The sequence below is a fragment of the Planctomycetia bacterium genome, assembly GCA_015075745.1.
Taxonomy (GTDB): Bacteria; Planctomycetota; Phycisphaerae; order UBA1845; family UTPLA1; genus UTPLA1.
Genome location: JABTTW010000001.1, coordinates 692,057 through 807,399 on the forward strand (window position 1 = coordinate 692,057; position 115,343 = coordinate 807,399).

Genomic DNA, 115,343 nt, shown 5'->3' on the forward strand with positions numbered 1-115,343 from the left:
GGCCCGGTCCGAAGCACAGGAGCAGGACGGTGAGCATTCTTCAAGTCGAGCATCTTCGCAAGTCTTACAACGGCACGACCGCGGTCGTCGACGTGAGCTTTTCGATCGCCGCCGGCGAGGTCTTCGGCCTGCTCGGCCCAAACGGAGCGGGGAAATCCACCACGATCAACATCATCGCCCGACTGCTTCGGCCCGACACCGGCGCCGTTCAGGTGGATGGCATCGCCTCCGACGACGCCGAGCGCTACAAGCGCCGATTGGGCTACGTGCCCCAGGAAATCAGCCTCGCCGAGCGCATGACCGCGCAGGAGAATCTGTCGCTCATCGGCCGGCTGTACGACGTCACCGGAAACCTGCTCAAGCAGCGGACCGACGAGGTGCTCGCCCGCGCGGGATTGAAGGATCGCGCACACGACTTGGTCAAGACGTTCTCCGGTGGGATGAAGCGGCGGCTGAACATCGCCGCTGCCCTGCTTCACGACCCCATCCTCCTGCTGATGGACGAACCGACCGCCGGCGTCGATCCGCATGCCCGGGTACATATCTTCGAGCTGATCGAGCAGATCGCCGCCGAGGGTAAAGCGGTCCTGTACACCACGCACTACATGGAAGAAGCCCAGCGGCTCTGCGATCGCACGGCCATCATCGACCACGGACGCATCCTGACCATGGGCACCCTCGACGAGCTGATTTCGCGCGTCGACACCAAGCGCGACGTCATCCTGCAGGGCAAGGGCCTCTGCGAAGCGAGTGTCGCCAAGTTGTCAGCGGCAATGGGTGGAATCGCCTGGAAAATGGAGGGCGACGCCGCGAGGCTCAGCGCCGCCGGAGATCATCGGGTCATCGTCTCGGCGGCCCGCTTCGCCCACGAGTGCGGCATCGAACCGACCTCGATCAGATTGCAGGAAGCAAACTTGGAGACCGTCTTCCTCGAATTAACCGGGCGAGTGCTGCGAGATTGATCCGCGTCGATCGCCGACCATAACCTCGGTCAGACGCGGCGGATTTTCTCGATGAGGGCGGAGGTGCTTCGACCCTCGACGAGCGGCACCAGCACCACCTTGCCGCCGTGGCGCTCGACGAATTCCTGCCCGGCGATGGTCTTGCCATTCCAGTCCTGCCCCTTGAGAAGGACGTCCGGCCGCACCGCTTCGATCAATGCCTGCGGCGTCGGCTCGTCAAAGATGACCACATAGTCGATGTCCGCCAGGGCTGCCAGCACTGCGGCACGGTCGGCCTGCCCGACGATGGGCCGATCGTCGGCCTTGCTCAGGCTGCGAACCGACGCATCGGAGTTAAGCCCCACCACGAGGATGTCGGCCTGCTGCTTGCAGAATCGAAAGTTCGCCACGTGCCCCGCGTGAATCAGATCGAAGCACCCATTGGTAAAGGCGATCCGCTCCTGCCGCGACCTGCGCCGGGCCAGTTCCGGCAGGAGATGATCGAGCGTTCGCACCTTCCCAAGATGTTGATGATTATCGAGGAGGATCTCGCCAATCACCTCGTCACGGGTAATGGGCACACAGCCGAACCTCTCCACTTCCAGCCCCCCGGCGACGTTGGCCAGGCTCACCGCCTCGCGAAGCGAAGCGCCGGCGGCGACCGCGACGGCCATCGCCGCAAGGACTTCATCTCCCGCGCCGGTCACGTCATAGACGTCGCGCGTCTTCGTGGGAATGTGCTCGAACGACCCCCCCGGCCCGATCAGTGCCGCGCCATCGGCATCGAGCGTCACGCACACCGACTCCGTCCGGCATTTCTCCAGAATGACCGCCGCATGGGCCAGCACCGCGTCCATGTTGCGCAGCCGCAGGCCTGTGACCTTTTCCGTCTCGGTGCGATTGGGGGTCATGACGGTCGCACCGGCATAGCGGCTGTAGTCCGTGGTGCTCGCCGGGTCGACCAGAACCGGCACCCCTCGGGCCTTCGCCTCGGCGATCACCGCCTGCGCCAAGCCCGGCGTGATGACGCCCTTGTTATAGTCTTCGATGCAAACCACCTGGCACTTCGCGAGCAGCTTCCTGACCGTCTGCATCAGCCGCTCGGCGGCGGCAGCGTCGATCGGGTCCGCGTTTTCGTCGTCGATGCGTATGAGTTGCTGTCGGTGGCGATGCTGCGCCAGACCGATCAAGCGCGTCTTCCGCGTCGTCGGCCGATGGGCGATGGACTCGATGCCGTCTGCATCGGCGCCGACGCCGCGCAGCAGCGCGCGTAGCAGATCGGCGTCCGCGTCGACGCCCGCGATGCCGACGCAGTGCGGAATGCCCCCCAGCGCCGCGATGTCAGCGGCCACCGAACCGGCGCCGCCCAATGCATCCTGGTGGCGCACGACCCGCAGTACCGGCACCGGCGCCTCGGGACTGATCCGCTCGGCGTCGCCGTACAAATAACGATCGATCATGAAGTCGCCCACAAGGAGAACCTCGCGGCCGACGCCAAGATCCACGATTTCACACAGTCGTTCCCAGGTCTTGATCATGGTGTTGTGATTATCTGAAAGCTCACCGGCCTGACTCCGGGCAAGGAGCCGACCGAATTCATGGGTGCGAAATACCGGGACTGAACTTGTCTCCTCGGCGAACAGAATTCGATTCTAGGGGTGCCGGGCAGGGGTAACAAGAAACGCGATGGGGGTGATACCCGCCGTCCGAACGAACGCAGGACCCGCCCGCCCCTGTGTTAATATTCTGCGCACCAAGCATTTATATACGCAGTCCCCGCCTATCCGATCGAACACACCCCTCCCCACCGGACCCATCCGGCCTATCCTGCGCCGCCAACCCGCGATTTCAGCCGCCTGAGGGCCACTTCGTCTCATAACAACTCAAGGAATCAGTACTGGGAAGCCGAAACAGACATTATCGGCTGTTTCGGACCCGCTTGGACCCCACTTTCTACTCAAAGGGGGCATGCGGAGTCCCGCGGCAGCACGAGCGACAGGGGATCCGAACGATGAGAGTCATCGCCATTGCGAACCAGAAGGGCGGTTGTGGAAAGACCACGATCGTCATTAATCTCGCCGCATGCCTCGCCCGCGAGGGACAGCGGACACTGGCCGTGGACCTTGATCCACAGGGCCACTGTGCCCTGGGTCTCCTGGTTCCAGAGGAACAGGTCGAAGTCAGCATCGCCGACGTCCTGCTCTCCGAAGGCTCGCCCGATCCCATCGACCTCGGCCGCGTCACCTGGCAGATTTCCAGCCACTTCGACCTGATCCCCTCCAAGACCGACTTATCCAAGCTCGAACAAAAGCTCGCCGGCGTACAGGGCCGCGAGCAGAAGCTGGCCCGCGTTCTCGATGCCGCCAGGGACAAGTACGACTTCGTCCTCATCGACACGCCGCCGACCATCGGCTTTCTCACGCAAAGCGCGCTGACCGCCGCCGACGAGATCATGGTCCCGGTCGACACCGGCTACTTCTCGCTGCACGGTCTCTCCAAGCAGCTCGACACCATCGCCGAAATGAAGGAGATCGCCGGTCGCAGCCCCACCGTCCGAATCGTCGCCAATCTCTACGACGTCCGGACCAAGCTCGCCCGGGAAATCCTCGCCGAGCTGCGCAAGCGCCACGGCGGATCGATGTTCGCCGGCTTCATCAACTTCAACACCAAGCTGAAGGAGAGCACCAGCCTCGGCCAGCCCATCACCGAATACGACCCCGCCTCCAGCGGCTGTCGAGACTTCGTCAAGCTGGCCCGCGAGTTGATCTCCCTCGAAAAGGCGTCGTCCGCATCCGAACCGGCCGCCGCCGAGGTCGTTGAATCGGCCCCAGCCACGGCATCGTCCACCGCGACCGCCACACTCACCTCGCGAAGCGCCCCTACCGCTGCCGTCCTGGCCGATCAGAAGCCCGAAGGTCAGAAGGCCCTGCTCGACCGCGCCGAGGCCCTCGCGGCCAACGCCAGCAAGCTGCTCGCCACCACCGAAACCCTGCTCGGACCGGGCCGGCGAACCGGATCCCCCGCCGCCGCCGAGACCGTCTCACCGCACGCGGCGGCCGATCGAAAGATCGAGCTGATCTATGGACCCCGCGCCGTCGAGCACGGCGTCGCCTTTGTGGTCGCCGCCGCCGGCGCACACTCGGTTCGCATCGCCGGCGACTTCAACGACTGGAATCCCGAGCGAACGCCGATGACCCATCTGCGCGACGGCGCCTTCTACGCGAGACTCCCCTTGGGCCCGGGCCGCTATCAATATCGCTACGTGGTGGACGGCCACTGGATGCGCGACCCGGCGAATCCTCGCATGACCACGAATCCCTATGGTGATGTCAACAGCGTCGTCGAACTGGTCTGATTCCACCCTGTAGGCGCGCCCCCTTTGCCTTGTAATTATCGTGCGTTCGACGCCGTATTGACGCCGCAATCAGCCCGCTGAAATTGACTCCCCGCATCCCCGCGACTACAAACTGCTACAAGACAGGGGGATCAGGACGGAGCAATCTGCATCTTGGACGATCAGGCTTCCATTCCGCTTTCCCCGCTGGCATTCCTGCGACACGTCTCGCATTATCTGGGTGGTTTTTCGATTTTTTCCTGGCATGCCTTCGTCGGCACCCTGCGGGAACTGCACCGGCCGCAGCTCTGGCGGCTGCTCATGCCCCAGCTTTTCGAAGTCGGCTACCGATCGCTCTCCGTCATCCTGATCACCGGCGCTTTCGTCGGCATGGTGCTCGCCGTCCAGGCCATCGAGCAATTTCGAGCCGTCGGCCTTGAGGAGCGAATGGGCGCGGTGGTCAACATTTCCGTCGTGCGTGAGCTGGGGCCGGTCCTCGCCGGGATCATGCTGGCCGGACGCGTCGGCGGCGCCCTCACCGCCGAACTCGGCACCATGAAAGTCACCGAGCAAATCGACGCGATGCGGAGCATGGGCGTCGATCCTGTCCGCTATCTGGTCGTGCCTCGCGTCCTGGCCTGCTTCCTGCTGACGCCGATCCTCACCATTTATGCCAACATGACCGGTTCCGTGGGCGGCTGGTTCATTTCCGTCATTCAACGCGGCGTTGATAACGGCCCCTATTGGGACTACACGCGCATGTCCGTGGGAAATTTCGATCTGTTCTCCGGCATCCTCAAGTCGTTCTTCTTCGGCGCCGCCCTGGGACTCATCAGTTGCTATAAGGGCTTCTACTGTCGGGCGGGGGCGGAGGGAGTGGGCCGCGCCTGCACCGAGGCCTTCGTGACTTCGTTCATGGCCATTCTGACGATGGACTATTTCCTCGCCGAGGCCCTTCAATCGATAAGCATCAAGCTCTACGGATTCCGCACTTTTCTCTAAGACAACTGCGTGAGTGACAACCCCAAAGAAGATGATGTCCTGATCGAGCTTCGCGGCGTGTCCAAGCGCTTCGGATCCCTGATCGTGCTTGACGGCCTCGATCTGTCGGTCCGCCGGGGACAGACCACCGTGATCATCGGCGAGTCCGGCACGGGTAAAAGCGTCCTGCTCAAGCACATGGTCGTCCTCATGAAACCCGACTCCGGAGAGGTCTATTTCCACGGCCGCCGTGTAGACAACCTCGGGGAAGATCAGTTGGTCGCGGTTCGCAAGCGATTCGGGCTGCTTTTCCAGATGGGCGCCTTGTTCGACTCGATGACCGTGGGCGAAAACGTCGCCTTTCCCCTCGCCCAGCACACTCAGCTTTCGCCACAGCAACTTCAGGACGCCGTGGCTCAGAAGCTCCGCATGGTCGGTCTCGACGGCCTTCAGAATCGAAAGCCCGGTGAAGTGTCGGGCGGCCAGAAAAAACGCGTCGCCCTCGCCCGGGCGATCGCCCTTAATCCCGAGGTCGTACTTTACGATGAACCGACGACCGGACTCGATCCTGTGCGATCGGACGTGATCAACGAGATGATCCTCAAGTTGAAACGCGAGATGCACGTGACCGGCGTCGTCGTGACCCACGACATGGCCTGTGTATACAAGGTCGCCGATCGAATTGTGATGTTGGGCAAGGGCAAGATCATCGCCGATGGCACGGCGGAGTATTTCAAGGAAACCGACGATCCACGCGTACGGCGGTTCGTCGACGGCCGTGCAAATCCCGAGGACCTGGCCGCGCTGGATGCCTAGGAATCAAGCGATGATTTCGTCAGAGACGCCGGACGGATGCGTGGCCCGGAAGCGCCAGCGAAGGCAGGAAGAGGATTCGACATGTCTGATAAGCAACACACCACCATCGTAGGTTTTTTCGTTCTCATGGGCATTGTCAGTCTCGGCGGCCTGATCATAGCCTTCGGGGGGGGAAGGTCGCTGCTCGTCCGCACCTATAAACTGAACGTGGTTTTTCCCGAGGGCGTCGAAGGCATCCAGGAGGGACAAGCCGTCACCCTCAACGGCAAGCGGATCGGAGAAACCCAGTCCCTCGTCTTCGCCGACGACAAAAACCTGGCCAAGGGCGTCGTGGTGGTCGTGGCGGTCGAAGGCCTCGAATTGCCGGCGGCCTGTGAGATGCGAGTCTGGCCGAACCTGATGGGGCTGGGCAAGCCGCCGATCAGCATCGTCGTGACCGACCCGACCGACGAGCGAAAAATTCCGATGGACGGCACCGGAACCATCTCAGGCACCATGCTGCCGCGCATGGATCAACTCATCCCCAAGGACATGCAGGTAACTTTCCAGTCGGCGGCCCTGCACATCGGCGAGCTGGCGGACGCACTTCGACCCGCCGCCGAGAACCTGGGTCGGTTGCTGGAGTCACGATCGATGAGTCAAGTGGACACCAACAGCGTGACGGCCAATCTCGATACGCTCATTCAGCGAATCGACACCGCCATGAAGTCCTTCAACGCCGTCATGGGCGATCCGAAGAATCAGGAGAATCTCAGCGCCGTCCTGGCCAACGGCCGCAAAATGTCCGAGGCAGGCGTTGTGGCGATGGAAAACGTGCGCGACATCAGCGGCGAGGGCAAACAGGTCGCCGCGGACCTCAGCACGCTTCTACAGAAGCTGGCCTCGGCGACCGACGACCTTTCCGGCGTCCTGAAGCGGCTCGATCAGACCGTCGCGCTCATGCAGGACAAAACCGGAACGGTCGGCAAGATGTTCACCGATGACCGGCTCTACGAGGAAATGCTCCTGTCGGCCAAGCGTCTGACGCTCATGCTCGACCAGATGCGCGAAGTCCTCGACAACGTAAAGAAGGACGGATTCAGATTCAAGCTATGAGGCGTCACACGACGCGCGCCCGGTGCTCACCCGACGCCGTCAGGCCCCGGTGATCCAGTTCTTGATGTCCTGGTAAGTCACCAGGATGAACACCGTGGCGATCAGGGCGATGCCCACAAGCTGCGTGGCCACTTGCGTCTTGATGCTCACCGGCTCGCCGCGAATCTTCTCCAGCACCAGAAACAGAAACAGCCCGCCGTCCACGATCGGCATCGGCAGGAAGTTGATCACCGCGAGGTTCGCCGAGATCAGCGCCAGGTACCACAACAAATCGACCGCCCCGCTCTGAGCGATCGCCCCGCCGTGGCGAATCATCCCCACCGGCCCGCTGACTTTGCTCAGCCCCACCTGCCGCGTGAAGATCATGTGCTTCAGCGCCAAAACCGTCTGCAGTGTCGCGTCGTACGCCTGCTGAAATCCAATGCCGACCGCGGCGATGGGGTTTGTCACCCGGTTCCGCTCGACCAGTTGATAACAGATAAACGGCTCGGTGTAGAAGACACGCTGCAGCCACGGATCGATGTTGTCCTCGGCGACGGCGTATTCCCCCTGCACGCCGGCCCCCTCGCGCGTCACATACTCAACCGAAACGGTGCGCCCGACCATCCCGGAAAATGCGGCGCGAATGGCCCGCCAATCCGGCAGCGCCAGTTCGTGCGACTCACCGTCGGCCCCCTTGATGGCGAATGACGACTTCCCGTCGATCTTCACGATCCGTGCGCCCGGCGGAATGTCCAGCGCGGCCGTCACGCACATCGGCACGTTGAACTTCGCCGTCTTGATCTCGTCCACCACGCGGTAGGTCAGCTCCACCGTCTTGCCGGCCGAGTCTTCAAAGATGCGCGACAGCTCGCTCCAACTCGACAGCGGCTTGCCGTCGCACGAGACAAGCGCCGCGCCGGCGGGAATGCCCGCGGCCTTCGCAGGCGTCGGTCGACCGTCCGCCCGATTCACGACCGCGGCGACGATCAGATGCTCGTCATCCATCGGCGCCAGCGTCGCGTCAATCGTCGGCGGCGACCCGCTGCCGAACAGCGAGAACGGCGCCTTGGGCACCAGCGGATCGAGCTTGTGGATATCCACGGATTCGAGCCACTTGCGCATCGCGTCGGAAGTCTTCATCGAGGCGACGTGCTGTGCGAGCTTCTCGCGATCGGCCTGGCTAAGACCTGCCTCAGCCGCCTTGGACTCGATGAGCCCGGCCGCCTCGGACACCGACGTCAGCGCCGCGGCGATAAACGCCTCACGATGAGCCACGCAGAATCGAACAATCGCCGCGCTGAGCTCGCCGTTGGCGTCATACGGTCGCGAAACCTCCAGCGCGATTTGCTCGCCCGCGCCGGCCTCAATCGTCTTCTTCACCGTGGCATAATCGGGATAGGCCTGCGATCCCAGCTTGGCGATCACGTCACCCTGACGAACGCCGGCCAGCGCAAACGACTTGTTCTCATCCGGATGCAGCACGCGCACGCGCGGGACAAAGCCCAGCAGCGACCCGGTCCCCAGTTCGGCGGGATTCTCCGGCACCACGGTCCACAGCGCCCGGGCGGTGATATGCACGGGCTTGCTCTCGACCTTCAGGTCGCTTTTCAGCAGGTCCTGCATCGAGAGCTTCTCCGGCTCGTCGGGCCGGTTGACGATCAGCTCGACCGGCGCGCCCCGCGCGCCGACGATCACCCTGCGAAACTCGCCGAGGTCCTTGCACGGCCGCGCCACGCCGTTTTCAACCACGGCATATAGTTCGTCCGCCTGATGAAGTTCATTTGGGCCCGGCTCGGAACCGCCGCGCAGCGACGGCAGCCACGCGCGCAGATTCATGCCCGGACTGACGCCGATCTGCCGCGTCTCCTGATTCTCATTGAAAGCGGGAAGAACCGTCGGCTTCGGCGTAACGGGCTTACCGTCGCGAAGCACATCGAGCACGAGCTCCTCGCCCTGATCGGAGAGCATGATCGCCGCGCTGAGTTCGCCGAAGCTCTTCACTTCCTTGTCGTTGACCGCGGTAATCCGATCGCCGGTTTGCAGACCGGCCCCGGCCGCGGGCGAACCGGGAAGCACCGTGCCGACCACGGAGGGCCACTGGGGCCTGCCGACCATGACGACGATGCCGAACGCGACAGCGGCGAAGATGAGGTTCATGATGACGCCGGCGGAGATGATGACCATCCGCTGGCCGATTGATTTGTTGGTGAACGAGTCGGGATTCTCCTTCACCTTCAGCTCGCCGGACTTGTCGACGACGAAGTCCTCCTGACCGAGCATCTTCACATACCCGCCGAACGGCAGAACATTAAACGAATAGCGAGTCTCGCCCCGCGTAAAACCAAGCAGCTCCTTGCCGAAGCCGATGGCAAACCGCTCGACACGAACACCGGCCCACTTGGCCGCCACGAAATGACCCAGCTCGTGTACAAAGATGACCAGCGAGAATCCGAGAATCAGCAGAATGTAAGACCAAGCCGTCGAAGCCCACTCCGGCATCGCCCCCACCGCCATCAGCAGAAGCGGCGTACTCACGGCAAAGAGAGTCATCCGCGCCCCGCGCGAACCCCGTACCCACGATCCCATCGCGGCGCGCAGGCACGGAAGGGCAAAGCGATGCGCTTCGGCCTTCATTTCGACGTTTCGACCTTTCGACGTTTCGCCGTTTCGCCGTTTCGACGCTTCGACGTTTCGACGTTTCAACTCTTCGCCGCGCAACATTCGTTAACCTCTTTCCTGGCCCAGCCGTCGATCCGCATCAGCGCATCGATGCTCGGCAGGTCTTCAAAGCGATGACGTCGAAGGACGTCCTCAGTAACGGAAGCAATATCCAGAAAGCCGATCTTCCCTTCGCGGAAGAGCGCCACCGCCGCCTCATTGGCCGCGTTCATGGCCGCCCCGGCCGTCCCGCCGAGCCGCGCCACCTCGTGCCCCAGACGCAGCGACGGAAATCGCTCCAAATCCGGCGGCTCGAAGTGCATCCGCTCCAGTCGCGAGAAATCCATCCGATCGCCGCAGCCCGCCAGCCGCCGAGGGTACGTCATCGCATACTGAATGGGCGTCCGCATATCCGGACGGCCCATCTGGGCGACGATCGACCCGTCGTGGAACGCGACCATCGAATGAATGATCGACTCGGGATGAATCACGACTTCAATACGATCCGGCTCGATATCAAACAACCACTTGGCCTCGATCACCTCAAGGGCCTTATTCATCATCGTAGCGCTGTCGATCGTGATTTTGGGACCCATCGCCCACGTCGGGTGACGCATGGCGTCCTCGACCGACGCGGTCCGCATTTGCTCCAGCGGCCACGTCCGAAATGGTCCCCCCGATGCCGTCAGGAAGATGCGCTCGACCTCATCCATCTTTCCCGAGTGCAGCGACTGGAAAACCGCAGAGTGCTCGCTGTCGACCGGCAGCAGCTTCGCCCCGCTCTTCCTGGCCGCGGAAACCATCAGCTCCCCGGCGACAACCAGCGACTCCTTGTTGGCAAGGCCGACCGTCACCCCGCGCTCGACCGCCGCCAGCGTCGCAGGCAAACCCGCCACCCCGACGATGGATGACAAAACGAAATCGACGTCCAGCTCTTTCACCAGCCGAACCAGCGAATCGGCCCCGGTCCACACCTGCGTGTGCGAGTGTTCCTCGCGCAATCGACGGGCCAGATGCTCCGCCGCGTCCGACTCCGTCAGCACCACGGCCTTCGGCTTATGACGCGCCACCTGCCGGGCCATCTTCTCCCAGCTGCGCAGACCCGCGAGCCCGACAATCTCAAATTCGCCGGGCAGACTCTCCGCCACGGCAAGGGCATTGCAACCGATGGACCCGGTGGAACCGAGAATGATGACCCGCTTGGGCATGGCGTGATCTTACTGGCCAGATGAGCAGTTGAAAACGCGGCGGCATTGGCTCACGGATCGAACACCGTAATACGATCCGGGGGCGGTATAATCCATCCGTGGTCGACCCATCCTCCATTCAATCCGCCCCCCGCCAGTCCCGCCTGCACGTCATCGGCGTCTTCATCCTCTTCCTCGTCGCCCTGCAACTCTCCATCGGCCATCGTGTGCGACTCACCCAGTGGCACGTCCAGAGCCAGTCCAATTCCGCCCTCGACGAGGCCGTCGCCTGGAAAGATGGCCGCCTCCACATCACCGAAAACACCTACGAGGTCGCTCGCGTCGGCGAACACCGCTACAACGTCGTCGGCCTCGCCTTCGTCCTCATCTCACTCGTCGGCACAACCCTGACGGAGTTAGGCGGCGGCCCCAAGGGCACCTTCCACGCGCCGTTCTATGTCCTGTTTGTCGCCATGCCCCTCGTCGTCGCCGCGTTCGCCACCTTTCGCGAGGCAACTCGTTCAACCGTCTGGGGCGCGGTGCTCGCCGGTTATCTCTTCGTCGGCACCAGTCTGCTTCCTGTGCTGGAGCAATGCCGCGGCGCCGCCCAGGGCGGCAGCATCTACTTCATCAACCACGCCCTCGCCGTCACCGGCCTGCTCATCATGTGCGCCGACCTGCTCGGCCCCCGAAAGATCTGGCCCGCCCTCATCGGTCTGGCACTCGCCGCCTGGTCGCGCCAGTTGACCGTGCTCTACGCCCTGCCGCTTCTGTGGATCGCCTGGCGAACAGGCGCAGCCGCCTCGAGCAAACGACCCATGAGAACCGCCGTGGTCGGCGTGCTGCTCATCGCCCTGTTCCCCATGACGCTCAACTACCTGAAATTCGGGAACCCCTTCGACACCGGCTACTCGCGCATCTACGAAGGCCGGACCGACCCCATCGGCCGTCGCGGTCAGGAGCAGCTCTTCGGCCTGCGCTACCTCGCCCATAACGCCTGGGCCATGAACGCCGAGATCCCCTCGTTCGACATCCGCCGCGGCGCGGTGCAACCCGTCATCGCCGGACGCGACGGCGCTTCCATCTGGTTCACCACCCCCCTCCTCCTCGCCATCTTCGTCACCCTCCGCAAATGGTGGGCCGATGCCACCTGCAGGGCACTCGTCCTCGGTTCGCTCCCCGTCATCGCCGGCCTCCTGCTCTACCACGTCACCGGCTCCAACGACGCCGGCCACTTCCGCTACGCCCTCGACTTCATTCCCGTCTGGTTCATCGTCATCGCCCCGTTCACCGTCTCCCCGCGCGGCCGGCGATGGACCCTCGCCTGCCTCGCCTTCAGCGCCACCTACTTCAGCCTGCTTCCCTAGGCCGCGTTGCGATTAATGTTGATTTCGAAATGACGTCTACCGAAGTGGATCAATCGGTCGCAGCGCCCCGACCGCCGACTCAACCGCCGACCGAATCGCCCCATCCTCGATCAGCATGCGCATGGCCCGAATGTCCTCTGCCAGGACCCGGTCCTCGCAAAGCGGCCCGACAACCCCGCGAATGCATGCCAGCGCCGCGGCACTCCCCGTGGACAATCCCTTCCCAAACGCCGCCCGCGCCGTTGCAAACGCCTCAGCCGTTACCGTCCCGCCGTCGGATGGAGTCGACCGCAGTCGAATTCGCCAGTCCAGCGCCTGCGCCGCCGCCATCAGCTCAATCGCCAGCGTGCTCTGCGTGTTGGTCAGCACCGTGCGCACCTTGCGCGCCGCGATCGACGCCATGGCCACATGATCCTCGTAGTTCGCCGAGGTCGGGATCGAATCCACGCTCGCCGGATGCGCCAGCACTTTATTCTCAGATACCAGACCCGCCGCGCAGTATTGCGCGATCATGAATCCCGAATGCACGCCGGGGTTCGCGGTCAGGCTCGCCGGCAGCCCCCGGTTGTGATGCTTGTCGAGCAGCATCTGCGTCCGCCGTTCCGAGACGTTCGCCAACTCCGCGACCGCAATCGCCAGAAAATCGGCCGCCAACCCGACCGGCTGCCCGTGAAAGTTCCCCGCCGAGTACGCCCGGCCGTCCACGTTCGGATGCGTCGCGCCCGAGTTTCCGCGCGTCATGTCGCACGGCCCCGTCTCATCCGGAAAAAAGAGCGGGTTGTCCGTCGCCGCGTTGATCTCCGCGAGCGCCGCCATCTTGGCATACGCGATGGCGTCGCGACTCGCCCCGTGAACCTGCGGCGCGCAGCGGACGGAATAGACGTCCTGCACCTCTTCGCTCAGATCGACCAGCTTCCCCTCCGTCAGCACCTGCAGAATATTCGCCGCGCTGTCCGCCTGACCGCGCATGTTCCGCACCCGATGCACCTTCTCATCCAGCGCCCGCGTACGCCCGCAGACTGACTCCAGCGTCATCGCCGCCGCCACGTCCGCCGTGTTCGCCAGCTCCGTCGCGTCGTGCACCGCCAGCGCCAGCCCCGCCGCCGAGAACGCCGCCCCGTTCGTCAGTGAAAGCCCGTCCTTGTAACTCGGCTTGGGAATCCGCCAGTCGTCGCCATGCTTGAGTCGCCCGGCCATCGTCTCGCGAAGCCGAGTCGCCGAAAGCGCCTCGCCCCGGCTCCGCCGTACATCCTCACGACTCGCCGCAACATAAAACCGCCCGGCCGTCTCCTCCTCCAGCATCACCACAAACAAATGCGCCAACGGACAAAGATCGCCGCTCGACCCGACCGACCCGCGCGTCGGCACCAGCGGAATCACCCCCGCGTTGATCATGTCGCGTACAAAAAACGCCATCTCCGGCCGCACCCCGGAATGACCCTTCAAGAAAGTGTTGAGCCGGATCACCAGCGCCGCCCGAACCACCTCCGCCGGAAAATAATTGCCGAAGTCGTCGCGATCCGTCGTGTCGCCCACCCCGGAAGAATGACTGCGCAGAATGTTCGCCTGCAATTCGCCGAAATGATCGGGATCGACCGGGATCGTCTTGAACTCCCCGAACCCCGTTGTGATGCCGTAGACATGCGGCAATTCATCGCCGCGCTTCCCCGCCGCGTACGCCTCCCGATAGCGGCCGACGATCGTCTCAATTTCCTGATGACAGCGCTCGACCCGCTTCATCGCCTTGGCACAGCACGTCACCCGCACCGCCGGATCGCGCGCTGCCGCCGCCAGCGCCTCGATCGACAGGTCACTGCCGGTAAGCTCAACCTGTGATGGATGGCCGGCCGCCATGCCGCATTGCTCCTCTGGAAGTTATGACTGAGATTCCTGCAACATGGCCCGCGCCGCTTCAATCAGGTCGCCGCGCGGCGCCTCGATCTGCCCCGGACGCTCGCTGACCCACTGCGCACGGTCGCTGATCTTCGCGGCGGACTCCTTCCCCTTGCCCATGTTCTTCAGCGTCACCGTCCCTCGCGCCTTCTCGTCGCCGCCGCACACGACCACGACCGGAATCTCGATCTGGTCCGCATATTTGAATTGCTTGCCGATTCCCTTCTTCGAGCCCAGGTACATTTCCGTCGGGATACCCGCCCGCCGAAGCTCATACGTCATCGCCAGGTAGTCGTCGATCATCGCCTCATCGAGCACCGCCACCAGCACCTGCGCCGTCGACTTCCGCATTGGCGCCCGGCCCAGATGAACCAGCGCCGCCAGCAGTCGATCCACCCCGATCGACGCCCCCGTCGCCGGCACCTTCTCGCCGAGAAAGCGCATCACCAGCTCGTCATACCGACCGCCGCCCATCACCGACCCGAACTGCGGCGCATCCAGGAGAATCGCCTCAAACACCGGCCCCGTGTAATAAGCCAGCCCCCGCGCCACGCTCAGATCAAGCGTCACCCGATCGTCCCCATAGCCCAGGTTGGCAAGCTGCCGCGACATCCGCCCTAGTAAATCGATCTCCTCCTGCGCACCCGGCACCTTGCTGAACAGCTCCGTGAGTTGCCGAAGCACGTCATCGCGCCGGTCGCCCCGAATCGCAATGAACTGCTCAATGCGGTCCGCCTGCTCATTCGACAAGCCCAGCCCCGAGATCCAGTCGCCCGACTTATCCTTGTAGCCCGTCGTCAGTTCGCGGCGCACACCCTCGAGTTGAATCTTGTCCAGCTTGTCCAGCACCCGAAAGACGTCCGAGCCGACCCGCGCGATCTCCTCGTTCGCCGTCGCCTCAACCGGTCCGCCGCGCCTGCTGACAAACGTGTCCGGCACCTCGGCATACTTCAGCAGAAGGTTCAGCACCCGCCTGCTGGAGAATCGCACCTGGTACGCCCCGACGTCGAGCGCCGTCAGCGTGTCGCACATCGCCGAGATGATCTCGACGTCCGCCAGAAACGACTCAACCCCCACCGAGTCAATGTCGAATTGAATGAACTCGCGAAACCGCCCCCGGTCAGGCTTGTCCGCCCGCCACACCGGCGACACCTGATACCGCCGAAACGGCCGCGGCAACTCGCGATACTGCGAAACCACCCGCGCCAGCGGCACCGTCAGATCAAAGCGCAGCCCCAGCCGCTCGCCCGCGTCTTTCTCGCGAGGGTCATCTGGATTGCGTACATGAAAAATTGAAGAGCTGGATTCCTCGCCGCCGCTGCCCGTCAGCACGTCGAGGTATTCCACCGCCGGCGTTCCCAGCGGCACAAACCCATAGCTCTCATAGACCCCGCGGATCGTGTCGATCAGCCACTGGCGCGCGGCCATCTCCTGCGGCAATAAATCGCGCAGGCCGCGAAACAGACGGGCAGAATTCCTCTCCGACACGAAACCTCCATGAATCCTGGGAGGGGCCTGATCGGCCGCTAAGTGACTACCGGTGCCCGGACTCGAACCGGAGACCTTCTGATCCACAATCAGACGCTCTAACCAACTGAGCTACACCGGCGTAAAACCAGCTCCCGCCCACTGGGCCCATCAAAGCCCTCAGGCAGGACGCTTTATCTTAGCAAAGTTCATCCCCGTGTCGACCAATGGCCCACCGGCACGATCCAACCAATCGAACCGCGCCCCGCCCTACGCCGACGCAGCACGATCCGGCAGCGGATCGACCTCCGTCGGAGAACCCGCAATCGACATGGCCGTCTTGATGTCCTTCAGCCCGTTCCCTGTCACCACTGCCAGCACGTCCGCCGTCTTCGCAATCACACCGTCCATCACCGCGCGCCGCACCCCCGCAATCCCCGCAGCCGCAGCCGGCTCCGCAAAGACGCCCGCCAGCCGACCCGCCGACTTCATCGCTTCGGTGATCTCCTCATCGCTCACGCGGACCATCGCCCCGTTCGTCAGCTTCGTGAACTTGATCGCCTTGCGCCAATTCCGCGGCACCGGCACGTCGATGCTGTCCGCCAGCGTCTGCCCCGAAAAGTCCTTCGGCAATTCCCCCGTCTCAAACGCCCGCGCCACCGGGTCCATCCCCGCCGCCTGAACGCCCAGCACGCGCGGCAGCTTGCCGATGATCCCCAGCTCCTTCATCTGCAAGAGCCCCTTGGCCACCCCCGCGATCGTGCAACCGTCGCCGACACTGATCACCACCCAGTCCGGCTCGTGCCCCGCCGTCTGCTCGGCAATCTCCAATCCGCACGTCTTCTTGCCCTCGACCAGGTACGGGTTGATCGCGCAGTTCCGGTTGTACCACCCGTTCTTGTCGCACTCCGCCGTGCAAAGATCGTACGCCTGCGCATAAGTCCCCCGCACCCGCCGCACGTCCGCCCCATAGATTAAAAGCTGCGCAACCTTCGGCTCCGGTGCCCGCTGCGGAACGAAAATCGTCGCCGGCATCCCCGCCATCGCCGCATACCCCGCCAGGCTGCTCGCCGCGTTACCCGTCGATGCACAGGCAATCCGCGTCGCCTTCGCCTGCCGCGCATGAAGCACCCCCACCGACGACGCCCGATCCTTGAAGCTCGACGTCGGATTCTTCCCGTCATCCTTAATACGTAGCGCCCGGCACCCCGCCCATTCCGCAAGCCGAGGCGTGTACATGATCGGCGTCCACCCCACCGGCCACGCAAACGCCTCCTCATCCGGCTCAATCGGAAGCAGTTCGTGATACCGCCAGTGATTCAGCGGGCGATTCTCCAGCGACGCCCGCGTCATGCTCATCGCCACCCGCGGCATGTCATACTCAATATCAAGTATCGCAAAGGCGTCATTGCACGCCGGACACGTCCCCGCCGACTTGGGCGCAGACGCGCACTTGCCGCACACCACGCACGAAAGTTGTTTCACGAATCGCATGCCCGACAAGCTACCGGTCCGGCCCGCGCCACGCAACGCCCCCACCCGCCGGCCGCCCTCGCCCCATCCCATAATCTCCCATGCGCCGATAAGTTCCCTCCCCCGCCCACCGTCCGTCGCATCGTCGCATTTCCCCGCGCATCGCCCCTCTCTTGCGGCATATAGTCCTATCGAGGGATCGTCCAGCGCAATAGGCCGCAAGTGCCCCGTCGCGCGGACGCTGCATTTTGGGGGGAGAGATCATGAGGGGGAATTCGAAAAGCGCCCTGCGCCACGCCGGGGCAGCGGCCGTCTGTGCCATCATCCTGACATCCACCGCCGCCGCGCAGCAAAACTGCCCGACGCAAAGCGATCAGGCCGTCATCGTCCCCGCCGGTCGCCCCGTCGCCTTCCGTCTCTTGGTAAGCGACCTCGGCGCTGGCGACGTCAGCATCTTTCAATTCCCCGCAGGCGGCATCCTCCAGCAAACCGGCCCATCGCCGCTCGATTTCGTCTTCGTCCCGCAGCTCGACTTCCGCGGAACGACGGTCTTCACCTACCGCCTCACCCCGCCCGCAGGCTGTCCGCGCAGCGTCGTGCTCGGCCGCGTCACTCTCGCCAGTGGAAACGCCGGCAGCCTCGCCGAAGAAAACGAAACCACAGCGTCCGGTGTCGTCGATCCGCCCGCTCAGCCCGGCCTCTTCGACCTCATCGCCGCCGGACTCATCTCAAGTGCATGTGGTGTCGGAATTGTCCCGATGGGAATGGTCGCGGGCATGGCCATGCTGCTCGGCAAGCGCCGCGTTAACGCGAAGAACCGCCCCGCCAGATAGGAATCAGCACTCTACCGATATGGACTGATGCTTGGGTGAATCACCGCGCGACGGGCCCTGCGTCGTGGTGCTGCCCGGCGCCCGCGCGCTGGCGTTCGCCGTTTGAACCTTCTCCAAAAGCAGCCGCCAAGTCTCGCGCTGATGTTCGAGGATCTGAAGCGCCTCATCAATGTACGACGGCTCGTGACGGACGTTCGCCTCAACCAGCCGCCAATACACGAAGTTGTACAGACCGGCGAGCTGCTCGCACAGCTCCGGCTGAATCTCCGGACGAAGCCCGTTCTTCATCTCCGTCACGATCCGCTGAACGCGCAGCAGCTTCTCGCACGCCGTCTCCAGGTCCTTGCCCAGCATCGCCTCACGCGCCTGGCGCGCGAAGCGAATCGCCCCGTCATACAGCATCATCTGAAGCTGCTCGGGCGTCGCGGTCATCACCGCGTTCTGCAAATAGGCGTCGGATGCTTTCTGAGTCATATGGGTGCGCTGTCGTTGCCTCTCCCGCTTCTTGATCGGCGCATGACAAGACCGATATGAGCTTTACCCGGGCGAGAACGCTCAACCACCCGGCGGCGTCCGAAAACTAGCGCGATGTAGAAAGTGTGCTCAGGCCCAGTAGCGCCGTCTGCTGCGTCTGAAGTCGCGCAATAATCGACTCCGTCGCCGCGAACTGCGCCAGCAGCCGCTCCCGACGCCGCACGAGCAGCGTTTCAAGCTGAGTGATCCGGTTCGTCAGCAAGTCCTGGGAGCTCTGGATCGCGTCCTCCTGCAGCGCGATCACCCCGGTGTCCGCCTCAGTCAGAGATTTGATCTCATCCTGCAGGACCGTGCCGAATCCCGTCTTCTCCGTGGTGAAGAACTCCTGCACCGCCTGCGGGTCCGTCGCGATCGCATCGCGCAACTTCTGCTCGTCCAGCCGAAGCGAAGCCCCGGACTGCAGCGACACACCCAATCGGCTCAATTGCCGCAGGTCGCCCGATTCATTGACCCGCGAAATGATGCTCAGCAGCCGGTCCCGAACCCGCCGCGTCGTCGAGTCGCCGTTGAGAATCCCCCGCGTCTCCGTCTCCGCATTGAAGCTGCTGAGCTGGTCGATCGATGAAATCACCGCATTGAACGCCGTGACAAAGCTGGAGATGTCCTCCACGATCGCATTGACATTCCGCGACACAGTCACCGTCACCGGCTGCGTCGTCGTCGAAATCAGATCGAGCCGTACCCCGTCGAGCACCCCCGAAATACTGTTCGTGCTGCTGCTCAGGATCACCGGGTTCGCCGCGTTCGGATCGCCGAAGATCACCGTCGCGTCCCGTGCCGAGGAAAGCTGCTCAAACGACAACCCCGTGGCCCCCGTGTCCACTGCAAGCTGTCCCGCCGTCCCCGACTGGTTCGACGTCAGGCTCAGTCGAAACGGCTTCGACCCCGAGCCGTTGTTCAGAAGCGCCGACAAGACCGGCGCACCGGACGCCTTGATTTTCTCGATGACTTTGTTGAGCGAGTCCGACGCCGAGATCACCACCTTGCGCTCAAACGACCCGTCGATGAACGGCTCGCCCGAGGCCGCCGTCTTCAGAATGTTCAGCGATTTCGCCGTCGTGCTGCCCTCTTCGGTGATCTTAAGCTGCGCCCCGCCGCCGGCCGTGTCCTCAATCAACAGCCCGTCGCCGTTGTCGTTAATCCGCGCCGTCACACCGATGCCGCGCGAGTTGATCTCGTCGATCACGTCCTGAAGCGTGACCTCGTTCCCCTGCGTCAGATCGATCACGCCCGATTGACCCGAGCTGTCGGTTATCCTGAAAAGACCCCGCACAATCCCCCGTCCGCCGTTCAGGTCGCTCAGCCGCGTCGCGCCCGACAGGTACTGCCGTTGCAGATTGCCCGACCCGCGCTGCGAAACCGCCGCGTCCACTTCAATCTTCAAATCCGCCGCCGCGCTCCCCGTCACATCGCGCACCACGAAGTTCCCGGTCCCGCCGCTGGTATCCTTAAGCACAATCCCCAGGCCGGAATCCGAGACCGACGCCGTCACCCCCACCCCCGCGTTGTTGATCGCGCTGATCACATCCGCGAGCGATGTCGCCCCCGCAAGGTCGATCGTCGCCACCGCGCCGTTGCGATCAGTGATCTCCACCTCTCCCAGCGTCACCCCGCTGCCGCCGTTCAACGATCGAAGAAGAACCGAATTAAGCCCGGCCAGTAGTCGCCGCGACCCGATCTCGCCCCCGGCCGAAGCGCCGGTCAGTCCCAGATCGTCCAGCGCTCCCGAATCATTCAGCACCGCCAGCTCGAACGTGCCCGCGCCCGCCGTCGTATCCCGCAGCGTCAATCCCAGTCCGTCCGCCGATATCTCCGCGACCAGCTTGCCTTCATTGCCCGCCGCGAGGTTGATCACCCGCCGAACGTCGCCGAGCGTCTCAACGAAGAAGATGTCACCGCCGCTAAGGGTGCCGCTCGACGCCGTGCCCGTCAGTCCCAGCGCCCCGGCCGTGATGCCACCATCCACCTCATCAACCTTGAAGGCCTTGTCGCCCGTGGCCGCGTCATTCAAAATCAGCTTCGCGCCGCTGATCGTCACCGTCACGCCCGGCACCGTCGACTCGATCGCCGTCTTCACGTCCCCCACCGTCTGGGCCGCCGACAAGTCGACTTCCGTCTCCAGGCCGGCCCGATTGGTGATCTTGATCTTCCCGGCCGGCACGCCGCCGCCGCGATTGAGCAACGCCAGGTTCGTATCGCTCTTGAGCAGTGGCGACAGACTCAGGTTCAGCGTCGTCCCGTCGGCCAGCGTCGCCGAAAAGTCGTTCTGAGATTTCTTGGTGCGTACGCCGTTCCCATCGTTAAGCAGCGTCAACCGCGTCGAGTCCGACAGGCTCACCAGGTCCTGTCCCGTGATGATCCCGCTCGAGCTCGACCCCAACAGGCCCAGGTGCTGCGCCGTCCGGCCGCCGCCGATCTCCGTCACGCTCAGCGATCCGGTCGACAGCCCCGTCAAATCGGTCAGAACCAGATGGTCCCCCTCGACCCGCGCCGAAACCGAAATGCCCGCCGCGGAGTTAATCGCGTCAATCACGTCCTGAACCGTGCCCGCCGTCGTCAGATCGACGTCCGCTCCGGCCCCGGACCGATCAGTAATACGAAACTTGCCGCGCTGCACGCCGTCCTGCGCCCGCAGCGTGTCGAGCCGCGTCGATGCGTTCACCGTGCCCTGGCTCGACTCAAACGTCAGCGTCCCCGCGCCCACCGGCGATGCATCCGCCGTGGCGAAGCCGCTGGAAATCAACTGGTGCGTCGTCGCCAGGCTCTTCACGCTGAACGAAAACTGCCCTACCGCCGAGCCCGCCGTCGCCGACGCGACGATCGCGCTCTCGTTACTGCTCGTCGCCGTCGATCGCCGGAAAAACTCCGCGTTCGCCAGCCGCGTGCCGAGGTTCTGAATCGAAAGCAGTTGCGACGTGACCTGAAGGTAGGCGGCCCGACGGTTGGACAGATCGGTGAGCCGCGTCTGAAGCTGCGTAATCGGCCGGCGCTGAATCGAAATCAACGAATCGACAAGTTCCTGAATCGGAAGGCCCGAGATCAGCCCGTTCGCTGCGGAGATGGATGACATAATGGATGGTCCTTCGCGATGGTTGCCCCGCCGCGGCCGACGGCGTGTCCGTCAGCGCCGTGGTCCGAGCCGCGACCGTGAGGCGGCCGCGCGTCTCGAACGGAAGTCTTGTTCCTAAGCTGCCTCTAGACGCCCTCGGAAAACCGGCGATCGGACGGAGTGCTGTCCGATCGGTCAGTCTCGAAGCGAGGCTTGTCCGGTGTCACTGCGGTGTCCAGCGACAATGCCCGGAATCGCTTTCGGCCGTCGACGTAGCAGGTGAGGATACAACCCCGCTTGAGGCATCGCTGACGATCCACTGTGCGCGACGGCATGAAAGAACTCCTCAATCGGCGAGTTGCACTGCGCGATCTTCCGGCCGCGCCCCGCGCGAGCCGGCTACCCTATTCATCGGTAGAAACCGGGACGGAGTCGTAAGACCCCGTCGTCCGGTTTCTATCATCCGCTCCGGCTCGCGAAGCGGGCTTCAATGATTGGAGCCCTCAGGATCGGGACTTACCCCGATCGCCCTGCAATTATCGCAGGAGCGAGAGCACGTTTTGCGGGAGCTGGTTGGCCAGCCCCAGGATTTGCGTCGTGGACTGCACCAGAATCTGGGCTCGCGTCAGTCGAGACACTTCGCTCGCATAGTCCGTGTCGCGGATCGTCGATTCCGACGCCTGGACGTTTTCCAGGGCGATGCGCTGACTGTTGAGGTTGGTCTCGATCTGGTTCGCCTGGAATCCGCCGAGTCGTCCGCTCAGGATCGCGACTTGCGTGATCGCAGAAGAGACGATCGCCGCCGCCGTCGGGTGGTTTGCCGAGTCCGTGATGGCGGCCGTGCCTCCCGTTCCGATCGAGTTCAGGAACCCATCGACCGTGCTTCCCAGGTTGGAAGTGGTGATCGAGGGAATTCCGATGCTGATCAGACCGTCGCTGTTCACCTGCGGGCCGATCTGGAAATTCGCGCCGCCGCCGGTGATACCGAACGAGCTGCTCGAAAGCGTCGTTCCGAACGAGGTCGCCAGATCGACGACCAGGTCCAGTCCGCTCGACCGGATGCGCGCCACAAGTCCGTTGACCGAGGCCGCCTGACCGTTGACCAGAACGCCCGCATTGCGGCCGCGGTCTTCCGTATCGCCCTGATCGCCCGGAGCCACGGTAAACGTTCCGCTGATGGCTCGGACCGAGACGAACTCGTCGTTGCCGTAACTCGTGCTGTTAAACTGAAGACCGGTCGCGCTGCCCGTGCCGGTTGTGGAGATTGAAGCAGAGACACCGGTAAGCGTCTTGAAGCTGCTGATCGTGTTCGCGATCGAGCTGACCGTCGTGCCGCCGGTAAACGTGAAGATTTCCGTCCCCAGTCGGCCGCGGACCTCAAGCGTCACGTTGTTGCCGCTGGAAAGGGTGCTGGAATAACCCGACGACGAAAGGCCGTTCGCACCGCCGGCGGTAATGCCCAGCACAGCCGTCTGAGCCGACTGCGTCACCTGGATCGTGACCGGCAGCACCTGACCCGACGGAATCCTCGCTCCGAAGATCTGAAGTCGGGAGAGCTGCGAGGAGTTCTGGCTGCTCACCGTATAGCCGAGTTCGCCGTTCAGGAGCTTCTTCGTGTTGAACTGCGTCGAGTTCGCCACGCGGTTGATGCTCTCGAGCAACGAGTCGATCTGAAGCTGGTTCGCCTGGATCTCGTCTTCCGACAACGCGCCGGAGTTCGTCGAGGCGTTGACCAGACCCTTGACTTCCAGCAACAGCTTGGACACTTCGCCCAAAGCCGCGTCTGCCGTCGAGATGACGTTCACGGCGCGGGTCGAGTTGTCGATCGCCGCCGTGATGCCCCGGATCTCGCTTCGCAGTGATTCCGACGCAATCAAGCCCGCCGGATCGTCAGCGCCGCGATTGATACGCAGGCCGGAGCTTAGCCGCTCCAGGCGCGTATTCAGATCGTTCTGATTCTCGATCAGTTTGGTGATTGCCTGAAGTGCCGAGACGTTCGTATTGATGCGACTCATGGGTTCCTCCCTGAACACCCGCCGTCGTATTCATTGCGACGCGGGGGGACGGCACGCAACCGTGCATGCCGGAAAAGACCTAGTGCTGTTCGCGCCAATCATCCGTGAGCGTCGAACCAGCAGATCAACCGACCGTGCTATCGGGCCACCGCGCACCCGACTTTCATTAGTGGCCCCAAATTATTTTTCAGGCCTCACCCGCCGCCCCCGCACCAGCGCCGATCCCGGCAGATTCTGCGCATGACGCGACACATCCCTCGCCGATTCTCTCGCCGGCACAGCCCTTTATCAGACGATGGGCCCACGCCCTCATCGGTTTGGGTGAATCAGCGGATATCAAATGTTTTCTTAGACTTCGTCGCCGCGCGAAATGGATAGCGACGGCGGGTTCGATGGCGCACCCCGCGTCGGCCGGGCCGACTGCGACTTGGCCAGCAGATTGCCGCGCGTCAGGGCCCCGGCAATCTCAATGAATTCATCGTGATGCTGAGCCGTCCCCGCCGCGGCGCGGTTCTCGTCGGCAATGCTCATCGCCGACTGATCCGAACCCGACTCCCTGCGCACAAACGACGAAAGCTGCGACCGCTGCACGCTCACCTGGCTGGCGGCATGCCGAACGATCTCGATCGCCGTTTCAATGGATGTCAGAAGAATGGAAGACTGCCCCCCGGTCTGCAATGCGGAAAGCGTCCGATTCGGCGCCGGCCCCAGATCATCGGACTGCATCGGGCTGATCGGCAGGCTGCTCTTGGGTCCCCGCAGAATCGCCGGCGAACCCGACGGCTCACCGCGCGCCAGCAGGGGGCGGCCATCTACCTCAACCGCCAGCGCCATGCGATCGACCGCGCGGACCAACCCGTCCGCCGTCGACTGTATCTCCGCGATCTGTCGCGGCGAACGCCGGCCCGCCGCAATCTGCACCGCCCGATCGACAAAATCCATCAGCGTTGCGTGCATCCCCGCCAGGGCGACGTCCAGCTTCCTTGCAGTTTCTTCCCACTCCGCTTGCCCCAAACTCGATGGCGCCTGCGATGGGGCGGCCGATTTCGCCGGTGCATCCTCTACAGGCTCACTGCGCGAAATGCGCAGCCCCGATGGGTTCGCGGCCTTCGGCGCACGCCGAAGCGCAGTCGGTCTGGCAGCCAGCAGCGATGTGATTTCGTTTGTCTTCTTCGTCACGAAGAGGCCCCCCGAAGAAGTCGAGACTTTCTTCCTGCGAGTTCGTGAATCGCGCGATTGCCCATCCGTGAGCCGGCGCGATCGACGCCAGAATCGACCCGCTGCCCGCACGAAATTAGGTAATAGAATCGACTTCCGCCCACGCGGCTGATACGCCGGGCGTTATTGGAGCCGCTAAACAGAACAGGAAGAGACTGCCGTCGCGACGCCGCGCCACGGCGCAGGCGAGAGTATCGGGAGCCCGGGCATTTTTTCGGCAAGATCATTGGCAATGTCTTCCGCGACGCCCGGCGAGAGCGAACCTGCAACGATGCCGTCGACCGCGCTCGGATCGAAATCCGAAGTGCGCCGAAGTGATACGCCTCGCCACGTGGGTTCATCCGCGACGAAGTCGTAAACCGCATCCACCCGGATATTAATACTGGTAATGAGGTCGATCAAGAGTTCGCACGCTTTTCCACGCGTCCAAACAGCGACTTTTTCGATGCGCCCATTATCGGCCCACTCGATCAGCGCCGAACGCGCGGCACTCAGCCCCATCAAATCGGCAAATTCCGCCGAACTCAGCGGACGCCCGATTCTCTTCGCCGAGTCGATGCGCGCAAATCCCTCCCGCCGGCCCTGCTCAAACCCAACAAGCGCCGACTCGCGAATCGCCACGCGCCGGTATCGCTCCAGCGTCGACTCGATCAGGTCTTCTCGAAATACATCCGGCGCATAGCGCTGCCACAACGCAAGGTTGTTTCGCACCAATAGCCGCAACATGTTGTTGTTGTCGCGATTCTGACTCACCCGACGATGATGCACCACCAGCTCGCCGCGCGGCTCAATCGTCCACCCCGCCTTCCACAACCGGCAGGACAGATCGTACTCCTCAACGTAATACTCGAAGTCGATCGGATATCCCCCGCACTCAAGAAACGCACTACGCCGAATTGCCCCGCCGCAATTAAAATAGGTCCCCGGCACACCTCCCGCATCGTGGCGATGCGGAGAATCCGCCAATCGCACCCGACACGCAACCGCCCCCAGCCGCGGCCTCTCATCAAACAGCGCGACAATCTGCTCCACCACCCCCGCATCCGGCCAACTGTCATCGTCCAGCATCAAGAGCACGCGACCTCGCGCCGCCGCCGCCCCCAGGTTCCGCGCCGCGCACCCGAGATTCCGATCGAGATCGATCCATCGCACCCCGCCGAATTCCTCGCGCAGAGCCGTGGATACATCCGTCGATCCATTGTCCACCACAATGATCTCAAACCGCCCGTCAGGCAGCCCGTGCAGCCGGCCAAGCGTCTCGCCCAGAATCGCCGACCGATTCCGCGTCGGAATGATGATGCTGCAATCGCATCCCTCGCGACCTGCGTTCTCATTGTTGTTCGTCTTCGCCGACATCTTAATACCCGCCTGCACACACCAGCGTTTGACTGACTCCGTGTTTATCGGTTGAGCTGCAGCAGCCAGACGAGCACGACCCCGGCCTCTCACGCCCCAATTGCCCCCACCCCCGCCGCCAGTTAGCCTCTCCGGCATATTCGTACTTCGTCAATCGCCCGCAGCGCCCTGAATATTGGAGCCAAACCCGTGCCAAAATGCGTCGCGCTCCTTCGCGGTATCAACGTCGGCGGCAAAAACAAAATCGCCATGGCCGCCCTGCGCGACATGTTCGCCGCCATCGGCCTCCCAAACGCAAAGTCGCTCCTCCAAAGCGGCAACATCGTCTTTCAGCCCGGCCGCCAATCCCCATCCGCCATCGAAAAAACACTCGAAGCGCAATCCGCCAAGCGCCTCAACCTGCCCGTCGACTACTTCGTCCGCACCGCCGCCGAATGGAGCAAACTCATCGCCGCCAATCCCTTCGCCGCCGAAGCAAAAGAAGCCCCAAGCCACCTGATCGTCATGGCCTTCAAGGATGTCGTCGACGGCGGGGCGGTCAAAGCCCTCCAGGCCGCCGTCAAAGGCCCCGAGATCGTCCGCGCCAAAGGCCGCGAGCTGTTCATCTCCTATCCCGCCGGAATCGGCACCTCAAAACTCACCAGCGCCCTCATCGAAAAGATGATCGGCCAACGCGGCACCGCCCGAAACTGGAACACAGTCACGAAGCTGGAGCAATTGCTCACCGACGAAGCATGAAATGCTCGTCGTCCCCGGCGCAGATGTAAGAATGATTCATAGGAGGTCCGACAAATGACGCAGTCGCAGTTCCGCCAGATCGCCCTCAGCCTTCCCGAAGCCGTCGAAGGCAGCCACATGGACCACCCCGACTTCCGCGTCGGCGGAAAGATCTTCGCCGCCCTCTACCCGCGCGATGGCAAAACCTGGGGCATGCTCAAGCTCAAGCCCGATCAGCAGCGTCAAATGGTAAAAACAAACCCGGAGACCTTCGCCCCCATCCCCGGCGGCTGGGGCAAGGGCGGCGCAACCCAGGTGTGCCTGGCAAAGGCAAAAGCCCCCGCCGTCCGAAGTGCCATGATCATGGCATAGCGAAACACGGCCCCCAAAGCCCTCGTCGCCGAACACGGCCTGTCAGAAGATGATCCCCCCGCCCGTCCCAAACGCGGCTAAGCGCCGTCCCGATCACGCCCCCGCCTTCTTCTCGCTCGGCCCGCTCGTCGTCGCCTGCCCCTCACTCGACTCGCTCGACCCCGCCCCCAGATGATGACCGTCCAGCAAGTGACCAAGCTGCGTCGCCAGCATCTCGTCGATGTTCGCCTTCGCCCCGATGTTCACGTGCCGAACGATGCCGTCGTTCGTCACCACGAACATCGTCGGAAAGCTCGACACCTTGAACATCCCGCCGACCCGGTTGCCCGGGTCCATCGCCAGCTCCAGCCGCGAACCGATCGAATCAAAAACCGCCTCCGCCTCCGCCTGCGTAAACGCCTTGCGCATCGTCTCGTTCACATTGACGAACCGCACCCCCATCGACTCAAACCGCGATCGCACGCTCTCCACCTTCGGAATCTGCCGCTTGCAGAACCCGCAGTTCGGCGCAACGAAGTTCAACACCGTCACCGGGACCATGCCGATTTCCGAATTCGAAATCGCCCGCCCCACCACCGTCGTCTCCAGCTCAAATCGCGGCGCCGGCTTGTTCGCCATCTCCATCGCCGGTCGCGGAGCAGCCGCCGTCTTCGCCCCCGTCGCCCCGCTCGGCTGGGCGCTGCCCCCCGTCGGACGAATAGGAACCTGAAACGTTCGCGGACGCGGCGCGTCGGCCTGCACCGTCACAATATGTCCCTGCTGCGGCATCGCATAACCCACGGGGAACTCAAGAACGATTCGGTACAGTCGATCCGGGATCGGCTTCTGCAGCGCCACCTTGATCTTCGGATCATCGCACGTCGCCGCTGTCACGGTCAGCGCATCAGGCCCCCGATTCGTGATCTGCACCACCTTCCGCGTCGGCGTCTTCTGATCCGCAAGGCTCGGCAGCATCACCACCGTCGGCGATATCTCAATCGGCTCAGGAATGTAAGCCGCCGCCATCAACTCAACCCATGGCTGCTCGGCCAGCCCCGTCTCCATCTTCACCGTCTCGCGCACCACCCCGGGCGCCATCGGCCCCGACGCCGTGATAAACAGTTGATACTCCATCCCCGGATTCGTCTCGACAAGCTCGTAACCAAACGACGCCTTCTCCGGCGGGTGCATCGTCACTCTCAGTCCGCCACTGCCCAGGTTGGCGATCGTCACCACGCGCGTCTCAATCGACTCGCCCAGCAACCGGCCGAACGATACCGACGGCGGCGTCACCCGAACCACCTTCGGCGGCGGCGCGGCAGCCGGCTGACTTGTGGCCGCCGCCTGCCCAAACGCCGCACCCGGCAGGGCGACGGCGAATGCTGCAAAAAAAGTAACGGCCCGGATCTCTGACAGGCCCCTGATCAAAGCGCGTTTGCTGCACGACATGGTCTTATGGTCCCGCAATTCGACGAACGGCCCGCCTTGAAGCTTTCGAGCCCCATCATGAGCCGCCTCGGCAACATAATAGCCGAATTCCCGGATTGTTCTTCCCGCACCCTTGAGCTCGGTACGGGCATCGTTTGCCTCATTCCGAGCCGCGACCGTCAGGGAGTGGGCCAGTTGCGCTTGATCGCTGCAATACTCTGCAAAAAAAAATCAAGCGCAACCATTCCTTTTTGCTCGGTACTGCTACCGCGTGGGTGGTACGGCCGTCTCGGCCGTCAGTTTTTCTCCAGACTGTACCAATACCTTTAGCTCCGCCGCTCGGCCAATAATCTCGCCGACACAAAACCCGTAAGCACAATCGCACACGTGCCGAACACGATGATCAGATTCGAATGGATCGGACTCCACAGCCGCTCCGGCAATCGCGACCCCGGCGAAAACGTCAGCCAGATTATCACGCAAAGCCCAACCAATACGCCGATCGCCGCCGCCTTCGATCCCGCCCGCTTCGACAAAAGCCCCAGCAGGAACAGCCCCAGCATCCCCCCCGCGAACACACCCGACAAAGTCCACCACGCATCCAGCACGCTCCGCACCCGCAGCATCGCCAGCGCCGCCCCCGTGCCCACCATGCCCCACCCCAGCGTCGCTCCATGCAGAAACCGCATCGCCTGTCGCTCATCCATCCCCGGCCGCACGTACCGCTGATACAAGTCGTAAAGAGATACCGTCGCCGACGAATTCAAACTGCTGTCCACCGAACTCATCGCCGCCGCAATGATCGCCGCGATCACCAGCCCCGCCAGGCCCGCCGGCAGTCGCCCCGCAATAAAACTCGGAAACACCCGATCCCCGATATCCCGATCGCCAAGCCGCCCGGCCATCTCGCCCACGTTGGCCTCCGTCAATTCCTTTCCCTCAAGCGTCAACCGATGCTCCGCCACCCGCTGCTTGATCGCCCCCAGCTCATCGGGATGTACCCGGTAAAACGAAAACAGCGATGACCCGATCACCAGGAAGAGCAGTGACACCGGAATGTAAAGCAGCGCCCCCAGCCACAGCGACTGCGCCGCCGCCGCATTCGACTTCGCCGTGTGATAGCGCTGCACGTAATTCTGATCGATCCCGAAATTCGTGAGATTGATGAACAATCCATACACCAGCACAACCCAGAACGTCGAACGCGTCAGGTCCGCCGAAAAACCCCCCAACCCCAGCTTCCCCTCGTCCCACGCAATCGACAAAGCCTGCGTCGGCCCCTCCGGCATCCCCATCAAAATAATCACCAGCGCCACGATCGCCCCGCCGAGCAGAACAATGCTCTGCGCCACGTCCGTCCAGATCACCGCATCGATTCCCCCCAGAAGCGTATAGACCGTCGTCGTGAATCCGATGATCAGAATGATCGTCCGCATGTCCCACCCGGTCAGCGGCCGAAGCGCCAGCGCCACCCCGAACATCACCGTCCCCATCCGCGCGATCTGCGTCAGCAGATAGCAAGTCACCGCATACGTCCGCGCCCACGCCCCAAACCGATGCTCCAGATGTTCGTAAGCCGAGATCGCCCCTCCGCCTCGATAAAACGGCATGAAGTATCGGTGCGCCGCCAGCGCCGCGACCGGCAGCGACAAACTGAACGCCAGCGCATTCCAGTCCTCGCCGTACGCCTTGCCCGGCAGCCCGATGAACGTATTACTCGAAAGATAAGTTCCAAAAATCGAAAGACCGACCGCCCACCCCGGCAACGCCCCGCCCGCCGAAACGAACTCTTTGGCCGTGCGGCTCTTTCGAAAAAATGAACACCCGATCGCCAGAATCCCGGTAAGATAGCAGCATATCACGACCAGATCGGCGGTCCGCATGGCTGAGTCCTATCTCCTTAAGCGTCCCGCCGACGTCGCGTCCGTCAGATCCGCCGCCCGGCTTGTGCCCCGGCGCCAAACTAATACGCTTGTGCAAGGATCGTGTCCATTGCGGTTCTCATTGCAACGAAGCAGTCGCCCCCCACCCGGGTACCATGAGCCTCCGGCCCGTCCCGGGTAGCATGGGCCTCCGGCCCGTGCGTATCGCCTGACCGAAATCGAACCAACTGCTTCGTTCGCACGATTACCGCTCTAACGAACTAACATCGAACGCACCATTCCAACGGGTGGCCCACATGAACGAATCCTACGAAAACATCATCACCAGTTTCCCACTCTTTCAGGGCTTCACCCCGGCCGGGGCGAAGATGCTGCTGGACCGCGGCGAAGTCAAGACGCTCCCCGGCAACCAGACATTATTCAAGGAAGGCGACCCGCCCGCGGCCGTCCTCCTCGTCCTCACCGGCATGCTCGATGTCTTCGTCGAACGACACGGACGCGACATGGTCCTCACCCAGGCCGGCCCCGGCGCTATCGTCGGTGAACTCGCCGTCCTCTGCGGCATTCCCCGATCCGCCTCCGTCCGCGCCAGTGGAGACGCCGTCGTCCTCGAATTGTCCTCCAAGTCCTTCCGAAGCCTCCTCCTCAGCGATGCCTTCCTCTCCGAACGCGTCTTCCGACAATCGCTCCGCACCCTGATCGACAAGGAACAGTCGCTGATCGAGTCCGTCTCAAAGTCCGTGGCCAGTTAAGCCGCAATCGTCTCGTTTCGCAGGCCCAATTGACAGAATCCCGGCCATCGCCCTACACTGCGGGGCTTTTGGGTTGGCAACTAACGGCTGCTAAATCGTTTTCGCAGCCGCCGATTTGAGGTTCCCGGTTCCCACCTGATACTCGCCCGGCGTTTCGTGACCGGTCATCAAGGAGCTGCGATCATGGCGACGAAATTCGTTTACTTTTTCGGAAACGGCAAAGCCGAAGGCCTCGGCACTCAGCGCACCCTGCTCGGTGGCAAAGGCGCCGGTCTCGCCGAGATGACAAACATCGGCCTGCCCGTCCCCGGCGGCTTCACCATCACCACCGAAGTCTGCAAGCAATACTACGACTGCGGCAGGAAGTGGCCCAAGGGTCTCGAAAAGCAGATCCGCGACGCCCTCGCCAAGCTCGAGCGGGCCTGCAAGAAGAAGCTCGGCGACGCAAAGAACCCGCTCCTCGTCTCCGTCCGCTCCGGCGCCGCCGCCTCCATGCCCGGCATGATGGAGACCGTTCTCAACCTCGGCCTCAACGATCGCAGTGTCGAAGGTCTGGCAGCCAGGACCGGCAACGCCCGCTTCGCCTGGGACTCCTATCGCCGCTTCATCCAGATGTACTCCACCGTCGTCGTCGGCCTCTCCAAGGACATCCTCGAGAGCAAGCTCCACGACATGAAGCACCGCGCCGGCGTGCAAACCGACATGGAGCTCTCCGCCGAAAACTTCCGCGAGCTCTGCGGCCAGTTCAAGCAGTTCTTCCGCGAGCAGACCAGCCGCGACTTCCCCCAAAACCCCTGGGAGCAGCTTTCCGGCGCCATCAACGCCGTCTTCGGCTCCTGGATGGCCGAGAAAGCCGTCAAATATCGCGAAGTCGAAAAGCTCCACGGCCTGCCCGGCACCGCCGTCAACATCTGCCAGATGGTCTTCGGCAACATGGGCGAAGACAGCGGCACCGGCGTCTGCTTCACCCGCGACCCCAGCACCGGCGAGAACATCTTCTACGGCGACTTACTCATGAACGCCCAGGGCGAAGACGTCGTCGCCGGCATCCGCACCCCCATCAAGCTCGAAGAGCTCGGCCGCTACAACAAGGAAGTCTACGAGCAGCTCTGCGGCGTCCGCGTCATGCTCGAAGCCCACTACAAAGACATGCAGGATTTGGAGTTCACCGTCGAGCAGGGCAAGCTCTACATGCTCCAGTGCCGCACCGGCAAACGCAGCCCCGCCGCCACCTTCAAGATCGCCGTCGACCAGGCCACCAAGCCCCTCCTCTCAAAGGCCGAGGCCGCGCGCTTCGTCAAGAAGAAGTATCTCCCCAAGCGCTACGCCGCCATCGCCACCAAGCCCGTCATCAGCAAGGAAGACGCCATCCTCCGCATGAAGGACGTCGACATCGAGCGGCTCTTCTACCCCATCATCGATCCCCAGTTCGATTCCAAGTCCCTCTCCGTCCGACAGCTCGGCGCCGGCATCAACGCCGTCCCCGGCGCTGCCTGCGGACAGATCGTCTTCACCGCCCCCCAGGCCGAACGCTGGGGCGCCGAAGGCAGGAAGGTCATCCTCGTCCGCAAGGAAACCAGTCCCGAAGACGTCGGCGGCATGCACGCCGCACAGGGAATCCTCACCGCCACCGGCGGAAAGACCTCGCACGCCGCCGTCGTCGCCCGCGGCTGGGGCAAGTGCTGCATCGTCGGTTGCGCCGCCCTCCAGATCGACGAAAAGAACGAGCGCATGTCCATCAACGGCAAGACCCTCAGCGCCGGCGATTATCTCACCCTCGACGGCTCCGCCGGCGCCATCTACGAAGGTGAAATCGACCTCGTCTCCCCCACCCTCCCCAACGAGTACTACACCCTAATGAAGTGGTGCGACGAACGCCGCCGCCTCAGGGTCCGAACCAACGCCGACACCCCCTACGACGCCGAGAACGCCATCAAGATGGGCGCCGAAGGCATCGGCCTCTGCCGCACCGAGCACATGTTCTTCGACACCGAAGAACGCCGCCTCGCCATTCAGGAGATGATCGTCGCCGACACCGAGTCCGACCGCCGTCGCGCCCTCGATCGCCTCCTCCCCTTCCAGCGGCAGGACTTCATCGGCATCTTCGAGGCCATGAATGGTCGCCCCGTCACCATCCGCCTCATCGACCCCCCGCTCCACGAATTCGTCCCCCACACCGAGGACAAGCAGCGCGAGCTGGCCCGCTACCTGAACAAGGACTACGACGTCGTCCTCCGCCGCGTCGAAATGCTCCACGAGTCCAACCCCATGCTCGGCCACCGCGGCTGCCGACTCTGCATCACCTACCCTGAAGTCCTCGATATGCAGGTCCGCGCCATCATCGAGGCCGCCGTCGAGTGCCGAGGGCGTGGCATCAAGGTCGCCCCCGAAATCATGATCCCCCTCACCATCGACGCGAAGGAACTGAAGATCCTCGCCGACCGCACCCGCGCCATCGCCGACGAAATCCTCAAATCCGCCGGCGTCAAGGTCCCCTACCTGGTCGGAACCATGATCGAAACCCCCCGCGCCGCCATCACCGCCGACAAGGTTGCCGAGGCCGCCGACTTCTTCTCATTCGGAACCAACGACCTCACCCAGATGGCCATGGGCCTCTCCCGCGACGACGCCGGCCGATTCCTCCCTGACTATGTCAACCTGGAAAAGGCCGCCATCTTCGCCGACGATCCCTTCCAGACCCTCGATCGCGAAGGCGTCGGCATGTTGGTCAAGCTCGCCATCGCCGGCGGCCGGTCGACGAAGAAGCATCTCAAGATCGGCATCTGCGGCGAGCACGGCGGAGACCTAAAGAGCGTCCACTTCTGCCACGAGGCCGGCATGGACTACGTAAGCTGCTCCCCCTACCGCGTCCCCATCGCCCGCCTCGCCGCGGCCCAGGCCATGATCAAGGAAAAGTCCGCGTCACGCGCCAGGCCCAAGCCCGCCAAGAGCAAGAAGAAGTAATCACTCGGCCCCGTCGCGAATTTCAGTTGTGCAAAGCCAATTCCCCCGCGCCGGGTTGCATGGGCCTCTGGCCCGTGCGAACCCCCCTCCGCGCCCCGCCCCCCGGGGTAGCATGGGCTTCCAGCCCGTGCGAATCCCCCGCGCCCCGCGCCCCGCGCCCCGGGTAGCATGGGCCTCTGGCCCGTGCGAATCCCCCGCGCTCCGCGCACCGCCCCCCCCCCGGGTAGCATGGGCTTCCAGCCCGTGCAAACCTGAATAATCAATCGCAGGAATGAATTGCCATGAAAGCGAGAAATCGGCCCTAATTCATCGCCTGATCGACGCTCGCCACGATCTGAAAGACATCCGACAGCCGCGACAGCTTGAACACCTCTTCAATGTTCGCCGGCAGCGCCGCCATGCGCAGCACGCAATTGCGCGTGTCCATGCTCTTCTTCAGCCGAAGAAGCGCCCCGATCCCCGCGCTCGTGATCGCCTTCAACTCGCTCAAGTCAAGCACCACCAGCGTCGGATTGTGCGACGCCATGCGCGTCGCCTGCTTTTCAAACTCCTCCATCTCGCCGTAGCCGAACTGGCCCGAGAGCTTCAGCAAAAGCCCCTGGGGCTGTGTCGACAAATCGCACTGCAGATTGCTCATCTTCGCACCCGATTCCGTTGATCCCATCGCCCGCCCCCGCTTTCCTCACATCTTCGTCACGTCCACGTGCACCACGAGCTTCGTCTCCGCCGAACCCAAAAACTCCCCGCGCGATGCCGCGATCAACACATGCGCAAAATCCTGGCACACCCCCTTGCGCGCCGTCAGGCAGTCATCAATCGCCAAATCCACCGGCCTCCCTGCCGGATCGGAAGACTCCGGACCCACGCAAAGCATAACCGTCGCGACCGAAATCGAAAGCCCCGGCGTCATGCTCGAACGGCATGACGATGATCAACGTGACAACGCTCCCCTCGGCGGCGAGCCCGCATGCGCCACCACGTCGGCGCATCGCTCTTTCAACGTCAGAAAGTCCTGAATCTCGCCGATCTCCTTCGGCAGACCGCTCGCCCCCGTCAGGTTCGCCGCCTTCTGCCGAAGCGCCACGATCGACAGCCACAGAATCTTCCCTGTCGGATAGGACAATCCCAGCAGCATTACCCCCAACCCGAGGAGCCGCAGCGTCCACGCATCATTCGTCGAAATGTCGCCGCCCGCCCGAAGATCGCTCTCAATGCTCGCCAGCGCATTGGTAATATCCCGCACCTGCGTGCGAACCGCCGATATGCTCGCGTCCGAGTCGTGTCCCGCCCCCGAATGAGGTGCCACGCATCCGGCACTCCCCAAGACCCCCATCCCCATCCCCATCCTCACCATCGCCATCACCGTCCCTAACCGAGTCTGCCGCGTGTTCATCTTCCCCTCCTTCCACCAAACCCCCACCGGGCATCGCCCCCGCGCGATGCCCGCCCACCCAATGTCAAACTCAACCGAATTGCCCCCCGGCACCACGGACTTCCAGCCCGTGCATATCACGCGTGCCCCAGGGTAGCATGGGCTTCCAGCCCGTGCGCATCACGCGTGCCCCCCGGGCACAATGGGCTTCCAGCCCGTGCGTATGAAATGATCCCCTCCAAACAAATGACGTCATCCAAACGAAATCGCGCTACCGCGCAGACGTCTCATCGCCCGCCGGTTCGTCCGCCCCCGTCTGCTCGCTCATCCACTTGTCGAGCAAATCGTAAATCATCTGCGTCCGCTTCGACGCCGTCAGACTCGAATCCCGCCAGATCGCGTCGATCCGCTGCTGCACGCTGTCAGGCACCACCCGGTCCAGCCCCCCGTGCATCGCCGCCGTCACCTGCCCGCTCACCCCCTCGTATTGCGCCACCGCGTAATACTCAACGCCGCCCGATACGCGCAGCCCCGGATTGATCACTTGCCCGCCCGCGGCAATCTGACCAGTCCCGCTCTCCGACAAACGCGCCGCCGTATCTCCCATGATTCCCCGCATCGCATCCATGATCTGGGCATGTTGATTGAACAGATTGGAGCACCCCATAGTCGGGATCACCCCCGCCGTCACCACCGTCAAAACAAAACCGTTCACACATTTGCATCGTCGCGCCTTCATGGGTTCCTCCTTCGTGACAAGCCGGCGTGGGCAGCCTCCCGCCCCTCGCATCCGACACCCATCACCCTTGCTCCCCGTGCGCGCCGTCATCACCGTTTTTCTCGGGTCCTCCCATCTCCCCCTCGTTGATTCCCGCCCGCCTGTCCGCCTATCCTATAAGGGGAGGTAGATCCCGCACTCCAACCTGCCTGATATGACGGACCATCATCAAATGAAATTCTGCAAATCGGCCCTCCTCGTCTTCTGCCTGCTCCCCTTCTGTGCCATGAACGGCAACTGCGGCGGCATCGTCATCGGCCCCGGCGGACAGGTCTGCACCCAGATCGCCGTCGCCTCCGTCGTCCTCAATGTCCGCAACCCCTCCGGCCAGGTCGTCCCCACCGCCCGCGCAACTTTTCGGGTCGGTAACAGCCAGGAAATCATCAGCGAGTGCAACGGCAATTGCGGAAACTTCGTCATCATCTACGAGGTCGCCGGCAACTTCGACATCGACGTCACCTCGCTCGGCCTCCTCCCCAAAAACGTCAAGGTCGGCGTCGCCCTCGACCAGGCCCAGTGCCACCCCGTCACCAAAAACATCACCGTGATGCTCGATGCCGACCCCACCACCGCCGCCCTCTTCGGAGTCTGGCGCGCAACCAGCGGCGTCTTCGGCGACTCGATCCTTCGCTTCGGAACAAACGGCGAGATCATCGGCGCCATCCTCATCGACCGCACCATCGCCGGAGATCGGAATTTCTATATCGCCTACAACAACCGCGCCATCCGCGGCGTCCCCAACCAGCAGATCTTCCAGGCCTTCGTCCAGGAACCCACCCGCGTAGGCAACGTCTTCACCTTCGAAACCACTACCCTCGGCAGCCCCGTCGGCTTCAGCAACGCCTCAATGTCCGCCGACTTCCAAACCCTCTCCGGCACCCTCGGCGGCCAACCCGTCTCCTACCGCCGCCTCTCCGAAATCGAGATCCCCAACGCCATCCGCAGTCCCTGACGCACCGCCGCGTAAAAAAAAGAGCCGCGGGTCTCCGCGGCTCTCGTGAATCTAATCTATTTTCCGTCAAAGTCGCCTACGAAAGCCCGCCGACCTCAAACTTCACGAACGCCGTCACGGTAAACCCGTTCTCCTTGGCGAACTGCTGAACGCTCTTCTTGTCGTCCATCACAAACGGCTGCTCCAGAAGCACGCGCTCGCCATACCACTTGTCCATCTTCCCTTCGACAATCTTGTTCAAAATCTGCTCCGGCTTGCCCTTCGCCTCACCGGCCGCCTTCTCCCGCGCCTCCGCGGCCGACGCGGCATTCACGTCGCCTCGCGTCAGGCCCGCGATGTTCAGCGTCGAGGCGATGTGCATGCAAACATGCCGACCCGCCTCGCCCGGCGCCTTGTCGCACGCGATCGCCGCCCCGACCTTGCCGTTATGGTGAACGTAGCACGACCCAATTCCCTCGATCCGCGCCGCCCGCTTCAGACCGATGTTCTCCTTCAATCGGCCGAACGCATCAACCAGGTGCTCCTGCAAGGTCCGGCCGTCCTTCGCCTTCGCGCTCTTCAGCTTCTCGGCATCCGTCACCCCGCTCGTCAGCACCGTCTCCGCGATCGAGTTCGCCAGCTCTTTGAACGAGTCGTTGCCCCCGACGAAGTCCGTCTCACACCGCAACTCGACCAGCGCCGCCCCCTTCTCGTTCGCAAACACGCCGATCCGACCGTTCGCCGTCTCCTTGTCCGCGCGATCCGTCATCTTGTCCGCGAACTTCTTGCGAAGGATGTCCATCGCCTTCGACTCGTCGCCCCCAGCCTCGACCAGCGCCTTCTTGCAGTCCATCATCGCCAGATCCGTCTTGGCTCGAAGACTCTGTACCTGTTGTGCCGTGATTTCCGCCATGGTGTCCTTGCGTCTCCCTGAATCTCTTTCAGATATCGTTCTGATATTCGATGGTTGTGGGTGGATCTCGCCCGAACCGCCGACCGACTCGGCCGGTCCATTTGCAACGGGGCTGCGTCCCGGACAAATAAATCCTCGCAGCCGCCTTGCGACGACCCCGCGGACCATCATCCGTTTACCTGTGTCGTTGTCTCACGCGAGGGCCGGCGCCTAAACGCCGTCCGGAACCTGATCGGGCGACGCCGCCTTGGACGAAGAGGGAACCGTCTCCACCGGCATCGAAGACGAAACCGCCTCGCCGCCGGCCTCTGCGCCCTCTTCCGCCATCTCCGACGTCGTCTTCCGACGCGACTTCCGCGGACGCGCACCGCCCTGCTCCTCAGTAGACTCGCTCGGCGCCGGTCGGCCGCGCTTGCCCTCTTCGATCGCATCAGCCAGTTGCGTCATCAGCAGATCAATCGCCCGCATCGCGTCGTCGTTCGCCGGAATGAGAATATCCGCGACCCCGGGATCGCTGTCCGTGTCCACGACGCACACCGTCGGAATGCCCAGCTTCTGGGCCTCCTTCACGGCAATGTGCTCGCGACGAACGTCCACGATCAAGAGCGCACCAGGCAACCGGGTCATCTTGCGGATGCCCTCAAGGTTGCGCGTGATCTTCTTGCGCTCGCGGTCTACGACGGCCCGCTCTTTCTTGGTGAGTTCGTTGATACGACCCGACTTCTCGAGGTCTTCCAGATATTCTAGTCTGGCAAGACGAGATCGGATCGTCTTAAAGTTGGTAAGTGTGCCGCCAAGCCACCGTTCATTGACGTAGTGCATGCCTACGCGCTTGCTCTGCTTTTCCACGGTCTCCCGCGCCTGCCGCTTGGTCCCGACGATCAGCACGTCCTGACCCTGCGACACAATCGCTGCGAGAAATTTCTTCGCTCGAAGCAGACCCCGGATGGTCTCGCGAATGTCGATGATGTGAATGGAATTCCGCTTGCCGAAAATATACGGGGCCATTTTGGGGTTCCACCGGCTCACCCGATGACCAAAATGAATGCCCGAGTCAATCAACTCGCGGACCAACGCCGATGCCAATCGTCACCTCCCGAAACACGTTTTCAAGTTTGTTCTGATGATGGTAGAACGCACGAAGCGGAGTCTACGCGGAAACCTACAGCCTAAGCCGCAAGTCCACCTCAGTCAAGGAGATAATGCAGCCCACCAGGCGCTCGTCACATCGCGCTCGCCCAAGCATTTTCACGCCATCGCCGCATGATTCTCCACCCTCCGTTTCCCCTCATTTCGCCGATCCTGACCATGGAAAATCGCATTCGCATTCCGCGCCAACCTCCCCCGCCTCGGCCCCTTCCCACACCCACCATCCAACCGACCAACCGCCTCCCACCTCACACGTCCGATATCTACCACCCATACCCCCTCTTAGGGTATAAACCGGCCATACCTTGGGGGTGGTCATTCACCCCGATCGATCCCGGGCTCGCGAAGGGCCATGTGATTTCCATGAGTCAAGAGCCCGCAGCCCATCGAATCTTCATCAGCGCCGCTGAGCAAAGCGCCGACGAGCACGCCGCCGCCCTCATCCGCGCCTATCGGGCATCCCACCCCGCCGCCACCTTCGCCGGTCTCGCCGGTCCCGCCATGCGCGCCGCCGGCTGCTACTGCTTCCACGACATGACCGCCAAGTCCGCCATGGCCTTCGCCGCCCTCGGCCGCATCCCCGAGGCTCTGCGCCTCCTCCGCAACCTCGCCGACTACCTGCGCCACGAAAAGTTTGACGCCGCCGTCATGGTCGACTCCCCCGCGCTGAATCTCCCCATCGCCAAGAAATGCCAACTCGCCGGCACCCCCGTCCTCTACTACATCGCTCCGCAAACCTGGGCCTGGGGCTGGCGATGGTGGCGAAACAGGCGCGTCCGCAAGCGCATCAATCGCATCGCCTGTCTGTGGCCATTCGAGGAGGAATACTTCCGCGACCGCGGCATCCGCGCCGACTACGTCGGCCACCCCTCCTTCGACCACCTGCTCGGCGTCACACCTTCCGACGAAGACGTGAATCGCCTTCGCGATAACGCGAGCCCGCTCATCACCCTGCTGCCCGGCTCGCGCCGTCATGTCATTGAAGAAGTATTGCCCGGCCAGCTCGACGTCGCCGCGGCCCTGGCGATTCGTCATCGCGGCATCAAGTTTGTCGTCGCCGCTTCGAGCGAAGAGTCGCGCACGCTCATCGAAGCAATCATTCGCGGCCGCGCCCGCACCCTGCCGCTGAGAATCGTCGAAGGCGCGCTCAACCGCGCCGCCGCCATCGTCGCCGCCGACATCGTCCTCGTCGCCTCAGGAACCGTCACGCTCGAAGTGGCCTATCGCAACGCGCCGATGATCGTCATGTACAACGGCAGCGCACTGGCCTACAACCTCATCGGCCGCTGGCTCATCACCACCCCGCACCTGTCCATCCCCAACATCCTCGCCGGCCGCGAGATCGTCCCCGAATTCATGCCCTACTATCGAAGCGTCGACCCCATCATCGCCACCGCCGTCGAATGGCTCTCCACCCCCGGCAAGCTCGACAAGGTCCGCCACGACCTCGCCGCCACCATCCAGCCGCTCGTCAAATCCGGCGCCGCCGAAAACACCGCGTCGATCCTCGCCGACATGCTGCGCAGTTCACCGCGCAAGTAACCCGGCCAGTCCGTCGCTACTCGTCCGTCCCGAGGATGCTCCCCAATCCGATGCCGCCCAGCAGCGACCCCTCGCCCTTGTTCCGCGCATACGGCCCAAAGATCCGCGCCGCCAATCGCGCGAACGGAAGCGATTGCAGCCACACCGACCCCGGCCCGGTCAGCGTCGCCAGGAATAGCCCCTCCCCGCCGAACAGCGTCGTCTTGATGCCGCCCGCCAGTTGAATGTCGTAGTCCACCGACGGCTGAAACGCGACGAGACAACCGGTGTCCAACCGCAACTGCTCGCCGGGCGCGAGATCGCGCTTGACGATCGTGCCCCCGGCATGAACAAACGCCAGTCCGTCGCCGCGAATGCGCTGAAGGATGAATCCCTCTCCGCCGAAGAACCCCGTGCCGAGTTTCTTCTGAAACGCGATGTCCATCGTCACCCCGCGCGCCGCGCAGAGAAACGCCTCCTTCTGGCACAGGATTTCGCCGCCGAGCTGCCCCACGTCCATCGGGACAATCTTCCCGGGATACGGCGACGCGAACGCCACCTTCTCGCGCTCCCGGCTCGCCGCCCCGAACGTCGTCAGGAAAAGCGACTCCCCCGTCACCATCCGCTTGCCCGCCTCAAAAATCTTCCCCAGCAGGCCCGAGTTCTTCGACGGATCGCCGAACACAGTCTGCATCTCGATCCCCCGCGTCATGTACATCATCGCCCCGGCTTCAGCCACGACCACCTCGCCAGGGTCCAGCGTGATCTCCACGAACTGCATATCATCGCCGAAAATCTCGTAGTCGATCTCGTCGGCCATCCGCGCGCCCGTCACCGGCGGCGGCGCTGCCCGATTAGTCCCCGCCGCCCCGCCAAGCTGCGAGGCGATCGAAGCGACGTGCCGCGCCTGCACCCAGTCGACCATGCCCGGCCCATAGATCAGCGCCTCGGCCCCGCCCGCCGACGAGAGCTGCCGAATCAACTCCTCGCGCGTCATCGGCCCGACCGATTTGCCGTCCTTCACGAAATACCATCCACTCTCACTGGCCATCGCAGCCTCCCGTCAAAGTTCAGAACGCGTCCCCGCCGCGCTTAATAAAATGGGATTCGCCTTTCCGCGTCAAATATTGCACTCACTCTCCGTTCAATTCCGTGAGCCTATCGCCTGGCACGAATTCAAATGTCTTTCCAACGACGCTCATCTCCAGATACCCCCACCTAGAAAGTGCCAGCAAGTCATTTCTCGCGGTCCCATACGAGACCGCAAACTTGCTCTGGTGGTCGGCTATCGTGAACACCCGATCGGGATGATTCGTCGCCTGCAAGACGACGCTTCTTTGCCGGTGATTAAGCCGCCTGTCCGAAGAAAACATGCGCCGGGCCTGCGTCATCTGCGAGTACTTCTCGCGCAGATACGCGTGAAGGTCCCGCCTCGCCCTGGAAATGATGCGCATCTTGTAAAGCAGGAAGTAAGTCAGGTCGAAGTCCTCGATCTCGCTATAAAGAAACGCCCGCGCATACTGTCCCGGACTCCTGTAAATCAGCCGCGAAATCGGCAGATACTCGAATAGCCAGTAGCCCCGCCTCAGCATCAGCCAGTAAAACAAGGCTCTCGCGGTTCGACCATTGCCGTCACAAAACGGATGGTCGAACCCCACCTGAAAATGAAGCACACATGCGCTGATCACCGGGTGTATGAATGGTTCCTCTTCCGGCCTTCGGTTGGCAAATCGGCAAAGTACCGCAATACGCTGTTCCAACTCTTCCGCTGGCGGCGGCTGATGAACAATCTCCTGATCCCGCTCATCGACGATTCTGATGTTATCCTCGGCGGTCCTCAGTCTTCCGACCTGGTCCTCTTTCTCCAATGTCCCTTCCGTCAAGATCCTCTGAACCTCGATCAGGAATTCCGGCGTGAGTTCCTGCTGGTAGTGCTCCCGAATAAACATGATGGCGCGATAGTTGTTCATCACCATCTGCTCGCCGTTGCTGCGCGGCTTCCTCCCGGACTTCAGCATCCTTTCCGCCTCCTGCCTCGTCGTCACCGCCCCCTCCAGCAGACTCGACGAGATGGCCTCTTCGCGCAGCGATGCCACGATGAACTGTTCTCTCTGTGATGCAATCAGCGGCTGGTGATCGTCCGACAAGACCCTTCCGGCCAGTTCCTGATCAATGAGCATCAATTCCTTCTGAACCGCATCAGGCAAAGTGTATTTCAGATTCGCCTTCCCGTGACCATCGAGCGGCAGGTGGCGGTATCTCGGGAGCCGACCGTTTGCCACAAGCGCCCACGCGAGCTTTGTCTGATGTCGGGCCTTGAATCGGAATTTATCCCAGGGCCAGTACTCCACCTCACATAGATGGGCCAACTTCAAATACTCCTCGCTCTGCATCAGCGCACTGATCTCTTCAGGACTGGCCTCCTGAATGACCTTCATGCTGTCCGGTGGTTTGGCTGGGAGCCTCATTTTCCTATCAATTTGTGCTATATTGATATATCATTCATTTTCGAACGCCAATTGAGGGTATTTCAATAATATATCAAAATCAATCAAATTAATAGATTCCACCGGCCAGATACACTTTCCCTAGATGTAACTGACTTAATCACAACATATTATGACATTTCAAATACACCGGGGAATGACCCGCCATGCCAGCAATCATGATAGGCGGACCGTCTCTCCATGGGCCCTCCAGCAAACCGACCTTTAACCGGTTACTCAGGATCAAGGTCGCCTCACTCGGCCGTGATCGTCTGCCAAGGCGACAGGCATTCTCGTACTCGTCCCGCCCTTCAACCCGAGACTCTGACGATATGCCGGTACCGCACTCAACACCGCCCCCTATCCGCGCCCGGTAGCATAGGCTTCCAGCCTGTGCGAAACGAATAAAGAATCGCCGGGCGTTTGCCGCCGAGATCGCGCGGTGGTCGAAGGTGACATACGGTGACACACGGGATTTTTTTCGATTGCAACTCGCGTGGCGGGCGTGTGTTGGGGCGGTTCGCAACTTGGGTGGTTTTTGGGGGAAACGTCGAAACGTCGGAATTGGGGAAGCTGCGCTCCGGGGACTGTGGAGCGGGGTTTGTGGCGCGGAGGGCTTGAGTTCGACTGCGATGGCGGCACACCGGGGCGGCGGCGCGAGGGGAGCGCGGCGGGTGATGGGGGCGATGGGCGGGTGGTTTGCGGTTTTTGATTTCATGATCGGTTGGTCCTCCAGGAGTTAACACTTGCTCATTGTTCTCGGGGTGGGGCGTGAAACCGGTGCGCCGAAGAGTGTTGGCGTTGTCGTCGCCAAACGGCAAGCCGCTTCGGGGATCGCGCGGGGAGCAGGTGCGCATCGCGCGGGGCGGCGGAAGGGGATCGCGCGGGGAGCAGGTGCGCATCGCGCGGGGAGTAGGTGGATATTTCGCGTGGAGGAAGTCGGAATCGCGCGGTAGAGCAGAGGGGAATTGCGCGGGGTGGAGATTTTTTGAATGGCGGAAGATTTTTTTTGGGTGCCAACGGTTGACTGTTACAGGACATGGCGGAAACACGCGGGAAATCGGCTGATTTTTGAGTTGCTCGCGGGCGACTGTGTGCTAAGTATTGGATCGGAGCGACAGTGATGTGACACTCGCTTCAAAGGGAGGCACCGGTTATGTCCGATCCACTATTTCGCCGACGCGAGTTGCCGACGGCGGTTGAGAAGAAGCTGCCGCGCGCGGAGCGACGGCGGCTCGACGAGGTTTTGCGGGCCGGGGACGGCGCTTCTTATCGCGAGATTTACGCTCAGTTCAAGCTTGGCGATCGAGGGGTCAGCTACTCGTCGTTTTATCGCTATGGGGCGCGGCGACGGGCGGTGGCGCGGATTGCGGATCTGGCGGGGGAGGATGGGGCTGAGCTTGCGTGCGCCGACGGTGGGATGAGGACCGGCCGGACTGAAGTCCGGGGCTCGTCGGTGGAGACGCCTGAGGGCTTGTTGGATGGGCTCGATGTTGAAGCAATTGTCAGCAAGCGGACCGAGTTCGACGACATCCGCCTCGAGCACGTCGCCGCGCGGTACGTCTGCAAGTACATGATCGGCCTCATCCACAGCGGCAAGGCAAGTGCTCGCCAGATCGAGCGTCTGGCCAACGCCTACAGCAAAACCGCCAGCGTGCAGATCAACCGCGACCGCATCAATGCGAACATTGAGCACCAGCGCGAGCGCATCGAGATCGCCCACAAGTCGCTGCAGATTCGCGCCGAGGCCGTGGCAGCGCGTGCGAAAGACGCCAAGCCCGACGGCGCAAAGAGCAAATCGAGCCCGCACCCCGACGCGCCGACCGCCGACGCGCCGTGGGGGCGCAAAGCCGATGGCACTCCGACGACGCGCGAAGAATTCCTCACACGGCTCGATCAGGCCGTCGCCGACATCTACGGCCTCGACCTCAAGTACGGCCCCAAGCCGATCATCAAACGCTTCCCCGGCGATCACCTGCCGCCCGATCAGCGCACCCCGGAGAACATCGCCGCCGGCCAGCGCGGATTGCTCCCGCACGAGCTCGAGGGCGAGCGCAAGGCGAAGGAGGACCGCGTGCGCCGCGCCGAGTTCGACGCCAAACGCGACGCCGAAGAAGCGGCGAGCAAAGCCAATGAGGCCGCGCGCTTCGCCGAAGAGGCCCAGCGCCGCCGCGAGGAATTCGAGCGGCAGGTCGCGCGCGGGGCCGCGGCGGCCGAAGCGAATAAACCGGCCGCATCGCGCGATTCGGAAACGCCCCTCGCATCACCCGGGGAGAATGAGCCGGTCACATCACCCGGCGCGGAAGATTCGCCCGCATCGCCCGGCGAGAATGAGTCGGTCACATCTACCAACTCCGCCAAGCACCATCCCGACCCGATTCTCGCGTGCCACAATGGCGGCACTCTTAATCTGGCGGGGGAATGTGCGAAGGAGTCGAGTGCCGACGGTGGGATGAGAACCGCCCGGACTGAAGTCCGGGGCTCGTCGGCGGAGACGGTGGGCCGAGCCCACCCTACGGGCAGCGAGGCCCCGAAGCCATCCGGCACCGAGGCCCAGCGCCAGGCCAAACTCCGCGCCGATCGCCGCGCCGAATGGGAAGAAAAGCATAAAAAGGAATTTCCGGCCCCTCAAAAGTGCGAGCGGCCCGACACCCTCGACGACCTGCTCAAACCCAAAGACCGCACCTGCGACCTGCCCAACTTCTGCGTGGACTGGAAGCACAAGTAGGCGATTGACGTGTCAATCATCGTCCTCATCGTCGTTGTGCCGGGCCCGCGCACGGACGAGTCCGTCGACGGTGAGCTTGGCGATCGTCTCTTTGGCGAAGGAGTCGATCATCTCTTCACGGCTCGCGCTCGAGTCGCCCGCCGTGAGGGTCGTGGCAAACCACGCCTGCTTGCGCGTGGCGACGTCATAGAGGCGCAGCTCGTTGCGAACGCGCGGCAGATCGACGTAATAACCGCCGGATCGGGTGATGTGCGCGTCGTAATAGCCGCGGCCGTAGCCCCAGCGGCGACTGCCGCGAAACGATCGGGCCGAGAGGAATTCATCGGTATGGATATCGACGCGCTCGGGCACGTATTCGCGATCATGGAAGGCGCCGGTCTGCGTGATGAGCAGCACGCCGTCGATCTTCTGCTCGGCCATCAGCGGGAAGATGTCCTCGTCCTTCCAGTCCCGTGTCGGCGGGAGAAGGGTGATCGAGGCCACGCCCTGCGTCTGGGTATCGGCGAGCAACTGGACGAAGGCGTCCTCAATGGCGGCCCGGTCGCCCAGATCGGCGTAGCACGGCGCGACCAGGACGCGGGTAAATACGCGGCTGGAAAAATCGGGATCGACGAAACTGTTGATCTCCGTCCTGGCCGGTGCGCAGCCGGCGGCCAGGGCAACGATGAAAAGTGCCGACATGATGGCACTACCCACTGGCGGACGGGCAAGGCGCGGGATTCCGGCTGTCGAGATCGCGATCATGACTGCTCATCCGACGATTCGTCGGCGTCCGATTTGTCCTCGGCCTTCTCCGGCAGGCCGTAATCGAGCTTCATCGGCGGCGGATCGCCGCCCGGCCCGATCAGGTAGTGCTCCATCCACTGCATCATGCGGAGATTGTAGTCCAGCCGGGCAGCCGCCTTGCGATTGCCATGCCCCTCGCCGGGATACCGAATCAGCCGCACCGGCACCTTGCCGATCGTCTTGAGGAAGCGATACAGCTCCATCGACTGGCCAGGATGGACGCGGGTGTCGTCGGCCCCGCCGAGAATGAGAATCGGCGTACGGGCCTTCTTGACGTAGTAGATCGGCGACCGCTCGCGGTAGAAGTTCCACTTGTCGTTCCACGGATGGTCGCGGGTGTGGACGAGGTAGTCCTCGCTGGGGATGTCGGTCGTGCCCTTCTTGGAGATCGAGTCGCTGATGCCAACGAACATGACGCTCGCCGCGAAGTGCTGCGTCAGCGCCGTCGCCCCCCATGCCGAGGCATATCCGCCGTAAGAGCCGCCGGTGATGCCGACCTTCTCCTTGTCGACGAGACCGGTATCGATGAGGTGCTTGACGCCATCGACGAGGTCGTTGAACTCCTTGCCCGCCTCATCGCCCTGGCCGAGCTTGCTGAACTCGACGCCGCGACCGGTACTGCCGCGATAGTTGGGATAGAAGACGGCAAACCCGCGCGCGGCCGCCACCTGCCCCGGCCGGGAGTAATTCGTGAGCCAAGCATTGTACTCGTGGGCCTCGGGACCGCCATGGACATAGACGATCAGCGGGTACTTGGCATCGGGCTTCTCGTCGAGCGGGTGAATGAGGATGCCCTGGATGTCCTGGCCGTCGCGGGCCTCAAAGGAAATCGCCTCCTGTTTGGCGAAGCGCTTCTCGGCGAGCCAGGGATTGCTGTCGGTCAGCCGGCGCGGCGAGGTCTCGCCGTGCTTCATGACGAAGAGCTCAGGCGGGTGTGCGTGGCTGCCGCCGACGAAGGCGCCGCTCTGGCCGTCCCTGGACAGGGAGAAACCGCCGAGGACGAGATCGCCCGCGGTGACGATGGTCTTGCGGCCGGCGCCGTCGACGCCGACCTTGCCGAAGGTGGATGACAGTCCTTCGTCACCGATGAACATGACGGTGCGATCGTCCTGCCAGTCGATGGCGGCGACGTGCCCCTTGTAGTCCGGGAGGAGGTCCTTGAGTTTGCCGGTCTGTGCATCGGCGAGCAGGAGGCGGCCCTCGGCGGGGTCGTTGATGTCGGCTGCGGAGATCATGGCGACGTGGCGGCCGTCGGGCGACCACGCGACGCGCCCGAGCTTGCCGGGGTTGTCGACGGTGGTGAGCACCTCGCCGGAGTCGGCATCGACGATGCGGACGCGGGTCCGCATGTAGATGTCGTCGATGAGGGATGTCGGGGAGAGGCAGACGCAGAGCTGGTCCTTCGCAGGACTCCACTCGACGGCGACGACGTGACCCTCGATGGGCAGCGACCTGGGCTCGTCCTTCTTGTTGTCGAGATTCGCCACCCAGACGCGGGTGGGATCGAGGTCCTCCTCGTAAACCTCGGCCTTGAAGCCGGCATCGGTGAGGGCTTCCTTATCCTTGGGGGTCTTGGCGGTGGCGCGAAAGGCCACGTGTGCGGCGTCGGGGCTGAGGGTGTAGGACTGAATGTCAGTCTCGTGGGTGAGGACACGGCGGGCCTCGCCACCGTCGATGGGAATTCGGTAGAGTGAGTTGTGCTTGTCGTCGCCGCGCTTGGCGATGAAGTAGATCGCGTCACCGGAAGGCGACCACCTGAGCTGGCCGATATTGACCTTGCCGACGATGAATGGGCGGCCGGCGCCGGCGGCGAGGTCGTAGACGTGGAGTTCGGCATAGGCGCCGCCGTCTTCAAACTTCTCGTCGGGCTCGGTGGCGAAGGGATTTCGCGGGACGCTGAGGAGGTAGGCGATCTTCGAGCCGTCGGGCGAGATCTTGGGGCTGTCCACGGCGCGCAGGGCGGCGACGTCGCGCGGGGTGAGGGTGTCGGCCGGCGGCGTCTGTGCCGAGGCGAGCCGGACGGCGAACAGGATGACGACGAAAGATGCGAAACAAAGGCGACAAATGGGAGCGGATGATCTAAGGGGCATGGATGTGAAAACCTCCTCGCACTCGATACGGGTGCGTCTTGTTAATGCGTCTGAGGGAGCGGATTCTCCGTCCTTCGGCGCAGGGACACAACCCCGGCCCTTTCTTTGAAACTGACAAGCTCGCTGCGTACGATGCGGGCCGGTGAAAACGGCGTCCGGAGGCCCACCTGGGGTGCCGATTGGAGCGTGGCGGCGGAGTTGGCGTGCGGTGGATGGGGGGCTAGAATAAGAATTGACGATGGATTACGGGATCAATGAAGGGGGGCGGGAGTACATTTATGGCGGAGCAAGTGACGAGACTCAAGGTCAGCGATCTCTCCGGTGTGTCACTTGTGGAATTCGCGGATCGGAAGATTCTCGACGAGTTGTGCATCCACGAGATTCAGGAAGAGCTGGGCAAGGTGGTCGAGTTCGCGCCGGCGACGAAGCTGCTTCTTTCATTCAAGAATGTGGAGCACCTTTCCAGCGCCGCGCTGGGCATGTTGATCACGCTGAAGAAGCGGGTGGAAGAGAAGCAGGGGAAGCTGAAGCTCAGCGACATCAATCCGCAGATTTACGAAGTCTTCAAGATCACGCGATTGAACAAGATCTTCGATATTCATCCCTCGCAGGACAAGGCCCGGGCAAGTTTTTAAGACACGGGCTCCGGCACCCCTTGTCGGCGGTCCGCACCTGGCATCGAGCCGGACGGGTCGAGGTTCTCCGGGCAGACCGATAGCTGCATGGAAGGGTCGGTTTGAGGCAGTTCAAGGAAATTCAGATCGCGAACGACCTTCACGCGGCCAAGGCGCCGGAAGAAGCCATCCTTCGGGAGGTGGCGGCCTGCGGGTACTGCGAGAACGCGGCGTTTGCGATCAAACTGGCACTTGAGGAAGCGATGACGAACGCGTTTCGTCATGGCAATAAGTGCGACCCCGACAAGAAAATTCGTATTCGATACCTGGTGACGAAGGATCGGGTCGAGATCGAGATTTCCGACGACGGGGAGGGTTTCTGTCCGGACGAAGTCCCTGATCCGACGCAACCGGGATTCATCGACCGGCCTCACGGTCGCGGGATCATGCTGATGCGGGCATATCTGGACGACGTGCAGTTCAGCGTGACGGGGAACTGCGTCCGACTGGTGAAACTGAACAAGCAATGACGACGGACGAATCAGGCGACAAATCGACTGACTTTACGGAGACGCCGTTTTCGGTGTCGGTGAACCGGCTTCAGGACGCGGTCGTTGTGCGGCTGGTCGGGTCGTGCACCATGGAGCACGCCGATCGGCTGACCGATCAACTCGTCGAAATCGCGTCGCAGCCAAAGCCGCTGATCGTCGTGGACATGGCGGGGCTGGATTTCATTGAGTCCACGGGGCTGGGCGGGCTGGTTTCCGGCTATCTTCGGGCGCGAAAGAACGAGGGAGAAATTCGGCTGGTCTCGCCACCGCCGTTTATCCATCACCTGTTGAAACTGACGCGGCTTACGCAGTTGTTCCAAGTATTTGACAACCTGCAAAAGGCGATTGAGCAGCCCTAAATTCTCGCCCCGGGGGGAATCCATATCGTACACTTGGCGGAAGGAAAGGCAGGCCCGGATAAGGCCCATCGCCGCGATGAGGGGCGTGGTGTAGGGTTTGTCGGACCTTTAACTGAGACTGGGGCAGAATTCTTGGTGCCCGGTAATCGCATTACATATAATTGTGAGGGTGTGAACCGGGGGAGCGTTTGGCCGTTATGTAAGGGATGAGGGTGAAAATCCCGACAATCGGCGGTTGCCGCAATGTTTGCCGAAGGGCGAGTTATTCGGCGGCGGTCGATGAATATGGGGTCCAGCGAGCGGCTCCAGACGAATCCAAGTTGCCGGGAAGGCCGAAGAAGTCGATGCGGGTGCAAGGTGCCCGTTTTTTGGAACAGGAGCATTCATGAGTCCTTTTAGCATCACTCGACGCCGGACGGCCGTATTTCTTCTATCAGTGGCCGTGGTTGCCACAACGAGCGTGGCATGGGCCGAGCCGAACGAACCGCGATTGGCGTCCGGGGATGCTCGCGAGCTTTGGCTCAAGGGGTCTGATCTCATTCTCGCCGGGGACTTTGCCGCGGCACTGCCGGCCCTTGAGCGGGTGGAGCGGATTGAGCCCGGGAACAGAGAAGTTGTTTCGGCGATTTCATGGATGAAGGAGGCCAAGTCGCTGGAGGCGAGTCGGGAGCGGCTTCGAAGCCGCACTTACGACTACTACGTTGGTAAGGCGAAGGAAATGATCGTCGAGGCGAAGGAAGCCCCGACGGAGAAGGCCAAGTCCGACAAGTCGACGAAGGCGAGCGACAAGTCCGACAAATCGGCGAAGGTCAAGGCCAAGGCGACGCGGCCTCCGTCTGACGAGATGGATGAGGCGGCCGGCGCCGGTCTGGATAAAGAAGAAGAGGACGTCGACAAGGACAGTCCGGGCTACAAGTGGAGCCGCGCGCTGAGCTATGCCCTGGGCGCGATGTATAACGCCAAGAGCGAAGATGAGTTTCGCGAGGAGAAGTGGCTCGGCGAGATCGTCGAGCACGTGCTCGCGGAAATAGAGAGTCATCGGGGCAAGAACGAGTGGTCGGACGCCCTGGTGCTCTACAGCTATCTGAAGACGCTCTATCCCGACGAGACGAAGTATTCCGACGGTTACAAGTTCTGCGCCAAGCGCGCCCACCTTGATTTTGTCTATGGTCCGAAGTCGAACTGGCGGACCGATCTGCGGGATGTCACGCCCAACACGATCGGGCAGATCCTCGATCGCATGGACGAGGACTACGTGACGGAGCCCGACTTCAAGAAGCTCTGCTCGGAGGGTCTGGATCACCTGACTCTTCTGGCCGAGGCCAAGAGCATTTCCGAGACCTTTCCGACGCTGGGCGATGATGACCGGGTCAGCCACTTCGCGGCGCGCCTGCAGGGGTTGAAGCGCAGCCGGGTCGAGCCTCGTGCGTCGCTTCGGGCAAAGGATGTGACGTCGCTGTTCAGCCGAGTCCTGGCCGCGAACCGGGAGAGCGGGCTGAATCTGCCGGAATGCGTGCTGGTGGATGAGTTTGTGTCGGGCATGCTCGAGCCGCTGGACGAGTTCACGTCGGTGATCTGGCCGGCGGAGGTCGAAGAGTTCAACAAGCATACGCGCGGCGAGTTCGTCGGCGTGGGGATTCAGATCACGCAGGATATCGGCAAGCACATCCGGGTGGAGACGCCGCTGGAAGATTCGCCGGCCTATAGGGCGGGGATCAAGCCGGGTGACATGATCCTGGAAGTCGACGGCAAGAGCACGCTGGAGATGACGATCAACCAGGCGGTGACTTTCATCACCGGCGAGGCGGGCAGCCGGGTCAAGCTGACGATCAAGGACCCGGTGACGGAGGTGACCCGCGACTACTCGCTGGTTCGCCAGCAGATCAAGCTGAGAACGGTGCGCGGTCATACGCGCGACGACGGGCGACCGACGGGTTGGGATTTCATCATCGACCCGGAGCGCAAGATCGGCTACGTCCGCGTGAGCGGGTTCATGGACAAGACAGTTGAAGACCTTGAGGCAGCGCTGGAGCAGCTTCGGGATGACGACTGCAACGGTCTGATTCTCGACCTGCGCTTCAACCCGGGCGGCCTGCTGACGAGCGCCGTGAAGATGTGCGAACTGTTCCTCGGCGAGGACGAACCCATCGTGAAGACGAAGGGTCGCAGCCGGCAGCAGAACATGGAGATCACGTCGAAACACCCGAACCGGGACGGCGAACTTCCGCTGATCATCCTGGTGAACGAGTACAGCGCGAGCGCCAGCGAGATCGTGGCCGGAGCGCTGTCGGGCCTGAAGCATGCGTGCATCGTCGGAACGCGTTCATTCGGCAAGGGCAGCGTGCAGAACCTGATTCCGATCGCGGACAATCGGGCTTACCTGAAGCTGACGACGGCTCACTATTACGTTTATGACAGCGACCTACCGGGCGATCCGTGGTATTGCCTGCATCATCTGGACGGGGCGAAGGAATGGGGCGTTGAGCCGCACGTCGTGGTGAAGGTGATTCCGCAGGAGACGTCGAAGATTCTGCGACTTCGCCGGGAGCGCGACCTGCTCAAGGGCAAGGGCGGCGAGTCGATCCCCGAGGAAGTTCTAGATCGACGGCCGACGAGCCAGCCGGACGACGAGAAGCTGCCGGAGGATGAGAACCCGGACGTCGATCCTCAACTGGAAGTCGCGCTGAATTTGATGCGGGTGAAGTTGATCTCGCATCAGCCGTGGGCGATGCCTCCGCGGCAGGTTCGGACGGCGGCGCGGGTGGGCGGGAAGACGCTGGATAAGGAGTCGGTCAGCCGATAATCTGAAACTGACGAATCCCGCGTGGGGCCGGCTTACGGCAGGATGGGCACAGGCTATTGGCCTGTGCCACACATGATGATTTCAATTCGACGGTCGGCAGCGGCGTCGACCGTTCCGCATTTCAACCTTCCGTATTAGAACTTGAACGAGTATTGAAAGTAGAGCAGGTCGGCGTCCTGGCTGGGCCCGGTGGAGCGGATGTAGTTGTTGCCCCAGAAGTGCGAGTAGCCAAAGAGCAGCGACGTGTGGCGGTCGAGCGTGACGCCGATGGTGAGGTCCAGCTCGTTGCCGACGTCGTGACCGGCGTTGCCGAGGGGGTCGCGCCGGGTGATGCCGCCGCCGGAATTGTAGAGGGCGTCGCGCACCTCATCGTTCCAGAAGGTGTACCAGGCGAGGCGCGTCGTCACCTTCTCATGCGGCTTGGCGGTCAGGTTGACGTTTGAGGCCAGGACATTCTGTCTGCCGAAGAGGTCGAGATAGCCCAGGTGGGCATGGCCCAGCGGGAAGAGCTGATTTGCCGTTTGGTGCATCCGGTCGTTGGGGTCCTCATCGCCGCTGCCGAAATCGAAACCCACACCGAGGCGCGGGCTCCAGGGCACCTTCGCCGTCCAACCGGCATCGACCGCGGCGAGCCAGGCCTGAATCGTGTCGCCCGCGAACTTGCCCCACTGACCGGCGAGCTCGCCGTCGTAGTCGAACTGGCCCTTCTTCCCGCCGGCTCGCCCGCCCATGGTGAAGAGCGACAGGTCGCCGACGCGTCCGTTGGCGTTGGTCAGGTCACCGGTGTCGCGCAGGGCGAAGAAGTAGTTCTCGATGTAGTGATCCTTGAAGCCCTTGTACCTGGTGTAGATGCCGTAGAAGTGCTGCTCGGCGCGATACTCGTCGAGCTTGCGGTTCAGGCCCTCGGAGAGGTCGATGACGATCGGGCGCATGTAGAAGAAGTCGATGTCGAATTTTTCGCTTTCGTAGAAGAGCTTGACGCCGTCAAAGCGCCGCCGGGTATTTGACCAGTCCAGCGGGCTGACGAATCGCTCCCTGCCGTAGGCCAGTTCCTGCCGGCCAAAGCGCAGAGTCAGCGGCACGTCCTCCCCGAAAAAACGCAGATCGAAAAAGGCCTGATGGAAATCGAACCGGTTTTCGTGGACTGGCAGGAGCGGGAGGTCACGATCCTCGATCATGGCGTTGATGCCCTGGACGAAAACGCGGGCGAGTTTTCTGTAGTGCACATCGACGTGCAACAGACTGCGGTGGAGGAAGTAGGTGTCCTGGGCCGGCTCGCGGCTGCCGAAGGTGGTGTTGGTCTCTGCTTCAAGCCGACCTCTGATCTCGCCGCCGATGCTCAAGGTGAGATCGTCGGTGATGTGCATTCGCTTGATGGGGTCGAAGAGATCCTTCTGATAGCTGCCCTCGGGGCCGTCGAGGTAGCTGTAGTCCTCGTTATATCGAAGATCGAGATATTTCGGCGGCGTTGGAGGCGCGGGCTGTGTCGTCGGCTCCTTTTCGGCGGGCTGAGTGGTTGCCGTCTCGGCGGCGACCGGTGGGGCCGTGCCTGATGCCTGGCCCAACGCGGCGTCGCTCGCTTCATAGAAGGTGAGGAAAACAACAGCGACGACTCCGATAAGAGTGCGCGATTCGCCCGAGGCGATCATCACATGAGGCCGAACGCCGCGGCAATACTTTCGAGGAATGGCTTGACGAATGCGCCGAAGACTGAGTCGACGATCGCCTTGAGCAAGACTCCGACACTGTCGATGAACACTTTGAGAAGCTGGTCGCCTGGTGACATGAGTGCTTGGTCTCCTGAAATAGTTGACCGGTATATTATGATGCATAGTCCGCTCGTGAAAAGTCAGAATTGTCGATCACGGGCACATGGCACTGCCCGCATCTGATACGCTCGGGGTGGGTACACCTGATTTCCTCTCTTGCCGCGGGCCCCGTGTGACATGCGGCGCAGTTTTCCCTCATGAACACGGCATGCGGCATGGTCGGCGGGGATATTTCGGTCGCACGGCGGCCTTTGCGGAGGTCTTGACGAAGCGGCTGGAAGCCATTTTCGACAAAAACCCCCTTTTCATCGGCATAGACGTGGCATTGCTCGCAGCGGGTGAAGACACCTGGATTCGGACTGGTGGTATGCGGCATGGGCGGGGCAAATCCCATTTCTCCGAACTGTATGCCGACCTGGGTGTGGCAGGAGGTGCAGTTGGCCCCCATTCTCATGTGCGGAATCACCGGTGGCGCGCCGTCGAAGGCCCTGCGCAGGGCGCGGACCTGGGACCAGCCTGCGGTCGCCTGTGCGGCAGGGACCGGCGCAGCGGTTCGGCTCGCCGAGGGCTGCTTATCGCAGCCGGTGACAAGAATCGCCACCACGCCGGTCAGTGCGAGCAGCCCGGCGCGCGCCACGAGCCCGGGCAGAGCCGGTGGGCGAATCATGTTCGTTCGACTCTCACTGCGCATTTCTTGTAGTCCGGCTGCTTGCTGATGTTGCACATCGTGTCCAGGGTCAACCAGTTGATCAGCTTGCCTTCATCGAAAAAGGGGACGAAGACGGTGCCGCGCGGGGGCTTGCCGCGGCCGTCGATGGCCACGCGGAGCTTGAGTTCGCCGCGGCGGCTGACGAGCTTGACCCAGTCGCGGGTCTTGACGCCCAACTCCATGGCGTCGGCGCGGTTCAACTCGACGTAGGCGCTGGGCATGGCCTGATGAAGCTGCTTGACGCGCCGGGTCATTGAACCGGAGTGCCACTGCTCCAGCACGCGACCGGTACAGAGCCAGAATGGAAACTCCTTGTCGGGTATTTCGGGCGGCGGATGGTACGGACGGAGCCAGATTGCGGCTCTTTCGCCGTAATCGTGGGCTTTGTAGAAATGGACGCCTTTGGCCTTCTTGACATAGGGGTCGTGGCCGGCGGCGTAGCGATAGTCCGTTTCCTTGCCGTCGACGACGGGCCACTTCAGGCCGCGCGTCGATCGAAGCTGGTCGTAACTGGCGAGGTCCTTTCCGATGCCGAGGCCGAAGCTGCGATACTCCTCGAACATCGGCTTATGCCAGTCATCCTCGGGCCACGGGAAGAGATGGCCCATGCCCATGCGTTTGGCGACCTGGATGATCTGCCATGCGTCTTCCTTTGCCTCGCCGGGCGGATCGATCAGCTTGTCCCATTGCTGGGTGCGGCGTTCGGAGTTGCCGAAGCATCCTTCGCGCTCGACCCATGCGGCCGCGGGAAGGATGAGATCTGCGACGTCGGTCGTGGGCGTGGGATAGATGTCGCTGACGACGATGAAGCGGCCGTCGCCGGGGGTTCGCTTGAAGCGATGGAGATTCGGCAGGGTCACCCAGGGATTGGTCGTTTGTATCCACAGGGCTTTGAGGTCGCCGCGGGTGAGGGCGCGGAACATGTCGACGGCGTGATAGCCGGGCTTGGGGTTGAGGGCGCCCTCGGGCAGACCCCAGATCTTCTCGGCCTTGGCGCGATGCTCCGGGTTGGTGACGACCATGTCGGCGGGCAGTCGGTTGTTAAGGGTGCCGACTTCGCGGACGGTGCCGCAGGCGGCGGGCTGGCCGGTGATGGAGAAGGGATTGCTGCCGGGCTTGCTGATCTTTCCGGTGATCAGGTGGAGATCGGTGATGAGGTTGTTCATCCAGGTGCCGCGATAGTGCTGGTTGACGCCCATGCACCAGAGGCTGACGGTGCCGCGGGTCTGATCGCCGTAGATGTCGGCGAGCGTCTCAATTTGCGCGACGGGGACGCCGCTGATCTTGCTGACGGCCTCGGGGGTGTAGTCGTCGAGGAAGGCCAGCAGATCGTCGAAGGTGGCGTCGCGCGGGGTGTCGGCGAAGGTGTAGTGCTCGGCCTGATCGCCGAAGCAGCCGTAGCCGATCTTGTCGACGTCTTCCTCGCCGCGCATGAAGACGACGTTCTCCTTGATGAAGGCGGTGTTTATTTTGTTCTTCTTGCAGAGGAGGTGGAGGATGCCGTTGGCCAGGGCCAGATCGCTGCCGGGAATGAACTCGACGTACATGTCGGCGTAGTCGCTGGTCGGCGTACGGCGCGTGGCGAGGTCGATGATGCGCGCGCCGGGGCTTTGACGCTTGCGTTCGAGCATTCGAGAAAAGAGGACGGGATGCATCTCGGCGGCGTTATGGCCCCAGAGGATGAAGTCGTCGCCGTACTCAAAGTCGTCGTAGCAGCCCATCGGCTCGTCGCTTTGGAACTGGGTGACGAAGCCCATGACGGCACTGGACATGCACAGCCGTGCATTCGGCTCGAGGTTGTTGCTCTTCATGCCGCCCTTGACCCACTTCAAGGCCGCATAGCCGTCGAAGATCGTCCACTGGCCGGAGCCGTAGACGCCGATGGAGTCGGGACCGGTTGCATCCAGGGCCTCTTTGAACTTTGTGGCGATGAGGTCGAGGGCTTCGTCCCAGGAGATGCGGCTGAGCTTGCCGTCGGAGCCGCGGCGCATGGGATACTGGAGTCGATCGTGGCCGTAGAGCATGCCTGGGAGGTGATAGCCTTTGACGCAGAGGAGGCCCCTGTTCACGGGGCTGGCGACGTCGCCGCGAACGGCCATGACCTTGCCGTCGTGCACGCCGACTTCGACGCCACAGCCGGTGCCGCAGTATCGGCACGGGGCCTTGCCCCAATTCAGGTCGGAGGGAGAGATGCTGCCGGGTTGTGAGGCGGCGATCCGACCCGCATCGCGCTTCTGGTCGCAGGAGAACGCGGTGATGCCGTAGGCCCCGGCGGCGGTCGTGCCGAGGATCGTCAGGAAGTCTCGTCGGTCCGGTTGCTGCATGGCAATCACCTCCGCCGCAATGGCCCGGCGGCCTTGTTGGGAGACTACGAGTCCGATCCCGTCGCGTAACGAAGCTTGCGGTCGGGCTCGGCCTGCTCGAGCCACTTGTGCTCCGGGCGGGCGAGAATCTCGTCGATCACCTTGTTGACGGCTTCGGCGGCGTCCTTCTTGCCGGTCTCGGCGGCTTGAGCGGTGATCTCGCGTGCCTCGGGAATCAGATGCATGTAGAAACGGTCGGCCACTTCAAACATGCCGTGCCAGTGGGTGTAGTCCGGGGCCATCATGGAGGCGCCGTGCCGGGCGCGACGGCCTTCATGATGCCAGAGATAGAACCAGGTCCATTCGATCTTTTCGTCGAACTGGGTCTTGGTGATCAGGCCGTTGTCCTGAAGGGACTTCATGATGGCGGTTCCGGGCTTGCCGAATTTCTCGTTGTAGAGAATCACCAGATCGTCGTACTGCTTGTAGAAGCCCGAGATGTAGTCGGGCGTGTGGCAGTGCGAGCAGACATCCTGCATATTCGCGCGTTTTTTCTGCCAGGTGTCGGCGATCAAGGCCTGCCGCTTGACGGGATCGGTCTCGGTCACGACTTTTCCGTTGACATCGGTATCGAGCAGGAGGCTGACCGGCGGCCGATTGGTCCAGGAAATGCGAATGCCGGGGTCGTGGGTGATCTTGCCCCCGTTTCTCGAATGCCCCGACATGTGGCAGGTGGCGCAGGTCGGGGCCTGCGAATAGTCCTTGCCGAGTACCCACTTGGTGGAATCGAGATTCATCTTCTCGCGCAGGTCGCGGTAGGCCACGCCGTGCTTGGACTCCTCGTAGATTTCCTTCTGGGGATGATCGGGGCCGAGGTGGCATTTGCCGCAGTTCTCCGGCTGGCGGGCGCGGCGGGGAGAGAAGTCGTGCCTGCTGTGACAGGCGCTGCAGGAGCCGAGGGAACCGTCGAGATTGAGGCGACCGATTCCGGTGTTCGGCCAGGAATCCGGGTGGAGGACCGGCTTGCCGTTTTGATCTTTCTTGATTTTGGCGACGGCATCGAGGTTGGTGGGCTTGCCGGTTGCGTCGGGCTTGAGGTCGTCGACGGTGATCTGGCCGCCGTCGGTGGAGACGAGGGCCACTTTGCTGCCGTGACACTGCTTGCAACCGACCATGGAACTGGCCATTCCGTTGACCTGGGTGACTTCCGTCATGCCGGGGGTCGGCGAATGCGGATTGAAGAAGCCGCGGTTGCCCTCGACGGTCTCGGCGAGAAAGTTGTCGAGCGAGGCGAGGATGTTTCCGGCGGCGGCGTGGTGGCTGTGTTCGAATTCGTTGAATTCCGTGGGGTGGCAGCGCGAGCAATCGCGCGGACTGACGACCGTGGCGATCAGGACGCCGTAGTGCTGGAACCCATCTACATCCGCCGGGTCAGCCTGGTGACACTCGACGCAGCCGACGCCCTTTGCGGCGTGGGTGCTGCCGCGCCAGTGATCGACGATGCCGCGAGTCGATTCGGTGTGACAGGTGATGCAGTCGCGGCTGGACTCAGGAACGATGGTGAGCAGGGTTGACATGGGCATTTCTTCCGGCGTCAGGCCCTTGCGCGTTTCCAGTTCCGCAACCATGATGAGGGCGACGCAGAGCGCCACACCGAGGATAAAAACGACGATCCGCTTCGTATTGAGCGACATCAGACCATGGCCTCCCAGACGGTGAGTATCAAAAAGAGGACGAACGCGACGATGCCGACATAGACGCCGATGTCCTTTTTGGGCGCGAGCCGTTCGAGGACGGCGTCTATCCAGGGCCACAGGACGATGACGCCCACCAGAGCGCCGGTGAGGATGACGGCGGTATTCAAGCCCATGAGCTTGAGCATTCGGAACTGAAAGAAGAAGTACCACTCCGGCTTGATGTGCTCGGGGGTGACGAGGGGATTGGCCTTTTCGTGGAGGGTGGCCGGGAAGACAAGCGACAAGAGGGTCAGCAAAAAGAGGAGCAACGTACCGATCATCAGCTCGGTGATGATGTGATCCGGGAAGAAGCTGAACGGCTTGTCTTCACCCTTGCCCTCGATAAAGCGGCCATGCCGGATCGCTCCGTAGACGACGCTGACGGCGAGGATCACCGCGGCGACGATCCACGTGATCTGATTGGCGGCTTCATTGACGGCGAGATCGAAGACCAGCTTGCCCAATGCGAGGATGGCGATAAAGAGCCACAGCATCAGGCCGTAGGTGTGGCCGCGATGGAGCAGGACGGCCGTCGTGGCGAGCAGCGCGGCCCCGACGATCCAGAAGATGCGACTGCTCTCGCTGGTCAGTTCGTAGGCGATCATCCGCACGGGCCAGGGATTCAAGGCCGCCATGGAGATCGCGCCGAGCGCGGCCAGCGCGACGAGCAGGGCCAGCAGCTTGACACCGGGCAGGGTCGATGCAAGGCGCACGCCCTCGGATTCCCTGGCTCGCGGGTCGTCGAAGGACAACTCGGAGACGCCATGAATCCTCAGGACGGCGATGTGCAGGCCGATCAGGAGGATCATCGTGACGGGGAGAATTCCGACGTGCAGCGTATACATGCGGGTGAGGGTGTTGGGGCCGATGTGATCGCCGCCCTTCAGGAAGGTGGCGAGGGCCTCACCGACCAAGGGAGCGGTAGCGGTCAGTTCGGTGGCGACGGTAATGCCCCAATAGGAGAGCTGTTCATAGACGAGCGAGTAGCCGGTGAAGCCCATGACGAAGGTGCAGAGGAGCAGGCCGAAACCGACGAGCCAGTTGAGCTGGCGGGGATGGCGAAAGGCGCACGAGAAGAAGACGCGGCACATGTGCAGCAGCACGGTGATGATCATCAGGTTCGACGCCCACTTGTGGATGCTGCGAATAAACCAGCCGAAAGGGACCGAGCTGGTGATGGCCGAGACGCTTTCGTAGGCATGATCCGGCGATGGAACGTAATAGAACGAGAGCAAGATGCCGGTCGTCAGTTGGATGAAAAAGAGGTAGGCAGGCGTGCCGCCGAGGGCGAACCACCATCGCTTGATGTGGCCGGGGACGGGCTCATTGGTGACTTCCTGCACCTTGCCCCAGTCGAGGGGGAGCAACTGCCAGAGTCGGCCGCCGGCGGAGCGAGCGTGGACCGCGCCGTCTGTCGAAGGGTTATGCGCCATAGCGGCCCTCGCCGGAGACCATGATCGACACCCAGCCGTTTTCCTTGTTGACGCGTACTTCGAAGCTGGAAAGATTCTTCTTTTCCTTGGCGGGCGGGCCGGAAACGGCGATGCCGTTCTTGTCGAAGACGCCGTTGTGACAGGGACAGAGGAACTCGCCCCTGTTGGCGTCCCAATGCACGCGGCAACCGAGGTGCGGACAGGTGCTGGAGAGGGCCTTGAAACCGGCGGCGGGGTTCTGGCGATCATCGGCGACCCGTGCGAGGGCGATCTCCTCTCCGCGAAGATCCTTGACGGTGATGCTGGCGCCGACTTTGAGATCGGCCAGCGTTCCGACGAACATCTCGCGCTTGGGCGTGTGCCGACGAAGGGGGACGAGGTACTGCAGAAAGTTCCACAGCCCCAGTCCGTAGCCGGCCGCGACGCCGCCGATCATGAGGGCCGTCGAGACAAAACCGCGCCGCGAGGGCGCTTCATTTCCGCGATCGATGGGGCAATGTTGATTTGAAAGATCAGACATGGCGAACGAAGGTTCTACGCCGGACAGTGGAATCGTTCAAGTGTCGACTGTCCGGAGGCGACCGCGCCGCCAATGTCCCCGGCAAACCGTATAAGAGTATATATATGTAGTGCGAACTTGCAACCGGCCCAGACGCTCAGGCACTAACGCTGTATGCCGGATCGGCGCGGCATGCGGGACTTGCGACCACCCCGCGACGGGCCATTTCCGCCGACGATTTCGCTCAGCGCTGTCTTCATCAACATGTTTCGAAAGCCCTGCGAGACTGGCTTCCACACCTCGTGCATCGGGCAGGCCTGCGCATCGGTGCACTGCGGCAGCCCGAACGGGCACCGGGGGCCCTGTCCGACATCATCGAACGCGGCAACGATATCAAAAAGCGTCAATTGCTCGGCCGGCCGCGCGAGGACGAAGCCGCCCCCCCGCCCGCGAGAGGAATGCAGCATGCCTGCGCGAACAGCGAGCCGGAGAACGGTGGACAGATAGGGCCTGGGAATGGCGGTCGCCTTTGCGATCTGCCGGGCGAGGATTGGTCCATCCTCTGACGCGATGGCGACCATTGCTCGGATCGCATACTGGGCGGTCTGCGAGATCATGCGGGGCTTCATCTCCCGAAGACGTTACGCCGGTCGTCATGTTAGCCCGAGATGGTCTGGGATACACGCGCGGGGGAATGAGCATTGAGGGTGATGCGGGCGTCCGTGCCGGATTTGGTTGATATGACCTGCATCTTGGGAATCCTGCCGGGGGGAAAGCGCGAGGCAGCGTCTGCGCGAGGTTTGTTCCTGAGCGACACCTCGTGATTCCCGCGCGAGCGCGGAGCTAGTATACATGAATGGAGGCCGAACCAGCCGGGTCTCGCGAGGAAGCGCACGATGTCAGCCGGGAGAAGTCGAGCAATCCGAAACCTCATGCCTCGCGGCCCGATCCTCATGCCGCAGATCATGGGCCTGAAACCTTACGATCGAGGCTCGATTGTGGGTCCTTTTTCATCCAAAAACCACCCGAAATGTGCATCGCCCCAACTCGTGCCCGCCACGAGTGTTGGCACGGTTCCAGAGGACCTTGTGTCACTATATGTCACCTTGGATTTGGGCTCGCCGCCGGTCGAATTTCAGCCGCACATGATCGCTGGAAGGCCGCCCGGACTGGAAGTCCGGGGCTCGTTGTGGGCGGCGCTTGTCAGGCAAACGCGCCGAGTCTCGACGTTTGCGCGTTGGCGTGCGAGGATGGGCGATCGAGCATGATGGCGAAAAAAGACCATACAAATTCCACGGCGAACGGCGACGGAAAGGCTGAGCGGCCCTTCGTGCTGCTGCTCGGCACGACGGCGGCGGGAAAGTCGGCCGTAGGGCTGGAGCTGGCCGATCGGATGGGGGCGGAGATTCTCAGCGTCGATTCGATGCAGGTTTACCGGCGAATGGACATCGGCACGGCCAAGCCGACGGCGGGCGAGCTGTCACGCGTGCGACACCACCTGGTCAACGTCGCCGAGCCGAGCGAGGCGTTCAGCGTTGCCCGATTCGTTCAGATGGCGGACGCGGCGATCGGCGACATGCGCGGGCGCGGGCGGGCAGTGCTGGCGCAGGCGGGGACGCCGCTTTATTTGATGGGCTTGATGTACGGGATGTTCGACGGGCCATCGGCGGACGAGGGCTTTCGCGTCGCGCTGCGCGAGCGGGCGGCGCGCGAGGGGACGGCGTCGCTGCACGCGGAGCTGGCGAGGGTCGATCCGGCGGCGGCGGAGCGGATCCACGCGAACGACGTGAAGCGCATCGAGCGGGCCCTGGAGGTGTGGCACCACACGGGCCGACCGCTGTCCGAGCAGCAACAGCAATGGTCGGCGGAGTCGATGCGCTATCCGGCGACGGTGGTGGGCATTCGCCGGGAGAAGGAGGAGAACTCGCGGCGGATCAATGCGCGGGTGCGGGAGATGGTCGAGGCGGGGCTGGTGGAGGAGGTGCGGAGTTTGCTCGCCGAGCCGGAAGGGATGAGCCACCAGGCGCGGCAGGCGGTGGGCTACGCGGAAATCATCGAGCACCTTGAGGGGCGCTCGACGCTGGAGGAAGCGATCGAGCAGATCAAGATTCACACACGGCGGCTGGCGAAGCATCAGCGGACGTGGTTTCGCAAGTTCCCCACCGCGCGGTGGATTGATGTGGGCGAGGATGAGCCGGCGAAGGCGATCGCCGAGCGGGTGGCCGAGGCGATCTTGCAGTCGCCGTGAGATTCTTGCGATGGTGTGACGAAGGGCCCGCACGTCACGAAATAAAGCAAGCGGCGTCGCACCATGAGTCATGATGCGACGCCGCTGTTGCGAATCTAATGATGACGATCCGACGTGGGTCGGTTCGTCAAAGCGGGGCTTAAGCCCGGCGTCGACGTCGCTTGGCGACGACCAGACCGAGAACGCCCAGCGGCAACATGGCGCCGGCGCCCGGGCCGCAAACGCCGCACGGAATGCCAAGACCGCCGCCGACTTCGTTGCAGTCGGGAATGCCGTTGCCGTTGAGGTCGGTGTCGGGCACGCCGCAACCGCAGGCGCCGGGGCTGGTCTTGAGGGGATCGTTCGGGCAGCCGTCCTGATCGTCGCCGACGCCGTCATTGTCGGAGTCGGTTCCGTCGGGATTGAGCTGAGCGAACGAACAGCCGTCAGCGTTGACCGGAGCGCCCGCGGCCGTGCCCGGGCAAACGTCCATGCAGTCTTCGACGCCATCGGCATCGGCATCGACGGGTGTTCCGAGGAAGTTACTGGTGTCGACCTCGCCGGTGGAGGGGGTGGCGGCGCCGAAGAAGTTCATCATGCCGTTGATGCGGTGGGCGGCGTCACCCGCGGTGTTGACGATGCCGGTGGTCGTCCCGGCGAAGTCGTTCTGGTTGATGTTGCAGAATGAGGTGTCCTTAATGGTCTTTACGCGAACGCCGGTCGCACTGCCCGTGAAGCAGTTGTTGAAGACAACCACTTCGGCGGCGCTGTCGATGTCGTCATTGAAGTACAGACCGCTCATGGCCCCGGCGCCCTGGAACTTGTTCTCCAGGACGTTAAAGCGGCAGCCCCAGACCTGGCCACCCATGAAGAGGCCATGCACCGTGAAGGCGCTGAACGTGTTGCCCTGGAAGGTGGCCGTTGAACCGGACGCGACCTCATAGGACGGATCGTAGTAAATGCCGTAGCCCGAGCCGTGGAACAAGTTTTTCTTCACGTCCAGAGTCCCACCCTCATCGGTGTCATCGTTGATATACAGGCCTGCGTTGGAATAGGTGCTGGTCGTGTTTCGGTTGATCTCCAGGCTGCTGCCGGAGTCAGCCGAGTAGTTGGTGTAGATGCCGTAGCCGGTGCCGGTACCCGTCTCGACGAGCATGTTGTCGTTCGTGAAACCGTGGCTGCCGTCCGTGATTCCTTCCATGTAAATGCCGTAGCCGGACTGCCCGGCGCTGCCTACGCCGGTGACCATGTTCCGGGAGATTTCCTGAAACGATCCGTAGTCGGCGTAGTCGTTGACATAAACACCGTATTGGCTGCTCGCCCCGGGAAATATCATGGTGATCTTATTATCGACCACGCGGAGCTCGCTGCCATCGTCCACGCCATTTATGTAGATGCCGTAGTACTTCACGCCGCTGATGGTGTTGTTCGAAATGAGGCCCATACAGCCGTAGTCCACTTCGCTGCCGATATCGATGCCCTCTTCAGCACCGGTCGCATGAGCCGCAAACGTATTGTTGCTCAACGTCGTATTGCTGCCGTCGTAGGCAAGGTAATCAATGTATGCGCCGTAGGTCGTGAAACCGTTGAACGAGTTATTGGTGATCGTGTTGCTCGTGCCGTCCTGGAATCCACTGCTGCTATAGAAGCCGTACTCCGCACCGCCCGATGCGGCCGTAAACGAGTTGTTATTGAAGATAAACGTCGCACCATCGTAGACTTCGTCGTTGTAGAACCCGTAGTCGGTCCCACCGTTTCCAAAGCCCAGCACATTATTGTTGACGACCGAGACCCAAGCGCCATCATAGGCTTCGTCCAGGTAGATGCCGTAGTCAGCACCGGTCGAGTGCGCCGTCATATTGTTGTTCGAGCAGGTCAGCCGGCTGTCATGATAGACTTCGTAAATGTACAACCCGTAATTCGTGAAGCCGGTAAACGTATTACCGTCGATCACGGTCTCGCTCTGATCGTAGGTGTAGTCTGAATACAGGCCGTAATCAGCACCGGTCGTCGCGAGAGCGTTGAACGTGTTGTTCGAGATCGTCGTTCGGCTGCCGGCCTCACAGTAACTGTGGTAAATGCCGTAGGTGTCAAAGTTGCTGGCCGTATTGCCGGAGACAACGCCGACCGAGCCGTACTCGGGACCGTAGAAATAGATTCCGTAATCGGCGCCGCCGGGATGGCCGGTCAGCGTGTTGTTCTGGATTGTGCTGGTCGATCCGGCGTAGGGATAGTCCTCATAGATGCCGGCGTAGTCGAATCCGCTGATCTGGTTATTCAGAATCTCGGTGTGCGAGCCGTACTCGGTTTCGCAATAGATGCCGTAGCCGCTACTGCCCCCGATCATCGCGATCACGTTATTCGTCGCCGAAAAGCTGGAGCCGTATTCCGGGTAACCCTCGTAGATCCCGTAATCCTTCACGCCGGCGATGTTGCAACCGTTGACGGTCGTGATGCCGCCGTACTCAGTGTAGGTATAGATTCCGTAGCTGGCCGTCGTGCCGTTTCCATTCAACAGGCAACCCTGGACGTTGATCGTGCCGCCTTCGTAGGCATAGTCCATATACAGGCCGTCATCGCGGAAACCATTGACGGTGCAGTTCATGACTGTCGTGATGCTGCCGTGATTGGTCTCGTCGCCGAGATAGACGCCGTAGTCAAAGTTGGAGAAGGTACAGGCATCGATCGTGCAGGTGCTGAAGTCCTCGATGTCGTTGGCGCAGTAGAAGCCGTAGCTGCTCGACGCCGTTCCGGAGAAGCTGTTGTTCCGGACGGTGATGCGGCTCTTGAAGATCGAGGCGTGGAAGTAGATCGCGCCGCGGTTGATCTCGGTTCCCTGGTTATTGGTGATCTGAATCGTGGCGTTGTTCGCGGCGACGTTGTGGTTCAGGCCGCCGCCGGGATTCGAGAAGTGGAAGTGCATGGCGTCCTTGAATGAGAAGCCGCCGCCGTTCTTGCTGAACAGGTTGCTGTCGACGATCAGGGCGCCGCCGGTGATGTTCGGGTTGACGAGGATGCCTTCGTCGGTCTGATTACCGGTGAGGATATTGTTGATGATGCTGACGGTGCTGGTGCCGATGAGGTCGCCCTTGACGCGGACGGCGCAGTTGCCTGCGTGGGCGGCGCCTGCGGGACCCGGGTCCTTCTGGTCGATCGTGAAGCCCATTCCCACGCCGCCGAGGGTGACGCCGGATGCGGTGATGTCGACGATGGGGGTGTCGTTGTTGACGTTGCGCTCGATGATGGTGGCAGCGGCGCCGCTGGTTGACTGAACGATCAGGTTCGGCTTATTAATGTTGACGAATTCGCCATAGGTCCCCGGCGAAACGAGAATGGTGTCGCCCGGTGATGCCAAGTTAATGGCACCCTGGATCGTCGCTGACGAACCAGGTACGGTGAGCGTCGCCGCCTTGGTCGATTGCGAATAGAGCCCGGTCAATCCAACAGTCGCGACAACAACGGTAACAAACTTTCTGCACTGTCTCATCTAACTCACCTCAACGCTTAAAATGGGTCCAGGACCACAAACATTACTCAAACAAACATTTCTCAAACAAACATTACTCAATGGCGAGGAAAGGCAGTACGGGATTCGCATTTCTCCCGCCTCCAGAGGGACATTCTACCCCGGTGACTTTGATTCTTAAAGCCAATTCCGGCCCTAAACGCAGCAGGGCGAATCGTAATTACTGCGCAGTATATAGGACGTTGAAGGATTACGAACTAACGTTACGTCCATGTTATCCCAGACATTGCATGGCTGCGGCAGACGGCTAAATGTGCTTCTTAATCTAGGACTTTCGGCATCACAAGCTGGGAGGCCGCATTCAGACCATCTCCCGAGCATTCAGCGGCGCACGAAAACGGGGCACGTTGTTTTCGGCCGCCGATTTTCGAGAAAACGCCTTTATGTCCCCCTATTTCCTGGGGGGATCGCCCTGGCTGTTGACTCCGCTTCCGGCAGCATAGAATCCCTGATGAATCCGGTGAAGCCGATTTGCCTCCGGCTCATAATTTAGGAACCCGAGCCCCGAAACAAGAGGAAGTCATCCATGATTGCCAGCACGGCAAAGTCCATCATTACGATTCTCCTTATCTCTTGTGGCGTCGCTGCCGCACAGGAGACGCCCGACAGGGGAGATAAGCCACCGAAGAAAGATCATGAGCGATCCTGTCTGCGATCTGACGGCACACTCGACGTCCGTCGGGCTACAAAGTGCCTCACTGAAGAACTCAGCCTAGATACGGACCAATCCGCATCCCTGAAAACCGCGATGGATGACTACAAAGGAAAAGCCCGTGAGCTGAGGCAGCAATACCGCCCTGCCGACGCGTTGCTCAACCGACTCCATACGATCCGCGAAGAGATTTCCGTCGCCCGTGAATCTAAGGACGAGGCAGCCATGGAAAAGCTGGTCGGCGAACTGCGCTCCATCCGTGCGTCCGAAGAGCAGCGCAAGTCGGCGATGTATGAAGGGCTCAGCTCCATGCACACTGAATTGCTGGGCAAGATCAAAACGGGACTTCGAGCCGATCAAATCACAAAGTTAAACTCAATTTGGTCCAACAGGATCGTCGCCCCCCGGGAGGGTCGAGCCGGCTTTCGGGGTCAAAAGCGAAGCGCTCAAGCGCTCAAGGCGATGGTCGACCGGCTGCCGGGGCGGACGAAGGATCAGGAGCAGCAGTTGGAGGAACTGTTCCGCGGACATATGGAGGCGGTCCGCGCGGCGGGCAGCTCGGAGGCCGAGCGCGAGAAACTGGTGGGCAAGCTGTACGACGACGTGATGGCGGTCCTGACTCCCGGACAGCAGGCGCGGATCGAGAAGGACATGCGGCGCGGGCGGAGAGATGTGAACATTCCCGACGATTCCGAGAAGGAAAAGCCGGACAGTCCGAAGCCCGAGCAGCCGTCGGAATGAGTCCGGGGTCAAGTCGGGGTTTTGGTTAGATCATTAACGACCATCACGCCTCAGGCCTGGGCGGTCTCAGCGGCGGCGATAACGCCCGGGTTTTAGGGATTGCGGCGCGATTGCGGCCTGGCGCTGCCGGACAAACCTTGCGTCTCCGTCCAATTGCAAGCAAACTGTTCTGAGTTCGCCGACGTATTAAGCAGCGTCGGTGGTCAACGGAATGGACACGCTTGTGAACCTATGGATGGGGAGCCTGCCGTCTTGAACCTTTTGCAACTTCTCACATCGGCGATGCCTGATTTCGTCGCGCCGGCCGGAACCGGGTCGATCGAGGTGCGCGACGTTTGCTGCGATTCGCGCGCCGCGTGCCGCGGCTGCCTCTTTGTCGCGCTGATGGGCAAGAGTGCCGACGGCGCGGCGTTCGCCTCTGAGGCGGTCGGCCGGGGCGCTGTCGCGGTGATCGCGGAAAGCGACATCCAGTTGCCGAAAGGCGTCGTATTTATCAAAGTTCCCGATGCGCGACTCGCGCTGGCGCATATTGCCGCCGTATTCACCGGACTATCTGAGGCACAGAAGGCCGGGGCATACCCCGCGGTGGGGATCACGGGCACCAACGGGAAGAGCACGACAGCGTATCTGGTTCGATCCATCCTTGCGGCCGCCGGACGGACGACCGCGCTCCTGGGGACGATCGAGTACGACCTCGTCGGGCGGAAGGTTGCCAGCAGTCTGACGACGCCGGATCCGGTGATGCTATCGCGGCACCTTATGGAGGCGCGCGAGGCGGGCGCGGATGCGTTTGTCATGGAGGCCTCGTCGCACAGTCTGGACCAGCGCCGAACCGACGGCATCCGGTTTTCGGCCGCCGTGTTTACCAATCTGACGCAGGACCATCTCGACTATCACGCTTCGTTTGACGAATACCTTCTTGCCAAGCGGCGGCTGTTCGACACGCTGGACCCTTCAGCGACTGCCGTGATTAACGCCGATGACCCTGTCGCCGATCGCATGGTTGAGCAGTGCCGGACGCGTGTCATTCGTTTCGGCATCGACTGTCCGGCCGACCTGATAGCCCGAATAACGAGCAGCGATCGGAGCGGCACGACTTTTACGATGTCGTTTGAGGGTCGCGAGATTGAAGTCACCACCGCGATGGTGGGCCGACACAACATTGCGAACTGCCTTGCGGCGGCCGGCGCGGGGATTGCGATGGGCATCGACTTCGACACGATCCGGCGCGGGATCGCGGGCCTGGCGAATGTTCCCGGTCGGCTTCAGCGCGTGGAGACGGGCGACCTGAGTTTTGATGTTTTTGTGGATTACGCGCACACGCCGGATGCGCTGCGAAATGTTTTAGCAGCCGTTCGACCGCTGACGCGGGGCCGGCTGTGCTGTGTTTTCGGCTGCGGCGGGAATCGCGATCGTACAAAGCGGCCGCTTATGGCGCGGGCGGTTGCGGAGCTGTCGGATTATTTCGTTATCACCAGCGACAACCCACGGAATGAAGAGCCGCTTCGCATCATTGAGGACATCGAGCGCGGGCTGGCCGCGAGCGATCAGGATCGCAAGACCACGATTCCGGATCGGGCGCTGGCGATTGCGGTCGCAGTGGGTCAACTGGCTCCCGGCGACACACTGGTGATCGCGGGCAAGGGTCACGAGGACTATCAGATCATCGGGACGACGAAGCACCACTTTGATGATGTGGAAGTCGCGCGCGAGGCCGTTGCGGGCAGGGAGGGCAAGGTCGATGCGACCGCTTACTCTGCATGAAATGGTGATCGCCATCGGCGGGCGGGTTTATGGCGAGATCACGATGCCGCGCGTTACGGGCGTCTCCACCGACACGCGTACGCTTGCGGCGGGCGACATGTTCTTCGCGATCAAGGGTGAGACGCACGACGGGCACGCATTCATCAATACGGCGATGGAAAAAGGCGCGGCTTCGGTCGTGGTCAGCGATCTCGACAAGGTCGACAAGCCGCACCTGGCGACCGGGCGCATCGTTCAGGTGCCGGACGTCACCGCGGCGCTGGGCCGATTGGCGGGCTGGTATCGGCGGCAGTTCGCCGCGCAGGTCGTCGCCGTCGTCGGGAGCAACGGCAAGACGACTACGAAGGACATGATCGCGGCGGTTCTATCGTCAAAGCTATCGGGGAAGTGGGCGAAGGCGAGCTTTAACAATCACATCGGTGTTCCGGTGACGCTGCTGTCGGTTGAGCCGGCGGATGAATTCGTGGTGGTTGAGATCGGGACGAATCATCCCGGGGAGATCGCGGCGCTTGGGCGGATCGCGAAGCCGGACATGGCGGTGATCACGAGCATCGGCGAGGAGCATCTTGAATTCTTCGGGGATGTGAAGTCGGTGGCGCGCGAGGAGTTTTCGCTGCTGCCCGCGATGGCGCATCGCGCTTTCGTCGCGCTGAGCACACAGGCGGCGACATATGCACCGTCGCCTTCACTGGCCAAAATCACGGCGCTGACGTACGGCATTGAGGAAGAGGCGGCGCTGCGGGCCACGCAGCTCGTGGCTGAGCCGGATGGGACGCGGTTTGTCGTCAACGACCGGAGCGAATACTTCGTCCCTGTCCTGGGCCGGCACAATGTCGTGAACGCGCTCGGGGCGGTGGCGATCGGGATGCGGTTTCGGATGTCGCATGAAGACATCGCCGTCGGGCTGCGATCGGTTTCGCTTCCGCCGATGCGGATGCAGCGTAGCATGATCGGCGATATCACGCTGATCAACGACGCGTATAACGCGAACCCGTCGAGCATGCGGGCGGCCATCGGGGTGGTGGACAGCCTTCCGACGCCGGGGCGCCGCGTACTTATTCTCGGCGATATGCGCGAGCTTGGGGAGCAGTCCACGCGGTGCCATCAGGCGCTGGGGCAGGATGCCGGTCGCTCGACGGCGCAGCTCATCGTGGCGGTTGGTGCGCATTCGCGGATCGTCGCGGACGGCGCAACCGCCACGGCAGGGACGACGAAGCGGATCTATGCGATGCCGACGGTCGAGGCCGCTGCCGAGAAGATCGGCGGCCTGCTCGAGCCGGGGGACATTGTGCTTTTGAAGGCGTCCCGCGGTATGAAGCTCGAGCGGCTCGTTCCGCATTTGGCGGTTTCCGGCACTGGCCGGAATCGGTCGGCCGCTGTCGCGGCGTCGGCCCGCGGCTCGTAGCGGCATCCTTGGGTGGTTGGCGAATGGCCGGGTCGATGCCGAACCCCCTGCCGTGATGACGTTGTAGCGTTTTGACGTTTCCCTGCCGATGCATAAGTATCCACGGTGCGCGGCCCGTGGGCCGAGGGAAACGACAACCAAGATCGGGCATTTACTTTGATCTACGTCATCCTCGACCACTTTTACGGCAAGCAAGGCCACTACGGCTACGAAAACGCCCTCTTCCGCGCCATTATCGCTGTTCTGCTTTCTTTCACGGTTGTGTGGCTCTGTGCCCCGCGGGTGATCCGGCTGCTCATCAAGAAGCGGCTGGGCGACGTGCCGGACTTTGACCACAAAGCGCTTAACGAGCTGACGCAGCACAAGGCGAATGTTCCGACGATGGGCGGGGTCGTCATTCTCTTTGCCATATGCGTCTCGGTCCTGTTGCTCGCGGATATTCGCGTTTTCTATATTCACATGGCGTTCTTCTGTATGGCGTGGCTCGCGCTGCTTGGCGGGGTGGACGACTGGATCAAGCTGACGGCGAAGGGACGGGATGGGACGCGGGACGGGCTCAAGTTTTATCAGAAGATTCTGTTTCAGATTGCGCTCGGCGTGGTGCTGGCGGTCTTCATCTATAAGCGCGGGGCGGCGACGTTTGCGGATACGGGCCTGGAGACGTACCGCGTGCTGATTCTGCCGTTCGTGAAGGGCGACAAGGGCTTCGGCATCTTGCTGCCGCTCTCAGCGTTTTACGTCATCACGGTTCTCGTTGTGACGGGCTGGTCGAACGCGGTGAACCTCACCGACGGGATGGACGGTCTGGCGAGCGGATGCACCGCCCTTTCGTGTCTGGTGTTCATGCTGCTTGCGTACTCGGTGGGCGATGAGCGCGTCGCGGAGTATCTGCTTTATCCGCACATTCCGGAGGCGGGCGAGTTGTCGGTTCTCTGCGGCGCGATGATGGGAGCCTGCCTGGGATTCCTCTGGTACAACTGCCACCCGGCGCAGGTGTTCATGGGCGACACGGGCTCGCTGCCGCTGGGCGGGTTGATCGGTTACGTGGCGATCGTGATTCGTCAGGAGATTCTGCTGTTTATCGTCGGCGGCGTTTTTGTGATGGAGGCGCTGTCCGTGATGATGCAGGTGGGGTATTTCAAGATGACGAAGGGCAAGCGGATCTTCCGTGTTGCGCCGATCCATCATCATTTTCATCTGGGTGGGTGGACGGAAACGCAGGTGGTGACGCGTTTCTGGCTGTTGGCGGTTTTGTTTGCGGCCCTGGCGCTGGCGACGACGAAGCTGCGCTAGGCGGCTCGCGGGACCGAGCACTGAGAGGTCATCATGCCATTGAATGCTTCTCATTTGAACGATCGCCTGGCGGAAGTTCGCGCTTATCTCGACGCTCGCGGCGAGCGCGGGTGGGTGGCGATCATCGATCAGGCGGTTGCCGACAGCATCAGCGTGGCGTCGCTGGCGCGCAAGGTCCGCTCGTGGAATGGGGGCATGGGCTCGCTGAATGATGTTTACATCTGTCCTCAGAACGGCCACCAAGTGAGTGAAAGCGAAGTCTCATCCGCCAACGAGCATCTGGGCCAACTTGCGACGGCGCTTTTTACCGCCGCTGATGAGGCACTGCGCGATTAAGTCAGTCATTTGTTCGCCGACTGCACACTCAGGGCCTACCGGGCTGTGAATTGTGAGTGATGACTTGCGGAGCGTCGCTGGCTCTAGCGCGCGTTTTCCAGCATGATTCGCAGGCATGACGAAGACGGCGATCATCGCGGGCATTGATGAGGCAGGCTATGGGCCGATTCTCGGTCCGCTTGTGGTGAGCGCTTCGGCCTTTGAAGTACCGCTTGCCGTGGTGTCCACGAATCTCTGGCAGCACCTGAAGTCGTGCGTGACGTCGAAGGCGTCGGCGCGGGATTCCCGTGTGTGCATTCAGGACAGCAAGAAGCTTTACAAGCCGAACGACGGCATCGGCAAGCTGGAGCGGACGGTGCTTTCGGTCGTCGGGGCCGCGGGGGAAGTGCCGGAGAAGTTGCACGGGCTGCTGCGGCGCGTGGCTCCGGATGTGCCTGGGAAGCTTGCGGAGTATCCGTGGTATCGGGCGAGCGATCCGGCGCTGCCGCGCGAGGCGGATGCCGGTGGCGTGCGGCTTTCGGCGGGCATTCTACGGCGCGAGATGGAGGCGGTGGGCGTACGGCCTGTGGGATTTTTCTCGGAGGTGCTCCTGGAGGGGCATTACAACCGACTGGTATCCGGGACGCAGAACAAGGCCGTCGTGCTTCTTGGGCTGACGCTGCGGCTGATTCAGCGGATCAGCGAGGCTTATCCTTCGTCGCCGATTCATTTCTATGTCGATAAGCAGGGGGCACGCGATCATTACGCGAATCCGCTGCTGCGGGCGTTTGAGGGGCGGCATTTGCGGGTAATTCACGAGGACTCGGAATCCAGCGCCTATGAATTGACGCGCGACGCTTCGAGCTGGCGGGTGAGCTTTCATCAGTCGGGCGAATCGAAGCACTTGCCCGTGGCGCTGGCGAGCTGCATGAGCAAGTACCTGCGCGAAGTGCTGATGGGATGTTTCAATGAATACTGGGCCGGTCAGATTCCCGAGTTGAAGCCGACGGCGGGGTACTATCAGGACGGGCTTCGGTTCTTGAAGGATATCGGCGAGCGGGCGAAGGCCTTGGGGATCGAGCGCGAACGGCTGGTGCGGTCGCGATAATCACAATCAGGCGTGCTGAAGGACGGTTGGCTCGGACTTTGCGATTTTCGATTTTTCTCGCGCGATCGGAGCGGGGCCGGCGGGGGCGAGTCTTGCGGGATCGGCGAGAAGCTCGTCGATGGGCAAATTGCCGCCGAAGCTCTGGCGAAGGAATGACTCGTTGGCGGTGTTTTCGATCAGGCGGCGGATGAGATAGGCCATGCCGGTTTCGAGATTTCCGAAGGGCGAATAGACGCGAAGTCGCTGATTCATGGCGACGACGGCGCGCTTGAGGGGGTCTCCCATGCCGGTGAGCATTTGCAATTCGATGGTGTTGGGCGGGAGGCCAAGGGCCTGCTCCATGGCGAGCGCGGCGGCAATGGAGCGGACGTTGTGGCTGGCGAATGCGGGGCGAATGATGTCGGCATTTTGCAGCATGACGGCGCTGATGCGCTCGAAGCACGCGTCTGACTCATGCTTCCTCGAATAGACCGGGCTGGGAAGACCGCTACGCTGGGCGATTGCGGTTTCGGAATCCCAGTAGGCTCCCTTGACGAGGCGAACGGTGAGCGGGGTGGCGCGGCGCCTGGCCCAGGCAATCAGCTCGGCCATGTCGGCTTCGGCTTCGCGGAGATAGGCCTGAATGACGATGCCGCAGTCGGGCCAGTCGCGAAACTCCGGCTCATCGAGGACTTTCTTAAAGATGTCGAGGGTCAGGGCTTTGACGGCGTAGTGCTCCATGTCGACATTGACGAAGGCGCCGCGCTTCATGGCGGCGCGGAATACGGGGCGGAGGCGATCGAGGACGAGATTCGTGGTGGTCTCGGGATCGCCAGGACTAAAGCTGGCTACGATGCCGGTGAGCTTGATGGAGATATTTACTTTGGGGATGGAACCCCAGGGGGCCTGATCGAGAAGCGGGACGGTGGGCCATGCGGGGGCGACGGCGCCGATGGATTCGATGAGGTGGATGTAGAGACCCTGAAGCTCGCGGGCGACGGCGTCGGACGTGACGGTTTCGCCGAGGACGTCGAGGGTGAAGGTCATGCCCTGTCGGCGCATGCGGAGTACCGACTTGACGGCCTCTTCGGGGGTGCTGCCGCAGATGAACTGGCGAGCGGAAAGGAGACATCCGCGCCTCGCCGCCCACGCGGAGAGACCGGCGTGGAGCGAATCGCTGCTGCGGAAGCCAACGGCGAGTTTCAGGAGGAATGGGACCTCTTCGCCCTGGGTTGCTTCTTCGCCGAGATGCCGCTTGAGACAATCAGCCACGTCACGGCTGGTGGACAACGACGGCAAGGCCTCGATGAAGCGGAAGAGCCGGAGCTTGAGGCCCTCGTGGCGGGTCATCCACTGCATGGCCTGGGCCTGGGCATATTCGATGGAGAGCATCGGCGGCGCGGCGTCGTCGGCCCGCTCGAAGATTTCCTTGCCAATGCGGACGATCTCGCGTTCGAGCTTTCTGCGATCAATGGTGGACATGCGTTGCACGCTTAACCCCAGGACGGCGGGAGTCTAGCTTGGGGAATCGAGGCGGGCAAGGATTGCGAGCGGATGTGGTTGGGCGTAGACTCCCGCGCCATGTGCAATGAGATTTCAATGCGGGCCTCGGCTTGCCGGTTTGCGGTTGTCTTGGCGATTTGCCTGATCGTTACGGGTTGCGACGATAAGCGACGGCACGGTTCGGGGCAGGCTGCGGAATTCGCCGCGGCAGAGCCCCCACTGGCCGCGGACGCGCCGCCGGACGCGGTCTCCATGGCGACACTGGATGCGATTCGGCAGGCCCAGAAGAGCCGGGTCTACGGCCTCGGCTCGCCGGAGGCCAAGCGCGAGTACGACCAGGCGATGGGGACGCTGCGGAGTCTCGCGGCACGGGACGAGATTTACGAGCGGGTGAAGCTGAGCGGCTCGCAGACGATTCCCCGGGACATCACCGAGGACGGGGCCGTGACACTGAACATTGAGGCGTGGGTCTCGACCATCGCGCATTACGTAGATGGTTATCAGTTAAGCTCGATGGTCACGTCGATCATCACGCCAGATCAATATGCGAACAGCTACGTGAACGCGGAGAACCCGAAGGACCACGCGGTCATGGAGGAGATTCGATCGAGCGGTGTGACCAAGGAGGAGGACGTGCGGAAGGCGGCGGTTGCAAGGGGGGTTTGCCCGCCGATTACCGCGGGGATCGAAGTGCGGCTGAAGAAGGTAAACAAATCGTGGCGGGTTTTGAAGGTGGGGCTGGGGCCGGCGCGGGCACAGAGCACGAACATTGCGGCTCCGCCGGCGGCGGCTTCACAGGGTTCGCCCGGCTCTACTTTGTCGAATTAGTCCATATCCCACGACGAAACACATCGAATTCGCATTTGCGTCGAACTTAATATTTTTCGATGAAATGAGCGATGCGGACGCCGGCCCAGACGGCGGTGAGGCCGAGGGCAAGGCTGAGGGCGGCGTAGCCTATAGCGGCGAGGATACGCTGCGCCTTTCCGAGGTCGTAGATTTCCTGAGCGAAGGTTGAGAAGGTGGTGTAAGCGCCGAGGAAGCCGACGGCGATGGCCAGGCGAAGCCCATCGGCGGCGGCGCGTTCACGAAAGAGGGTGAGGAAGGCGGCGAGGAGGAAGCAGCCGGAGACGTTGACGGTGAGGGTGCCGTATGGAAAGTTTCGCGGGGCGGCGAAGGCGACGGCGGATGAGACGAAAAACCTGAGGATCGCGCCGACAAAGCCTGCAGCGCCGATGAAGATGGCTTGCCGCAACACGGCTATGTCACCTCGCTCCGAATGCCAGTTGCGGCGGAGCCGAACGGTAGCAGGCGGGGCGTCGCTGGTCCCAGATGTCGGTGACGGGAGTGTAGCGCTTGTCATCGGCGAGAGAGAGATCGAGCTCGACGGTGCTGCCGCCATCGGCGGTGCGCCACATGATGGCGCCATCGGGTGCAATGACGTATTGCACGCTGTCGGAGGCGATGAGGACGAAGACGCGGCTCTCGGCGGCGCGGGTGCGGGCGAATGCGTCGTCGGAGATGCGTCCGCGATAAACGAGGACCTGTGCCCCATCGAGTGCGGCGCATCGGGCACGGGGGAACTTGGGCAGTTCTGATGTCGGGAGGCCGGCGACGCGACCGCCGGCGACCTCGATGCTCTTGATGATCGCGTCGGCATCGGACTGGATTCGAATTGAGATCTTGCCGCCGGGATTGGCTGCGCGATACGGCGGCTCGGGCTGGGTCAGTCGCTGCTGGGTGGCCTCGTCCATTTCCGCGGGGCGACCGGGGGCGGGGTGAATCTCGGCATGGAGGAGGTGCTCGCCGCCGACGGGGGCCTTGGCCAGGACATTGCCGGCTGCATCGACGATCTGACTTTGACCGACGTATTCGAGCAGTTCGCCTTCGCGGCCGGCCTTGCTGGCACAGACGAAGGGAACGGCGAACTCCATCGCCCGGGCGCGGATCATGAAATCGGCCTGGACGTTGCGATAGGTTCGACGGACTTTGCTGGCGTTGATCCAGGCGGTGGGCTCGACGATGAAATCGGCGCCGCTGGAGACGAGGGCGTTGGCGATTTCCGGGGTTCGGGCATCGGCGCAGATCAAGAGGCCCATGGTGCCGAACTCGGTATCGAAAACGGAGAGGCTTTCGCCGGGGGTGAACCAGCGGTTGTCGCAGTCCCACAAGAAACTCTTGCGGGCGATGCCGACGAGATTACCGGAGCGATCGAAGACGGCGGCGCTGTTATGGAGCTTGCCTTTATTCTCTTCGATAAAACCGACGACGAGCCAGATGGACTGAGCGGCGGCGATTTTGGCGTAGCGATCGAGAACCTTGTCCATTCGCTCGATGTCGGGCTGCATGTAGCGTTCGATGGATTCGAGCCAGTAGGCGGGATAGGTCGTTTCGGGAAGCAGGAGGAGATCGGCGCCGGCATCGGAGGCGTGGTCAGCGAGACGATCCACCATCGGCCACACTTTTTCCGAATCGGAGAGTGTGGTCGCTTCCATCTGACCAGCGGCGACGATCATGGGGTATCCTCTTGTGTCTCTCATTACCCAACCAGCGGGCGGTGATCAATCATAGTCTAATGGACGGCATCGCGGCGTCCATTCTTGATGCCAGTGGGCACGCTCGGCGGCGATCGCATTGCCGGTCAGCGGGGAGCGTCGTATAATCGATCCAGGTCGTCCGACGTATTGAAAGCCTGCGCACGAGGGCGACCTCGCGGCGACTTTGGCGTTGCGGTCCGCGGCTCACCCGACATGGCCAAACTCGATTACTACGAAGTATTGGGACTTGCTCGCGGGGCGAGCGAAGCGGACATCAAGAAGGCCTACCGCAGGCTGGCCAAGGAATTTCACCCCGATCATAACAAGGGCAATAAAGACGCCGAGACTCGCTTCAAGGAAGTGCAGGAGGCGTACAGCGTGCTTTCCAATGCCGAGAAGCGCGCTCGATACGATCAATTCGGCCATGCGGGCGTCGATCCGCGATTTCAGGGAACGGGTGGGACGCACTGGTCGACGACGGATGGGACGACGTTTGATTTTGACTCGATCGCGGACATGTTCGACTTCGGCGGCGCTCGCGGCGGCGAGGAGTCGGTCTTCGAGCAAATTCTCAGGGGGCGGGGCGGAGTGCGGGTCCGGCAGCCGGAGCCCGCGTCGCCGCCGGGCGACGTCGAACATGCCGTGACGCTGAGCTTCGAGGAGATGCTCTCGGGGTCGACGCTCAATCTGGAGCTGTCGATCGGCGGGCGGACGAGCGAGACCATCGCCGTGCGCATACCGGCCGGGGTGCGCGAGGGCCAGCGGATTCGGGTGCGCGGCAAGGGGCGCAGCAGCTCGCGCGGCGCGGCGGGCGATCTTTACGTGGTGTGTCACATATCGCCGCACCGGTATTTCGAGCGGGTGGCGGACGATCTGCTGCTCGTCGTGCCGGTGACGATTGCGGAGGCGTCGCTCGGGGCGAAGCTGGACATCCCAACGCCGGACGGTGTCAGGACGGTGACGCTTCCGCCGGGAACGGCGAGCGGATCGAAGCTGCGGCTGACCGGGCTGGGTGTGCCGAATCCGAAGGGCGGGACGCGCGGGGATTTGTTCGCGGTGATCAAGATCGTTCCGCCGAGCAAGGCGACGGCAGAGCAGGAAGAGTTGCTGAAAAAACTGGGGGCGACGATGACGGAATCGCCACGCGATGGAAGATGGGATTAGGCATTCACGGCCGGCAGCGGCGCCGGGCGGAACAGTCGGACGACACGGACGGGCGAAGCCAGGTACGTGAAGCACATGCGACGCATCGGACCCGCCATCTTCGTCGCTGCGCTGATCTACGGGATTGCGCCGGATACGCAGCTTGCCGTCGGGCAGACGGCGATGGATGGTGTCGCCCCCGCGGCATCCAACGGTGATGACGCCGCTTCGCAACCGGTCTCGGCGCGGCGGGAGACGGAGCTACTACGGTGGCGGCAGACGTTTTTCTGGGGTGTGGTGCTGCTGATCGTGTTTGTGATCTCGGCGGGGGTCATCATTCGTTTTTCGATTCGGTATCGGCGCTATCTGTTGAGCGGAAAGAAGGCGCGGCCGACGCCGACGGAGGACGTTTGGAAGATGCATAAGCTGCCGGACGGGGCGGTTGATAAGATCGGTCAGGACGAAGATCGACCGGAGGATTAAGCAGCGCGTTTGGCGCAGCGAGTTTCCGCGCCGCCCACAAGGGGTGGCGCTACGGCGATACGGTCATCAGCAATTCGCGTATTTCCAATGCCTCGACTTGCCTTGGGCCATCCATTCGATGGCGGTGACGATTCGCTTCTGGCGCGTCTCGTCGCGCTTGGCCTCGGTGATCCACTCGACGTATTCCTTGCGGTGGCTGTAGGGGAAGGCTTCGAAGGCGGCGAGGGCCTTCTTGTTCTTTTTCATGGCGGCGACGAGGTCGGCCGGGGGCTTGACTGAGTTGGGATCCTTGCGGCCGCCCTTCTTTTTCGTGCCCTTTCGCTCACCGGCCTCGAAGGCCTCGTTGAGCTTCATGGCTTCCTTGATGTAGGCGATGAGGACCTTGTCCGGCGGGAGGTCTTTGAGGGAGGTGAGTTTGGAGTTGAAGTTGCCGGAGCACTTGCCGTTGAAGAGGCCGAGCGGGTCGCTGTGCTCCTGGCTGCGCCAGAGGCCCCAGGTGGCGTGGTTTTTGAAGGCGGCCATGCCGCCGAGCATGCCGTGATACATGAAGGCGGGGCAGTTCCACTTCATGGCCTCTTCGGCCTTGGGGCAGGCCTTATGAAAGACATCGCGAATTTTCTTGAGGATGGGCTTGGCGAAGTCGGCGCTTTTGGCGATGTAGGCGTCGACTTCTTTGATTTGGTTTTTCGTGGCCATGTCATTACCTCAACATATCAATTACGAATAAAGTGCGATCACGATCCACTCATTGGCCGGGCATGGAGGCCGCCTGATGCGAGATTTCATTTAGGAGTTGCCGGGCATCACCGCACTCATGGTGCCAGAGGGCCTCACCAAGAAGTTCGATGGCACGCGAACGGTCGCCGCGAACTAGTTGCGTCATGGCGCTCTGGACATACGCACGACACCTCGCGCGGCGAAGTAGATTCTCAGATTCCTGCGTTGGTACGAACGAATTGGCTTGTTCAAAAAAGCGAATTGCTTCATCGTAGTAACCGTCCTCCAACGCACATGTGCCGCGACGGATTGCGTCTCGCTGAGTCTGATCAAATGTGACTTGCGTTCTTAGCTCGCGGGTGGCCGAGTTGATTTTGATTGCTTCCGCGGTCTCCAATTCTATAAGGGTTCGATTGATGTCTCCCTGGAGGAAGTGTGACCTCGCCGACTCCATGGATTCAGCCCATCGGCTCGATATTCTCGCCTCGAAGTCCTCCGGAAGGCCGTCAATCCCAATCTTCTGTTCACGGACCTCTCGGACATCGGCAGAAGCAGGAGACTCGGACTTGGTATTAGATTGGAGGGCGGAGGGCCGCGTGCAACCACATGCAAACACGATCAGACAGGGAAAGCACCAACGCATACGTCCATAGAATGACATGAAAATCACCTCCGGACCGGACTCCGACACTCGGAGCGTTCAACGATCAGAGTATATCAAATCGCGACTGGCTGAACGACAACTCCTGGGTGATGAGGAACCCAAGACATGCGAAACCAGAATTGCGGCTTGGAAAGAGGGGTTACTTGGCGGCGAATTGGAATGCCTCTCCGGAGACGTCGATGGTGAGGGAGGCGCCTTCGACGAAGTCGCCGGCGAGGATTCGTCGGGCCAGCGGGTTCTCGATTTCCTGCTGGATGAGCCGCTTGAGCGGGCGAGCGCCGTAGACGGGGTCGTAGCCGTCGGAGGCGAGCTTGTCCTTGGCTGCGTCGGTGAGGGTGAGGGTCATGCCGCGGTCGGTGAGGCGCTGGCGCAGGTGGCGGACCTGAATCTCGACGATCTCGCGCAGGTTTTCGCGGGAGAGGCGGTGGAAGACGATGGTCTCGTCAACGCGATTGAGAAACTCCGGGCGGAAATGGTTGCGCAGGACTTCCTTGACCGCCATCTCCATTTCGATGTCGGTGCCGCCGCTTTCGGCGAGGCGCTGGATGTGCTCGCTGCCAAGGTTGCTGGTCATGGCGATGATTGTGTTGCGAAAGTCTACCGTGCGGCCGTGGCCGTCGGTGAGCCGGCCGTCGTCGAGGACCTGGAGGAGGACGTTGAAGACGTCGCGGTGGGCCTTTTCGATTTCGTCGAGCAGGATGACGCTGTAGGGGCGACGGTGGATCGCCTCGGTGAGACGGCCGCCCTCTTCGAAGCCGACATAGCCGGGGGGCGCGCCAATGAGGCGGGCGACGCTGTGCTGCTCCATGAATTCGCTCATGTCGATGCGGACGAAGGCGGACTCGTCGTCGAAGAGGAACTGGGCGAGGGCCTTGCACAACTCGGTCTTGCCGACGCCGGTCGGGCCGAGGAAGATGAAGGAACCGATCGGGCGATTCGGATCGCCCAGGCCCGCGCGACTGCGGCGGACGGCATCGGAGACGGCGCTGATGGCCTCGTCCTGACCGACGACGCGATCGTGGAGGCGGTCTTCCATTTTCATGAGCTTTTCGCGCTCACCTTCCAAGAGGCGGGAGACGGGGACGCCGGTCCATTTGGCGACGACTTCGGCGATTTCCTCGACGGTGACTTCTTCGCGGAGGAGGCCGCCGCCGCTCTTGTGCAATTCGGTGAGCCTGGTTTCGCATTGTTTGAGCGCGGATTGCAGATCAGGCAACTCGCCGTAGCGGATGCGCGCGGCGCGTTCGAGATCGCCGCGGCGCTGGGCGTTTTCCAACTCGGTGTTCAAGGCATCCAAGCGCTGGCGGATCGACTTGAGCTCGTCGAGCTGCTTTTTCTCGTTCTCCCATTTTGCGGTCAGGGCGTGGTTTTTTTCCTGAAGCTCCGACAGTTCGCGCTTGACCCCTTCGAGATGCTTGCGGCTGCCTTCGTCCTTTTCCATTTTGAGCGCCTCGCGTTCGATCTCAAGCTGCATGATACGCCGGCGCAGCTCGTCCAATTCGGTGGGCATTGAGTCGTTCTCGATGCGCAGGCGGGAGGCGGCCTCGTCGATGAGGTCGATGGCCTTGTCCGGCAGGTGGCGGTCGGCGATGTAGCGGTGCGAGAGCGTGGCCGCCGCGACGAGGGCCGAGTCCTGAATGCGCACGCCGTGGTGGGCGTCGTAGCGCGGCTTGAGACCGCGGAGGATGGCGATGGTGTCCTCGACGGTCGGCTCGCCGACGTAAATGGTCTGGAAGCGACGTTCGAGGGCTTTGTCCTTCTCGATGTGCTTGCGGTATTCGTCGAGCGTGGTCGCGCCGATGCAGCGCAGCTCGCCACGGGCGAGGGCGGGCTTGAGCAGATTACCGGCGTCGGGGGAGCCTTCGGTCTTTCCGGCGCCGACGATGGTGTGCAGTTCGTCGATGAAGAGGATGATCTGTCCGGCGGATTCCTGGACTTCGCGGATGACAGCCTTGAGGCGTTCCTCGAACTCGCCGCGATACTTGGCTCCGGCGATGAGGGCACCCATGTCGAGGGCGACGACATGCTTATCCTTGAGTGCCTGAGGGACGTCACCGGCCAGAATGCGCTGGGCGAGCCCCTCGACGATGGCGGTCTTGCCGACGCCGGGCTCGCCGATGAGGACGGGATTATTCTTTGTTCGACGGGCCAGTACCTGCATGCAGCGGCGGATTTCGTCGTCGCGGCCGATGACGGGGTCCAACTTGCCTTGGCGGGCCATGGCGACAAGATCATGGCCGTAGCGCGCCAGGGCCTGGTAGGTGTCTTCGGGATTCTGACTGGTGACGCTCGCACTGCCGCGAACACTCTTGAGGGCGGCGAGGATGGCATCCTTACCGGCGCCGCTGACGGCGAGCGTTTCTTTGGCGTCGCTCTTTACTTCCACAAGGGCCAGCAGGAGGTGTTCGGTGGAAACGTACTGGTCCTTCATCTTGTCGGCGATGGACTCGGCCTTTTCGATCACCTCTGCGAGGGGGCGCGACATTGACGGGCTCGCCCCGCTGACTTTCGGGAGGCGATTCAACTCCGACTGGCAGATCGAGCGGATCTGATCGACGTTTGCGCCGGCCTTTTGGAGGATGGGGATGACAATGCCGCCGGGCACAGTGTCACCATTACTGCCAGTTGTAGGGGCGGTCAGCGCGGCGAGCAGGTGAACGGGTAATAGCTCGGCATGGCCGGTGCCGGACGCGAGCCGCTCGGCACTTTGCAGGGCTTCGGCGGCCTTGATCGTCAGTTTTTCTGGTTGCATATTGGGCTCCTTCGCCAGGCCGGTTTGCGCTGCGATGACTGGGATAACTGCAAGGACCGTTCCACGCTATTGAGTTGATAAATATGGCTTTTAGCTAGGTTTAAGCGGCATAACGTTTGGCAGACCTGCCAATGTGACAGCGTAATTCGGCAGGCGAAGCGGCGGGCGAGCCCGCAGGCTAATTAAGGTCGCATCTGAGCTTCAGGCGCTAACTACCCCGACCGAAGCGGGAGTAAAACGCCGCGGCGCCGAGGAGGCCGATTGCGCCGGCGAGGCTGAAAGTAAAGAGGGGGCCGGCGCCTGGGACGAGACGGTCTCCGGCGATCCAGGCGAGGGCTCCGACGGGCGAGGCGAGCATGACCGCGACACTGCGAACGCTCCAGTAGAGGCCGATGGCCTGGGTTTTTACGTCGGGGGGAACGAGGTCGGCGATCATGGCCTTGCGCGCCGGCTCGCCGATTTCGCGGAAGCCGCCGATGACGAAGGCGAGGGACAGCCCGATGACACCCATCGACGAGCCCAGCAAGGCGAGGCTGATCGGGAATATCGCGAAGAAGATGAAGGTCAGGCCGATGTAGGGTTTCTTGGCGAGGCCGTCGCGGCTGGCGAGCGGACCGATGACGAGATAGAGCACGATATTGGTCACCGCCTGAATATTGAGCAGCAGGGATTGGTAGAGGGCCGTGCCGACGGCGAGGTTTTCTGACAGGCGCGGCACGCAGTAGAGAATGATGAAGGGGCCGGCCAGGCCTTCGGCCCATCGGGCGAAAATGTCGGCGGCAAGGAGGCGCTTGAGGTCAGCCGGGAATCTGGCGAACAGTTTTCGCGGCCGATGAATGGCAGCCTCTTTGTCGCGGCTGGCTGTCTTCATGAACCGCCATTGAATGACGGCTGCGCCCAGGACGAGAAGGATTGAGACGGCGATATCCGCACGCACGCCACCGGCGCGGCCGAATTGCCAGACGAGGAGTCCGCTAATCCCGTAGGCGACGATCCGCGAGACGCGGCGAAAGATTGAATGGAGGGAAAATGCCATGGTTCGTCGATCGGGCGGGATGGCATCACCGACAACGGTGATGGTGGCGGGCCCGGCGATGGAGTCCCAGACGAAGATGAACGGGATGGCGAGAAACACGGCGACCGGGGTCTGCCATACGAGAAGAATCGCCAGGCCGACGAGGGGAAGGATGTTGAAGAAGATCAGGGCGCGTCGGGTGTTGAGCCATGAGCCGACTGCGCCGCCGGCGAAGTAGTTGATGGCTTCGAGCCCGTCGCGGTAGAAGCCGTAGGCGCCGATAAGGAGTAGGAACCAGGGATCGCCGGCGCGATCGGGCTTTTTGAGGGCCTTGAGATACTCGGGGATGAGGGGGGACCAAAGCTCGGTGCTGGCGGTGATGAGCAGGATGGTTGCGAGGAGGGCCAGGGTGGATCTGTTGAGGCCCAGCCACTCGCGCCAGTGCGGCATTTTCACGGCCTCCATAGGGTTCCCCAGCGGCATTTACGCCCACTACCGGCGATTCTTTCGTCCAACGCAATCGGACCGCAAGAGCTTAACCAATGATTAATGAATCTCACATTTTCGCTTAGCAATCAGTACATATCCTTACCTGCGCCTGTCGTGGTGCATCGTCACAACTTCGCAGATCGTTCGACCATCAGCTCGATCGGCGAGGTTAATGAAACACCGATTCGACAGCAAACATGAACGGTCTTTGCTTCATCGCGGGGTACGCGGGCCCCGGGACCCTTCATGCCATGTCACGAGGAGTCAAAACTCATGGGACCACAGGCGCTACAATACCGGAAGGACGGATTCACTCTGATCGAGTTACTTGTCACCATTTCCATCATCGCGCTCCTGGCGGGGATCCTGCTACCGGCACTCAGCAAGGCTCGAGAAGCCGGGAGAGGCTCAGCCTGCGCTTCCAACCTGCGTACGTTTGGAAGCGCCATGCAGATATACGCCAGTCAGGATCCGCGAGGATCACTGTGCTCGGGGGCGTTTGATCACTTACGCGACGGAGACGTTCGCAAGTTTGGCTGGGTCGCGGACGTCTTGAACCTGAAGGTCGGTTCGCCGGGCAAGATGCTGTGCCCATCGAACCGGTGGACATTGAACGAAAAAGTCATTGACTACACGGGCGCTGGAGCGACGGGGTCGGTGAATCCGCTTCGCGAGCGCGACATCCCTGCCGTTCCGGTGGGTCTGCAATCCGCGGAAATGTGGGCACAGGGATACAACACCAATTACGTGACGACCTGGCAGCTTGTGCGCGGCGACCCGACCGCGGCAGACGGCTACGGCACGAACGGAAACCCGGACGACCCGTCGAAGTCGCCGCTTGATGGCGACGGTCCCATGAACCAGAACCACTTTTCGCAGCTGCGCACGACACCAGACCAGGTGGCGCTGATGGGCGATTCGCGGGCTGGCGACAGCTCGGACGCATCGATCTCAACGGCGACGGCGCAAGCGATCAATTCTTTTGCCGACGAGACCGTCGTCAACGCGGGCGATTTCGCCGTCGAGTCGTTTACGGACGGTATGGCTGTCGATATCAGCGCCATGACCGGGGTATCGGGTGAAAAAGGGCATGAACTCAACGACCTCGCGCCGCTGCACAACCCGAAGCGCGGTGAGTATGTCGGCGGCTTCAGCAACGTCGTGTTCGCGGATGGACACGTGAGCGCCGTCTATGACGTCGGCGGCGAGTCGGATGCCCCGGATGGTTACATCGGCGCATTCAAGGCCTCGGGCGGCAGCACGTTTCAGATCAACACGAGCGCATTTAAGGAAGTGCGCGGCAAGATCTGGACCCAGCGGCTTCGACCGCGACCGACTTCGGGCGGCGGCAGCAGCGAGGGCTGATCGGCTGGGGCTTAGTTCACCCGTCATTTAAGAGCTCTGAGTAAAACAAAGGACGCTCCCTCGTGAACCGGCGATTCACGAGGGAAGCGTCCCTTTTCCTTTCTTCATTCAGTCAGGTCAGAGTACGCGAACGGGCACGATGACCTCGGGCTCTTGTGCGGCGGGCGATTCCCATGCAAGAGACTACGGCGGCGGGCAGGAAGCCGGGGCCGCAGGTGCCGCAGGTCGGTGAGCCGACAAGTCGCGGCGCACCGTCGCCGTTGGGGGTTGCGTCGATCACGTCGGGGATGCCATCCTGATCGGCGTCGGCCTGATCGGTGTTAGGCGATTCCGGCGCGTTATCACAGGCGTCGCCGATGCCGTCGGCGTCTGAGTCCGCCTGGTCCGCGTTCGCAATGTCCGGGCAATTGTCGATGCTGTCGCCGATGCCGTCGGCGTCACGATCGACGAGTATCAGAGTGATCGACCCCGCGAGGAACCGGCGGTCTCGGTCGGCGATGATCCGTCCGTCGCGGCTGATTTCCGAGATGCCCCGACCGGCGGAGACAAGTATATTGCCGTTGAGCAGCTCGAAGACGGCACGGAAGAAGGTCAACTCCGTGGGCGTCGTGAATCCAACCGGGGCACCGGTGGGTGAAAACTCCGTCACGCCTCGCTGTGCACCAAAATTGCACGCCACGAGAACGTTCCCGGCTTTCGTGTTTGCCAGGCCGAGCGGGGCGTTGCGGGCATTGCAGAATGTTCCGAGGAAGCCGCCGGTTGCGAGGTCGAAACGTAAGACGGCATTGAGAACATCGTCGGCAACGAGCAGATCGGAGCCGCGAATCAAGAGACTCGTCGGACTGATCAGGCCACCGGTGCCGTTACTGATTCGGTTGCGAATGAAGAAGCCGTCGGCGTCGAACTCGGCGACGGCGGCGGCGTTGGGACCGCGGCCGCTTGTGACCAGGACGCGCCCATCCGGCAGGACTTCAAAATCCCTGGCGCCGTCAAAGAAGGTTCTTTCATTTCCCAGGCTTGGCGCAAAGTTCGTTCGCTCGAAGGTATCCAGCGAGACGGCGACGATTCGATTGCCACCCCGCAGGAGGAGAATCCGGCGTCGTGCGGGATCGAACGCGATCGAATCGGGGGTGCCGCCCGACACACTCGCGGAGATGAATTCGCGATCGACGAGACGACCGTCCCTTGCGTCATAGGCGGAAATCGCTCCGCTCAGATCGCTTGGAGCAATCAGGATTCCGGTGGACTCCATCAGCGACGTCGCCGGGTCGGCCAGCCCGCAGTCGATGACTCCGTCGCCGTTTACATCCACATCGGGGGCGTCACAACCGCATTCGCCCGGTTCGGTCTTGAGCACGCTCGTCGGGCACAGGTCGCAGGCGTCGCCTGCCCTGTCGCCGTCGGAATCGGTCTGCGCGGCGCCGGCGAGGAATGGGCAGTTGTCGCGAATGTCCTCGAGTCCGTCGGCATCGGCATCGCGGTAGACGCGATCATTGACGAGAACGACGAATCGATAGGTGAAGTCAAAGTCGTCCGACAGACCCCTGACGCGGATGAACAGCGGGCCGTCGACCGGCGCCACGATGGTGCCGGCGGCGTGCGCGTCGTTGTCCAGGAAACTGGGCGTCGCCAGCACATCACCGCGCGTGATGATCGAGCCGTCGGCCGCAGCGATGTCGAGAATGAGCGGAGTTGGAAGGCCGTTTCGCTCAGGGTCGGCATCGAGAATGACGGCCACGCGCTCGCCGCTTCGCACATCAAGACGAAACGAATCGACCTGGGCGCGCGACACAGACCCAGTGGTGATATTTGAGGTGATGAAGTTGGCATTGGCGACCTCGTCGTTCGGCTCGACCTCGATGCTCACATCGTCGGGCCTGACGACGGCGTGGTGGATTTCATAGTCAATTAGCAAGTGGGGTCCGCTTGCCACTTCCAGCACGCGAAAGAAGACATCGCCCGGTATCGATGTCGCCGCGCCCGCGACTACGGAGCTCTTTCGCGGCCCGTCATCATCGTCAGCGCCAATCACGAATCCGCGGTCGTCGGCGACGGTCAGAAATGAATTCGGCTGATCGCCGCTCGCGGCCGGCGAGAGCCGCGAGTCCACCCACGCAAAAACGAGATCGCCGGCCTGGCAATGGGGAACGCGAAAGACATCTATGTCTCCATCCGGGTTGATCGTCGCGGCGACGAACTCTCGATTTCGCAGGAGGGAAGCGTTGTCCAGGAGCTCATTCGGCTCGACCTCGTTGACTTGTGCGCCCCGGGCCGGTACGGCGGCCCAAGTAGTCAGGACGAGGGCGATCAGGGTCAATGACCGTGCACTCGGCGCGCGGAGGCTCTGGCTCAGTTTGCGGTTCATCTCAGGACTCCTTTAGTGCTCTGTGGGAGACTTGCCGCCGAGCGGGACTTCGGCGGCTGAAGCTAAGGCATGCGAGGCGTACACGATGAAATGTCGCAGGTTGACGCCGCCATTGCAGGACATTCAGTCGCCTTCCAGGCCTCATGCCCTTTATTTGCAGCAATTGCGTACATCCTCGATACTGATCGTGAGAAGGCGGCTTTATCGCCGTTTTTCTATTGATCTCGGCCGTATCAATCGAGGGTGGTTGTGGCCGGGCGAGCATCCCATTCCTGGCTTTCGCAGGAACTCGTCACTGCGCCCAAACCGGGCCATCCACCCCCAAGACCCGCCCCCGAAGGCGAAGCAGGTACCATGAAGCGTAATGTCTTATCCGTCGTTTTAGTTCTCTCCTGTTCAACAGGCGTCCTGGCCGCCGATCGGCGTTATCCGTTTGAGCAGATCGAGCTCAAGAACGGCATGGGGGTCATCACACTTGAAGACCACTCGTGCCCGATCGCCGCGGTGCAGGTCTGGTACCACGTCGGTTCGAAGAACGAGGAGCCGGGCCGGCAGGGCTTCGCGCATATGTTCGAGCACATGATGTTTCGGGGGACTGATCGTCTGAGCGAGACGGCCCACTTCGACAACATTCGCCGGGTGGGAGGGGACTGCAACGCCTACACCGCATTCGACCAGACGGTGTACGTCGAGGAGCTGCCGGCGAATCAGCTTGAGCTGGCGCTGTGGCTGGAGTCGGAGCGGATGGCGTTCCTAAAGATTGACAAGAAGGGCTTCGAGACGGAGCGCAAGGTCGTCGAGGAGGAACTGCGTCAGCCGCACAACCGGCCGTATGGACGGGTGCCGGAACGGCTGCTGGGTGATTTGTTCGGCGAGCATTGCTACGGGTGGACACCGGGCGGACAGATTTCTCATTTGCGACAGGCGAAGGTGGAGGAAGTGTCAATGTTCTGGGACAAGTATTACGCGCCGAACAATGCGACGCTTGTGGTGGTGGGCGACGTGAAGCACGCCGAGGTGCAGGAGCTGGCGAGGAAGTACTTTGAGTGGATCCCCCCCTGTCCGCAGCCGGGGCGACCGAACTGCGAAATCGAGCAACCGAAAAAGAGCCGGACCATCAAGCTGCCGGAGGACAAGGGACCGCTTCCTGTATTGGGCGTGGTGTATCACACGGTGCCGGAGAGCCATCCCGATCAGCTGCCGCTGGAAATCCTCATGGGCGCGCTGGGCGGCGGGGAATCCAGCCGACTTTACGTGGACATCGTGAAGGACAAGAAGATCGCCCAGGTGGCCATCGGCGGTGCGTTTGCGTTTGAGGGAAGCGGCATCGCGGGGGCCGGCGGTGTGCTGCTGCCGTTCGGAAACAAGAGCAAACTGATGAAGGCGATCAAGTCGCACATCAAAGACGTCCGTGAGAACGGCATCACCGAGGCGGAACTGGAGAAGATGAAGAACCAGCAGCGCCGCCAGGAAGTCATGGGGGCGATGACGGTCGCCAGCAAGGCGGGATTGCTCGGTCAATATGCAGTGCTGTACGGGGACGCCGAGCGAATCAATCGGCGGCTGGAAGAGATCGACGCGGTGACGCTCGACGACGTGAAGCGCGTCGCGAAGCAATACCTGAGCAAAGACGCTGCGATCAATATCTCCATTGAGCCAAGCGCAAGCGGCATGATCGGCTCGCTGTTCGGCAAGGGCAAAGACGCCAAGGACGATCCGGACAATAAGCCGCCGGTAGAAGATGACGGCACGAATCGAACGGCACAGCGGACCGGACCCAAGGCAAAGGCCAAGCGTCCGGAGGGTTTTCCGACGGAGCCGCCCGCCGCGAAGGCGATGGATGCGCTGCCGGACATGTCCCACACCGATAAGGCGTTGTCGAACGGGCTTCGCGTCGTAGTGGTGAGCAATCATGAAGTGCCGTCTGTCTCGCTGACGCTGGGCATCAAGAGCGGGGCATGGTCGGAGGCGAAGCCCGGCGTGGCGAATGCGGCGATGAGCATGCTGACCAAGGGGACTAAGTCGCGCGACTCGAAGAAGCTTGCGGACCTGCTGGAGTCCAACGCGATCAGCCTGAACGGATCGGCAAGCATGGACGATTCGCAGGTGAGGGCGTCTTCGCTGCTGCCGACGCTAAACCTGGCATCGGAGTTGATGCGCGACGTCATTGAGAATCCGACCTTTCCGAAGGACGAATTCGACATCATGACCAAGCAGATGAAGGTCGGCCTGATGATCTCGACCAAGACGCCGGAATACCTGGCCGACCGGGAGTATCGGCGTTTGCTCTACGGCGACCACCCGTACAGCCGGACAGTGACCGGCGAAATGGACGACGTGGACAAGCTGACCATTGAGGATCTTCAGGCGTGGTGGAGCGAGAATCTGCGCCCGGAAAACGCGGTGCTTTACATCGCGGGCGATATCACGCCGTCGGCGGCGTTTGAGCTGGCGGTCAAGCACTTTGGCTCCTGGAATGTCGACAGCGAATTCTCGCCTCCGCGGCTCGCGGCGATTCCGGCGAAGCGCGAGACGCACATTTATATCTACGATCGGCCGGGTTCGGTGCAGAGCCAGATTCGCGTCGGCCATATCGGTCTGCGACGGATCGACGATGCCTATCCGACGGCGCGGGTGATGGCGACGATTCTCGGCGGCGGGTTCAACAGCCGGCTGAACAAGGCGATTCGCGTGGACAAGGGGCTGACCTATGGTGCGCGCGGCTCGATCAGTCCGCAGCGGTTCGCGGGCGCTTTCAATATGAGCACGTTCACCAAGACACCGACGACGGGCGAGACGGTCCAGACGCTTCTCGACGTGGTGAAGCGGATGCGAACCGAGAAGCCGGAGGCCCAGGAACTGGCGGATACGAAGACCTACATCGTCGGCTCGTTTCCGGGCGACCGAGAGACGCCGCAGGCCGTGGCGAGCGACTTGTGGATCATCGAGAATGAAGGCCTGTCCGACGATTTCTATCAGCAGTACCTCTCGGCGGTGCAGAAGACGACAACCGATGACGTCCTGAAGGCCGCCAAGGAACAGGTCGATCTGAACCATTTGATCATCGTGGTGGTTGGGGAGGCGGCGAAGATCAAGGAGGACCTAGAGAAGATCGCCCCGGTCACTGTTCTGAATCAGGACTCACAGGATAAGCCCGATGACAAAGGCGGCGACAAGGATGACGAAAAGTCCGTCACCATGAAGAGTTAGCTTATCGGTCGCCGGGCGAGGGGGGTTGCTGCCGAGGAGCGACTTGCGGACCCAGGATGTCGGTGTGGTTTCGGGGCGCTGTTTGCGGTCAGCGGGGTCCGTATCGGACATGGATTCGGGCAGCGGAAGCCTCTGGCTTGCAAGTTTTCGCCGCCAGCTCAAAGGGCGAAACCCGAAAACCCAGACAAGTCGGACCCAGCCCGACCAATCCGGTTCGCCGCGTTAAAATATGGGAGCATCCGGAGGTGGTCGGGCGTTGCTTCGCCCCCCCGGTAGAGGTACAATCATTCAAAGAGTCGGTCGAGGGGGTTGCCTCAGGTGGGGAACTTCGGCGGCTCTAACCCTGCCCGGTTTGTCCGCTTTCATACGGCGGACGCACCAATGGTTCCTTGGCGAAAAGGAGCGGGACACCAACGGTTCCGCTACATGCCCTCGCGGATGGGTTGCCAGACTCAAGCCTTCAGGAGGCGATAAGATGATTGCCCGGATTAAACGTGCTGCGGGTGCCGGCGCTTTGATGGCGCTTGCTGCGTTTGTATGCGTGCCGCAGTTTGGTTGCGGCGGAAGCCCTTTCCTGGCTGCTCAGTTCGCCAGCAACTTCACGCCTTCCAGATTGGGTCCTCCGGCCGGCGGCGGCAACGGCGGGCCACCGGTGGACACGACGGTTCTGGGATCGGTCTGTGATCTGACCGGGGCTGCGAGCCGATTCATCAACGTTTCACTACAGAACCAGGCGCAGCAGCGCGTTCGATTCGCCATTAACTTCGTGGTATCTGCGGGAACCGGCGGCTTCGTGTGTGACGAGCAGACACAAGAGTATCTCAACGCCGGCTACACGGACGCGTTTGCACCGGGCTCGGCATCGAGTCTCACGATCGGCTGCGACACGGTGACGCTCAATAGCGGCAATCGGATATTGAGATTGAACTTCGGCGTCGATCAACTGCCCGAGCTGTTCCTTAACCCGCTGGTCGGTGGCACCGGGGGAGGAACTCCGGTATCAGTCCAGCTCAGCCGGCGCGACAACGGCCAGGCGAACCTTCCGTTGCCTGAGATTATCGTTTTCGGCAACGCGAGTTCCAACTTCACGTGTTCGGGCAGCGACCTTTGCACACAGCGCGGCTTCGTCTATTCCAGCGTGAACAATCTGCCGATCGGCAAGTCGGCCGACGCCCTGCACATTCAGGGCACCGTTTGCAACAGCCAACTGGGTACTGCTCCGGAGTGGCGTCTGGACAAGACGATCACCGACGGGATCACGCAGGCATTCCAGTATCCGGTCGGGGCGACCATCGTCGTCCAAGTCCTGGATCGGTCTGCCGACTCTCTGAACGACCCCCGAAACCAAGTGGTCTGGACGGTGACCAGCGTGGACAACGTGGCCGTGCATAACCCGCAGCCCTGATTCTTTGTGATTTGGCGGCCGCGGCTTCCAAGATCAACAGGACCTCCGACTTACCGATCCCTATTTTTTTCGTGCAAACGACATCCGGCCGGGGTATGCTCCGCCCTTGGATCGGTATTTTGCATGGATGCGCGGGCGGCGGTGTCGCCTGCCCTCGACCGGGACGGACTCCGTGGGATCACCTCATTCCCTTCGGAGAAGCCAGCCATGCAGGGATACGTTCTCACATTTCGCCCCGTTACATCCTCCGGCACAATTGTCACCGACGGCAACGGCGCCTACCGCTTTGAGCTGGATTCTGGAGGCCCCCTGCCCGACGGCGGAGACATTGTTTCGTTTGAGCCGGCAACCGGCGCGACGACCGGACTCCGCGTGGCCCGGGATGTTCGCGTCATCTCGAAGTGGCCGGACCTGCCCGATCGAGCGGAGCAGGCTGACCTCATGGCGTTATGCAACAGCCTGCGGATTGAGTCCACCGCCAACTGACCCCTCCCCTACTTTCCCGCACAACTCCGCTTGCTTGAGCGATCGGTCGGGGATTGCTTATACTCATCACCGACTTTTTACTGCCCGAGAGTGACGGGGCAGATGACAACGCCTGGAGGATTGTCGCATGTCGAAGCGAATTCGCTTGCTGCCGTTTCTTGTGATGGGCGCCGCGTGCATCGGCTGTCAGAAACAGAATGCCGTCCAGATTGCATCGACGAAGCTCGACATATTCGGTGTTCCGGCTGAATACCGGGCGATGCATATGGCATTGGAGAAGCGCTTCAACAGCCCGGTCCTTTTCTCGGCCCAGCCCAGCGGCATGGCGATCGGGATGCAACTCGAGCAGGGCAACATTCCCTTTGCGATTCTCACGGCGAACGAATACGCGGAGATCGAGGACCCGAGCAAGCTGAAGCTGCTTGCGACGGCGGTCAACGAGGCGGGCAAGACATCGCGTCGCGGTCATATCGTCGTGAAGGCGAAATCACATTTGAAGGTCATCAAGGACTGCGAAGGGAAGCGGTTCGCATTCGGCAAGCACCATGACCTTCTTTCGGACTATGCGGCACGGGACGCGCTGGTGAAGGCGGGCGTGCCGATCGACAAGATTCTCCCCGAACTCGTGCCGACGACCATCGCCCTTCCGATCGAAGGACGCCTGTATTGCGGCGATTCCGTTCCCGGTCTCGTCGTCTGGGATCCCCTCATCAACGCCGGCGTCATCGATGAGATCGCATTTAGCAAGCTGCCCGAGACCGGCGGAAATCCGATTACCGGCGTCTCCCGCGACCAGTTCGAGATCGTCGGAGAGACGGCCGAGGTACCGGAGATGGTCGTTGTTGCAGGCCCGGGCGCGGATCCAGAAAAGACAGAATTGCTGAAGTCGTACCTTCTCAATGACGCCAAGAATGACGAGGCCCTGTGCAAGCAGCTCGGTATTCAAGGGTTCGCGCCGGCCGATCCGGCTGCCTATGCGGCGACGCGTTCGCTGATTCCAAAGTCGTAGTGCCGTCCGGACCCGAGCGAAATGGATCCATGGACATCGTCGGCGAGTGTCCGGCCCACCACGCAAAACGCAGATGCCGCATTTTGAAAGTGCCGCGGCATCTCTGCCCGATTCATTAATGACATGACTTTCGACTCATCCACGTCCGACACCGCCCATCGGTCCCGTAAGCCCCGAAGCGAACCGGCGTGGGCCGAACTGGATGACGAGGCACTCCTTGATCTTCGGTTCTGCGACTTGGGGGTGACGATTCGCGGCGGGGAGCTCGAGTCGCGCATCCGCGAGGTCACCCGGGAATTGGCTGCCGGGCAGTTGTCGTTTCGGCCGCATTACTGGCTTTCGGACGAATGGTTTACACCCGACGGCGTTGCCGGAGTGGCGATTCCTTTCTATCTGGCTCATCCACGTTTGATCAAGCTGGAGGAGCGGCAGATGCTCGAGGCGGAGGGCGGCTCGCGCGAATGGTGCCTGCGCATCCTTCGGCACGAAATCGGCCATGCAATCGACAACGCCTATCGGCTGCACCGTTTGAAGAGTTGGCGACAGGTTTTTGGCAAGGCCTCGGTTCCCTATCCGGATTTTTATCAGCCGCGGCCGTTTAGCCGCAGGTTTGTGCTGCATCTCGACTCCTGGTATGCCCAGAGTCACCCGGTGGAGGACTTCGCGGAGACGTTCGCGATCTGGCTGACGCCGGGATCCAACTGGCGGGCGCGTTATGCGGGGTGGCCGGCGCTGAAGAAGCTGGAGTACGTCGATCGGCTGATGAGCCAGATCGGCGGAGCGCCGCCCAAGGTGACGAAAAAAACGCAGGTGGATCACATTCGCAACCTGCGCATCACGCTCCGCGAGCACTACGAGCAGAAGCGGGCGCGCTACGGCGCGGATTACCCTGATTTTCACGATCGCGACCTGCGAAGGCTGTTTACGGATTCGCAGGACTCCACCGGCGGCGAACTGGCTGAACATTTTCTCCGCCGGCATCGCAAGTCGATCCGCGGGCTTGTGGCCCGGTGGACCGGAGAGTATCAGTATCGCATCGACCAGGTTCTGGCGGAGATGCTGCGACGTTGCAAGGAACTCAAGCTGCGAGTGCGCAAGAGTGAGGAAGAGACTCGGCTTGAGGCCGTCATTCTCTTGACCGTGCAGACGATGAACTATCTACACAGCGGATATCATCAGATCGCCTTATGAAGAAGCTTCGTATCCTGGCCATGATGGACGAAGACCTTGTTCCGCCCGACTCCCTCGAGGGAGTCAGCGACGAGGAGATGTCGCCGTGGAAGATGGAGTACGACGTGCTTGTCACGCTGCGCGAACTGGGCCACGAGACGCAGGCCCTGGGGGTGGGCAGCAAGCTCGGCGCGATCGGCGATGCGATCGAGAAGTTCAAACCCGACATCGTATTCAACCTGCTTGAGGAGTTTCGGGGGCGCGGCACTTATGTGCCTTACGTTTTGGGCTACTTCGAGCTGATCGGGCAGGCCTACACCGGGTGCAACCCGCGCGGCCTGGTGCTGGCGGACAACAAGGCCCTGTCCAAGAAGATTCTTCGACATCATCGGATTCCGGTGCCCGATTTCGCCGTGTTCCCGCGCGGCAAGCGCGTGAAGCGTCCGAACCGATTGCAATTCCCGCTGATCGTGAAGTCGGTGGCGGAGCATGGATCGGTGGGCATCTCGCAGGCGTCGGTCGTGAATGACGACGACAAGCTGGCCGAACGGGTGGCCTTCATCCACGAACAACATCAGTCGGAGGCCATGGCGGAGGAATACATCGATGGGCGCGAGCTGTACGTGGGCATCCTCGGCAACAGCCGGGTCAGCACGCTGCCGATCTGGGAGATGCAGTTCGAGAATCTCGCGGACGGCGCCCTGCCGATTGCGACCGACAAGGTCAAGTGGGATCTTCGCTATCAAAAGGAACGCGGCATCACCACAAACGCCGCGGAGCAACTCACCGAAGCGATGATGCGGCAGATAACGCGGCTCTGCCGGCGCGCCTACCGGGCGCTGAATCAAAGCGGCTACGCCCGAATGGATTTCCGCCTGGCGCCGGATGAAAAAGTGTATCTCCTGGAATCAAATCCGAATCCGAATCTGTCATTTGGCGAGGACTTCTCCGAATCCGCCGAGAGCATGAACATTCGATATGATCAGCTCATCCAGCGCATCGTAAAGCTCGGCCTGCAATACCACGCCGAGCGGCATTAGGGCGATCCTGGACCCGCGTCACATGCCTTCAGCCGCCCTTTTCTTTTTTTTTGCATTGCGTGACCTTCAGGCATAGACTCCCGCTCGTCGCGGTCATGGATGGGCCCCCGCCCGACCAGACCCGCTGCCAGGGAGATCATCATGGGCAAGTCGATCATCTTCGCGGTTGTTGCGCTCACGACTTGTGGTTGCCAGGGCTTTTCGCAACGTATCGACGCCGGATCGGTCGAGGATCGACTCGCGGCGATCGAGTCAAACAGACTGCGCGAACCCGACGATGCTTCGGCGCACGACTGGTTTGGCGACATGGCCGCGCCGACGGAGGACCCAGCAGCCAAGCCGCTCGTGCTGACCAACCGGCCGGCGCCGCGCAGCGTGCGGATCGCCGTCGCAAGGGACTGCGCGATTCGCTCGCTCTCGCGACCGCTGGTGATGGCCGATCTGGGCGAGGCGCCTCAGGAGGGCGAGTCAACGGAGCACGTCGAACTTGCCGATTCGACATCCTCAACCGACGGATACACTCGCAGTTCGCCGCTGGCATCGTTCTGGGACACGGTCAAGCGCGATGTCAAGTCGATGCCGTCTGACCTTTGGCGAGACACCAAGCGGGTGTATGCCAACCCGGTGAATCTGATCATACTCGGCGGCACGCTGGGCGGGTCGATCGCGATCAAGGGGACGGGTGTGGATCGGTCCATCGAGCACCACTTCAATCGTCGAAACGACTTTCAACCGCCGCACCATCACATGAAAGAGGATTGGCGCGACGCGTTTGGCGCGATCGGCAATCCGGGAACGCATTTCGCATTGGCCGGCCTGTGGTATCTGATCGGGCAGCAGTCGATGGACGACAAGACCTATGAAGTCGGCAAGACGCTCTTCTCGGCCTTGATGATCAACGGCCTTACCGTCGTTGTCGGTCAGGCGGCATCGTACGACCGGGCGCCGAACGGGGAGCGGGGCACACTTCCATCCGGCCATACCTCCAGCAGCTTCGTGGTTGCCAGCGTCCTGCACCAGGCTTACGGCCACGCGGTCGGCGTTCCGCTTTATGCGCTTGCGACGCTCGTCGCGCACGAACGCCTCGAAGACCGCGAGCATTACTTCTCCGACGTGGTCATGGGCGGCGTGCTCGGCCTCGTCGTGGGGCACAGCGTCGCCAGCGGACGCGATCCCGAGTTTTTCGGGTGGAAGATTCTCCCTTATGCAAGCACCCAGGGCGGCGCGGGAGTCGCCTTCGTGAAAACGCTGGACTAACTGCGGCGGGATACCAGACGGGATCGGGTCCGCTGATTCTACTTAATACGCAGTAGAGCTAATCGCCTTCCGGAGGGGCAGGCGGTTCATCATCCGGCGCGGCCGGCTCGTGCGGCCCGCGTCGGCGCGGTCCACCGCGATCTTCTCCCGGCGGACCGTCGCCGTGGAATCGTCGCGGCCCGGGTCCATCGGGGCCAAACCGTTCGAGGTCATTCGGTCCTCTGCCCGGGAAGTCCGGGCGGACATCGCCTTCTTTGATGCGTTTGATGCGCTCGGCGATGCGGTCCTCTGAGTGTAGCTTTTCCTCGTCGAAGCGCCGGCGCTGCTCTGCGAGACGCCGTTGCTGCTCGGCGATTCGCTCTTCAAAGTCCTGCAATCGGAACTCCATACGCTCCTGAAACAGCTCGACCTGGCTGCGGACGATCTGCTCGATCTGCGTTTCGATCGCGGCCTGTTTCGCCGGGTCATCCTTTGCCTTGCGGAATTGATCGCTGAGTTCGTGCAGGCGCTCCTGATTCTTGAATTCTCGAATGATGGTGTCGGCCAGCTCCGGGCGGCGCTCGCGCAGCTTGAAGTACTCGATCGCCACCGGGGCCATACGGCGGATCAGCATCTCGAAACGCCGGGGGTTTTTCGCTTCCAGGTCGGCGAGACGGTCGAAACGCTCCGGGAACTTATCGCGAACGAGCTCCATGATCTTGTCGATCATCTCCGGCGGAATCGGTCGATCCATCGCCCGATCTTCCCCCCCACCGCGCCGATCACGCCAACGGCCGCGCGGACCGTTTTCGCGAAATCTACCACGCGGCCCGTCGCCGGACCGATCAAAGCTCTCTCGAGGCCTGCCGGGCGGCGCATCCTGAGGTTGCGCCGCTCCGACAGCGCGCTCGGACGGAGAAAGAAAAAGGACGAGGGTGAGCGCGCAAATCGCACTCACTGAGTATCGCTGTAGCCCGAGTCGTGTCGTTGTCATTTGTGTGTCCCGGTCAATCCATCGCTGCGCGGCACCGATCATGAAGACCCGTTTTCGCCCGGGGCCCGGTCAGTGTCATCGTCCAATGCTTCATCCATGAGTTCGAAAAGCGACGCGCCGCTGACTCCCCAATTGGCCTGGGCGGACCACGTCTCAAGATCGGTTAAGTCATCGTCGAGTGCCGTCACGCGGGTGATCCCCTCTCTGGAGGCCTCGGGCAGACTGGGAATGGGATCAAGTTCGGCTATCGCAGGTGGAGCGGATGGCGTTGTCATGGCGGCCTGGTAGCCGACGAAGACACAAAGCGCGATCACCGCGGTGGCGGCGGCCACGCCCTGCCAGACCCTCCATGCGCTCCGGGGACGTCGGGCGCGAGAAGACTGCATCGCCTCGCGCGCGGCCAGCTTTGCTCGGGCCACGGCGGAGGCGGATGGCCTGGGCGTGGAGTAGACCGCGAGCCACTTTTCGTGCTCTGCGATTTCCTCGTGCATTTTTCTCTCTTGCTCGGTCACGCCCATTTACTCCTCAGCGCCGACGGTCTCGTCGCAGGCACTGTCTGCATCGCTTTGCCCGGCCGTCATGATCGCACGCAACTTGCCTAATCCGCGATGTCCACGGGCCAGGGCTGTCCCCAGCGGAACGCCGGTGCTCTCGGCAATCTCTCTGAAAGACATCTGCGAAAAATGCCGCAGCATCACAACCTCTCGCTCGGCATCGGGCAGCTTGAGCATCGCCGCTCCGAGTGCGTCCATTTCTTCAGCTCGCTCGAGGGCCGCGTCCACCGGCTCGGCCTCCGAACCGATCCTCGCGATGCCGCCGGAGCCGCCGCCACGTTCGTCATCATCCGGGTCGGCGGCGACGCTCAAAAACTTCGGACCCCGGCAAATTCGCCGAAGCCGATCGCGGGCGAGATTGGCGGCGATCCGGAAAAACCACGCCTCGAATCGCCCGTCATGCTGATACGCCGAAATCGTCCTGACGAGCCGGATAAAGACTTCCTGCATCAAATCCTCGGCATCGTGCCGGGAGCCGGTCATTCGATAGAGGAAGCCGTAAAGCCGATCGGCGTAGGACTCGATAAGCCGGTCCAGGCAGGAGGTATCCCCCCTTTGGGCTCCGGCTATTGCCCGATCAAGCGCCTCGACGTCCATCGATCCTCTATTCAGCCAAACGTCCATCCAGGCGGCCGATTGCCACCATTTGTGGGCAATCGTAACCGTTTTGCGGGGCAGATGTTATCGGAACAGGGGCCTTCTTGCGGACCGGAGAGGGGGCTCGCCTTGCGTTTTCGGGTGATCCGCCTAAACTGTGGGGCTTCCGAGTGTGTCCAACGACGAGAGTTTTTCAGGTGCCTTATGCCTCGAGTTTGTCATTTCACCGGTAAGCGAACCACCAGCGGTCGGCAGTATACCCATCGCGGCAAGGCCAAGTACCTGGGCGGCGTCGGCACCAAGGTCACCGGCAAGACCAAGCGCAAGTTCAAGCCGAATATCCAGCGCGTTCGTGCCGTCATTGACGGTCGCATCTGCCGGATCAAGGTCTCCACGAAGGCCATCCGCATGGGACTTATCGTGAAGCCGATGAGGCGGAACTGGAAAGCCCCCGCAGCCGCCGCTGAGGCCTGATCGACGGCCGGCCGCACTCTCTCATTTTGCCTCTCAATAGAATGCCGAGTAAATTGAACGCGAGGATTGCGCGCGGAATTTTGTCTCGCGCGGCGATCGGTAGAGGCCCCACATGAGTGAAAAAATCACGACCCAGGAGGTTCGGCACATCGCGCACCTCGCCCGGCTGAAGCTGAGCGAGGAGGAAATCTCGCGATTCGGGTCGCAGCTCGATTCCATTCTCGGATATGTCCGCAAACTGGACGAGGTCGATACGACGGATGTCGAACCGACCGCCCACCCCCTGCCGGTCTGCAACGTCTTCAGGGATGACACGCCCGCGACTTCGCTGACGCCCGAAGCGGCGCTGGCCAATGCCCCTGTGAGCGACACCCCGTTCTTCAAAGTTCCCAAGGTACTCGATCAGGAGACTGCATGAGCGCCTCGGCCGTGCAGCGCGTTTCGTCGGCACTGGATCGCCTGAAGAGGCTCAATCCGCAGCTTCATGCCTGCATCAGCATCCTCGATAACGATGCGGGCAAGCGCGCAGCCGAGCTTGACGCCGCGCAGTCGTCCGGGCCCCTCTTCGGCGAGCCGGTGGTCCTCAAGGACAACATTTGCACCCGTTCCGGCAAGACGACCTGCGGCTCGAAGATTCTCGAAAACTACCGAAGTCCTTACGATGCGCATGTCGTTGAGCAATTGGAAAAGGCCGGCGCGGTGATCGTCGCCAAGACGAATCTCGACGAATTCGCGATGGGAAGCTCCACCGAGAATTCGGCCTTTTTCCCTACGCGAAACCCGTGGAATCCCGAGTATGTGCCCGGCGGATCGTCCGGCGGATCCATTGTCGCAGTCGCAGCGAGAATGGTTCCCTATGCCTTCGGCAGCGAAACAGGTGGATCGATCCGCCAGCCCGCCAGCCTGTGCGGCGTGACCGGTCTGAAGCCGACGTACGGCCGCGTCTCGCGATTCGGCCTGGTCGCATTCGGCAGTAGCCTCGACCAGATCGGCCCCGTCGCCGTGGATGTCAAAGGGGTGGCACGACTTCTCGGCGTCGTTGCCGGTCGGGATGTGCGCGACGCTACCAGCGTGGATGAGCCCGTTGCGGACTACGAGGCGTTGCTCGACCAACCGCCGGGCAAGATGCGAATCGGCTATGCCCGCGAGTACTTCGGCGAGGGACTTCACCCCGAGACGCGCCAGGCCGTGGAGGCGGCGATCGAGGTGTATCGCAAGCTCGGCGCGGAGGTGCATGAAGTCTCGCTAACGCACAGCGCCTACACGATCGCCTGTTATTACCTCATCTGCACCGCCGAGGCTTCCAGCAATCTCGCCCGATTCGACGGGGTTCGTTACGGCCATCGCACCGCGAACCCGACGGACTACATCGATATGTACAGCGCTTCGCGCGACGAGGGGTTCGGCGCGGAGGTGAAGCGACGCATCATGCTTGGGACTTATGCCCTTTCGAGCGGGTATTACGATGCCTATTACCTCAAGGCGCTGAAGGTCCGCACGCTCATCAAGCAGGACTTCGTCGAGGCGTTTAAGAAGTGCGACGTCATCTTGTCGCCCACGACGCCGACGCCTGCCTTCAAGTTCGGTGAGAAATCCGACGATCCGCTGGCCATGTATCTGGCTGACATTTACAACTGCGCCGCCAATCTGGCCGGCATTCCGGCCATCTCAATTCCCTGCGGCTTTACCGAGTCGGGCCTGCCGATCGGGCTTCAGTTCATGGGTCCGCATTTCGCCGAGGGGCGGCTTTTACAGATCGCTCATCAGTTTCAGAAATCGACCGACTTCCACCACAAAGCCCCCCCGCTGAGCTAACTTCGCGGCTTTCGATCGGAGACGGCTTGACCACGGACATCCTTGGAGCTATTCTCCCCTAACAAGCGCTTGTTCGGAGCAATTCCATGCCCGAAGTTATTGAGGATCGAAAATCCCAGATTCATCACGCCGCCTGTAAGCTCTTCCACCAGCAGGGCTTCCACGGCACGTCCATTCGAGACATCGCCGAGCGCGTCGGAATGCTCGGAGGCAGCCTATATAGCCACATCTCCAGCAAGGACGAGATCCTCTGGGAAATCGTGGATGCCGCGGCTGACCGGTTCTTCTCCGCTCTGCGGCCAATTGTCGATTCGCAGCTCGGCACTCTTCAAAAGCTTAAGGCGGCGATTGTCGCGCACGTCGGTGTGATCGCCGGTGACATGGATGCTGCAGCCGTCTATACCGTTGAGTGGCGACACCTGGCGCCGGATCGGCGCGCCGCATTCACGAAGCGACGAGATGAATACGAACTGATGTTTCGCTCGCTGGTGCGCGAGGCGATCCATTCGCGATACATCGCCGCACCGGATGAGACGACGGCGACGCTTTTTATACTCTCTGTTCTCAATTGGATGTTCACCTGGTACCGGCCCGACGGCCCGATGACGCCGGAGGATGTCGGCCGCTGGATGTCCGAGTACATATTCGACGGTCTTCGACGGCGCACCGCCTGACGACAGGAGCACAAGATCAATGGTTCAAGTCACCGAAAAGTGGACGAACGACCGGCCCGGCGACGCGGGTTACGAGGAGCGCCTCGCCGCCTTCGAGGCGCGCGTGGCCGAAGGGGACAAGGTCGAGCCCGGCGACTGGATGCCCAGGGACTACCGCGACCAGCTCATTCGCCTGATCCACGTTCACGCGAACAGCGAGATTTGCGGCGCGCTGCCTGAGGGGACCTGGATTCCGCACGCACCGAGCCTCAAGCGGAAGCTTGCCCTCGTGGCAAAGGTGCAGGACGAAGTCGGCCACGGCCAGCTTCTCTACCGCGCCGCCGAGACGCTCGGCAAGCCGCGCGAAGAGATGATCGACGAATTGATCAGCGGCAAGGCGAAATACTCCAACGTCTTTCACTATCCGGCCGAGACCTGGGCCGACGTCTGCGTCATCGCGTGGCTCATTGACGCCGCCGCGATCGTCAATCAGGCGATGATGGCCGAGGGCTCGTATGGTCCCTATGCTCGGGCTCTCAAGCGCATCTGCTACGAAGAGGCGTTTCACCTGACGCACGGCTACGACATGTGCATTTCAATGGCGACGGGCACGCCGGTTCAGCGGGCGATGCTTCAGGACGCCGTCAATCGATGGTGGAAGCCGATCATGATGTTTCACGGCCCCAGCGATAAGGAGTCCAAGCACACCGAGCAACTGATGCGCTGGCGGATCAAGCTCAAGACGAATGACGAGCAGCGCCAGGAGTTCCTGCGGAAGTATCTGCCGAAGATGTTCAACCTCGGACTGACGGTGCCCTCCGAATGGAATCTGCGCTTCGATGAGAAGTCCAAGAGCTGGCTGTACAACGAGCCGGATTGGGAGGAATTCAAGACCGTCGTGCGCGGCAGCGGCCCGGTCAGCGCGAAGCGACTTGAGACGCGGCGACTGGCACACGAGCAGGGACGATGGATCCGCGAGGCGCTTTCCGCGGCTGCAGCCGGCAAGAAGGCACCCCTGCCACCTACGGCGAACGTCGGATAACAATAACGAAGGAGAGTGGTGGGCAGTGCCCGCCCTACGGAATATGGACAGCCAGTGGCCCATTTTTGAAGTGTTTCATCAGGCGTCGCGCGGCGAGCCGCATGTGCACGTCGGCGCCGTGCATGCGCCGGACGGCGAGACGGCGATCATGCTGGCCAAGGAGCAGTTCGGCCGGCGCCAGGCGTGCGTGAATATCTGGGTCGTGCCGGCAGAGGCGATCGTCGCCACGGCCTACGAAGACGCCGACTTGTTCGAGCACGGCACGGACAAGAGCTATCGCGAGGCTTTCGGGTACGAAACGACCAAGCGCGCCAAGGCCGTCGGAGACGCGGGCGAGATCTAGGCGACGCAGAAGTCCGACCATCAACCAGGCAATTGATCAACGACAAATCATGACCACCATGACAGTACCCTCGAAACTCGACGCCGCGACGAAGTCGGCCGTCATTGACCTGCTCTATCGTCTTGCCGACGACGGCCTCATCATCGGCCATCGCAATTCGGAGTGGACCGGCATCGGCCCCATTCTTGAAGAGGACATTGCCTTTTCGTCGATGGCCCAGGACAAGATGGGCCACGCCCTGGCTTTTTACCGATTGCTCCACGAACTCGGCGAGCCGGACCCGGAGCGCAACACGTTTGAGCGCGGTCCCGAGGCGTTTCGTTGTTGCAGTCTGGTGGCGATGGAGTTCCTTTCCGCCGGTTCCAATCACGGCGACCTGTGCAATAACCCGGTGCGCGACGAACTCATGCATCGCGGGGACTGGTGCGGCAGCCTGGTACGGCAATTTCTCTTTGCCGAGGCGGATGCCGTCCGTATGGCGGCGCTGGAGGACAACGCCTACGAGCCGCTGGCCCATATTGCCCGAAAGCTGCGCGGCGAGATCAAGTATCACACTTTGCACGGCCGGCTCCTCATGGAGAAGCTCGGGCGGGCAACGCCGGAAAGCGGCCAGCGGCTGCAGGCGGCGCTGACGAAACTTTGGCCGCATGCGTTGGGCATTTTCGAGCCGACTCGCTTTGAGAGCGCGCTCGCGGCGGCGAAGATCTGTCCGCCGGAGTCTGAGCTGTGCGATCAGTGGCGATCTGAAGTGACGCCGATCATCGCCAAGGCGGGCTTGACGATCCCAGCCAACGCCACGCCGCACTACGGCGGGCGCGCGGGGAAGCACGGCCCGGAACTGGCGGCCGTGCTCGATGCGATGCAGCGGGTTTACAAACTTTCGCCGCGGGCGACCTGGTAGCAGTCAGAGAGATACCAATGAGACCGATCGAAGCGAACACGGAGACCGACTTGGCCCGCGTCTGGGAGGCGCTGGCCGGGGTCAGCGATCCGGAGATTCCGGTCGTCTCGGTCGTCGACCTGGGGATCATCGCAGGTGTAGAGATTCAGCCTGACGCCGTCACGGTACGGATGACCCCCACCTTCGCCGGTTGCCCTGCGCTGGATGTCATGCGAAATGATATCGCTCGCAGCCTGCGCGATGCCGGATTTGATTCGGTTCGCGTTGATGTTGTTTTCGATCCGCCGTGGAGCAGCGATCGAATCAGCGATGACGGCCGGCGCAAGCTCAAGGAATTCGGTCTCGCCCCACCGGGCCCTGCCTGTCGCGGCGGATTGACAGAGGAAATGATCGCCCGCGTCTCCTGCCCCCACTGCGATTCGGCGAATACGACGCTGGAGTCCATCTTCGGACCGACGCTTTGCCGGGCCATTCATTATTGCAACGCATGCCGGCAGTCGTTTGAACAGTTCAAGCCCATCTGATTCACCGTCAAAACTTCCAATAGAGCGATGCCGCAAAGACGGCACTGCTGAGGAATCCCAGGATCATTCCGACAATCGCCATGCGCCGTCCGGGAGCGTCCGGTCCCAGTTTCGAGCCGCGCTGCAGGGCCATGAAGCCGACCAGCACGGCGGCAGGCCCCAGGAGCGGGAGGCAGTAAGTCGGGACGGAAAGAATGCCGAGGGTCAGGGCCGCCGTCGCCAGGCCGCCCGACTCCGGCGAATGGGCGTTTGATTCCTGCGCTCCTTCGATGGTAAAGGGCATTCCGCATCCCTTGCACATATCAGCATCGACGGACATCTCGCGGCTGCATCGCGGACACCGTACCGCCTGCGAGCCGTCAGCGTGCCGGACAATCTGCGGCGCCTTGGCGCCGGCGGTGGCGTAGGCGTGCATCGGCGTCGGGAGTTGGCCGTCGTCATCGATTTGGGCGCGCTCGGCGGCGACGCCGGTGTGACGATCGACGCGGGGAATCGTGAAGACGCCGCCGCAGGTGGGACAGCGACCCTTCTGACCGGACATGCCGTCGTTGCCTTCGAGCACCGATCCGCAGCGCTCACAGGAAAACGAGAATCGAATGCCGACCGGCATCGCATAACGCGGCGGCGCAACCGTGCGGGTGACGGGCTCGGCAACGGTGTAGCCTTCTAACTCAACATGGAAACGCCGATCGCAATGCGGGCAGATCGCTTCATCACCGTCGCTTGGCGCAGCGCGGCTTACAAACGCATTCTGACATGATGGGCAAATGACCTTGACAGCCATCGGCGGACATTCTACACGACGGCGGCACGGCAATAAGCCGACGGTCAGGGATTGGTCGTCGTGGTGGTCGGCGGCGGAGTGGCGGTGGTTGAGCCGGTGAGGTTGTTGGTGGAGGTGCCGCTGTTGAAGCCGGGCTGGATGATGCTGCCGAGGACGCCGGCATTGGGCAGGGTACTGGCTGACGACGAGCTGCTGGAGCTGCCGCCGGATTCATCACCCGATGACGAGCCGCCGATCAGCGCGTTGACGAGGGCCTGGGTGAGGCCGAAGGGATTGTAGAATCCCGGGTTTCCGCCGAGGCCGACGGGCACGACGAAGTTGATGTTGGCATTTCCGCTAAAGAAGCTGTAAGGATCGCAGCCGGCCGTGCCGACCGTTGAAGCGATGAGCAGAAGGGCCGCGAGTTTCAGAGTCGTCTTGCGTTTCGTCGGCATGGATCTCCCTCGTGAATGCAGTTCCATTCCGAGTTTTGATCGGACTGCCGGACGCCGTGCATAAGCAAATTATGGGCGGTGATCGAATACGGCCTTTACGACCGGATTTCGACCGCGCTGATGCAATTGTCGCAGGGCGGATCGGTACTCGGTCAGGCGAAATCTGCGGATCGGCAAGACCGATAAATCGATGCGACCGGAAGCGATCCATTTGAGCACGAGGTCGTAGGTGTGGATCGGTCCATCGGCGTTGGTTTCGATCTGGCGACCGTTCGCGCCGATCACTTCGAGTTCGTCGAACCACAGGGGCGTTGTGTCAACCAACGCGATGCCGGAGGTGCCGACGAGGACGAGCGTGCCGCGGGTGCGCGTCCACTTGATTGCGTCGGTCATTCCCTTGCCTGAGCCGGTCGTGTCGTAGACCAGGTCGAATCCGCCGAGCAATGCCTGATTGCCGAAGCGCGCCGCCAGGCGCGTGCCGCCGACGCGCCGGGCGACGAGATCATATCGATCGGCCGGGGACATTTTTCGCGGCATGCGCAGCACATCACTGACGCCGAGTTTTCGGGCCAATTTAGATTGGAACTCGTGCCGCAGGGCGATGGTGACCTGATTGTCGCATCCCAAGGCGCGGAGTGAGGCGACGATGCCCAGGGCGATGATGCCTGAACCGCAGACGAGCACTTGCTCGCCGGGTTTGGGAGTTCTGCGCAAGACGGCATGCACGGCCGAGGCGATGGGGTCGAGCAGCACGGCCTGTTCGTCGGGGACGGCGTCGGGCACGGCGTGGAGCTGGGAGGTGTGGGCGACGAAATACTCGGCCCAGCTTCCGCCGGTTACACGATTGAGGCCAAGCAGGGCGCGGGGGGGCAACTGACCGTTGCCGGCGCGTTCACATTGGGAGGCGATGCCCAAAGCGCAGAGACGGCAGAGCGAGCCATCGTCATACGCGGCACAGCCGATGGCGGGATCGACGCAGACGCGCTGACCGACGGACCAGGCGCCGGCCGAGTCACCTACGGCGTCTATCACTGCGACATTTTCGTGGCCGAGGATGGCGGGGAAACTGGCGAAGCGCTGGAGGATTGTCGCGGGGTGCTGACGGAGCATGATGAGGCCAAGGTCGGTGCCGCAGATGCCGCCGAGCAGGGTTCGCAGTCTCACCCAACCGGGGCCGGGGATCTGTGGCACGGGGCGATCGACGAGCCTGAGCGGGGAGAGCGCACCGTAGCATGCGGATGGGCGAAGCAGCGATGCTGCCTTGCAGATCGTCCATCGCCAAGGGGAGATGTGGTACTCCAGCGCCTTCATATCGCGGCGTAGTATAGGCGGAGAGGGCGCGGATCACCGACGGTGAATAAAACAGGGGCAGGATTCAGCGGGGAGCCGAAGAGCGCGGCGAAAGGGGTTATGAGCCGGAGGCCAGGCGAAGATGATCGCCGCGGGCGATGGTAGAGCCGGCGCGAACCGTGACCCGTTCGGAGGCGATTTGATGATCGCGGCCGAGTTGGGCGAGGACGCGGGAGAGGGTCTGCTGCTGAGCGGGCAATGGACGACCATCGGGCCGGGTCGCGGAGAGGAGAATCTGAATCATGGAAGGATTCTCGGGATGCGGCTGCTGATAGCGCCAGGCGTCGCTGCGGAAGAGGCGGCCATCGCCGTCGATGCGCAGGTGATAGAAGCCACCGGCGTCGGGCGAGGCTTCGGCTCGGACGCTGATCTCGGTCCACTGAGCGGGGCCGGAAGTGCGGCCACGCAGCGGCGTCACTGGAGAAAACTGAGCGAGCCACAAAAGCAGAAACGTTCCGCCGGTCATGGAGAGGACCAGAAGAATCAGTGTCTTGTAGTGGCGATTGTGGTGACGAGTGGAATCTGCGGCCATGAAATCCTCGACCGGCGGCGAAAACTGCCGGATGCTATTGTTCATCGCACGACTACTCTAATCATATCTATCGGTCTTGGCGAGGGCGGTGGATCGAGATTTTCCGGAAAAAAGTTGGGTATCAATGTTGATCCGCGTCGTTGGGCGTTGCGCGATTATCAGACGCGTTGCGCATCAGGTCGATCCGCCCCGCTTTTCCAGGAACACCGACCCGAATGTATAGGACGTGCGACCGGACAGCACGCGAGATCGCACGACCGAGCCGCTCAAGAATGCGTGGAGCCGGGCCATTATTTGCCGGAATCGGCCGATGCCGAAGCACTGGGGTGCGGCCAGATAGCGCTCGCCGGTGTCGACAAAATTGCCACCGCCCCGCAATGCGAGGCCGGAAGGCTCGATGAACTGGCGACGCACGTCCTGCGGTGTGTCGATCCGACCGAAGGATTGCGGGTTGGCATAGTCAAAGGTGTAAGCGACGGTCCCGCCGGGCCTGAGCACGCGAGCGACTTCGGCGTTGCACTCCACGCGGCCTGAGACGGGGAGATGTTCGAAGACGCAGACGGAAAAGACGTGATCGAAAAACCCGTCGGGATAATCGAGGCGGGTCATGTCCATCTGCTTCGCGAACATGCGCCAGCCCATCTGTTTCGCGGTTTCCTCGGATCGTTTGCATAGGTCGGCCTGCAGGTCGATGGTGTGGACCGCGCAGCCGCGCGCCGCGAGATAGCAGGTGAAGAGTGAGCCCGCCCCACCCATGTCGAGGACGCGCGCGGCCGGACGCATGGGGGTGTTGGCGACGATCCAGGCGATCTCCCAGAGGAGGAACCAGGGGATGCGCAGCTCGTCGGGGTTGCCGGGGAAGGGCTGATAGTCTTCGCCGCGATTGATGTGCTCCCAGGCGCTGGGCCAGGCATCGACATGGCCGTACCAGGAGGAGTACTTGGCGCCGTTGGCGTTCATGCGGCGGATCAGGCCGAACAGCTCGGTGAGGACGGCGCGGCACTCGGGTCGATCGAGATCGCTTCGGGCCATGGTCTTGCTGATGGATGTGTCGGGCATTTCGGGATTATGCGAGCGGGAACCTGGTTTGAGAATGGGGCTTCGGGAAACGTCAAAACGCCAAAAAGTCAAAAAGTCAAAACTTTGGGCGGTGGGATTGCTCGAGGGCATTCGTGAGTCCTCCTTTGATTTGCGATTGGCGGTACGGGGGGCGATGAATTTGAAGGTGAGATGAAGTGGGAGAAAGGGGCCAAGCGGCTGAGGGTGAATGCAGGATCGCGCGGGCTGCGGGATTGCTGGAATTCCGTCGCCAAACGGCAAGCCGCTTCGGGGACCAGTGCGGGAAGCGGAAATTCGAAGGTGACATAAGGTGACACAAGCCTCGCGCGGATTGTGCCAACACTTGTGGCGGGCGCGGGTTGGGGCGATGCGCGGTTTGGGTGGTTTTTGGAGAAACGGAGGCGAGACGTGGGGCACTGGGCTTGGGAAAGAGGTAGAAATTCAGATTTGAAATTTGAAATTTGAGATTTGAGATTTGAGACAGGACGCGGTGAGGCGCGGCGCGCGGGGTGGGTGGAATTCGCGGCGACGTCCTTGCCGGCGATTCGGGTTGGTATGGGCGCGGGGTGGGTGGAATCTGCGGCGACGTCCTTGCCGGCGATTCGGGCTGGTATGGGCGCGAATTGGATGTGGGTTCACGCATTGCATAAGAGATTCTTGCCCCCTGTGCGCGCGGGAGAGACGAGTTCGTTGCAAGGATCATCCCATTCGGTCTGCGTAGCGGCGTCGAGTAGATCAGCCGCACACGATTCGTCCGATCAGGACGATTGCCGGGATGCCGTGGCGTCGGAGCGGAGAAGGGCGTAGATAAAGAAGTCGTAGGGGTGGCCTCGGCAGAGGCGGAAGCGGCGGAGGCGACCTTCGCGGAGGAAGCCGCTTTGCTCCAGCAGGCGCTGGGAGCGGAGGTTGTCCACGCGGACGTAGGCGTGCACGCGATCGAGCTGGTCTTGCTGGAAAGCCCAATGGAGGGCGGCGGCGACGGCCTGGCGCATGAGTCCCTTGCCCCAGTGGGCGGGTGCGAGGTCGAAGGCGATCTCGGCCCAACGGTGCGGGAGGGATACGTCGTTGAAACCGCAGGTGCCGACGAGTTGATCGTCGTGGCGAAGAGCGACGGCCCAGCGAGACGGCTCGCCGGCGGCCCAACGGGCAGCGGAGCGCTGGATCATGGCGTCGACGATCTGGGGCGTGACCTCGGGATAGCTGGTGAGCTCGGTGACGACGGGCTCGCGCAGGTAGGCGTAGAGCGCGGCGGCGTCGGCCGTGCCTAACGGGCGGAGGCGGACGGTCTGGAGATCGATCGTGGGCGGATGTCGGGCGTTTTGTGACATTGGTGCAGCAGCCATGGCTTGCCTCGCTATTTTAAGCGGCGCCGGAGGGAAGCGTTGGGAGCGCGGGCTCGTACTCGGGCGAGGGCGCGGGATCGGGCTCGGGCGCAGGCTCGGGCGCTTCGAGCCGTATATTACGCGGGCATGGGGCGAAGACGGAGCCCTTTTACTGGGGCCGGTATGAGGCCGGGCTGGGGACGTGCTGGTCGAAGAGGATCGGGTTGCCGTCGGGGTCGGTGAGCATGAAGTAGGCGGGGCCGGTGGTGGATTCATCGGCGGCGGGGTCGGGGGTGATGCCGCGTGCCTTTAGCGTCTTCTGGATTTCGCGCACGTCCTCAAAGTCGGCGAGGGTGGCCTTGCTGCTGTCCCAGCCGGGGTTGAAGGTGAGCATGTTGCGCTCGAACATTCCCTGGAAGAGGCCGATCTTGGTGGACTCGTTTTGGAGGACGATCCAGCTCTTGGACTGGTCGCCGGAGACCACTTTGAAGCCGAGCTTTTCGTAGAACGCGCGGGAGGCGGCGATGTCTTTGACAGTCAGGCTGACCGAGAAGTTGCCAAGTCGCATTTGATCCTCTCCTGAAGATTGATTGACAGCGGAATCCGCGGCGGGCGTGGATGCGCAGCCGGCGGCGAACAGAATGACAATGCCTGCGATGCAAAGTTTCACGGGTGGCTCCATGACTGACCCTCATGCCACCTGACAATCGGGGGCATGTTGCCGTATTGTACCGGTCGTCGCTTGGAGGTCTTGCCAAATTTTGCTAACAAACGCCAAGGCCCGGGCATCGACACCGACGGCGTACGTCGAGCGGGTCAACCTCGCGGTCGACCGGGTTGTGAGCCACCTGACGGAACCGCTGCGGCTGAAGGAGGTTTCCCGGGCGGCGACGATTTGCCAGGCCGTCAGGGCTGGTTCGTGCCGGCGGCGGGCGCGATGATTCGGCTTTCACATCGTAAGAATGCCGCGACCACGGCGGGGTCGAACTCGGCGCCGCTGCCGCGCTTGACGATGGCCAGGGCCTCGTCGTGCGAGCGGGCTTTTCGGTAGACGCGCTCGCTGATGATGGCATCGTATGCATCGGCGACCGCGACGATTCGCGCGGCGAGGGGAATGTCCTCTGCGTGCAGGCCCTTGGGATAGCCGCTGCCGTTATATCGCTCGTGGTGGGACATGATGACGTCGGAGGCCATTCGGGCGAATGACATGCACTGATCATCCTGCAGGAGACGCGAGAAAATCTCGGCGCCGAGCTCGCAGTGCAGGCGGACGATCGCCGTTTCCTGAAGGGTCAGGCTGCCGGGCTTTTTGAGGATGGCGCCGGGGATGGAGAGCTTGCCGATGTCATGGAGGGGCGCGGCCAGTTTCAAGTCGCGCAGGAAGATATCGTTTATCTCCGACCGGCCACCGTTGTCGCGGAGATCGATGGCCAGAAGATCTGATATTCGCGCGACTCGGCCGACGTGGTTGGCGGTCTCCATGTCGTGGAGCTCGGCGGTCATGGCCATGGCCCTGACGAAAGCGCCGACGGCCTGATCGCGTGCTTCGTGATTCAAAGCTTCGAGGAGCGCCGAGGACATCAGCGAAACGTACAGGCGGGCGAACTCCAGGTCCTGTTCGGAGAACTCGCGCCGGTCCAACTGCCGGGCGACCGACAGGTATCCGACGACAATGCCGTGCGACTCCAGCCGGGCGTACAGCCGCGGGATATGTCCGGGCTCCATGACGATGCGTGAGTCGATCGAGATGGGCGTCGGGTTCTCCACGAGAAAACTCCCGACCTCCAGCTTTTTGAGGATGGAGGGGTCGAACTGTTCCATCGGTTGTGAGGCGCCACTGGAGACCTGCTTGATATCCCACTGGGCGGTGTGCTTGATTGCGCCTTCGGGCCCGACGATCGCCATGCGTGCATGATCGGCGGCGAGCACATCAATGGCGCCTTTGAGCAGGATATCGCCCAGCTCGTCAAAGCTCCTGGACGCGGCCAGGCGGCAAGCGACATCGACGAGCGTGGTCAGGCCGCGCACCTGCTCACCGCGGAGTTGATAGGTATAGTTCAGTGTCTTGCGCTCGACACCGAGCTGCGCTAGGGCGCGGAGGCGGAGGAGCAGGAGCGCGGTGGAATTGAAGTCGTCGATGGCATCGTCGAGACCGAGGCGCACGGCGGTCTCGGTCTCGGCGGTGTTCCTGGCGCAGATGCCGAGGATGGGGATCGAGTATGTGGGCGCGTTTTCGCGGAGGGACCTGACGACACGCTCCGCCATGTCCGCGGAGTTTCGCAGGTCGAGCAGGACGACCATGTCCTGAAGCCCCAGTTTCTTGTTTGCCAGGACGGCCTCGGGGGTCTGGCAGTCGAGCGTTACGTCGCAGGGCGCGAGCATGTTTGACAGGCGAGTCGTCAGCTCGAGGTCGCTTGAGATGAGAAGGGCACGCTGGTTCGGCGGGACGTTTTGACCGGGTCGCTGACCGTGGTCGGCATTGCGCGTGGTTTCGGGGGCGCTGGAGGGCTTACCCTGGACGACGTTTCGACCGGAGCGCTTG

At 62.3% G+C, this 115,343-nt stretch carries 95 protein-coding genes, 1 tRNA gene and 1 pseudogene (1 of these 97 cut by a window edge); 44 read left to right on the forward strand and 53 right to left on the reverse strand.

The genetic code is table 11. The features are described from left to right. The first annotated feature begins 29 nt into the window (after positions 1-29). On the forward strand, positions 30-962 hold the full coding sequence (locus HS101_02740; protein MBE7505182.1) for an ABC transporter ATP-binding protein: 933 nt from the start codon (positions 30-32) through the stop codon (positions 960-962). A gap of 29 nt (positions 963-991) precedes the next feature. On the opposite strand, the gene HS101_02745 is transcribed toward HS101_02740, so the two are convergent. Continuing rightward, positions 992-2,479 carry a bifunctional heptose 7-phosphate kinase/heptose 1-phosphate adenyltransferase gene (locus HS101_02745; GenBank protein MBE7505183.1) on the reverse strand — a complete coding sequence of 496 codons (1,488 nt, stop codon included), beginning with the start codon at positions 2,477-2,479 and terminating at the stop codon, positions 992-994. Between the two features lie 473 nt (positions 2,480-2,952). On the opposite strand from HS101_02745, the gene HS101_02750 reads away from it, so the two are divergent. The 4 genes from HS101_02750 to HS101_02765 all read left to right on the forward strand — a co-directional run bounded on the left by HS101_02750 (position 2,953) and on the right by HS101_02765 (position 7,167). Further along, positions 2,953-4,296, forward strand: coding sequence for an AAA family ATPase (locus HS101_02750; protein MBE7505184.1), 1,344 nt, complete (start codon positions 2,953-2,955; stop codon positions 4,294-4,296). Between the two features lie 144 nt (positions 4,297-4,440). After that, positions 4,441-5,277: an ABC transporter permease gene (locus HS101_02755; protein MBE7505185.1), complete on the forward strand. Its 837-nt coding sequence runs from the start codon at positions 4,441-4,443 to the stop codon at positions 5,275-5,277. Between the two features lie 39 nt (positions 5,278-5,316). Then, positions 5,317-6,072, forward strand: coding sequence for an ABC transporter ATP-binding protein (locus HS101_02760; protein ID MBE7505186.1), 756 nt, complete (start codon positions 5,317-5,319; stop codon positions 6,070-6,072). 81 nt (positions 6,073-6,153) lie between these two features. After that, positions 6,154-7,167, forward strand: coding sequence for a hypothetical protein (locus tag HS101_02765; protein ID MBE7505187.1), 1,014 nt, complete (start codon positions 6,154-6,156; stop codon positions 7,165-7,167). Positions 7,168-7,206: 39 nt separating this feature from the next. Here the strand turns inward: HS101_02765 and HS101_02770 are convergent, their stop codons facing one another. Both HS101_02770 and HS101_02775 read right to left on the reverse strand, forming a co-directional pair. After that, positions 7,207-9,870, reverse strand: coding sequence for a site-2 protease family protein (locus tag HS101_02770; protein ID MBE7505188.1), 2,664 nt, complete (start codon positions 9,868-9,870; stop codon positions 7,207-7,209). Next, positions 9,849-11,015 (reverse strand): 1-deoxy-D-xylulose-5-phosphate reductoisomerase, encoded by a 1,167-nt coding sequence (locus HS101_02775; protein MBE7505189.1) that lies wholly within the window; start codon positions 11,013-11,015, stop codon positions 9,849-9,851. Before HS101_02775 ends, HS101_02770 begins: the two co-directional genes overlap by 22 nt. A 98-nt stretch (positions 11,016-11,113) precedes the next feature. Between HS101_02775 and HS101_02780 the strand changes: the two genes are divergently transcribed. After that, a complete protein-coding gene (locus tag HS101_02780) occupies positions 11,114-12,361 on the forward strand; it encodes a hypothetical protein (GenBank protein MBE7505190.1) in 1,248 nt (415 codons plus the stop codon). A 36-nt stretch (positions 12,362-12,397) separates the two neighbouring features. On the opposite strand, the gene HS101_02785 is transcribed toward HS101_02780, so the two are convergent. The 4 genes from HS101_02785 to thrC all read right to left on the reverse strand — a co-directional run bounded on the left by HS101_02785 (position 12,398) and on the right by thrC (position 17,215). Then, positions 12,398-14,215 (reverse strand): aromatic amino acid lyase, encoded by a 1,818-nt coding sequence (locus HS101_02785; protein ID MBE7505191.1) that lies wholly within the window; start codon positions 14,213-14,215, stop codon positions 12,398-12,400. Positions 14,216-14,236: 21 nt separating this feature from the next. After that, positions 14,237-15,742 (reverse strand): histidine--tRNA ligase, encoded by a 1,506-nt coding sequence (gene hisS / locus HS101_02790; protein ID MBE7505192.1) that lies wholly within the window; start codon positions 15,740-15,742, stop codon positions 14,237-14,239. A 47-nt stretch (positions 15,743-15,789) separates the two neighbouring features. After that, positions 15,790-15,863 (reverse strand) — tRNA-His (locus HS101_02795). Positions 15,864-15,991: 128 nt separating this feature from the next. Further along, the gene (thrC, locus tag HS101_02800; protein MBE7505193.1) at positions 15,992-17,215 is read right to left on the reverse strand and encodes a threonine synthase; all 1,224 of its coding nucleotides are present in this window, start codon (positions 17,213-17,215) and stop codon (positions 15,992-15,994) included. Positions 17,216-17,457: 242 nt separating this feature from the next. Here thrC and HS101_02805 point away from each other — a divergent pair, with 242 nt between their 5' ends. Continuing rightward, positions 17,458-18,027 carry a hypothetical protein gene (locus HS101_02805; protein MBE7505194.1) on the forward strand — a complete coding sequence of 190 codons (570 nt, stop codon included), beginning with the start codon at positions 17,458-17,460 and terminating at the stop codon, positions 18,025-18,027. Positions 18,028-18,030: 3 nt separating this feature from the next. Here the strand turns inward: HS101_02805 and fliS are convergent, their stop codons facing one another. The 6 genes from fliS to HS101_02835 form a co-directional block, all read right to left on the reverse strand. Next, on the reverse strand, positions 18,031-18,501 hold the full coding sequence (fliS, locus tag HS101_02810; protein ID MBE7505195.1) for a flagellar export chaperone FliS: 471 nt from the start codon (positions 18,499-18,501) through the stop codon (positions 18,031-18,033). Between the two features lie 106 nt (positions 18,502-18,607). Beyond that, positions 18,608-21,631: a flagellar filament capping protein FliD gene (gene fliD / locus HS101_02815; protein ID MBE7505196.1), complete on the reverse strand. Its 3,024-nt coding sequence runs from the start codon at positions 21,629-21,631 to the stop codon at positions 18,608-18,610. Positions 21,632-21,756: 125 nt separating this feature from the next. Continuing rightward, the gene (locus tag HS101_02820; protein ID MBE7505197.1) at positions 21,757-21,945 is read right to left on the reverse strand and encodes a hypothetical protein; all 189 of its coding nucleotides are present in this window, start codon (positions 21,943-21,945) and stop codon (positions 21,757-21,759) included. A gap of 201 nt (positions 21,946-22,146) precedes the next feature. Next, positions 22,147-23,625, reverse strand: a complete 1,479-nt coding sequence (locus HS101_02825; GenBank protein ID MBE7505198.1) for a flagellin — start codon at positions 23,623-23,625, stop codon at positions 22,147-22,149. Positions 23,626-23,973: 348 nt separating this feature from the next. Continuing rightward, complete coding sequence (locus HS101_02830) at positions 23,974-24,804, reverse strand: hypothetical protein (protein MBE7505199.1); 831 nt, start codon at positions 24,802-24,804, stop codon at positions 23,974-23,976. A 174-nt stretch (positions 24,805-24,978) separates the two neighbouring features. After that, positions 24,979-26,199, reverse strand: a complete 1,221-nt coding sequence (locus HS101_02835; GenBank protein ID MBE7505200.1) for a glycosyltransferase — start codon at positions 26,197-26,199, stop codon at positions 24,979-24,981. A 189-nt stretch (positions 26,200-26,388) separates the two neighbouring features. On the opposite strand from HS101_02835, the gene HS101_02840 reads away from it, so the two are divergent. Both HS101_02840 and HS101_02845 read left to right on the forward strand, forming a co-directional pair. Next, positions 26,389-26,937 (forward strand): DUF1697 domain-containing protein, encoded by a 549-nt coding sequence (locus HS101_02840; protein ID MBE7505201.1) that lies wholly within the window; start codon positions 26,389-26,391, stop codon positions 26,935-26,937. 54 nt (positions 26,938-26,991) lie between these two features. Further along, a complete protein-coding gene (locus HS101_02845; protein MBE7505202.1) occupies positions 26,992-27,288 on the forward strand; it encodes an MmcQ/YjbR family DNA-binding protein in 297 nt (98 codons plus the stop codon). 93 nt (positions 27,289-27,381) lie between these two features. On the opposite strand, the gene HS101_02850 is transcribed toward HS101_02845, so the two are convergent. Together HS101_02850 and HS101_02855 are read right to left on the reverse strand one after the other, a co-directional pair. Then, positions 27,382-28,716, reverse strand: a complete 1,335-nt coding sequence (locus HS101_02850) for a TlpA family protein disulfide reductase (GenBank protein ID MBE7505203.1) — start codon at positions 28,714-28,716, stop codon at positions 27,382-27,384. Positions 28,717-29,021: 305 nt separating this feature from the next. Continuing rightward, on the reverse strand, positions 29,022-30,578 hold the full coding sequence (locus HS101_02855) for a sodium:solute symporter (GenBank protein MBE7505204.1): 1,557 nt from the start codon (positions 30,576-30,578) through the stop codon (positions 29,022-29,024). A 296-nt stretch (positions 30,579-30,874) separates the two neighbouring features. Between HS101_02855 and HS101_02860 the strand changes: the two genes are divergently transcribed. Together HS101_02860 and HS101_02865 are read left to right on the forward strand one after the other, a co-directional pair. Further along, a complete protein-coding gene (locus HS101_02860) occupies positions 30,875-31,330 on the forward strand; it encodes a cyclic nucleotide-binding domain-containing protein (GenBank protein MBE7505205.1) in 456 nt (151 codons plus the stop codon). 180 nt (positions 31,331-31,510) lie between these two features. After that, positions 31,511-34,294 carry a pyruvate, phosphate dikinase gene (locus HS101_02865; GenBank protein ID MBE7505206.1) on the forward strand — a complete coding sequence of 928 codons (2,784 nt, stop codon included), beginning with the start codon at positions 31,511-31,513 and terminating at the stop codon, positions 34,292-34,294. Between the two features lie 301 nt (positions 34,295-34,595). Here HS101_02865 and HS101_02870 read toward each other — a convergent pair whose 3' ends face one another. From HS101_02870 to HS101_02885, 4 genes are all read right to left on the reverse strand, one after another. Then, complete coding sequence (locus HS101_02870) at positions 34,596-34,931, reverse strand: STAS domain-containing protein (protein MBE7505207.1); 336 nt, start codon at positions 34,929-34,931, stop codon at positions 34,596-34,598. Between the two features lie 45 nt (positions 34,932-34,976). After that, positions 34,977-35,117 (reverse strand): transglutaminase domain-containing protein, encoded by a 141-nt coding sequence (locus HS101_02875; GenBank protein MBE7505208.1) that lies wholly within the window; start codon positions 35,115-35,117, stop codon positions 34,977-34,979. Between the two features lie 108 nt (positions 35,118-35,225). Then, positions 35,226-35,600 (reverse strand): hypothetical protein, encoded by a 375-nt coding sequence (locus HS101_02880; protein ID MBE7505209.1) that lies wholly within the window; start codon positions 35,598-35,600, stop codon positions 35,226-35,228. Between the two features lie 337 nt (positions 35,601-35,937). Next, the gene (locus HS101_02885) at positions 35,938-36,405 is read right to left on the reverse strand and encodes a hypothetical protein (GenBank protein MBE7505210.1); all 468 of its coding nucleotides are present in this window, start codon (positions 36,403-36,405) and stop codon (positions 35,938-35,940) included. Between the two features lie 211 nt (positions 36,406-36,616). On the opposite strand from HS101_02885, the gene HS101_02890 reads away from it, so the two are divergent. Next, entirely contained in the window at positions 36,617-37,396 is a 780-nt protein-coding gene (locus tag HS101_02890) for a hypothetical protein (GenBank protein MBE7505211.1), read from the forward strand. 76 nt (positions 37,397-37,472) lie between these two features. On the opposite strand, the gene tsf is transcribed toward HS101_02890, so the two are convergent. Then, the gene (gene tsf, locus HS101_02895) at positions 37,473-38,288 is read right to left on the reverse strand and encodes a translation elongation factor Ts (GenBank protein MBE7505212.1); all 816 of its coding nucleotides are present in this window, start codon (positions 38,286-38,288) and stop codon (positions 37,473-37,475) included. Between the two features lie 210 nt (positions 38,289-38,498). Beyond that, on the reverse strand, positions 38,499-39,374 hold the full coding sequence (gene rpsB, locus HS101_02900) for a 30S ribosomal protein S2 (GenBank protein ID MBE7505213.1): 876 nt from the start codon (positions 39,372-39,374) through the stop codon (positions 38,499-38,501). Between the two features lie 426 nt (positions 39,375-39,800). On the opposite strand from rpsB, the gene lpxB reads away from it, so the two are divergent. Further along, on the forward strand, positions 39,801-40,979 hold the full coding sequence (gene lpxB, locus HS101_02905; protein ID MBE7505214.1) for a lipid-A-disaccharide synthase: 1,179 nt from the start codon (positions 39,801-39,803) through the stop codon (positions 40,977-40,979). A gap of 16 nt (positions 40,980-40,995) precedes the next feature. Here the strand turns inward: lpxB and HS101_02910 are convergent, their stop codons facing one another. Further along, a complete protein-coding gene (locus HS101_02910; GenBank protein MBE7505215.1) occupies positions 40,996-42,009 on the reverse strand; it encodes a TIGR00266 family protein in 1,014 nt (337 codons plus the stop codon). 82 nt (positions 42,010-42,091) lie between these two features. After that, positions 42,092-43,426, reverse strand: a complete 1,335-nt coding sequence (locus HS101_02915) for a Fic family protein (GenBank protein ID MBE7505216.1) — start codon at positions 43,424-43,426, stop codon at positions 42,092-42,094. 1,174 nt (positions 43,427-44,600) lie between these two features. On the opposite strand from HS101_02915, the gene HS101_02920 reads away from it, so the two are divergent. Further along, complete coding sequence (locus HS101_02920; GenBank protein ID MBE7505217.1) at positions 44,601-46,172, forward strand: hypothetical protein; 1,572 nt, start codon at positions 44,601-44,603, stop codon at positions 46,170-46,172. A gap of 12 nt (positions 46,173-46,184) precedes the next feature. On the opposite strand, the gene HS101_02925 is transcribed toward HS101_02920, so the two are convergent. Together HS101_02925 and HS101_02930 are read right to left on the reverse strand one after the other, a co-directional pair. Then, a complete protein-coding gene (locus HS101_02925) occupies positions 46,185-46,916 on the reverse strand; it encodes a hypothetical protein (protein ID MBE7505218.1) in 732 nt (243 codons plus the stop codon). Next, the gene (locus HS101_02930; GenBank protein ID MBE7505219.1) at positions 46,913-49,048 is read right to left on the reverse strand and encodes a S9 family peptidase; all 2,136 of its coding nucleotides are present in this window, start codon (positions 49,046-49,048) and stop codon (positions 46,913-46,915) included. The genes HS101_02925 and HS101_02930 overlap by 4 nt, the downstream gene beginning before the upstream one ends. 278 nt (positions 49,049-49,326) lie before the next feature. Here HS101_02930 and HS101_02935 point away from each other — a divergent pair, with 278 nt between their 5' ends. The 4 genes from HS101_02935 to HS101_02950 all read left to right on the forward strand — a co-directional run bounded on the left by HS101_02935 (position 49,327) and on the right by HS101_02950 (position 53,375). Beyond that, positions 49,327-49,683, forward strand: a complete 357-nt coding sequence (locus HS101_02935; protein ID MBE7505220.1) for an STAS domain-containing protein — start codon at positions 49,327-49,329, stop codon at positions 49,681-49,683. 101 nt (positions 49,684-49,784) lie between these two features. Beyond that, positions 49,785-50,192 (forward strand): ATP-binding protein, encoded by a 408-nt coding sequence (locus HS101_02940; GenBank protein MBE7505221.1) that lies wholly within the window; start codon positions 49,785-49,787, stop codon positions 50,190-50,192. After that, complete coding sequence (locus HS101_02945; GenBank protein MBE7505222.1) at positions 50,189-50,572, forward strand: STAS domain-containing protein; 384 nt, start codon at positions 50,189-50,191, stop codon at positions 50,570-50,572. Before HS101_02940 ends, HS101_02945 begins: the two co-directional genes overlap by 4 nt. Before the next feature lie 385 nt (positions 50,573-50,957). Continuing rightward, positions 50,958-53,375 (forward strand): S41 family peptidase, encoded by a 2,418-nt coding sequence (locus HS101_02950; protein MBE7505223.1) that lies wholly within the window; start codon positions 50,958-50,960, stop codon positions 53,373-53,375. Positions 53,376-53,509: 134 nt separating this feature from the next. Here the strand turns inward: HS101_02950 and HS101_02955 are convergent, their stop codons facing one another. The 8 genes from HS101_02955 to HS101_02990 form a co-directional block, all read right to left on the reverse strand. Next, the gene (locus HS101_02955; GenBank protein MBE7505224.1) at positions 53,510-55,027 is read right to left on the reverse strand and encodes an alginate export family protein; all 1,518 of its coding nucleotides are present in this window, start codon (positions 55,025-55,027) and stop codon (positions 53,510-53,512) included. Continuing rightward, positions 55,024-55,161: a hypothetical protein gene (locus tag HS101_02960; protein MBE7505225.1), complete on the reverse strand. Its 138-nt coding sequence runs from the start codon at positions 55,159-55,161 to the stop codon at positions 55,024-55,026. Before HS101_02960 ends, HS101_02955 begins: the two co-directional genes overlap by 4 nt. 35 nt (positions 55,162-55,196) lie before the next feature. Continuing rightward, complete coding sequence (locus tag HS101_02965) at positions 55,197-55,811, reverse strand: hypothetical protein (GenBank protein MBE7505226.1); 615 nt, start codon at positions 55,809-55,811, stop codon at positions 55,197-55,199. Continuing rightward, positions 55,808-58,177 carry a molybdopterin-dependent oxidoreductase gene (locus HS101_02970; protein ID MBE7505227.1) on the reverse strand — a complete coding sequence of 790 codons (2,370 nt, stop codon included), beginning with the start codon at positions 58,175-58,177 and terminating at the stop codon, positions 55,808-55,810. Before HS101_02970 ends, HS101_02965 begins: the two co-directional genes overlap by 4 nt. A gap of 44 nt (positions 58,178-58,221) precedes the next feature. After that, positions 58,222-59,850 (reverse strand): hydroxylamine oxidoreductase, encoded by a 1,629-nt coding sequence (locus tag HS101_02975; GenBank protein MBE7505228.1) that lies wholly within the window; start codon positions 59,848-59,850, stop codon positions 58,222-58,224. Next, positions 59,850-61,325, reverse strand: a complete 1,476-nt coding sequence (locus HS101_02980) for a cytochrome b N-terminal domain-containing protein (protein MBE7505229.1) — start codon at positions 61,323-61,325, stop codon at positions 59,850-59,852. Before HS101_02980 ends, HS101_02975 begins: the two co-directional genes overlap by 1 nt. After that, positions 61,315-61,845, reverse strand: a complete 531-nt coding sequence (locus tag HS101_02985; GenBank protein MBE7505230.1) for a Rieske (2Fe-2S) protein — start codon at positions 61,843-61,845, stop codon at positions 61,315-61,317. Before HS101_02985 ends, HS101_02980 begins: the two co-directional genes overlap by 11 nt. 143 nt (positions 61,846-61,988) lie before the next feature. Continuing rightward, positions 61,989-62,441, reverse strand: coding sequence for an Rrf2 family transcriptional regulator (locus tag HS101_02990; protein MBE7505231.1), 453 nt, complete (start codon positions 62,439-62,441; stop codon positions 61,989-61,991). A 647-nt stretch (positions 62,442-63,088) separates the two neighbouring features. Between HS101_02990 and miaA the strand changes: the two genes are divergently transcribed. Next, the gene (miaA, locus tag HS101_02995; GenBank protein ID MBE7505232.1) at positions 63,089-64,072 is read left to right on the forward strand and encodes a tRNA (adenosine(37)-N6)-dimethylallyltransferase MiaA; all 984 of its coding nucleotides are present in this window, start codon (positions 63,089-63,091) and stop codon (positions 64,070-64,072) included. 139 nt (positions 64,073-64,211) lie between these two features. On the opposite strand, the gene HS101_03000 is transcribed toward miaA, so the two are convergent. Next, entirely contained in the window at positions 64,212-67,538 is a 3,327-nt protein-coding gene (locus HS101_03000) for a right-handed parallel beta-helix repeat-containing protein (GenBank protein MBE7505233.1), read from the reverse strand. A 565-nt stretch (positions 67,539-68,103) separates the two neighbouring features. Between HS101_03000 and HS101_03005 the strand changes: the two genes are divergently transcribed. The 6 genes from HS101_03005 to HS101_03030 all read left to right on the forward strand — a co-directional run bounded on the left by HS101_03005 (position 68,104) and on the right by HS101_03030 (position 74,855). Next, on the forward strand, positions 68,104-68,970 hold the full coding sequence (locus tag HS101_03005) for a hypothetical protein (protein ID MBE7505234.1): 867 nt from the start codon (positions 68,104-68,106) through the stop codon (positions 68,968-68,970). A gap of 252 nt (positions 68,971-69,222) precedes the next feature. Further along, positions 69,223-70,734, forward strand: coding sequence for a UDP-N-acetylmuramoyl-L-alanyl-D-glutamate--2,6-diaminopimelate ligase (locus tag HS101_03010; GenBank protein MBE7505235.1), 1,512 nt, complete (start codon positions 69,223-69,225; stop codon positions 70,732-70,734). After that, positions 70,712-72,139, forward strand: coding sequence for a UDP-N-acetylmuramoyl-tripeptide--D-alanyl-D-alanine ligase (locus HS101_03015; GenBank protein ID MBE7505236.1), 1,428 nt, complete (start codon positions 70,712-70,714; stop codon positions 72,137-72,139). The genes HS101_03010 and HS101_03015 overlap by 23 nt, the downstream gene beginning before the upstream one ends. Before the next feature lie 105 nt (positions 72,140-72,244). Continuing rightward, a complete protein-coding gene (mraY, locus tag HS101_03020) occupies positions 72,245-73,432 on the forward strand; it encodes a phospho-N-acetylmuramoyl-pentapeptide-transferase (protein MBE7505237.1) in 1,188 nt (395 codons plus the stop codon). Positions 73,433-73,465: 33 nt separating this feature from the next. Next, positions 73,466-73,768 (forward strand): hypothetical protein, encoded by a 303-nt coding sequence (locus tag HS101_03025; protein ID MBE7505238.1) that lies wholly within the window; start codon positions 73,466-73,468, stop codon positions 73,766-73,768. Positions 73,769-73,883: 115 nt separating this feature from the next. Further along, on the forward strand, positions 73,884-74,855 hold the full coding sequence (locus HS101_03030; GenBank protein MBE7505239.1) for a hypothetical protein: 972 nt from the start codon (positions 73,884-73,886) through the stop codon (positions 74,853-74,855). Between the two features lie 6 nt (positions 74,856-74,861). Here the strand turns inward: HS101_03030 and HS101_03035 are convergent, their stop codons facing one another. Then, on the reverse strand, positions 74,862-76,316 hold the full coding sequence (locus tag HS101_03035; GenBank protein ID MBE7505240.1) for a proline dehydrogenase family protein: 1,455 nt from the start codon (positions 76,314-76,316) through the stop codon (positions 74,862-74,864). A 117-nt stretch (positions 76,317-76,433) separates the two neighbouring features. Between HS101_03035 and HS101_03040 the strand changes: the two genes are divergently transcribed. Next, positions 76,434-77,165, forward strand: a complete 732-nt coding sequence (locus HS101_03040) for a hypothetical protein (GenBank protein MBE7505241.1) — start codon at positions 76,434-76,436, stop codon at positions 77,163-77,165. 46 nt (positions 77,166-77,211) lie between these two features. Here the strand turns inward: HS101_03040 and crcB are convergent, their stop codons facing one another. Beyond that, a complete protein-coding gene (crcB, locus tag HS101_03045) occupies positions 77,212-77,595 on the reverse strand; it encodes a fluoride efflux transporter CrcB (GenBank protein ID MBE7505242.1) in 384 nt (127 codons plus the stop codon). Positions 77,596-77,602: 7 nt separating this feature from the next. Further along, entirely contained in the window at positions 77,603-78,853 is a 1,251-nt protein-coding gene (locus HS101_03050) for a hypothetical protein (protein MBE7505243.1), read from the reverse strand. 234 nt (positions 78,854-79,087) lie between these two features. Here HS101_03050 and HS101_03055 point away from each other — a divergent pair, with 234 nt between their 5' ends. Beyond that, a complete protein-coding gene (locus tag HS101_03055) occupies positions 79,088-80,038 on the forward strand; it encodes a DnaJ domain-containing protein (protein ID MBE7505244.1) in 951 nt (316 codons plus the stop codon). Between the two features lie 66 nt (positions 80,039-80,104). Further along, positions 80,105-80,500, forward strand: coding sequence for a hypothetical protein (locus HS101_03060; protein ID MBE7505245.1), 396 nt, complete (start codon positions 80,105-80,107; stop codon positions 80,498-80,500). Positions 80,501-80,566: 66 nt separating this feature from the next. Here the strand turns inward: HS101_03060 and HS101_03065 are convergent, their stop codons facing one another. From HS101_03065 to HS101_03075, 3 genes are all read right to left on the reverse strand, one after another. Next, positions 80,567-81,196 (reverse strand): YdeI/OmpD-associated family protein, encoded by a 630-nt coding sequence (locus tag HS101_03065; protein ID MBE7505246.1) that lies wholly within the window; start codon positions 81,194-81,196, stop codon positions 80,567-80,569. Positions 81,197-82,020: 824 nt separating this feature from the next. After that, positions 82,021-84,633, reverse strand: a complete 2,613-nt coding sequence (clpB, locus tag HS101_03070; GenBank protein MBE7505247.1) for an ATP-dependent chaperone ClpB — start codon at positions 84,631-84,633, stop codon at positions 82,021-82,023. Positions 84,634-84,841: 208 nt separating this feature from the next. Then, positions 84,842-86,098, reverse strand: coding sequence for a hypothetical protein (locus HS101_03075; GenBank protein MBE7505248.1), 1,257 nt, complete (start codon positions 86,096-86,098; stop codon positions 84,842-84,844). 312 nt (positions 86,099-86,410) lie between these two features. Between HS101_03075 and HS101_03080 the strand changes: the two genes are divergently transcribed. Continuing rightward, positions 86,411-87,502: a DUF1559 domain-containing protein gene (locus HS101_03080; protein ID MBE7505249.1), complete on the forward strand. Its 1,092-nt coding sequence runs from the start codon at positions 86,411-86,413 to the stop codon at positions 87,500-87,502. 112 nt (positions 87,503-87,614) lie between these two features. Here the strand turns inward: HS101_03080 and HS101_03085 are convergent, their stop codons facing one another. Together HS101_03085 and HS101_03090 are read right to left on the reverse strand one after the other, a co-directional pair. After that, positions 87,615-88,754, reverse strand: a complete 1,140-nt coding sequence (locus tag HS101_03085) for a thrombospondin type 3 repeat-containing protein (protein MBE7505250.1) — start codon at positions 88,752-88,754, stop codon at positions 87,615-87,617. A 114-nt stretch (positions 88,755-88,868) separates the two neighbouring features. Further along, a pseudogene (locus tag HS101_03090) lies at positions 88,869-89,867 on the reverse strand (thrombospondin type 3 repeat-containing protein). A 354-nt stretch (positions 89,868-90,221) separates the two neighbouring features. Between HS101_03090 and HS101_03095 the strand changes: the two are divergent. From HS101_03095 to HS101_03125, 7 genes are all read left to right on the forward strand, one after another. Beyond that, positions 90,222-93,077, forward strand: coding sequence for an insulinase family protein (locus HS101_03095; GenBank protein ID MBE7505251.1), 2,856 nt, complete (start codon positions 90,222-90,224; stop codon positions 93,075-93,077). 475 nt (positions 93,078-93,552) lie between these two features. Then, positions 93,553-94,482, forward strand: a complete 930-nt coding sequence (locus tag HS101_03100) for a hypothetical protein (GenBank protein MBE7505252.1) — start codon at positions 93,553-93,555, stop codon at positions 94,480-94,482. 207 nt (positions 94,483-94,689) lie between these two features. Next, positions 94,690-94,968: a hypothetical protein gene (locus tag HS101_03105; protein MBE7505253.1), complete on the forward strand. Its 279-nt coding sequence runs from the start codon at positions 94,690-94,692 to the stop codon at positions 94,966-94,968. A 127-nt stretch (positions 94,969-95,095) separates the two neighbouring features. Next, positions 95,096-95,977 carry a PhnD/SsuA/transferrin family substrate-binding protein gene (locus HS101_03110; GenBank protein ID MBE7505254.1) on the forward strand — a complete coding sequence of 294 codons (882 nt, stop codon included), beginning with the start codon at positions 95,096-95,098 and terminating at the stop codon, positions 95,975-95,977. A 123-nt stretch (positions 95,978-96,100) separates the two neighbouring features. Further along, the gene (locus HS101_03115; GenBank protein ID MBE7505255.1) at positions 96,101-97,168 is read left to right on the forward strand and encodes a putative zinc-binding metallopeptidase; all 1,068 of its coding nucleotides are present in this window, start codon (positions 96,101-96,103) and stop codon (positions 97,166-97,168) included. Next, a complete protein-coding gene (locus tag HS101_03120; GenBank protein MBE7505256.1) occupies positions 97,165-98,187 on the forward strand; it encodes an ATP-grasp domain-containing protein in 1,023 nt (340 codons plus the stop codon). The genes HS101_03115 and HS101_03120 overlap by 4 nt, the downstream gene beginning before the upstream one ends. 141 nt (positions 98,188-98,328) lie before the next feature. After that, positions 98,329-99,444 carry a phosphatase PAP2 family protein gene (locus tag HS101_03125; GenBank protein ID MBE7505257.1) on the forward strand — a complete coding sequence of 372 codons (1,116 nt, stop codon included), beginning with the start codon at positions 98,329-98,331 and terminating at the stop codon, positions 99,442-99,444. Positions 99,445-99,502: 58 nt separating this feature from the next. On the opposite strand, the gene HS101_03130 is transcribed toward HS101_03125, so the two are convergent. From HS101_03130 to HS101_03140, 3 genes are all read right to left on the reverse strand, one after another. Continuing rightward, a complete protein-coding gene (locus HS101_03130; protein ID MBE7505258.1) occupies positions 99,503-100,177 on the reverse strand; it encodes a hypothetical protein in 675 nt (224 codons plus the stop codon). Positions 100,178-100,455: 278 nt separating this feature from the next. Beyond that, positions 100,456-100,929, reverse strand: a complete 474-nt coding sequence (locus tag HS101_03135) for a DUF3649 domain-containing protein (protein ID MBE7505259.1) — start codon at positions 100,927-100,929, stop codon at positions 100,456-100,458. A 6-nt stretch (positions 100,930-100,935) separates the two neighbouring features. After that, entirely contained in the window at positions 100,936-101,568 is a 633-nt protein-coding gene (locus tag HS101_03140; protein ID MBE7505260.1) for a sigma-70 family RNA polymerase sigma factor, read from the reverse strand. 204 nt (positions 101,569-101,772) lie between these two features. Between HS101_03140 and rpmB the strand changes: the two genes are divergently transcribed. The 8 genes from rpmB to paaJ all read left to right on the forward strand — a co-directional run bounded on the left by rpmB (position 101,773) and on the right by paaJ (position 107,320). Next, entirely contained in the window at positions 101,773-102,042 is a 270-nt protein-coding gene (gene rpmB, locus HS101_03145) for a 50S ribosomal protein L28 (protein ID MBE7505261.1), read from the forward strand. A 112-nt stretch (positions 102,043-102,154) separates the two neighbouring features. Continuing rightward, a complete protein-coding gene (gene gatC / locus HS101_03150) occupies positions 102,155-102,460 on the forward strand; it encodes an Asp-tRNA(Asn)/Glu-tRNA(Gln) amidotransferase subunit GatC (protein MBE7505262.1) in 306 nt (101 codons plus the stop codon). After that, positions 102,457-103,857 (forward strand): Asp-tRNA(Asn)/Glu-tRNA(Gln) amidotransferase subunit GatA, encoded by a 1,401-nt coding sequence (gene gatA, locus HS101_03155; protein MBE7505263.1) that lies wholly within the window; start codon positions 102,457-102,459, stop codon positions 103,855-103,857. The genes gatC and gatA overlap by 4 nt, the downstream gene beginning before the upstream one ends. 86 nt (positions 103,858-103,943) lie before the next feature. Beyond that, positions 103,944-104,531, forward strand: a complete 588-nt coding sequence (locus tag HS101_03160; GenBank protein ID MBE7505264.1) for a TetR/AcrR family transcriptional regulator — start codon at positions 103,944-103,946, stop codon at positions 104,529-104,531. Between the two features lie 19 nt (positions 104,532-104,550). Beyond that, on the forward strand, positions 104,551-105,552 hold the full coding sequence (gene paaA, locus HS101_03165; protein MBE7505265.1) for a 1,2-phenylacetyl-CoA epoxidase subunit A: 1,002 nt from the start codon (positions 104,551-104,553) through the stop codon (positions 105,550-105,552). 43 nt (positions 105,553-105,595) lie between these two features. Continuing rightward, the gene (gene paaB, locus HS101_03170; GenBank protein ID MBE7505266.1) at positions 105,596-105,895 is read left to right on the forward strand and encodes a 1,2-phenylacetyl-CoA epoxidase subunit B; all 300 of its coding nucleotides are present in this window, start codon (positions 105,596-105,598) and stop codon (positions 105,893-105,895) included. Positions 105,896-105,953: 58 nt separating this feature from the next. Further along, positions 105,954-106,796 (forward strand): phenylacetate-CoA oxygenase subunit PaaC, encoded by an 843-nt coding sequence (gene paaC / locus HS101_03175; GenBank protein MBE7505267.1) that lies wholly within the window; start codon positions 105,954-105,956, stop codon positions 106,794-106,796. Positions 106,797-106,813: 17 nt separating this feature from the next. Next, on the forward strand, positions 106,814-107,320 hold the full coding sequence (gene paaJ / locus HS101_03180; GenBank protein MBE7505268.1) for a phenylacetate-CoA oxygenase subunit PaaJ: 507 nt from the start codon (positions 106,814-106,816) through the stop codon (positions 107,318-107,320). A 7-nt stretch (positions 107,321-107,327) separates the two neighbouring features. Here the strand turns inward: paaJ and HS101_03185 are convergent, their stop codons facing one another. The 8 genes from HS101_03185 to HS101_03220 all read right to left on the reverse strand — a co-directional run. Continuing rightward, a complete protein-coding gene (locus HS101_03185; protein MBE7505269.1) occupies positions 107,328-108,104 on the reverse strand; it encodes a DUF4190 domain-containing protein in 777 nt (258 codons plus the stop codon). Positions 108,105-108,148: 44 nt separating this feature from the next. Next, the gene (locus HS101_03190) at positions 108,149-108,538 is read right to left on the reverse strand and encodes a hypothetical protein (protein MBE7505270.1); all 390 of its coding nucleotides are present in this window, start codon (positions 108,536-108,538) and stop codon (positions 108,149-108,151) included. A gap of 69 nt (positions 108,539-108,607) precedes the next feature. After that, positions 108,608-109,849: an alcohol dehydrogenase catalytic domain-containing protein gene (locus HS101_03195; GenBank protein ID MBE7505271.1), complete on the reverse strand. Its 1,242-nt coding sequence runs from the start codon at positions 109,847-109,849 to the stop codon at positions 108,608-108,610. 97 nt (positions 109,850-109,946) lie between these two features. Continuing rightward, positions 109,947-110,465, reverse strand: a complete 519-nt coding sequence (locus HS101_03200; GenBank protein MBE7505272.1) for a hypothetical protein — start codon at positions 110,463-110,465, stop codon at positions 109,947-109,949. 129 nt (positions 110,466-110,594) lie between these two features. Beyond that, positions 110,595-111,479, reverse strand: a complete 885-nt coding sequence (locus tag HS101_03205) for a class I SAM-dependent methyltransferase (GenBank protein ID MBE7505273.1) — start codon at positions 111,477-111,479, stop codon at positions 110,595-110,597. A 758-nt stretch (positions 111,480-112,237) separates the two neighbouring features. Continuing rightward, positions 112,238-112,822: a GNAT family N-acetyltransferase gene (locus HS101_03210; protein ID MBE7505274.1), complete on the reverse strand. Its 585-nt coding sequence runs from the start codon at positions 112,820-112,822 to the stop codon at positions 112,238-112,240. 148 nt (positions 112,823-112,970) lie between these two features. Further along, the gene (locus HS101_03215) at positions 112,971-113,369 is read right to left on the reverse strand and encodes a VOC family protein (protein MBE7505275.1); all 399 of its coding nucleotides are present in this window, start codon (positions 113,367-113,369) and stop codon (positions 112,971-112,973) included. Between the two features lie 338 nt (positions 113,370-113,707). Continuing rightward, positions 113,708-115,343, reverse strand: partial view of a diguanylate cyclase gene (locus HS101_03220; protein MBE7505276.1) — the 3' portion only. 989 nt of this gene lie beyond the right edge of the window; only the last 1,636 of its 2,625 coding nucleotides appear in the window; its start codon lies beyond the right edge, outside the window; the stop codon is at positions 113,708-113,710.

Coding starts and splice junctions, on each gene's coding strand:
- HS101_03125 (MBE7505257.1), top strand. CDS start 98,329: ATGGGCAAGTCGATCATCTTCGCGGTTGTTGCGCTCACGACTTGTGGT.
- HS101_02775 (MBE7505189.1), bottom strand. CDS start 11,015: ATGCCCAAGCGGGTCATCATTCTCGGTTCCACCGGGTCCATCGGTTGC.
- HS101_02750 (MBE7505184.1), top strand. CDS start 2,953: ATGAGAGTCATCGCCATTGCGAACCAGAAGGGCGGTTGTGGAAAGACC.
- HS101_03205 (MBE7505273.1), bottom strand. CDS start 111,479: ATGCCCGACACATCCATCAGCAAGACCATGGCCCGAAGCGATCTCGAT.
- HS101_03160 (MBE7505264.1), top strand. CDS start 103,944: ATGCCCGAAGTTATTGAGGATCGAAAATCCCAGATTCATCACGCCGCC.
- HS101_02925 (MBE7505218.1), bottom strand. CDS start 46,916: ATGATCGCGATCTCGACAGCCGGAATCCCGCGCCTTGCCCGTCCGCCA.
- HS101_03215 (MBE7505275.1), bottom strand. CDS start 113,369: ATGCGACTTGGCAACTTCTCGGTCAGCCTGACTGTCAAAGACATCGCC.
- HS101_02930 (MBE7505219.1), bottom strand. CDS start 49,048: ATGCCCCTTAGATCATCCGCTCCCATTTGTCGCCTTTGTTTCGCATCT.
- HS101_02935 (MBE7505220.1), top strand. CDS start 49,327: ATGGCGGAGCAAGTGACGAGACTCAAGGTCAGCGATCTCTCCGGTGTG.
- lpxB (MBE7505214.1), top strand. CDS start 39,801: ATGAGTCAAGAGCCCGCAGCCCATCGAATCTTCATCAGCGCCGCTGAG.
- HS101_03210 (MBE7505274.1), bottom strand. CDS start 112,822: ATGGCTGCTGCACCAATGTCACAAAACGCCCGACATCCGCCCACGATC.
- HS101_03120 (MBE7505256.1), top strand. CDS start 97,165: ATGAAGAAGCTTCGTATCCTGGCCATGATGGACGAAGACCTTGTTCCG.
- HS101_03190 (MBE7505270.1), bottom strand. CDS start 108,538: ATGCCGACGAAACGCAAGACGACTCTGAAACTCGCGGCCCTTCTGCTC.
- gatC (MBE7505262.1), top strand. CDS start 102,155: ATGAGTGAAAAAATCACGACCCAGGAGGTTCGGCACATCGCGCACCTC.
- HS101_03080 (MBE7505249.1), top strand. CDS start 86,411: ATGGGACCACAGGCGCTACAATACCGGAAGGACGGATTCACTCTGATC.
- HS101_02805 (MBE7505194.1), top strand. CDS start 17,458: ATGAGGGGGAATTCGAAAAGCGCCCTGCGCCACGCCGGGGCAGCGGCC.
- HS101_03030 (MBE7505239.1), top strand. CDS start 73,884: ATGACGAAGACGGCGATCATCGCGGGCATTGATGAGGCAGGCTATGGG.
- HS101_02920 (MBE7505217.1), top strand. CDS start 44,601: ATGTCCGATCCACTATTTCGCCGACGCGAGTTGCCGACGGCGGTTGAG.
- HS101_02845 (MBE7505202.1), top strand. CDS start 26,992: ATGACGCAGTCGCAGTTCCGCCAGATCGCCCTCAGCCTTCCCGAAGCC.
- paaJ (MBE7505268.1), top strand. CDS start 106,814: ATGAGACCGATCGAAGCGAACACGGAGACCGACTTGGCCCGCGTCTGG.
- HS101_02770 (MBE7505188.1), bottom strand. CDS start 9,870: ATGTTGCGCGGCGAAGAGTTGAAACGTCGAAACGTCGAAGCGTCGAAA.
- HS101_03110 (MBE7505254.1), top strand. CDS start 95,096: ATGTCGAAGCGAATTCGCTTGCTGCCGTTTCTTGTGATGGGCGCCGCG.
- HS101_02860 (MBE7505205.1), top strand. CDS start 30,875: ATGAACGAATCCTACGAAAACATCATCACCAGTTTCCCACTCTTTCAG.
- HS101_02985 (MBE7505230.1), bottom strand. CDS start 61,845: ATGTCTGATCTTTCAAATCAACATTGCCCCATCGATCGCGGAAATGAA.
- HS101_02855 (MBE7505204.1), bottom strand. CDS start 30,578: ATGCGGACCGCCGATCTGGTCGTGATATGCTGCTATCTTACCGGGATT.
- HS101_03085 (MBE7505250.1), bottom strand. CDS start 88,754: ATGGAGTCCACCGGAATCCTGATTGCTCCAAGCGATCTGAGCGGAGCG.
- HS101_02835 (MBE7505200.1), bottom strand. CDS start 26,199: ATGTCGGCGAAGACGAACAACAATGAGAACGCAGGTCGCGAGGGATGC.
- HS101_03055 (MBE7505244.1), top strand. CDS start 79,088: ATGGCCAAACTCGATTACTACGAAGTATTGGGACTTGCTCGCGGGGCG.
- HS101_02820 (MBE7505197.1), bottom strand. CDS start 21,945: ATGCCGTCGCGCACAGTGGATCGTCAGCGATGCCTCAAGCGGGGTTGT.
- fliD (MBE7505196.1), bottom strand. CDS start 21,631: ATGTCATCCATCTCCGCAGCGAACGGGCTGATCTCGGGCCTTCCGATT.
- HS101_02765 (MBE7505187.1), top strand. CDS start 6,154: ATGTCTGATAAGCAACACACCACCATCGTAGGTTTTTTCGTTCTCATG.
- tsf (MBE7505212.1), bottom strand. CDS start 38,288: ATGGCGGAAATCACGGCACAACAGGTACAGAGTCTTCGAGCCAAGACG.
- HS101_02910 (MBE7505215.1), bottom strand. CDS start 42,009: ATGGCCAGTGAGAGTGGATGGTATTTCGTGAAGGACGGCAAATCGGTC.
- HS101_02980 (MBE7505229.1), bottom strand. CDS start 61,325: ATGGCGCATAACCCTTCGACAGACGGCGCGGTCCACGCTCGCTCCGCC.
- paaB (MBE7505266.1), top strand. CDS start 105,596: ATGGACAGCCAGTGGCCCATTTTTGAAGTGTTTCATCAGGCGTCGCGC.
- miaA (MBE7505232.1), top strand. CDS start 63,089: ATGATGGCGAAAAAAGACCATACAAATTCCACGGCGAACGGCGACGGA.
- HS101_03040 (MBE7505241.1), top strand. CDS start 76,434: ATGCGGGCCTCGGCTTGCCGGTTTGCGGTTGTCTTGGCGATTTGCCTG.
- HS101_03140 (MBE7505260.1), bottom strand. CDS start 101,568: ATGGACGTCGAGGCGCTTGATCGGGCAATAGCCGGAGCCCAAAGGGGG.
- paaC (MBE7505267.1), top strand. CDS start 105,954: ATGACAGTACCCTCGAAACTCGACGCCGCGACGAAGTCGGCCGTCATT.
- HS101_03100 (MBE7505252.1), top strand. CDS start 93,553: ATGATTGCCCGGATTAAACGTGCTGCGGGTGCCGGCGCTTTGATGGCG.
- HS101_03130 (MBE7505258.1), bottom strand. CDS start 100,177: ATGGATCGACCGATTCCGCCGGAGATGATCGACAAGATCATGGAGCTC.
- HS101_03025 (MBE7505238.1), top strand. CDS start 73,466: ATGCCATTGAATGCTTCTCATTTGAACGATCGCCTGGCGGAAGTTCGC.
- HS101_03115 (MBE7505255.1), top strand. CDS start 96,101: ATGACTTTCGACTCATCCACGTCCGACACCGCCCATCGGTCCCGTAAG.
- HS101_03050 (MBE7505243.1), bottom strand. CDS start 78,853: ATGATCGTCGCCGCTGGTCAGATGGAAGCGACCACACTCTCCGATTCG.
- HS101_02850 (MBE7505203.1), bottom strand. CDS start 28,716: ATGTCGTGCAGCAAACGCGCTTTGATCAGGGGCCTGTCAGAGATCCGG.
- HS101_03185 (MBE7505269.1), bottom strand. CDS start 108,104: ATGGCTGTCAAGGTCATTTGCCCATCATGTCAGAATGCGTTTGTAAGC.
- HS101_02960 (MBE7505225.1), bottom strand. CDS start 55,161: ATGTCACCAGGCGACCAGCTTCTCAAAGTGTTCATCGACAGTGTCGGA.
- HS101_03195 (MBE7505271.1), bottom strand. CDS start 109,849: ATGAAGGCGCTGGAGTACCACATCTCCCCTTGGCGATGGACGATCTGC.
- HS101_02950 (MBE7505223.1), top strand. CDS start 50,958: ATGAGTCCTTTTAGCATCACTCGACGCCGGACGGCCGTATTTCTTCTA.
- HS101_03075 (MBE7505248.1), bottom strand. CDS start 86,098: ATGCCGCACTGGCGCGAGTGGCTGGGCCTCAACAGATCCACCCTGGCC.
- HS101_02890 (MBE7505211.1), top strand. CDS start 36,617: ATGAAATTCTGCAAATCGGCCCTCCTCGTCTTCTGCCTGCTCCCCTTC.
- HS101_03015 (MBE7505236.1), top strand. CDS start 70,712: ATGCGACCGCTTACTCTGCATGAAATGGTGATCGCCATCGGCGGGCGG.
- HS101_03005 (MBE7505234.1), top strand. CDS start 68,104: ATGATTGCCAGCACGGCAAAGTCCATCATTACGATTCTCCTTATCTCT.
- HS101_02870 (MBE7505207.1), bottom strand. CDS start 34,931: ATGAGCAATCTGCAGTGCGATTTGTCGACACAGCCCCAGGGGCTTTTG.
- rpmB (MBE7505261.1), top strand. CDS start 101,773: ATGCCTCGAGTTTGTCATTTCACCGGTAAGCGAACCACCAGCGGTCGG.
- HS101_03105 (MBE7505253.1), top strand. CDS start 94,690: ATGCAGGGATACGTTCTCACATTTCGCCCCGTTACATCCTCCGGCACA.
- gatA (MBE7505263.1), top strand. CDS start 102,457: ATGAGCGCCTCGGCCGTGCAGCGCGTTTCGTCGGCACTGGATCGCCTG.
- HS101_02785 (MBE7505191.1), bottom strand. CDS start 14,215: ATGGCGGCCGGCCATCCATCACAGGTTGAGCTTACCGGCAGTGACCTG.
- HS101_03000 (MBE7505233.1), bottom strand. CDS start 67,538: ATGAGACAGTGCAGAAAGTTTGTTACCGTTGTTGTCGCGACTGTTGGA.
- HS101_03200 (MBE7505272.1), bottom strand. CDS start 110,465: ATGAACAATAGCATCCGGCAGTTTTCGCCGCCGGTCGAGGATTTCATG.
- clpB (MBE7505247.1), bottom strand. CDS start 84,633: ATGCAACCAGAAAAACTGACGATCAAGGCCGCCGAAGCCCTGCAAAGT.
- HS101_03065 (MBE7505246.1), bottom strand. CDS start 81,196: ATGGCCACGAAAAACCAAATCAAAGAAGTCGACGCCTACATCGCCAAA.
- HS101_02825 (MBE7505198.1), bottom strand. CDS start 23,625: ATGAGTCGCATCAATACGAACGTCTCGGCACTTCAGGCAATCACCAAA.
- HS101_03095 (MBE7505251.1), top strand. CDS start 90,222: ATGAAGCGTAATGTCTTATCCGTCGTTTTAGTTCTCTCCTGTTCAACA.
- thrC (MBE7505193.1), bottom strand. CDS start 17,215: ATGCGATTCGTGAAACAACTTTCGTGCGTGGTGTGCGGCAAGTGCGCG.
- fliS (MBE7505195.1), bottom strand. CDS start 18,501: ATGACTCAGAAAGCATCCGACGCCTATTTGCAGAACGCGGTGATGACC.
- HS101_02990 (MBE7505231.1), bottom strand. CDS start 62,441: ATGATCTCGCAGACCGCCCAGTATGCGATCCGAGCAATGGTCGCCATC.
- HS101_02885 (MBE7505210.1), bottom strand. CDS start 36,405: ATGAAGGCGCGACGATGCAAATGTGTGAACGGTTTTGTTTTGACGGTG.
- paaA (MBE7505265.1), top strand. CDS start 104,551: ATGGTTCAAGTCACCGAAAAGTGGACGAACGACCGGCCCGGCGACGCG.
- HS101_02745 (MBE7505183.1), bottom strand. CDS start 2,479: ATGATCAAGACCTGGGAACGACTGTGTGAAATCGTGGATCTTGGCGTC.
- HS101_02945 (MBE7505222.1), top strand. CDS start 50,189: ATGACGACGGACGAATCAGGCGACAAATCGACTGACTTTACGGAGACG.
- HS101_02975 (MBE7505228.1), bottom strand. CDS start 59,850: ATGTCGCTCAATACGAAGCGGATCGTCGTTTTTATCCTCGGTGTGGCG.
- HS101_02965 (MBE7505226.1), bottom strand. CDS start 55,811: ATGATTCGCCCACCGGCTCTGCCCGGGCTCGTGGCGCGCGCCGGGCTG.
- HS101_03035 (MBE7505240.1), bottom strand. CDS start 76,316: ATGTCCACCATTGATCGCAGAAAGCTCGAACGCGAGATCGTCCGCATT.
- HS101_02970 (MBE7505227.1), bottom strand. CDS start 58,177: ATGCAGCAACCGGACCGACGAGACTTCCTGACGATCCTCGGCACGACC.
- HS101_02915 (MBE7505216.1), bottom strand. CDS start 43,426: ATGAGGCTCCCAGCCAAACCACCGGACAGCATGAAGGTCATTCAGGAG.